Source organism: Desulfosoma caldarium (assembly GCF_003751385.1).
Taxonomy (GTDB): Bacteria; Desulfobacterota; Syntrophobacteria; order Syntrophobacterales; family DSM-9756; genus Desulfosoma; species Desulfosoma caldarium.
In genome coordinates this window covers 423,097-523,125 of record NZ_RJVA01000011.1, presented here as the reverse complement: position 1 = coordinate 523,125, position 100,029 = coordinate 423,097, and the positions used below count along the sequence as shown (strand labels likewise).

78 protein-coding genes, 2 tRNA genes and 5 pseudogenes (1 of these 85 only partly in view) are annotated in these 100,029 nt (G+C 57.3%); 40 read left to right on the top strand and 45 right to left on the bottom strand.

Annotation, left to right across the window (positions count from 1 at the left end):
* The first annotated feature begins 74 nt into the window (after nt 1-74).
* Nucleotides 75-734, top strand: a complete 660-nt coding sequence (locus tag EDC27_RS08240; protein ID WP_123290100.1) for an FAD-dependent oxidoreductase — start codon at nt 75-77, stop codon at nt 732-734.
* 102 nt (nt 735-836) lie between these two features.
* On the opposite strand, the pseudogene murI reads toward EDC27_RS08240, so the two are convergent.
* The 7 genes and pseudogenes from murI to EDC27_RS08195 all read right to left on the bottom strand — a co-directional run bounded on the left by murI (nt 837) and on the right by EDC27_RS08195 (nt 10,359).
* A pseudogene (gene murI, locus EDC27_RS16890) lies at nt 837-1,567 on the bottom strand (glutamate racemase).
* A gap of 324 nt (nt 1,568-1,891) precedes the next feature.
* Entirely contained in the window at nt 1,892-3,049 is a 1,158-nt protein-coding gene (locus tag EDC27_RS08230) for an iron-containing alcohol dehydrogenase (RefSeq protein ID WP_170161698.1), read from the bottom strand.
* A 278-nt stretch (nt 3,050-3,327) separates the two neighbouring features.
* Nucleotides 3,328-3,985, bottom strand: a pseudogene (locus EDC27_RS16885) (SIMPL domain-containing protein).
* Nucleotides 3,986-4,038: 53 nt separating this feature from the next.
* Nucleotides 4,039-4,869 (bottom strand): DUF169 domain-containing protein, encoded by an 831-nt coding sequence (locus EDC27_RS08215; protein ID WP_123290097.1) that lies wholly within the window; start codon nt 4,867-4,869, stop codon nt 4,039-4,041.
* A gap of 1,123 nt (nt 4,870-5,992) precedes the next feature.
* Nucleotides 5,993-6,412, bottom strand: coding sequence for a phosphate-starvation-inducible PsiE family protein (locus EDC27_RS08205; RefSeq protein WP_123290095.1), 420 nt, complete (start codon nt 6,410-6,412; stop codon nt 5,993-5,995).
* 1,035 nt (nt 6,413-7,447) lie between these two features.
* Nucleotides 7,448-9,649 (bottom strand): amino acid permease, encoded by a 2,202-nt coding sequence (locus tag EDC27_RS08200; protein ID WP_123290094.1) that lies wholly within the window; start codon nt 9,647-9,649, stop codon nt 7,448-7,450.
* A gap of 224 nt (nt 9,650-9,873) precedes the next feature.
* Nucleotides 9,874-10,359, bottom strand: a complete 486-nt coding sequence (locus tag EDC27_RS08195; protein ID WP_170161697.1) for a tyrosine-type recombinase/integrase — start codon at nt 10,357-10,359, stop codon at nt 9,874-9,876.
* Nucleotides 10,360-10,824: 465 nt separating this feature from the next.
* Here EDC27_RS08195 and EDC27_RS08190 point away from each other — a divergent pair, with 465 nt between their 5' ends.
* On the top strand, nt 10,825-11,463 hold the full coding sequence (locus EDC27_RS08190) for a hypothetical protein (RefSeq protein WP_211334822.1): 639 nt from the start codon (nt 10,825-10,827) through the stop codon (nt 11,461-11,463).
* Nucleotides 11,435-11,758 carry a hypothetical protein gene (locus tag EDC27_RS16260; protein WP_211334821.1) on the top strand — a complete coding sequence of 108 codons (324 nt, stop codon included), beginning with the start codon at nt 11,435-11,437 and terminating at the stop codon, nt 11,756-11,758. The genes EDC27_RS08190 and EDC27_RS16260 overlap by 29 nt, the downstream gene beginning before the upstream one ends.
* 1 nt (nt 11,759) lies before the next feature.
* On the opposite strand, the gene EDC27_RS08185 is transcribed toward EDC27_RS16260, so the two are convergent.
* The 6 genes from EDC27_RS08185 to EDC27_RS08160 all read right to left on the bottom strand — a co-directional run bounded on the left by EDC27_RS08185 (nt 11,760) and on the right by EDC27_RS08160 (nt 20,068).
* The gene (locus EDC27_RS08185; RefSeq protein WP_123290093.1) at nt 11,760-14,453 is read right to left on the bottom strand and encodes a PAS domain S-box protein; all 2,694 of its coding nucleotides are present in this window, start codon (nt 14,451-14,453) and stop codon (nt 11,760-11,762) included.
* Nucleotides 14,454-14,483: 30 nt separating this feature from the next.
* Nucleotides 14,484-14,822 (bottom strand): response regulator transcription factor, encoded by a 339-nt coding sequence (locus EDC27_RS08180; protein ID WP_170161696.1) that lies wholly within the window; start codon nt 14,820-14,822, stop codon nt 14,484-14,486.
* A gap of 26 nt (nt 14,823-14,848) precedes the next feature.
* Nucleotides 14,849-16,306, bottom strand: a complete 1,458-nt coding sequence (locus tag EDC27_RS08175; RefSeq protein WP_123290091.1) for an ATPase domain-containing protein — start codon at nt 16,304-16,306, stop codon at nt 14,849-14,851.
* Between the two features lie 1,266 nt (nt 16,307-17,572).
* Nucleotides 17,573-18,070 (bottom strand): YbaK/EbsC family protein, encoded by a 498-nt coding sequence (locus EDC27_RS08170; protein WP_123290090.1) that lies wholly within the window; start codon nt 18,068-18,070, stop codon nt 17,573-17,575.
* Nucleotides 18,071-18,082: 12 nt separating this feature from the next.
* Entirely contained in the window at nt 18,083-18,805 is a 723-nt protein-coding gene (gene pyrF / locus EDC27_RS08165) for an orotidine-5'-phosphate decarboxylase (protein WP_123290089.1), read from the bottom strand.
* Nucleotides 18,806-20,068 (bottom strand): glycosyltransferase family 4 protein, encoded by a 1,263-nt coding sequence (locus EDC27_RS08160; RefSeq protein WP_123290088.1) that lies wholly within the window; start codon nt 20,066-20,068, stop codon nt 18,806-18,808.
* Between the two features lie 77 nt (nt 20,069-20,145).
* Between EDC27_RS08160 and EDC27_RS08155 the strand changes: the two genes are divergently transcribed.
* The 3 genes from EDC27_RS08155 to EDC27_RS08145 are packed head-to-tail and all read left to right on the top strand — an operon-like array spanning nt 20,146 to nt 24,056.
* A complete protein-coding gene (locus EDC27_RS08155) occupies nt 20,146-21,822 on the top strand; it encodes a hypothetical protein (protein WP_123290087.1) in 1,677 nt (558 codons plus the stop codon).
* On the top strand, nt 21,819-22,667 hold the full coding sequence (locus EDC27_RS08150; RefSeq protein ID WP_123290086.1) for an HAD family hydrolase: 849 nt from the start codon (nt 21,819-21,821) through the stop codon (nt 22,665-22,667). The genes EDC27_RS08155 and EDC27_RS08150 overlap by 4 nt, the downstream gene beginning before the upstream one ends.
* Before the next feature lie 21 nt (nt 22,668-22,688).
* Nucleotides 22,689-24,056, top strand: a complete 1,368-nt coding sequence (locus EDC27_RS08145) for a hypothetical protein (protein ID WP_211334820.1) — start codon at nt 22,689-22,691, stop codon at nt 24,054-24,056.
* On the opposite strand, the gene EDC27_RS08140 is transcribed toward EDC27_RS08145, so the two are convergent.
* Both EDC27_RS08140 and recD2 read right to left on the bottom strand, forming a co-directional pair.
* Complete coding sequence (locus tag EDC27_RS08140; protein ID WP_123290085.1) at nt 24,016-25,524, bottom strand: hypothetical protein; 1,509 nt, start codon at nt 25,522-25,524, stop codon at nt 24,016-24,018. The two genes, EDC27_RS08145 and EDC27_RS08140, sit on opposite strands and share 41 nt — an antisense overlap.
* 252 nt (nt 25,525-25,776) lie before the next feature.
* Nucleotides 25,777-27,984, bottom strand: coding sequence for an SF1B family DNA helicase RecD2 (gene recD2, locus EDC27_RS08135; RefSeq protein WP_123290084.1), 2,208 nt, complete (start codon nt 27,982-27,984; stop codon nt 25,777-25,779).
* Between the two features lie 106 nt (nt 27,985-28,090).
* Between recD2 and EDC27_RS08130 the strand changes: the two genes are divergently transcribed.
* The 9 genes from EDC27_RS08130 to trpA all read left to right on the top strand — a co-directional run bounded on the left by EDC27_RS08130 (nt 28,091) and on the right by trpA (nt 36,989).
* A complete protein-coding gene (locus tag EDC27_RS08130; protein ID WP_123290083.1) occupies nt 28,091-28,327 on the top strand; it encodes a hypothetical protein in 237 nt (78 codons plus the stop codon).
* A 459-nt stretch (nt 28,328-28,786) separates the two neighbouring features.
* On the top strand, nt 28,787-29,845 hold the full coding sequence (gene aroF / locus EDC27_RS08125; RefSeq protein WP_123290160.1) for a 3-deoxy-7-phosphoheptulonate synthase: 1,059 nt from the start codon (nt 28,787-28,789) through the stop codon (nt 29,843-29,845).
* A 22-nt stretch (nt 29,846-29,867) separates the two neighbouring features.
* Nucleotides 29,868-31,427, top strand: a complete 1,560-nt coding sequence (locus EDC27_RS08120) for an anthranilate synthase component I family protein (protein WP_123290082.1) — start codon at nt 29,868-29,870, stop codon at nt 31,425-31,427.
* A gap of 18 nt (nt 31,428-31,445) precedes the next feature.
* Nucleotides 31,446-32,033 (top strand): anthranilate synthase component II, encoded by a 588-nt coding sequence (locus tag EDC27_RS08115; RefSeq protein ID WP_123290081.1) that lies wholly within the window; start codon nt 31,446-31,448, stop codon nt 32,031-32,033.
* The gene (gene trpD / locus EDC27_RS08110; RefSeq protein ID WP_123290080.1) at nt 32,023-33,045 is read left to right on the top strand and encodes an anthranilate phosphoribosyltransferase; all 1,023 of its coding nucleotides are present in this window, start codon (nt 32,023-32,025) and stop codon (nt 33,043-33,045) included. The genes EDC27_RS08115 and trpD overlap by 11 nt, the downstream gene beginning before the upstream one ends.
* 375 nt (nt 33,046-33,420) lie before the next feature.
* Nucleotides 33,421-34,308 carry an indole-3-glycerol phosphate synthase TrpC gene (gene trpC / locus EDC27_RS08100; RefSeq protein WP_123290159.1) on the top strand — a complete coding sequence of 296 codons (888 nt, stop codon included), beginning with the start codon at nt 33,421-33,423 and terminating at the stop codon, nt 34,306-34,308.
* Complete coding sequence (locus EDC27_RS08095; RefSeq protein ID WP_170161695.1) at nt 34,298-34,948, top strand: phosphoribosylanthranilate isomerase; 651 nt, start codon at nt 34,298-34,300, stop codon at nt 34,946-34,948. The genes trpC and EDC27_RS08095 overlap by 11 nt, the downstream gene beginning before the upstream one ends.
* Before the next feature lie 59 nt (nt 34,949-35,007).
* Nucleotides 35,008-36,177: a tryptophan synthase subunit beta gene (gene trpB, locus EDC27_RS08090; protein ID WP_123290158.1), complete on the top strand. Its 1,170-nt coding sequence runs from the start codon at nt 35,008-35,010 to the stop codon at nt 36,175-36,177.
* Between the two features lie 14 nt (nt 36,178-36,191).
* Entirely contained in the window at nt 36,192-36,989 is a 798-nt protein-coding gene (gene trpA, locus EDC27_RS08085) for a tryptophan synthase subunit alpha (RefSeq protein ID WP_123290157.1), read from the top strand.
* A gap of 183 nt (nt 36,990-37,172) precedes the next feature.
* Here the strand turns inward: trpA and glnA are convergent, their stop codons facing one another.
* The 6 genes from glnA to EDC27_RS08055 form a co-directional block, all read right to left on the bottom strand.
* Nucleotides 37,173-38,585, bottom strand: coding sequence for a type I glutamate--ammonia ligase (gene glnA / locus EDC27_RS08080; protein WP_123290077.1), 1,413 nt, complete (start codon nt 38,583-38,585; stop codon nt 37,173-37,175).
* Nucleotides 38,586-39,066: 481 nt separating this feature from the next.
* On the bottom strand, nt 39,067-41,673 hold the full coding sequence (glnD, locus tag EDC27_RS08075; protein WP_123290076.1) for a [protein-PII] uridylyltransferase: 2,607 nt from the start codon (nt 41,671-41,673) through the stop codon (nt 39,067-39,069).
* A gap of 218 nt (nt 41,674-41,891) precedes the next feature.
* On the bottom strand, nt 41,892-42,230 hold the full coding sequence (locus EDC27_RS08070) for a P-II family nitrogen regulator (RefSeq protein WP_123290075.1): 339 nt from the start codon (nt 42,228-42,230) through the stop codon (nt 41,892-41,894).
* A complete protein-coding gene (locus tag EDC27_RS08065) occupies nt 42,227-43,876 on the bottom strand; it encodes an NAD+ synthase (RefSeq protein ID WP_123290074.1) in 1,650 nt (549 codons plus the stop codon). Before EDC27_RS08065 ends, EDC27_RS08070 begins: the two co-directional genes overlap by 4 nt.
* A 119-nt stretch (nt 43,877-43,995) precedes the next feature.
* Nucleotides 43,996-45,543 carry a sigma-54 interaction domain-containing protein gene (locus EDC27_RS08060; protein ID WP_123290073.1) on the bottom strand — a complete coding sequence of 516 codons (1,548 nt, stop codon included), beginning with the start codon at nt 45,541-45,543 and terminating at the stop codon, nt 43,996-43,998.
* Nucleotides 45,544-45,597: 54 nt separating this feature from the next.
* Complete coding sequence (locus tag EDC27_RS08055) at nt 45,598-47,178, bottom strand: DUF4301 family protein (protein ID WP_211334819.1); 1,581 nt, start codon at nt 47,176-47,178, stop codon at nt 45,598-45,600.
* Between the two features lie 171 nt (nt 47,179-47,349).
* Between EDC27_RS08055 and EDC27_RS08050 the strand changes: the two genes are divergently transcribed.
* From EDC27_RS08050 to EDC27_RS16505, 7 genes and pseudogenes are all read left to right on the top strand, one after another.
* Nucleotides 47,350-48,144 carry an MlaA family lipoprotein gene (locus EDC27_RS08050; protein WP_123290072.1) on the top strand — a complete coding sequence of 265 codons (795 nt, stop codon included), beginning with the start codon at nt 47,350-47,352 and terminating at the stop codon, nt 48,142-48,144.
* 28 nt (nt 48,145-48,172) lie between these two features.
* Nucleotides 48,173-49,147 (top strand): calcium/sodium antiporter, encoded by a 975-nt coding sequence (locus EDC27_RS08045; protein ID WP_123290155.1) that lies wholly within the window; start codon nt 48,173-48,175, stop codon nt 49,145-49,147.
* Between the two features lie 461 nt (nt 49,148-49,608).
* Entirely contained in the window at nt 49,609-49,953 is a 345-nt protein-coding gene (locus EDC27_RS16255; RefSeq protein ID WP_211334818.1) for a PHP domain-containing protein, read from the top strand.
* Between the two features lie 428 nt (nt 49,954-50,381).
* Nucleotides 50,382-51,806, top strand: coding sequence for a glycosyltransferase family 4 protein (locus tag EDC27_RS16250; RefSeq protein WP_211334817.1), 1,425 nt, complete (start codon nt 50,382-50,384; stop codon nt 51,804-51,806).
* Nucleotides 51,807-51,894: 88 nt separating this feature from the next.
* Entirely contained in the window at nt 51,895-52,773 is an 879-nt protein-coding gene (locus tag EDC27_RS08035; protein ID WP_123290071.1) for a lysophospholipid acyltransferase family protein, read from the top strand.
* 75 nt (nt 52,774-52,848) lie between these two features.
* Nucleotides 52,849-53,160: pseudogene (locus EDC27_RS17045) on the top strand (GNAT family N-acetyltransferase); the annotation flags it as partial.
* Between the two features lie 292 nt (nt 53,161-53,452).
* On the top strand, nt 53,453-53,668 hold the full coding sequence (locus EDC27_RS16505; RefSeq protein WP_245994345.1) for a hypothetical protein: 216 nt from the start codon (nt 53,453-53,455) through the stop codon (nt 53,666-53,668).
* 100 nt (nt 53,669-53,768) lie between these two features.
* Here EDC27_RS16505 and bioB read toward each other — a convergent pair.
* The 8 genes and pseudogenes from bioB to EDC27_RS07980 form a co-directional block, all read right to left on the bottom strand.
* Nucleotides 53,769-54,746, bottom strand: a pseudogene (bioB, locus tag EDC27_RS08025) (biotin synthase BioB); the annotation flags it as partial.
* A gap of 1,663 nt (nt 54,747-56,409) precedes the next feature.
* Nucleotides 56,410-57,945, bottom strand: coding sequence for a uroporphyrinogen-III C-methyltransferase (cobA, locus tag EDC27_RS08010; RefSeq protein WP_123290066.1), 1,536 nt, complete (start codon nt 57,943-57,945; stop codon nt 56,410-56,412).
* A 30-nt stretch (nt 57,946-57,975) separates the two neighbouring features.
* A complete protein-coding gene (hemC, locus tag EDC27_RS08005) occupies nt 57,976-58,932 on the bottom strand; it encodes a hydroxymethylbilane synthase (protein ID WP_123290065.1) in 957 nt (318 codons plus the stop codon).
* Nucleotides 58,933-59,204: 272 nt separating this feature from the next.
* Nucleotides 59,205-59,441 (bottom strand): FmdB family zinc ribbon protein, encoded by a 237-nt coding sequence (locus tag EDC27_RS08000; RefSeq protein WP_123290154.1) that lies wholly within the window; start codon nt 59,439-59,441, stop codon nt 59,205-59,207.
* Between the two features lie 51 nt (nt 59,442-59,492).
* Complete coding sequence (locus EDC27_RS07995) at nt 59,493-59,870, bottom strand: cyclophilin-like fold protein (protein WP_123290064.1); 378 nt, start codon at nt 59,868-59,870, stop codon at nt 59,493-59,495.
* The gene (locus EDC27_RS07990; protein ID WP_245994344.1) at nt 59,848-60,744 is read right to left on the bottom strand and encodes a hypothetical protein; all 897 of its coding nucleotides are present in this window, start codon (nt 60,742-60,744) and stop codon (nt 59,848-59,850) included. The genes EDC27_RS07995 and EDC27_RS07990 overlap by 23 nt, the downstream gene beginning before the upstream one ends.
* A gap of 83 nt (nt 60,745-60,827) precedes the next feature.
* Nucleotides 60,828-61,460 carry a D-sedoheptulose-7-phosphate isomerase gene (locus EDC27_RS07985; protein ID WP_123290152.1) on the bottom strand — a complete coding sequence of 211 codons (633 nt, stop codon included), beginning with the start codon at nt 61,458-61,460 and terminating at the stop codon, nt 60,828-60,830.
* Nucleotides 61,461-61,494: 34 nt separating this feature from the next.
* Entirely contained in the window at nt 61,495-62,496 is a 1,002-nt protein-coding gene (locus EDC27_RS07980; protein WP_170161692.1) for an aminotransferase class IV, read from the bottom strand.
* A gap of 240 nt (nt 62,497-62,736) precedes the next feature.
* Between EDC27_RS07980 and EDC27_RS07975 the strand changes: the two genes are divergently transcribed.
* Nucleotides 62,737-63,435: an HAD family hydrolase gene (locus EDC27_RS07975; protein ID WP_123290062.1), complete on the top strand. Its 699-nt coding sequence runs from the start codon at nt 62,737-62,739 to the stop codon at nt 63,433-63,435.
* Nucleotides 63,416-64,267 (top strand): PAC2 family protein, encoded by an 852-nt coding sequence (locus EDC27_RS07970; protein ID WP_170161691.1) that lies wholly within the window; start codon nt 63,416-63,418, stop codon nt 64,265-64,267. Before EDC27_RS07975 ends, EDC27_RS07970 begins: the two co-directional genes overlap by 20 nt.
* Before the next feature lie 255 nt (nt 64,268-64,522).
* Here the strand turns inward: EDC27_RS07970 and thiD are convergent, their stop codons facing one another.
* The 8 genes from thiD to EDC27_RS07930 form a co-directional block, all read right to left on the bottom strand.
* On the bottom strand, nt 64,523-65,338 hold the full coding sequence (thiD, locus tag EDC27_RS07965) for a bifunctional hydroxymethylpyrimidine kinase/phosphomethylpyrimidine kinase (RefSeq protein ID WP_123290060.1): 816 nt from the start codon (nt 65,336-65,338) through the stop codon (nt 64,523-64,525).
* Nucleotides 65,335-66,495 carry a thiamine-phosphate kinase gene (locus EDC27_RS07960; protein WP_123290059.1) on the bottom strand — a complete coding sequence of 387 codons (1,161 nt, stop codon included), beginning with the start codon at nt 66,493-66,495 and terminating at the stop codon, nt 65,335-65,337. Before EDC27_RS07960 ends, thiD begins: the two co-directional genes overlap by 4 nt.
* The gene (gene thiE, locus EDC27_RS07955) at nt 66,492-67,142 is read right to left on the bottom strand and encodes a thiamine phosphate synthase (RefSeq protein WP_123290151.1); all 651 of its coding nucleotides are present in this window, start codon (nt 67,140-67,142) and stop codon (nt 66,492-66,494) included. Before thiE ends, EDC27_RS07960 begins: the two co-directional genes overlap by 4 nt.
* A 122-nt stretch (nt 67,143-67,264) precedes the next feature.
* On the bottom strand, nt 67,265-68,434 hold the full coding sequence (locus tag EDC27_RS07950; protein WP_123290058.1) for a type IV pilus twitching motility protein PilT: 1,170 nt from the start codon (nt 68,432-68,434) through the stop codon (nt 67,265-67,267).
* Between the two features lie 42 nt (nt 68,435-68,476).
* Entirely contained in the window at nt 68,477-69,559 is a 1,083-nt protein-coding gene (locus EDC27_RS07945) for a type IV pilus twitching motility protein PilT (RefSeq protein ID WP_123290057.1), read from the bottom strand.
* 26 nt (nt 69,560-69,585) lie between these two features.
* Nucleotides 69,586-70,230: a metallophosphoesterase family protein gene (locus tag EDC27_RS07940; protein WP_123290056.1), complete on the bottom strand. Its 645-nt coding sequence runs from the start codon at nt 70,228-70,230 to the stop codon at nt 69,586-69,588.
* A 12-nt stretch (nt 70,231-70,242) separates the two neighbouring features.
* On the bottom strand, nt 70,243-71,169 hold the full coding sequence (locus EDC27_RS07935) for a radical SAM protein (RefSeq protein WP_123290055.1): 927 nt from the start codon (nt 71,167-71,169) through the stop codon (nt 70,243-70,245).
* Nucleotides 71,170-71,184: 15 nt separating this feature from the next.
* Nucleotides 71,185-71,817 (bottom strand): MBL fold metallo-hydrolase, encoded by a 633-nt coding sequence (locus tag EDC27_RS07930; RefSeq protein WP_123290054.1) that lies wholly within the window; start codon nt 71,815-71,817, stop codon nt 71,185-71,187.
* Between the two features lie 358 nt (nt 71,818-72,175).
* On the opposite strand from EDC27_RS07930, the gene EDC27_RS07925 reads away from it, so the two are divergent.
* The 3 genes from EDC27_RS07925 to EDC27_RS07915 all read left to right on the top strand — a co-directional run bounded on the left by EDC27_RS07925 (nt 72,176) and on the right by EDC27_RS07915 (nt 76,723).
* Complete coding sequence (locus tag EDC27_RS07925) at nt 72,176-73,018, top strand: hypothetical protein (RefSeq protein ID WP_123290053.1); 843 nt, start codon at nt 72,176-72,178, stop codon at nt 73,016-73,018.
* A gap of 34 nt (nt 73,019-73,052) precedes the next feature.
* Nucleotides 73,053-76,016: a DEAD/DEAH box helicase gene (locus EDC27_RS07920; protein WP_123290052.1), complete on the top strand. Its 2,964-nt coding sequence runs from the start codon at nt 73,053-73,055 to the stop codon at nt 76,014-76,016.
* Between the two features lie 77 nt (nt 76,017-76,093).
* On the top strand, nt 76,094-76,723 hold the full coding sequence (locus EDC27_RS07915; protein WP_123290150.1) for a UpxY family transcription antiterminator: 630 nt from the start codon (nt 76,094-76,096) through the stop codon (nt 76,721-76,723).
* 134 nt (nt 76,724-76,857) lie between these two features.
* On the opposite strand, the gene EDC27_RS07910 is transcribed toward EDC27_RS07915, so the two are convergent.
* Nucleotides 76,858-78,135, bottom strand: coding sequence for a molybdopterin molybdotransferase MoeA (locus tag EDC27_RS07910; RefSeq protein ID WP_123290051.1), 1,278 nt, complete (start codon nt 78,133-78,135; stop codon nt 76,858-76,860).
* Nucleotides 78,136-78,516: 381 nt separating this feature from the next.
* Between EDC27_RS07910 and EDC27_RS07905 the strand changes: the two genes are divergently transcribed.
* Both EDC27_RS07905 and EDC27_RS15985 read left to right on the top strand, forming a co-directional pair.
* Nucleotides 78,517-78,930, top strand: a complete 414-nt coding sequence (locus EDC27_RS07905; protein WP_245994342.1) for a winged helix-turn-helix domain-containing protein — start codon at nt 78,517-78,519, stop codon at nt 78,928-78,930.
* A 23-nt stretch (nt 78,931-78,953) separates the two neighbouring features.
* The gene (locus EDC27_RS15985; RefSeq protein WP_170161689.1) at nt 78,954-79,115 is read left to right on the top strand and encodes a hypothetical protein; all 162 of its coding nucleotides are present in this window, start codon (nt 78,954-78,956) and stop codon (nt 79,113-79,115) included.
* A gap of 629 nt (nt 79,116-79,744) precedes the next feature.
* On the opposite strand, the gene sucD is transcribed toward EDC27_RS15985, so the two are convergent.
* Nucleotides 79,745-80,623 carry a succinate--CoA ligase subunit alpha gene (gene sucD / locus EDC27_RS07895; protein ID WP_123290048.1) on the bottom strand — a complete coding sequence of 293 codons (879 nt, stop codon included), beginning with the start codon at nt 80,621-80,623 and terminating at the stop codon, nt 79,745-79,747.
* A gap of 11 nt (nt 80,624-80,634) precedes the next feature.
* Nucleotides 80,635-81,798, bottom strand: a complete 1,164-nt coding sequence (gene sucC, locus EDC27_RS07890; protein WP_123290149.1) for an ADP-forming succinate--CoA ligase subunit beta — start codon at nt 81,796-81,798, stop codon at nt 80,635-80,637.
* Nucleotides 81,799-82,099: 301 nt separating this feature from the next.
* Here sucC and gatB point away from each other — a divergent pair, with 301 nt between their 5' ends.
* Nucleotides 82,100-83,554 carry an Asp-tRNA(Asn)/Glu-tRNA(Gln) amidotransferase subunit GatB gene (gene gatB / locus EDC27_RS07885; protein WP_342778637.1) on the top strand — a complete coding sequence of 485 codons (1,455 nt, stop codon included), beginning with the start codon at nt 82,100-82,102 and terminating at the stop codon, nt 83,552-83,554.
* A 266-nt stretch (nt 83,555-83,820) separates the two neighbouring features.
* The gene (gene mtnA / locus EDC27_RS07880; RefSeq protein WP_123290046.1) at nt 83,821-84,894 is read left to right on the top strand and encodes an S-methyl-5-thioribose-1-phosphate isomerase; all 1,074 of its coding nucleotides are present in this window, start codon (nt 83,821-83,823) and stop codon (nt 84,892-84,894) included.
* Between the two features lie 92 nt (nt 84,895-84,986).
* Here the strand turns inward: mtnA and radA are convergent, their stop codons facing one another.
* Nucleotides 84,987-86,351, bottom strand: coding sequence for a DNA repair protein RadA (radA, locus tag EDC27_RS07875; protein ID WP_123290045.1), 1,365 nt, complete (start codon nt 86,349-86,351; stop codon nt 84,987-84,989).
* Between the two features lie 191 nt (nt 86,352-86,542).
* Between radA and trxA the strand changes: the two genes are divergently transcribed.
* From trxA to EDC27_RS07830, 9 genes are all read left to right on the top strand, one after another.
* Entirely contained in the window at nt 86,543-86,875 is a 333-nt protein-coding gene (gene trxA / locus EDC27_RS07870; RefSeq protein ID WP_123290044.1) for a thioredoxin, read from the top strand.
* Nucleotides 86,876-86,959: 84 nt separating this feature from the next.
* Nucleotides 86,960-87,901 (top strand): thioredoxin-disulfide reductase, encoded by a 942-nt coding sequence (trxB, locus tag EDC27_RS07865; protein ID WP_123290043.1) that lies wholly within the window; start codon nt 86,960-86,962, stop codon nt 87,899-87,901.
* A 35-nt stretch (nt 87,902-87,936) separates the two neighbouring features.
* Entirely contained in the window at nt 87,937-88,704 is a 768-nt protein-coding gene (locus EDC27_RS07860; protein WP_170161688.1) for an outer membrane protein assembly factor BamD, read from the top strand.
* A 94-nt stretch (nt 88,705-88,798) separates the two neighbouring features.
* A complete protein-coding gene (gene rho / locus EDC27_RS07855; RefSeq protein ID WP_123290148.1) occupies nt 88,799-90,046 on the top strand; it encodes a transcription termination factor Rho in 1,248 nt (415 codons plus the stop codon).
* Between the two features lie 75 nt (nt 90,047-90,121).
* Entirely contained in the window at nt 90,122-90,355 is a 234-nt protein-coding gene (gene rpmE / locus EDC27_RS07850; protein WP_123290041.1) for a 50S ribosomal protein L31, read from the top strand.
* A gap of 103 nt (nt 90,356-90,458) precedes the next feature.
* Nucleotides 90,459-91,529 (top strand): peptide chain release factor 1, encoded by a 1,071-nt coding sequence (gene prfA / locus EDC27_RS07845; RefSeq protein WP_123290040.1) that lies wholly within the window; start codon nt 90,459-90,461, stop codon nt 91,527-91,529.
* A gap of 87 nt (nt 91,530-91,616) precedes the next feature.
* The gene (gene prmC / locus EDC27_RS07840) at nt 91,617-92,510 is read left to right on the top strand and encodes a peptide chain release factor N(5)-glutamine methyltransferase (protein WP_123290039.1); all 894 of its coding nucleotides are present in this window, start codon (nt 91,617-91,619) and stop codon (nt 92,508-92,510) included.
* A gap of 14 nt (nt 92,511-92,524) precedes the next feature.
* Nucleotides 92,525-93,778, top strand: coding sequence for a UDP-N-acetylglucosamine 1-carboxyvinyltransferase (gene murA, locus EDC27_RS07835; RefSeq protein WP_123290038.1), 1,254 nt, complete (start codon nt 92,525-92,527; stop codon nt 93,776-93,778).
* Between the two features lie 672 nt (nt 93,779-94,450).
* Nucleotides 94,451-97,087 carry a DNA internalization-related competence protein ComEC/Rec2 gene (locus tag EDC27_RS07830; protein ID WP_170161687.1) on the top strand — a complete coding sequence of 879 codons (2,637 nt, stop codon included), beginning with the start codon at nt 94,451-94,453 and terminating at the stop codon, nt 97,085-97,087.
* Nucleotides 97,088-97,647: 560 nt separating this feature from the next.
* Here EDC27_RS07830 and EDC27_RS07825 read toward each other — a convergent pair.
* The 4 genes and pseudogenes from EDC27_RS07825 to EDC27_RS07810 all read right to left on the bottom strand — a co-directional run.
* A pseudogene (locus EDC27_RS07825) lies at nt 97,648-98,593 on the bottom strand (integrase core domain-containing protein).
* Between the two features lie 391 nt (nt 98,594-98,984).
* A tRNA-Glu gene (locus EDC27_RS07820) sits at nt 98,985-99,062 on the bottom strand.
* Between the two features lie 50 nt (nt 99,063-99,112).
* Nucleotides 99,113-99,188 (bottom strand) — tRNA-Lys (locus tag EDC27_RS07815).
* Between the two features lie 68 nt (nt 99,189-99,256).
* On the bottom strand, nt 99,257-100,029 hold the 3' portion of the coding sequence (locus tag EDC27_RS07810; protein ID WP_123290036.1) for an ABC transporter substrate-binding protein. Its footprint extends 544 nt past the window's final position; the window shows 773 of its 1,317 coding nt (coding positions 545-1,317); the start codon falls outside the window, past its right edge; the stop codon is at nt 99,257-99,259.

Sequence of the window (100,029 nt, the reverse complement as noted above, 5' to 3'; positions counted from 1 at the left end):
CGGCCATATAACCCCGATTCAGGCACTCAAAAATTGGCAACAAAAAAGACCTCAACTTTTTGTGAAATCGGTTCATGACTTTGCGGGACCTGACAGGTAAGGAACGCCAAGCGGCTCAGAAGGCCGGCGCGCAATTCCGCTGGCCGTGTTTCACCAAGGCCATCACGGACCGCGGTGTGGAACTGACCACGGGAGAAATCCTTGAGGCCGACACGGTCATCGTGGCCATCGGCGATCAGCCGGATCTGGAATTTCTGCCCAAGACCGTCCAGACTGAACGGGGCTTTATCAAGGTGGACGACGCTTATCAGACCAGCGATCCTCAGATCTTTGCCATCGGGGATGCCGTGCGCCTGGGCCTTTTGACCGATGCCATCGGCGCCGGACGAAAGGCGGCTCAGGCCATCGATGACCTTTTCCACGGACGCCGGCCAAAACAGGCCTTGCGCCCCATGATGGACCCTCGGCGCGTCAAGCTGGAATACTTCGATCCGCGGCGCCTGGCTTTTGACAGCCTGGATCAGTGCGCCGGAGAATGTGCTTCCTGCGGGTCCTGCAGGGACTGCGGCGTCTGCGTCGCCATCTGCCCTCAAGCGGCCATCAGCCGCGTGAGCGGCCAGAACGGCGACTTTGAAATGGTGGTGAACCCGGAACGGTGCATCGGGTGCGGCTTCTGTGCGGGGGCATGCCCCTGTGGCATCTGGAACCTGGTGGAAAACGACCCGTTGGAATAAACCATGGGGGGCTTACGCCCCCTACTTTTTGCCGAATGGACTCGGGCCTTTTCAAAGATCAGGCTTTATAGGCGGCGGGTTTTTGCATTCCTTGAACCTTTGTCACCACTTCACGACGCGCACACTGGACAGCGTGCGCCCCAGAAAACGTTCTCCGATGGTCTGAAACCGAAACGGCACATCCGTCACGTCATAGACATATTCCGGAGGTCGCTCTTCCGTCGCGGCAAGCCCCGACGATTGCAGCACTTCCGCCGTTTGATCCGCCATGGCCTCGGCCGAATCCACCAGGTGCACATGAGGCCCGGCCACGTCCTGCAACAGAGGCTTTAACAGAGGATAATGCGTGCAGCCTAGGACCATCGTATCGATGGGCTGGCAGAGCACGGGTTTGAAGTATTCCTGCGCCGTGAGGCGCGTGACCGGATGATCCAACCATCCTTCTTCCACCAGAGGCACAAAAAAAGGCACGCCTGTGAGAAGATGCGCACGGACGGGTCGTAGCGGTGAATGGACCGCGCATAGGCATTGCTGTTAATGGTCGCCGGGGTGCCGATGACCCTCACGTATCGAACCCGCGTGACACTGACGGCACATCGAGCTCCCGCATCAATGACGTCCAAAACGGCCACGGGGGACAGTTCCTCCACGATATGCCGGGCGACGGCGGCCATGGTGTTGCAGGCGATGATCAGGAGCTTGACGCCCTGCGTGAGAAGAAATTGGGTGATTTCTGCGGTGAACGCACAAATCGTTTCCACCGATTTGACCCCTTAGGGCACTCGGGCGGTATCCCCAAAGTAGACAATGCTCTCAAAGGGCAGCCGTTCCATGAGCGCTCGAACCACGGTAAGCCCTCCCACCCCCGAATCGAAAACGCCGATGGGCAGCTGCCGTACCGGCTCTGTCGTCACAACCCCTGTATCCTTTCTTGCCGGCACGTTCCAGAACGCCGCCAGCTTCATCACGTCCTGTCAAATCCTTTGATGGACTTTCCAGAGATCGCGCCGATTTTTCATCCCCGGTGCCCCGCTTCGAGGCACACCGCAGACGTTTTCGGCACCACCTCTAGGCCAATAAAAATAGAGCGTTCGACCCGGATTCTTCGAGTCGTTTTCGTGACGGTACACGAAGCTGGCCGAAAAGACTCCGCGGGCTCACAGCGCAGCTTTCAGGATCTGTTCCAGATCCGAGGCCGTCGCTCGACGCGGATTGGTCAACACCGTGGGATCCTCCATGGCCTGCTGCGCGATGGCCGGCATATCCTCTGCCTTAACATCGAGAAGGCCGAGACGATTCGGCACATCCAGATGCCGCTCAAAATCCCGCACAACCTCGATGGCCCTTTGCGCGCCTTCCAGCACGGATCGCGCAGCCAAGGGACCTCTCATTGCTTCTCCTACACGCATGAGCCGCTCCGCGCATTCCGCGGCATTATACTCCAAAACCCACGGCAGCAGCACGGCGTTGCAAAGGCCGTGTGGAAGATTGTAGAAACCACCCAGTTGATGGGCCATGGCATGCACGGCGCCGGCTCCCGCATTGTTGGTGGCGATGCCCGCAAGGTATTGGGCATAAGCCATGGCGGCACGGGCCGTCATGTCCGTGCCCCGGGCATAGGCTCTGGGAAGATATTCTGCAATGAGTTTCACAGCTTTCAGAGCACAGGCGTCGGAAAGGGGTGTGGCCATGCGGGAAAGATAAGCTTCCACGGCATGGGTGAGCGCGTCTATGCCGGTGTGCACCGTGACTGTCGGCGGCAAGCCGACCATCAGTTCCGGGTCGTTCACGGCAATGAGCGGCGTGAGTCGCCGATCCACGATCGTCAACTTGGTCCTTTTTTCCACATGGGTGATCACCGCAAATCGCGTGACGTCACTGCCCGTTCCCGCCGTGGTGTTCACGGCCACAAGAGGCGGCAAGGGATGCCTCAGCTTGTTGAGGCCCACATAGTCCCACACCGTGCCTTCATGGACGGCCATGAGCGCAATGGCTTTGGCGGCATCGTGGGCGCTTCCGCCTCCAAGGGAGAGAATCATGTCGCAGCCGTGTTCTTTGTACATCGCAACCCCTTGACGAACACAGGGTTCCGTGGGATTGGCCACCACCCCGTCAAAGACCACCACGTCCACCGCGGCGGTTTCCCGAAGCAGCTGTTCCATTTCGCTGGCGATGCCCGCCGCCATGAGGCCTGCATCGGTGCACAGCAACACACGCCGAGGGGAAAAGGCTCGAAGATGGGGCATCAGTTTTCGACGCGCGCCCGCCCCAAAAAGGCCTAGAGGTTGCGCAAAAAATTCAGCATACCGCTCCATGTTCACCATCGCCTCATTCCCAACCCCTTAACGTCGCAGTGCCGCCCGCCCACCGCAAGCCCACGCAACGCTCGCGTACCCTGTCGCGTCACGCCCGCGAAACGTGTTCCCGGCCCGACCGGGCGGCGGAAGTCCATAACATTTTCAAAATTCTGGATTCCCGCTTTCGCGAGAATGACGAAGTCCCTTAAGACCTTCATGAATTTCTGCCCGCTGAACCTGGGTCAAGCTCTCTGGGAATACTCCAAGGACATCAAAATTCCTTCCCGGTCGCACGGCTAGTCCGACAGATAGTATTCCACGGTGGACACCACGCGCACCCTTTTGATGTGCGGCGTGCTGCTGTCCCGATTTTCAATGCTGAACATGCCCTGGCTCGCCCTTCGAATGTTTCCCAACGTGCTTTTGGAATCGGCCGCGAATTTTTCGGCGACGGCTCGAGCGTTTCGCGTGGCTTCTTCGGTCATGATCGGCTTGAGTTCGTTCAGTTTGGTGAACAAGAACTCGGCCCTCTCATAGGAGCCACCACCCAGAGCAATGCCCTTTTTTCCCCAATTTCCCCACGCGGCTCTGCAGAGCCCTCACCGCATCGATGCGTCCCGTGTAGACCGTCACGATCTGCTGAGCCGTGTAGCGAAGGCTCGCTTGGGGTTGGGTTCCGTAACGCTGCGCGAACTTATCGGTCACCACCGGGGCTGCCATCGTGATTTCCGATTCCGAAAATCCCGCCTCTTGAAGAAATTCCACAATCTGTTTGGCGTTTTCTTCCATGGTGGCATAGAGCGCCCCCAGGTCGTTGTTGGCCGAGGCAAAGGATAGAGGCCACACGGCGATGTCCGCGGAAACTTCCCGTTCCGACAAGCCTTTGACAGAAACGAACCGGTCGAGCTTTTTGAACCGAATGAGGGAAAATCCCAGCGCCACACCTAGGAACATGAGGCCAAGGCAAATTCAGAAGCCCAGGATCAAGGCAGAGCTTTTATCGTTGTTCATGGCGCGCTCCCGTCGTCAAGGAGGCCCAAGCGTTGCGCCGTGTCTTTGTAGGGGGCAGGAAATTCAGGTTCGAAATTCTGGTAAAACGTCACGGGATATCGAGCGCCGATGGTTTTGCCGGCTTCCTTGAGCCCTGTGGCTAGGCGAGAAAGCCATTGGCCCGGAAAAGCCACCACCAGTTCGTCATCCTGGGTCATGGAAAAGATGCGGTCCCCCATGCCGGGAATGGACAGCCGTGGCGCATTCAAGGCGTGAGGAGCGTACAGGGTCTGGAGGCATTCCACCTTGCCGCCGAACGATCCGGTTACCGAAGCGCACGGCGCGCGCCCTTCGACGCCACCATCGCCGCAATAGGTCAGGGCCTGCACCAGCCGCATGGCCTGAGCAGGATTGCAGTAGACTGCCACCGTGTGCGGCTCATGAAGAGCTTTGGCCAGAGGGGTGAGCAAAATGCCGTGAACGGTTCCTTCCGGCACACAGGTCATGCCGGCAAACTGAGCGTCGGCGACCGCGGCGCTGGATGCAAAACCCACGGATTGCATGAGCTGCTTCATTTCCTCATCCCGGTTCGCCGCGCCGCTCATGCCCCAACCCAAAAGCGCCGGAACACAGATGATGTCTTCCTTTCTGAGTCCCACACTCCATCCGTACAGGCGCGCCATGGTGATGCCCTGGCAGATGGTCACCCGTTTTTTTAAAAAGGCTTTGGGACGGCGCGTCTTTTCTGGAAAATCCTCACCGTCGGCAAGAAAGCGCACCGCCAAGGGAAGGCTTCTGGGCTTGATCGCCTCCTGAATCGTGGTCTGCATCGCTGCGTAATCCACCATGGTTTGTCCTCCTTTTTTAGGGTTGAGTTACAAAACGCCTCGTCACCGGGACCGGAGGTTGGGGAAGAAGTTCCACGACGTCAGGAAAAGGTCAGGGAAAATCTTCGCCGAGCCCTAAAGAACCATGTGCCGTATTTATGCGTGCGGCCATGAATTCTGGTCCAGGCATATCTCGGGGCCCTCGCTGCGCGCCACCACATCGGTATGAATGAAAGCCGCCATTTTCCATAAGCCGGGATCCTTGTGCAGCCGCGCACACAGCCATCGCGAGTCATTTTCTCCCTATGCTTACTCCCAGGCCCAGGACTCGTAAAGCTTCACCCAGTCCACGAAAAACCGGCTGGGCCGGTCGTGTCAATACATTTGTGCAACATTTGTAACCCCCTTTGCGCTTCGAAAGCGCCTCAAGTGGATTGGACCAGCAATAAGCGCCCGATTTGGTCCGCAAAAGGGGGATGTGTGATGGAAGCAAATCGGGGTGATCGAGCGGTTCATGAAGCCGCTTCAAGAGGCGTGCATCCGGCCTAAACGGAATTCATCCTTTCATGAGGCCAAGGGGATCATCGAGGGCCGAATCCAAGAAAACAACCCCGAGAGGCCCTACTACGAGTTGGGTATGGGAGTCCGGTTGCGTAGAGCTATGAACTCGCCGCTTAGGTGGCAAGACGAACCATGGTGGATCTGCCAGTTTTTGCTTAGGGACCGCCCCAGTGAAGGCATGGGCCGGAGCGGAACGGCCTGGACAACCCGAAGGGCTTGCCGGCTCTGGGTCTGGTATAGAGGAAAAAAGACAAAGTCTTAAAAGAGGAGGCCTTCTCGTCAGGGCAACCGCCAAAACCGCTTTTCGCTCATTAGGCTCAAAGCCGGTTTTCAAGGCCTGGAGCGAAGGCTGAAGGGTCAGCACGCGTTGCTCTTCATACGGACAAACGAGAGAAGAGTAGCGCGTTGACCATAACGCACATATTCTTCGTGATGCTTAGGAGTCAGTAGTTCCGGTAGATACTTGATTCTTCATTTAAGAACACATTCCTTATCCAGTTGTTTATTGCGGCGTCTATAGCAGACGTCTCTACTGTTATGCATAGTAACTGAGAGCATACACTTTTTTACATTGTTTTTATACTCATTTTATTTGTTGTTTTGGCCTTTTTGCCCTCACAAAAGCATATCCAATTGTCAGTGCAATCGTAATTGCGGCTATCCCGATGAGGCTCATACTGTCAACAGTTTTCATGTCGAGTATGATGATTTTCCTTGAAATGGCAATAATTGCCACAGATAGCACGACTTCATGATGCTGTTGTCCAGGAGTACTGTATGTTTTCATTATTGTTTCGAGTAATTCTATACCTATAATGACAAGCATAAATAGCCCGAAAAGTTCCAGTAGTTCTTCAATATCAAGAATGAAATAGGGTGGCTTACTAATGTCTTTAAGAATTGTCCATCCCAAGTCGATTGTACACAGAGCTAAGACAATGGCCATCATGACCATAACGACTTGTATCATGATCTGTTCGTATTTTTTTAATAGGGACAGCATTTTCTTATAAGACTCCTTTTTTGCATAACATAGATTATGTGTCATGACGTAAGATGCCTTGTTCCCATTATTTCTGAGAACCCCATATTTTATTATCCTGAAATGTCCGCCACAATATTCACCTGATTATCCGTCATGACGCATCGTCAATAGCAATAGATGGACTTTATCGTCATACGGCAATAACGGCGGCGTGATGGGGGTGGCGGGCATAAAGGGTTGTCCGACGCCCGTTGCCGCGCAGCCGAGCGTACTTGTTGTTTGCAGAGGTCTGCCCCGGCAAAAACACGGCTCCAGGATGCGAGTTCCTGACTGCGCCTGAAAAATGCCTTTGCACGAGGGCAGCTGAAGGCCAAGCTACGGAACGCGGTTCTTGTAGTGCTTTGCTTGCCGCCACGAAAAGTACGCGGATCAATGTGTGTCATGTTTCCGTATCTGTTTTGTGTGGTTAAGATGGTTTCGTCGCGAACGCTCTTCGCAATGACCCGAAAGTCAACTTCTCGCCATGACAAAAAGTCCGTCATGGCGAGCGAAGCCATCTTATTGGTTGCACGATCTATCCTTGTTCGTTATGTTCTGTTGCTTAGAAGCTTTCTAAATCTTGCATTCACATTCAGCCTAAGACCCATGAAAAGTGCCCTAACTTCAAAAATATGCTCAACGGGCGTCACGAGCCTACCATTCTTGCCAGAATCAAGCTCGGCCAGCCATTTTCGGCCGTGAAAATTTAGCTTCACGTCTAAGTCTTCAGGCCCACCAAAAGAACAGACATCAGCCGCATCAACCAAGCCATCCTCGCACAGCTCTTTTACAAAAAAACGTCCATATCGCTTGAGTCATCGACTCGCCGCACCACCCCCCCCCCGACCAATAAGGGTGCGCAATCGATTCGCGTGTTCTTTCATAACCTTCCTGAAACATAACGCTCCGCATAACCGGCGGACAATGGAGCCCAGCGGAATTGCCGGTCCAAGTAAAGGCGGTTGTTGACCAGCAAGCACGTTGCCGGTCCACAAAAAAAGCAACGATTTCCTTTCAAGCCTCCATGGACACATCTCCCGCATTATAAACAAAAATGACATCTCCAGGCAATTCTACCGTTCGTTTTATATTAGTTATAAGGTTTATGTCATCTTCACCGTTTCCAAGCCTTAATCCGCTGAAAAGCAAGGCAGAGGGATGCATGTGTGTCCGCACGGCTTCGAATGGATCCTCGGCCGGCACGATAAAAATGTCGGCTTCAATGCGGCCTTTGGCGAGCATTTCAGATATCTCCTTTTTGATGTTGTCAACATCAGCTTTGAACGGGACGGGGCGAATAATTCGAATCGAATGATCTCGCCATTCACGGTTTTTCTTGAGCATAAAAGACAGCAGCAGCATCAATTCGACATTTTGAGCTGAATCCCACCAGATATTGATAAATCCCTCGGGTATGTGAGTTTTCTCACCTTCCTGCTCCGTAGCCACGATAATGAGGCTGCGCTCCATTTCTTTGATCGTGGCTATCGTCTCCCAGAAGTCCTCAGCCTTTTCTGGGTCGTCGCTCCATTCAAGCATGATTGTGTTAGGCTTTATTCTGCCGATTCCATGGCACTGAATAAGGGCTTTGACAGCGGCATGCAGATCTTCTTCGACAATGGCAACGGGAAAGGCGGGAAGCTGTTCCTTAAGAATGAACTTGCGCAAAATATTTTCCGCTTCATGCCGTCGTTTATGAAGCTGCTCCACATCCCCTTTGATGATGTGACCCAGCATCACAATACCGCTGTCCGCGGTAAACCAGCGGGCGTATTCCACCAGATGCAAACGGCTGGACGCGCTGCCGGCGAGGGCGAGAATTGAAGGCCTCCAATTCTTCGAGTGATAATGCTCACGCTCCAGACGCAACAGAGCACTGCGCGCAATCTGGAAGGCAATACCGCCATGAATATCGCCCCACTTCACGTTAATTTCCGAACGCGTAATAAAAAAGTAAAAAAGCCCCCCTAGAACTAAAGCCACTGAAGCCCAGAGAGCGTTGATGAAAAACATGACGCTGACGCAACCAATGACGCCAATGATGGCTATGGACCAATGGTTAAAGCGGAACGTGGGCCGGAAGCTGGGATTGTGTGAACGCCCTTCGTAAAAACAAGCCAAATTGACCGTGGCATAGGTCATCAAAAAGAACATGGTGATAACAGGAGCAATGGTGTCGAGATCCCCTGCCACAATACCGATCTGCGCAATTAAGAATGTCAGCACGACAGCGCGCCGGGGTTCCCCGGATGCTCCGCTGCCTTGACCAAACCAGCGGAGCCTTTTGAAAATGTTGTCACGGGCAAAAGCTTGAAGAATACGCGGCGCGCCCATCATGCTGCCCAAAGCCGAGGAGAGCGTGGCACAAAACACGCCGGCGTAAACGAGAGTCGGCGAAAAAGCATAATCCTTCATAACGAATCCTTCGCCGAGCAGCTCCGCCCGAGGGACAACCGCAGCAAACACCACGATCAAGGCAGCATAAATAAGCCCCGAAACGCCAATGGCGGCAAATGTTCCGCGGGGAATTGAGCGGGCCGGGTCCTTCAAGTCACCAGACATGTTGACCCCGGCCATGATGCCCGTAACAGCCGGAAAAAAAAGCGCAAAAACCGCAAAAAACGAAAATTGTGGCGACCACTGTGGTGCTAAATTACTGCTGAGGTTCTCGAAAGAAAAGCCTTTACCCGCTCCTATAAAAAAAGACAGAACAGACAAGATCAAGATGCCGAGAATGCCGTACTGAAGTCTAATCGTCCAACCAGCACCGATATAGACACTGACAAAAACAACAATATTGGTGAGTGTGGCAAAGGCTCTGAAGGAAAGCTCTAGATTGGGAAAAGCGGAAAAAACGGCTTCTGTAAAACCAGCCACATAAAGTGCGACCGCAACAGCTTGCGCAATGAAGAAAAAGGTGGCGATGACGCTACCAAACTCCACGCCGAGACTGCGGCTGATCAAATAGTAGGGGCCGCCGCCCTTGACACGCATGTTGGTGGCTATGGAAGCGACGGATAGGCCTGTGATCAAAGAGATTGCCTTGGCGATGAATAGAATCAAGAGCGCATTCCATGCACCGGCATATCCTACGACTGTTGAAAAACGCAGGAACATGATGACGCCAAGAATCGTCAGTAGACTTGGCGTAAAAACGCCGCCAAAGGTGCCAAACTTTTTCGGCTGTAGTTCATTTCTGGTTTTTTTGCCATTCATATCACTTTTGCCAACAGTGGTTATATGATTTTCTCATAACATTTTTGGGTCACGACATCGCAGTATAACACCCCGCCTGCATTTCTCTCGCAACACCCGCGTTTGTAAAAGATTAGACCATGTTTTGCACAGAACACGAGGGGGGATATGGTTTGTATATAAGACACCATCGCTCCTCCTCTACGAATTGCCCGCCGGATTTTGGACCCTTTGGGCGCCCCGGTTCAGGACATGGGTGTGTGCATCATCGCGGTCTTGACGTCCTTGTGACCGAGAAGTTCCTGAACGGTCCTGCTGCCGTCACCGCTTTCTATGAGCTGCGTGGCGAAGGAAGAACGCAATGTGTGGCAGGTGACCCGCTTCGCCAGGTCGGCCATTTTCACCGCGCCAATGATCGCCTTCTGGATGAGTGATTCGTGAACGCGATGGTGTCCTTCTTCGCACGTCTTTGGCTTCTTCCTGCCCAAAGACCCATTGCCGGCGCCATTCCCGCGGCGCGTTGAGGTATTTAGAGCCGAGGGCGTCTGGCAGGAGGAGGTGGCCCCAACCGTCGGCCAGGTCGCCCTCGTGATTTCTTTGACGGTTTTAAAAAGCATTTGCAATGGGACTTTGAGCGACTTGGGGAGCCTGGTGATGCGGTCTTTCGCCCCCTTGCCGCTGCGCATCATCGAGGCCATGAGCCACCTATGGCCGAACAGGTTCGTCAGCATGGCTTTCATTTCATCGTGGGTTATAACGACAGGAAGTCGCTTGGGCTTCCAGGCGCGGACGACTTCCCCCGGCCACCCCCTTCCCGACCGAGGACGTGACGATCAACAAACGATCTTTCTTTCAAACACGTCCACTCGCACGTCAAATCATCTTGATTCACCTACCACAGGCAGGCTGACTTTATCAAATGCTGACCTCGGGGTTTCCGTGTCACCTGAAATCCGGCGCACTTTATCGAAGACTACCGGCCGTCCCGTTCTTCCTTCGACGGGGTCTTCTCGGAGATTGCCGAGGCCGACGAGGACCCACCCCTCGTCGTCTGCCGCACAGCCGCTTTGGTCCGCCTCCACCCTGCCCGCTCAAAGTCGCCGTCACTCTCCGAGACATCGCTGCGGCCCCCGGTAAGTCACCGCGGATCGCTCCCCGCAACTCACGGAGAGCGCAGCACACAGGGCGGGAGATTGATGGAACGGCTCGCCATAGATGCGGCGCTGACGCTCGATCCCGACACGCTCAGGACCGAGGCCATGGGTGTCGTATCGGCGGGCGCCCCCCAGTTCAGCTTCGCGCTCTGCCGCCCCGGGACCAACAAGAATGGCCATCACTTCACCGCCGAGGATTTGTCCAGTCGGTCCATGATGGCCGCGAACAAGAAGGTCGATCTGCAACGCTCGCAGGAGTTCAACGACATCGTCGTCGCCGACTACCTGAAGGACGATCACGGCGGCCTCGTGGAATGTGTCGCCGGGCTGCACGTCTGCGAGCCCCCGCTGGCCTACAAGCTGATGAAGCGCGGGGTCATTTCCCAGATCTTTATGGTATGCGATGATCACGACGGCCAAGGCACGGTCTGGCGCAACCGCTTCCAGAACAAGGCCGACTGCTGCACCCACCCATGCACATTCAAGGGCCGTGATGTGGGCGACCCACCCGTTTTCGACATTCCTGCACGGCGTCACTTTCACCGGACTGGAACTGCTCGACCGCAAAGGCGCGGACGGGAACACCAGGATTCTTCGATTGGCGTCCCATGTGAGCCAGCCCGACCAATCCCAACCCGAAGGAAATTCCACAATGGAAAACAAAAACAAACCCACCGATGAACCGGCCGTCGAAGCGGCCAAGAAGAAACCAGCCCAGCAGGAAGGCGATACCTTTCGCGTTGCCGACCTAGAAAACGAAAACCGGCACCTTCAAGCCCAGGTCGCCGAGCTGCAGAAGAAGGCCGGTGGCGACATGGCCGAGTCGGTCAAGAAAAGGGCTTCCGACGAGTCCAAACAAAAGCTCATTCTGAAGCAGAAAACAACCATCGAAGGCGCCGCCGGGGCCGTGGTCGTTGCCGACACGCTGCACGGCTACAAGGACAGAAACGAAACGGGAACAGTTTCAAAAGATTAGCTTAGATCTTTTGGCTATGCTCCAGGGCCGCCCTGACCTTGACGGCCAGCTCTCTAGCTGAGAATGGTTTCTGTATGAATTGAATGCCCGTGGTCAGAACACCACGTTGAGCTATGATGTCAGCGGTGTATCCGGACATGTAGAGACATTTGATCTTCGGGCAAATCGTCAGCAGTTGCTGCGCCAGTTCGCGGCCATTCATTTCGGGCATGATGACGTCGGTCATCAACAGTGAAAGTTCGGTGGCATGGGTTCTCGCTTTTTGCAAGGCATCTGAAGGGGTCTCCGCTTTCAATACCTTATAGTTGATGCTGGTTAGAAGTTCTTCAACATATGCCAGGATCGATGCATCATCTTCAACCACCAATATCGTTTCACCCTTGCCCTCAGGTATTTTTTCTGCATCGGCAGGACGGTTTTCCGTGATGTCACCGGTGGCCCGGGGAAAATAGATCTTGAACGTCGTCCCGTGACCCGGCTCACTGTACACATTGATGAAACCGTCATTCTGCTTGACAATACCATAGACCGTGGCAAGGCCCAATCCCGTTCCCTTACCGACACCCTTGGTGGTGAAAAACGGTTCAAAAATATTTTCCAGTGTCGCAGCATCCATGCCGCAGCCGTCATCACTGACGGCCAAAAAGACAAAATCCCCAGGTGAGAAGCCCGCATGCCTATTGCAATAGTCCTGGTCGAAGCTCACATTTCCCGTTTCAATGGTAATTTTCCCCACGTCGGCGATGGCGTCGCGGGCATTGACACACAGATTAGCAAGAATCTGATCAACTTGAGATGGATCCATTTTCACAGGCCAGAGATGGACACCCGGTCGCCATGTCAGCTCGATGTCCTCGCCGATGAGTTTGCGCAAGATTTTCAGCATGCTTTCAACGGTAACATTCAGATCCAACACCTTAGGCGCAATGATTTCCTTTCTTGCAAAGGTCAATAACTTCCGAGTTATGTCCCTGGAGCGTTCAGCCGCCGCATAGATCTTGTTAAGATCGTCACGCAACGGGTCTCCCGGTTTGACCTTTCTAAGAGCCAGCTCGGTGAACCCGAGGATAACGCTGAGGATATTGTTGTAGTCGTGGGCCACTCCGCCGGCAAGGCGACCTATAGACTCCATTTTTTGGGCTTGATGCAGTTGAGCTTCCAGTTCCTGGCGCTGCTTTTCCGATTTTATTCTTTCCGAAATATCCCTCACGAAAACCAGTGCACCGTCATGCCCCTCATAATGCATTGGGACGGCGGAGGCTTCGATATCCACAGCCGTTCCGTCCTTATGCAAAACGGTTACATGGTGCATGGGAACGGGGATCTTGTCCCGGTTGAGGAGCTGAATTTGTTCACGAATGAACTCCCGGCAATCGGGATGAAAATAGTCGACGATGGGCATCCCCAATAGTTCACCGGCTTCCCTGCCACCAAAAATCCGGGTCGCTGCGCGATTAAGGTACGCGAATCGCCCTTGGGTCTGGACGAAAACGCCGTCCGGTGCGTTTTCCACAAGCAATCTGAAGCGTGCTTCGCTGGCAAGACGGGCCTGTTCGGCGGCCTTGCGTTCTGTGACGTCGAATACGAGCGAATAAAGAAGAACGCGGCCCGATACGTGAATCGGCCCGCTGTAGACCTCCACATCCCGCACGGTGCCGTCCGCCAAGCGATGCCGGAACTCAAAATGATGGCGCTGCTGGGTCTTGGCCCGATTCATTTCTTCGTGTATTTGTTCAGGCGACAAGGTATTAATGTCAGCGATGTTCATACGGGTGATTTGGTCCTTCGACCAGCCATAATAGCTGCAGGCTGCGGGATTTGCGTCCACAATGGCCCCGTCGCCGGGATCAATGAGCAGCATCACCGCATGATTGTTCTTAAACAGGCTGCGGAATCGGCTCTCGCTTTCCATGAGCGCTCTTTCCGTCCGCTTCCGTTCGGTGATGTCTTCCATGGTCGCCATGATACCCACGATGCCACCTTGGGAATCACGGATCGGCGCTCCTGAAAGACTGCACTCCAGGAAAGAGCCGTCTTTGCGTTGTCGAACCAGCTCCATGCCGGAAATCGATTCGCCTTCCAGAATGCGCCGCATCAACGATTGAAATTCGGATTGTTTTTCCGCGGGCACAATGGGCAAAGGCTTGCCGATCACCTCTCGGGCCTGCCAGCCGAACATGGCTTCCGCCGCCGGATTCCAGGACAGGACATTTCCCTTTTTATCCAGGGAGTATGTGGCCAGCGGCGAACAGGCCACGATGGCCTTTTGCAGTTCCTCGCTTTCAGAGAGCGCCCGCCGGGACCGCTGTAACTCTGCGTCCTGCACCGCTCTCAGTTCCAGGGAAAGGCGCCTGGCGCGTAGCAGCACCTCGATACGGGCGTGCAGCTCACCTTTCTCGATGGGGGTGGATATGACGTCATCGATGATCTGCCAAATCCTCGATGTCAGCATGCCAATATCTTGTTTGGCGGTCACCAGCAATATCGGCAGGAAAACCCCTTTTTCAGATTCTCTACGTACCTGGAGGCTGTCTCTTAGTCTCTTGAGATAGATACCGTCCAGCAGGCACAGATCAAAGGCGGTGTTGAGCACGTCGATGTGATCAGAGGCAACGATGTGATATTTGTCGGCCAGATAGTCTTCCAGCAGCTGCCTGTCACGGTCCTTGCTTATTAAAAGGAGGATGGTCTCCATATTATCTTTCCCCCTTGATGGAAAAGCTATTCACGCTTGCATGAAGCCATGAATCATGTCGGCAAGTTCACGCATTCCCAGCGGTTTTACCAATACGGCTTGCGCGCCGTGGGAAAAGCTCATTTTTCGGATGGCCGCGCTCTGTTTGGGCGAGATGACCAGCAAGGGAATACCCTGTCCATGGAGCCTAGCGCATCGCTGCCAGACGCCTTGGTCAAATCCCGTGACATCGACCAGCGCAATCTTTATATTTAGTCGATGATCCAAGATGTCGTCCACCGCGTCGAGGTCATCGGCCCGCACCGCCTCATACCCCATCCGCTGAACAAACGCCGACAGCAGCTCCTGGTTTCGCGGGTTGGCGCCCACGATTAACAGTTTTTTCGCATCAGGTGTTATTTTTCTTCCTCCCCTTTCACCCAGTTCGGCACACCGGTCAGAATGCCGCGCAAACGGCGCAAAGGCGGGCCCACCTTGACACCCGAACCGGTGATCTCGAATTCCCGCAGGGTCTTTTCAAAGTCGCTCAACCGTTTTTTGAGAACGCCGATGGCCTTGCGCAGCTCGCCTGCCATCTCCAGGTACCGCAAAATCACGATATTGTCCGCAAGATAGCTGATACCCAACTCTGTTGGTTTGAAATCACCGGTAATGGCTTCCACCTCATTGATCAGGAACACGGTGACGCCCATGTTGCTGAGATATTTACACAGGGCATGGAGATGACTGACCAGGTCTCCACCCCGCAACGACAGCCTGTAGCCCGAAAGACTGTCGATCATCACAATCCTGGCGTTCTTTTCTTCCACTTCCCGGCGGACCATCCAGGCAAATTCGTTGGAGGTATACCGCAGCGGCTCCACTTGGACGACGGAAAGGGTGCCTTTTTCCAGCATGCTGCGAACCGGAATCTTGACCGCCTCGGATCGGTGAATCAGGGGTTCCAGGCTCTCTTCAAAGGAATACATCACGGAACGCTCGCCTCTGCGGGCCGCTTCCTTCATGAACAGGATTCCCAGCGTGGTTTTTCCGACGCCGCTCGGTCCGGTGATGATGGAAATCGTGCCGCGCTCCACACCCCCGTGCATCAGCGCGTCCAGTTCCGGAATTTCGGTGGAAATGGCTTCCGCTAGGAACTCCCGGCCGTGTTCTTCCGGTATCAAGCGGGGGAAAACCGCCATGCCTCGGCTGGTCAACACCATGGAATGTTTGCCGCCCTTGAAGCTTGATCCCCGGAATTTTCTTATGCTCACACTGCGGCCGCCCTCTTCGCAGTCAAGCTCAATTATGCCGTCGGCCATGAACTGCAAATCATCGTCCGGATGGTCAGGGCTGTACTCCGAGGTAAAGACCACGGTGGCCCCCTGCTGGGTCAGGAACTGAAGGAACGACAATACCTGTTTGCGGAACTGGAACACATCGGAAGACAGGTAACGAAACTGGGTCAGGGAATCAATAAACACCCGCACGGGATGAATTCGTTCGACGGCTTCGGTGATCGTCTCGGTGAGCGGTTCACGTTCCACTTCGGCCGGCGCGAAAATATCATAGGTCTGCACCCGGCAAAAATATTCGGGACCGGGGCTTATGTCGAGAAAATCAATCCCTGACAGATCCAGTCCCACCGCCGCGGCATTTTTGCGCAGAGACGTCTCCCATTCCTCCAGGGTGATAAACAGGGCTCTTTCCCCTTGAGCCGCACCTGCAACCAGAAAATGGAGCCCAAGGGTGGTTTTGCCGGTTCCGGGCCCGCCGTGCAACAGGTAGGCGCGTCCAGGCAAAAGCCCGCCCGCCAATATTTCATCCAGCCCCTTTATACCTGTGGAAAGGCGATTTTCAGTGGTTTGCTGCATTGCATGTCTCCCCTGCAGGATTGATTGTTTGGTCAAGGGTCAGGACCCGCTTGTTTCCGGCATGACCATTGAATCAGCACCTCTATGGGAAAACGCCCATGCTTCCCCACCTCACCCAGAAATGTTTCCCCGTCGAGTCATCCGCCTGATGGTTTCGACATGTGCCATGAGAAGTTCTTCGATTTCGCTGGCAGTTAAAACGACCAATTCTGTTTTCAGCTCTGTTTCGGCATTTCTTGTTCGAGCCCCATCAGCCGGGCATGTGTGGATTTTCACACACCCGATGGGGGCTTGACTTCAATTCAGTTCTGTTGAGTTTATTGCACAAGGGAAACAAGTATCAAGTGTTTTCAGATCAAAAACCCATTCGTATGACCACCGCATTAGAGCAACACATCGCCAGTGCTTCCGGCAGATAAACGAGAGAAGCGAGACTTTGAGTCACCGCGGAACGCTCCTCTCGTCGGGACCTCAGGCGTTCCTTTGGCTATTCCCGCCGTTTCCGCCTTCGTGCTCGTGGAGGGACCACTATCGCCTCGTTTGCGGCCTTCCCCATTCTCCTACCGGGTCGGCACCCTGAAGGGAGGGTCTTTGAAGGCTCCATATCCATCCAGCAGGTACCCCTGTCCACGCTTCACCTTCGCCCTCGCGAACATTGGCGCATGACTCGAGGCCATTGTGGAGGGCTTGCCCTTCGACGTATGACTCTTTCATACACCCCACCTCACCGGTTTCGCCGGCGCAAAGAAGAACAGCCGTGATCGAGACCGAAAATTTACAGTTCCACCCCCCTGACGTATGACCTCTTCGCAAAGATCCAGACCGCCGGAAAACGTCGTCTCCTATGCCACACCGACCTGACCGGCGGCGCGGAACCGAAACCGAAAAAGCCCACGGCAAGCTAGGACGCCGGAACCGATGAGGCCAAGGTTGCCGGCACGTGGAGGAAATAACCTTGCCGTGCTATCTATTCCAGTGGATTTACGCCCGGGAAACGGACTTCAGTGCCGATCTACCTCGTTTGAGGCGACCAACGCGTCATCCCGAAGGTATGGAAATCCGGGATTGTGCTGCTGATGAAGACACCTTGATCGCGTCTTTGAAAGCGTCCAAGGCGGCACGCCGTTGCGGGCTACCCGGAACCGGTGTGAGGGTTCCTGAGCGACCCCGCTCTGGGAAAGAATTCCCAGAATGACCCACACACAAAGCCCCGGTATACCGAGGCGTTTTAGAATTCCCCCTCTTGGACGGGGTGTGTGCAACGGGTTAGTGTTTGCGGAAATCCTTGTCGTTGTCCTCTGGAGCATCCGAAACAGCGGCTTCCATGCCGCCGGTGATCGTCAAAAGATGATCCACGGTGATGGGCACGGCGGAATGGTCATTGCCCGCGGCTGCGTAGACGCGCGGAAACCGACGCATGGACGTATCGATAAGGACGGTGACGGAGGAAGGCAAAAGAAACGGGCAGACACCTCCTGGAGCGTACCCTGTGTGGCGCACCACCTCATCTTCGCCCGGCAAGCGCACCTTACCCTTCAGGCCGACAGCTTGCTTCAGGCGGGAACCCTTGATGCGGCGGTCTCCGCAGGTGACCACCACCACGGGTTGATCTCCCACCAGAAAGAGAATGGTCTTGGCGATTTCCGCCACCGTGCATCCCACGGCTTTGGCCGCCGCCTCCGACGTGGGAGTGGGCTGGTCAAATTCCCAGACTTCTATGCCGTGCTGGGCCAAAAACGCTTTCACGTCCAAAATGGTGGGCATGGGTCGTCTTTCCTATTCGTCGGCTAAAATCCGCGCACGTTCCCTAAGTCCCTTTTCAATCTGCTCCAAAATCTCTTCCACCAACCGTTCCGGGTGCGCCGCATTCCGAATGGGACGTCCCACCACAATGTGATCCGCACCCGAAGCGAAGGCCTGGCGCGGGTCCACGGTTCTTTTTTGATCATCCACGTTGGCCACCGGACGAATACCGGGCACCACCAATAAAAGACCGTCCTTCACTTCACGGCGCACGCGGGGAATTTCCAGGCCCGAAGAAATAAGCCCGTCGCAGCCCAGGGCCAAAGCTCTTCTCGCCCTGGACAGCACCAAATCCTCCACGGTGCAGTGAAAGCCCAGGTCATGAAGATCGCCCTGATCCAGGCTGGTCAAGGCGGTGACGGCCAAAATCTTTACGGGCCCTTTGGCGTCCACGGCGGCTTTGAGCATGGCGTCGTTACCGTGCACCGTTGTCAGCGCCACGTGCCGCTTGGCGATCTGCGCCGTGGCGCGCCGCACCGTCTCAGGCACATCGAATAATTTCAGGTCCAAAAAGACCTTGGCGCCCCGGTTCTGTATCCATTCCACGATGGGAAAACCGCCCGCGAGGAACAGTTCAAAACCTACCTTGAAAAAGCGTACCTGATCCTCCAGCCGTTCCACCCAGGCCTTGGCATCTTCAGGCGACGGCAGATCCAAAGCGAAAATAAGGCGTTCGCGCAAAGGTACAGAATCCATTTAGACCCCCAGGCCGAAGAAGTTCATGAGCAGAAAGTTCAACCGACGCCGAAGCACTTCGTAAGAAAAATGGCTCTTGGCCAAAGCGTAATTGTGTTCCACCATGGCTTCTCGCCGCTCCGCGAACTGCAGAACCTCGCGGATCTTGGCGATGAGCCGACGGCTCACATACCCGTCCATGATCAAAAGATCAAAGCCCAAGGGTTCGATGTCTCGCACAAAGGTGGCGTAGCGGTTCACCACCAGAGGCTTTCGAAAATAAATGGCTTCCAGAAAGGCGTTCCCAAACCCTTCATAGAGGCTCGGGTAGGTAATGAGTTCCGCGTGGGGATAAATATCCCACAGGGTGATGGGGTTCTCGGGTGATTTCACCTCCACCCAGGGATCCACCACATGAGTGCCCAAAAAATACAAGGACACGCCGTGTTCTTGAGCCTGAGCCTGTAACCAGGCGGCATAATCCGCATCGCCTTCCCCGGCCTGGTGCGTGATGAGCAGCTGGTAACCCATGTCCTTGAGCGCCGCGGTAATCTCCACGGCGTGTTCGATGCCTTTGCGCCGAATGATGCGGGTGGGCTGCACAATGAGTTTGCCTTCGAAATCCAGGCCGATCATGCCGCGCAGCCGGTTCGCCTTTTCCGCGTTGGGCTGAGGCGGATGCTCAAAATCCAGCACGTTGGGAATGATAATCGAAGACACCCCTCTTCGATGGGCCAAGGCTTCGTGGGCCGCCGAACTGATGACCACGTGCTGAATGGTGGGCAAGACCGGCGGAAAAGCCATGTAAAGAAAATCTTGCACACAGTTAACCGCACAGCGGCTCTGTTCCCAATAAAATTCGTGGTGATGAGCAATGGTGGGAATTTTCCTTTCGGCAATGAGCTCGGTTAAAGCCAAGGCGAGGGGAATGTGCATGGGACTGGCCAAGGCGTTTTCCACAATGAGCAGTTGAATGTCAAAGGTTTGAAGAAAGTCGACAAGTTTTTCCTTGAGCACCGCTCGGTAGTCGTGAATCCTTTGAGTCAACTCATGGGAACGCATCTCACGGCCAAAGGCCTTGGCCTGAATCTTCTGGTTTTCCGGATGCAAAAAATGCGCCTCCGACACCACCATGGCGTGGGAAGGGTCCCGATGCACCTCACCGCCCCACCAGAAACATTCATGCCCGGCTTCCTTCAAGATATCCGACCACTTGCCTGCTTCCATGGTGACACCGTCGGCGCCCGTAAATCGTGTGGACACGAACCCGATATGAATAGCCATGAAAAACTCCCCCCGAGAGGTTGCAACATTAAGCGAATTGTGCACATACTTGAAACAAAAAGCAAGGACGGCTCAAAATGACAGATCCTCAAAACCTGGTGCTCTTTCATTATCATCTGCTTCGGGGCGGCGTGCGCACAGCCCTGCTCAGAAGCTTGCAATGCCTGTCCCAGCAAGGATGGCTCGCTGAGCGCAGACTGGTGCTCAGCGTCGGGCGCTTGGACGGTGTACGAAGTTTTGCGCGCACCATTAAAACATGGGTTTCTGATGTAGAAGTGATTGTGGACGAGCGTCTAGATTATCGAGACGCACCCTGGCCTGACGAAAAAGCCTTTAGAAAGGACGTCACGGCGCTGCGCGACACCATGTTGACCTGGGGCGGTGAATCGGCCCTTTTTTGGCTGCACAACCCCACCTTAGGCAAGAATCCTGCGGTGACCGCCGCGTGGAAAGAAGCGGCTGAAAAAGCCTGGACGGAAGGCCTTCCACATCGCTTTCTTTATCACATTCACGACTTTCCTGAATGCGGGCGTGTGGAAAACATGGTTCGGCTCCACCGCTGTTGGCAAGACGGAGGTCTTACGGATTTTTATCCCACTTCGCCCAACACGGCTTACGCGGTGCTTAACACCACAGACAGACAGAGGTTGCTCTCCTGCGGGCTTTCTCCTCAGCGCGTCTTCTGGCTTCCCAATGTGGTCATTCCTTCCGGCGAATTTTCGCCCGTCCTGACGCCTGCTAGAAAGCAGGCCGTGGCTTCCGCCTTACGCCGGTATGCTTTTGAACAGGACTATGTCTTTGATCCGGGGCGACCGCAATGGCTTTTGCCCGTGCGGTTGATTCGTCGAAAGAATGTGCTGGAAGCCCTATTCCTCGCCGTCATTCACCCCCAAAAGCCGCAGGTGCTCATCACGTTGGACGCCACATCGGCGCAGGAAAAACCCTACGCGGAAGCCGTCAAAAAATGTGCCCGTGCAAATCGGCTGCCCAGTGTCATCGGGTTTGGAACCGAACTCGTGGGCACCGCCTTTTCCTTTGAAGAGCTTATGGCGTGGAGCGACGCCGTGATGACCACATCCTTGATGGAGGGCTTCGGTTTTGCCTTTCTGGAGGGGCCTCTGCTGGGGCGGCCTCTGATTGGGCGCAACCTTGCTGATGTCACCGCCGATTTTGCCAAAGTCGGCTTTCCCACGGAGCCGCTTTACGACGCGCTGCCTGTTCCACTGGACGCCTCGCATCGTTCCCGATTGCAAACCCAAGGCCTTCGCTTCGCCGAAGGTTACCGGCACATGGTTCCGACTCTTTCCAAGGACGATATGGACCAATTTGTGTCACGGCTGGAGGTCCTTTACGGCCAACCCACTGTGGACTTTGGCTTGCTGGATTGGGCTGCACAAAGGGACCTTCTGAAGATGGCGGTGGAAGGGGCTTTAAAGGAAAATTTTCAACACGTTTTGACACCCGTTCGGGTGAACGAGGCGACCCTGGCTTCCTTTTTTGCCCAATTCGGCCCCACGGCCCATGCCCATCGCCTGAAGACGGCGTTTGAAAGGCTCTGGAGACAGCCGGGCTTGAACGCTTCGTACCATCGGGGCGAAAACGAAAAGGCCGGCCAAACGGAAAAGCACCCGAAAAGCGACGTGAAAACACACCCCTTCACCACTACAGACCGATGCCCAGATCTGGGCCCATGCGTGGCGAGGCTTTTTTTTGACCCTCTATATCAAAGACCTTTGTTTGGAGGTTGGCGATGAAGCGGTGGCGGGCATGGCTAAAAGCCCATGTGTCACAGACGCCGTACCCGACGCCGGAATGCGGTTCTGTGCCACACTTCGACCCCACGCCTCGAGTCATTTTATTCGACGTCTACGGCACGCTGTTGGCCGCACGCCATGGAGATCTGGAAGATCAGGTGCGGCGTCGCCTGGCTCAAGAAAGTTTCGTTAAGACGGCGCTGTTTTTCGGCTACTCGGAAGAAGTTGGCAACACGTGGGCCGAAAATTTCTATCAAGCCATCGCCAAAGAACATGAACACGGCCGCTCATTGGGCATCAGCAGACCGGAAGTTCTCGTGGAACACATCTGGAAAACGCTGCTGGAAAACGTTGCCGACCCCCCGGACCCGCCCCCCCATCCCATGGATGTGGCCATGTACCGGGAACTTGTGGCCAATCCCGTCTCTCCCTTTGAAGGGGCTGTGGAAACTCTCAGAACCCTGCACGGCCAGGGTTTCCTTCTGGGATTGGCGTCCAATGCCCAGTTTTACACGCGACCCATTTTGGAGTATGCTTTGGGCACCCCGTTGCATGCCGTTTTTGATGAGCGGTGGACGTTTTTTTCCTACGAACTGGGTTTTGCTAAGCCGGACCCTCATTTCTTTCGCCTCATCGCCACGCGTGCTCGGCGCTTCGGTCTCGACCCTGAGGTCGTGCTCATGGTGGGCAACGACCCGGTCAACGACATGGAAGCCGCTCAAATCCACGGCCTGCAAACGGTGCTGTTCATGCCCGGTGTCACGGCTCACTTACAGGATTTTCCGTGGAATGGGCCTCGCACGATGCGGTTTGACGCCCTGGTGCAGGCACTGGGGAAAGAATGATCTGTGGCAAAGGAGTTCGCCATGTCCAACTTTGCGCAAAAGCACACCAAAATCACAACCTTTTACTTGCTCACGTCGGGCAACACTCGACTGAAGGAAGAACTCATTCACCATTCGCGATGGAAAAAAACCGTTCTGGTCATCCCTTTACTGGCAAGCGAATTCACGGACCCAGAAAATCGGCCGGTTTTTGAAAATATGCTCAATGAACTTCAGGGCGCGCCATACATCTCCCGCATTCTTTTTGGGCTCGATGCCGCCACGGAAAAGGAAGCGCGCGAACTGTCGGCCATGGTTCAGGACCGAAAGCTGCACAACAGCCTCATTGTGCACAATGACGGCCCCGGGTTTTCAGGCATCTACGACCAGTTGTCTCAGGCCGGCTTTGCTTTGAATGTGCGCGGCAAAGGCCGCAACATGTTCTTGTCCTTTGGCATCGCCCTGGCTTTGGGGGCCCAAACGGTGGCTCTGCTGGACGCGGATATCCGCACTTTCACCTGCGATCAACTGGATCGGCTTATTTATCCCGTGCAGGTTCTTAATTATCAGTTTTCCAAGGCTTTTTACGCTCGGCTGAAAAACGGCGTTCTTTACGGCCGCGTCAAACGCCTGCTTCTGGACCCTTTACTCATCGCCCTCAAGCGCAAGTTCACCGAAAGCCAGGAAGAAAAGGTGCTGCGCCTCGTGGATTTTCTTCTGACCTTCAATTACCAGCTTTCGGGCGAAGTGGTCTTTGACATCAATCTCTTGAAGCGCATGCACTTTGCCATGAACTGGGGTGTGGAAATTTTTACGCTCATTGAAGTTTACCGAAAGGCCAACAACATCGCGCAGGTGGAAATTTCCCACGAAGCCTTTGACCACAAGCACCAGCCCCTTTCGCCCGACGATAAGGACCAGGGCCTGCACAAGATGGCCATTGACATTGTCACCACCCTGCTCAGCGCCTTGGTGATTGAAGAGGGCCTGGAAATCTCCGATCATTTCATTCGGGATCTGACGCTCACATACCTCAACGTCGCCGACAACTTGATCAAGATGTATGCGGACAATGCCGCCTTTTGCAGCCTGGACTACGATCCGGACCGGGAAGAAGCCATGGTGCACGGCGTGTTCAAGAACGCCATCTTGTATGCTGGAGATCTGCTGCTGTCACCGTATCGAATAGCCGAGCGCTTCGCGTCCTTTGTGGGAAGTCAACCGGCGTTTCAGCCCTACGTGGCCTCTGGACTCCTTCAAACCATTCATGAATGCGCCCAAAACGCGCGCACACAGCTCTTTGAAACCCCGCAAACCGTGTCCTGGGACCGCGTCATTCGCAAGGTGCCGGGAATCATCTACGACATCATCAACGTGGTGGAACAGGAAAAGCAGAAGTACGCCGCCTGATTTCCTCCACGATGGCCCGTCTTCCTCGGTAAAAAGACAAGGCCATGGCGTCCACCACGGCGTCCACTTCTTCCCGGTAAAACCTCTCGGCCTTTTCGGGCGCGACACCTAGCCTCATTTGAAGGGCGCGCACCGCACCGTAGGTGCGTGCCCCGAGGTGCTCCAATTTTTCTCGGCAAAATTCCAAAAAGGCGGCCGTGTAGAGGTAGTTGAGGCAGCTCTTAACGGCGTCCACCTGGCGGGTGGCGAAAAGATGCCCAAGGCTTTCGTAGAGAAGCCGAATCCAGAAATCGCGCGTCACGTCCAGAAAAAGAACCGGGGCGGTGTCGTGAAAGGGTGCGGCGCGCAGCCTGTGGACTCGATCCTCCACCGCGCGAAAGGTTTCCGGGTTCAAGGTCTCTTTCATGGCCTTTTCGTGTCGCGCGAAACCCTCAAGCAGCGTTTCGCGCTTCCGGTCCACATCAAACACGTTGGTATACCCAGGGTCGATGAAGGCGATGCCCGTCTTTTCCGGCCCCCAGACGACGGGGCGTTTCAAAGGATCCTGGGAAACCAGGAGGCGGGAGATGCGGCCGTCGCGGTCCTCGTAGTGCAGGAGGCGATGGAGAGCGGATCCGATGACTTCTCCGGGCATGACGCTCAGTTTGGCTTCATCGGTAATGTCATGGAGCTTCGCGCCCAGATAGACTTCGTAGAGCACGGTCTGTGGATCGGCGATGTTGTCCAAGGTGGTGGCGATATCTGTGCCGTATCGGCGGCGGGCATCATCCCAGACGGCCTCCCGTTCATGCTGCACGGCCTTGGCGGACAGAACAATGTCCCCGGAAATGCCTCCCGGCACGTAGCAGCCCATAAGGGTCGTCAGGGGCCCCACGATAAAACGGGTTAGAGAAGCGTCCACAAAGTGGCGCGCGTAGCGTGCGGTGATAAAGAAGGGCCGATGCTGCCAGTTTTGCCGGTGCTCGGCAAAGACGGCGGCAAAGGTTCGAAACCATGGATGAAAGTCGTTTCTCAAATCGCCGTCCAAAAGGATAAGGGTCTGCATACTGGAGCAGTGGGCCGTTTCGTCAAAGAGAAGCTTGAGCGCGCTGCCTTTGCCCGGCGTGCGATCTCCCTTGTATCCGTCGTACGGTGTCGCGGCCACCAGAAGTCGAGCGCGCAAAGAGGGAACCAAATCCTGAAAGAATTGGGCGGCGGCGCCCAGAGCCGCATCCAGCGTGGACGTGTCCGGCCGATCCATAGTGCAGGTGCCGTCGGAAATGACAAAGGCGATGCGCTCTTCGCCAAAGGCGGCCAAAGCGGCTTCCATGCCACGACGCAATTGCGCGCCAATGTTTTCCGCATTGCGAAATGTGGGATGTCCCACCACATGCGCCGGGCCAAAACGCGCCAAAAGGGAACCCAAGGCCCCTTCCTGAACGGGAAAAGTGCCACGAAACACGTTTTCATAAATCTTCACAAAACCCATAGTCTCCCTCCCTTTTCTCCTTCTCCCTCTCAACCGCACAGGCCAAATGTACCGTTGTCCCGCCGATGTTCTCGCTAAGCACGCACAAATGGACCATTTTTGAAGATCATCCAGTTTTAAGCTGTTTTGGTAAGCTTTGGTCGTCACTTTCGGCCGTGAATCAAACAAACGTCCAGAGACCTTGTCTCGGCCGATCCCATTGGATGCTCAGGCGTCCATGACACCGTCTCTTGGGTTATTAGAAAGGTAATTTTACACCGAAACGGACGGTGGAGTGCGTGCGGCGAGACGATGGGCCAGCAGAGTGTAACGCTTTTGCAGGCGGTCGTTGCGCACGGCCATGGCCAAGGCCTTGCGGGATCCCAACAGAACCACGAGCTTTCTGCCACGGGTGACGGCGGTGTAAAGAAGGTTACGCTGGAGCATGACGTAGTGCTGGGTCACCAAGGGGATCACCACCGCCGGGTATTCACTGCCCTGTGACTTATGGACGCTCACCGCATAGGCGTGGGTGATCTCATCCAGTTCGGAGAAATCGTAGCTCACCAGCCGCCCGTCCATGCGCACGCGAATTTCCTGGTTTTCTTCATCCACGGCATCAATGCGGCCCATGTCGCCGTTAAAGACTTCCTTGTCGTAGTTGTTCCGAAGCTGCATGACCTTGTCGCCCACCCGGTAGATTCTTCCGGCGCGTTCCACGGCGCGCCCTCTGGGATTCAAGGCCTTTTGCAGGACTTCGTTCAAATGCTGCGCTCCCACAACCCCTCGGTGCATGGGGCTCAGGACCTGGATATCCTCCACGGGGTCCAGGTGAAATCGGCCTGGAATTCGCCGAGAGCACAGTTCCACAACAAGGCGCAGCACGTCTTCCGGATCGTCTTTTTCAATGAAATAGAAATCCGAAAGTCTTTCTCCCTGCGTGCTTCCGTAGATGGGAAACGATCCTTCTCGAATGCGATGGGCGTTCACCACGATGAGGCTTTTTTGCGCCTGCCGAAAGATTTCCGTGAGACGCACCACGGAAAAAGCCTCGGAGGCGATGATGTCCTTGAGCACGTTGCCGGCACCTACGGACGGCAACTGATCCACGTCCCCAACGAAGATGACCGTCGTTCTGGACGACACGGCCTTAAGCAGATGATGGGCCAGCAAAGCATCCAGCATGGAGGCTTCATCCACAATGAGGCAATCGGCCGTGAGCGGTTTTTGTTCGTTGCGCTGAAATCCTCCGGCCGCCGGGCTGAATTCCAAAAGCCGATGAACGGTGGCCGCTTCCTGCCCCGTGGTTTCGCTCAACCGCTTGGCCGCCCGTCCCGTGGGAGCGGCCAAGGCCACGCGAGCTCCCATGCGCTTGTAGGCGGCGCAAATGGCCCGAACCAACGTGGTCTTGCCCGTGCCCGGACCTCCGGTGATGACCATGACCTTCTCTGTCAAGGCCTTGCGAATGGCTTCCATCTGCAGCGGCGCCAGAGGAAAGGGCAGCTGGGAGGTTACGGCGGAGAGCACCTTGTCGAGGCTGGCCGAAGGAAATCGTTTGGGCCATGCGCCGATTGTGGTCAGCCGAGCGGCCGTTTGGGTTTCCGCCACATGGTAGCCTCGAAGATACACGACCTCCGTGTCCGCCACAGCCCGTGCCACCGCATCGGACAAAGGTTCCAGAATCACGCGGCCATCGGCCGCCAAAGCCTGCAGCCCTTGTTCCAGAACCTGAACGGAAGTTTCTAGAAGCTTCTCCGCATCCCTGAGAAGCTGCGCTCGAGGTAGACACACATGACCGTCGTCAGCCGCTTTAAACAGCACGTAATGCAGGCCCGCTTGGGCACGCCGCACCGAATCCCGGTCGAATCCCAGGCTGCGAGCGATCTTGTCAGCCGTAACAAACCCGATGCCGGAGACGTCCATGGCCAGCCGATACGGGTTTTCTTGAAGCACCGTCAAGGAATCCTTTCCGTACTGCTTGAAGATGCGCGTGGCATGGGAAGCGCTCACTCCATGGGTTTTCAAGAAGATCATGACTTCGCGAATCTCTTTTTGATCATCCCACGCTTTCACGATGCCGCTCAGGCGCTTCGGTCCGATGCCCTCAACCTCAAGAAGCCGCTCTGGCTTCTGGTCGATGACTTCCAGCGTCGCTGCGCCAAAAACCTTGACGATACGCTTGGCCATCTCGGGGCCGATACCCTTGATGAGCCCGGAACCTAAATATTTGCAAATGCCTTGCACGGTATCGGGCCTCAGGATTTCGTACTGGTCCACTCGAAACTGTGGCCCGTATTTGGGATGACGCCTCCAGAAACCGTGAAGACGGAGCACTTCGCCCGGAGTCACCGAAACAAAGGAGCCCACCACCGTCACCAGATCTCGGCGACCGCGCACCCTTAGGCGCAGCACACTGTAGCCGTCCTCTTCCCCGGCATACGTGACGCGTTCCACTTGACCTTCTAGAATCTCCGCCGCCATGGTGCCATCGATTTGTGCAGGGCTCCCGCAAGGTTTTTGACAACCCTTAATCGATTGTTACAATAGCATTGCAATCCATGAGATTCCATGCATAGGGAGGCTGACCATGGCTCTCTACATTAAAACGGACGATTATCGCAAGTACGGCATCAGCAAGTCTTCCACGCCAGAACAGGTGCGGGCCGTGGTCCAAAGGGAACTAAATATCCATCCGTTGTTCGTCAGGTTTGTCAATCGCCACGAGTTTATTCGCGTGGATTTTTTGAAACCCCGTGGACGACGTTCACGGGGCCGAGGCAAGGAGGCGTCCAAGCAAGGGGGACGACGGCAGCGCTTTAAATGAACCGATGGAGCCAGCGGAAGGCGCGGGGTGTCCGACCGCTTGAACCACCGGGGTTCTCGAAAGTTTGGCGAATCGCCCGGGCGCGGCCCTCACCAAGCTTTAAGCGTTGGAGAAAAAATTTTTCTTGACAAAGTGCACTCACGCGCTTTAGGCAAAGGGCGTTTCAAAGTGTAGTAAACTCTAAGACCAAAAGGCATACTCCGTGGGCTCTCAAATTTCCTCGCATAGCGTTGGTTTTTGGTGGTGCTGGTGGTGGTGCAGTGTGCACGGGTGCGCCGACGGAGGTGGGTCGCTCTAGACCACCGGCATCGAAGAAATCGTGAAGACCGTGGGCCACCCGGCCCACGGTCTTTTTGTTTGAAGCCCAAGGCCGTGGGATTGCATCCCTCGGCCTTTTATTTTTTTCGGCCGACTCACGGTCGAGCTCATGTTTCAACCCAGGCACAGGAGGTGTCCGTCATGCTTGTTGTCATGCACAAGAGAGCCACTGCAGAAGACATCGCTCAGGTGGTGCGCGCCATTGAAGCGCGAGGCTACAGTGCCCGCCCCATTCAGGGTGGAGAACGCATGGCCATCGGGGTTTTGCACAATCGAGGCCCGGTGGATCCCAACTGGATCCTGAGTCTAGCCGGGGTCAAGGAAGCCATCCCGGTGACGCGTCCTTACAAGCTGGTGAGCCGAGAATTTCATGCGCAGGACACCGTTGTTCCCGTGGGCGATGTGCGCATCGGCAACGGCTCGTTGGTGCTCATCGCCGGTCCGTGTGCCGTGGAAAGCGAAGAGCAGGCCCTGACCATCGCTCGGCAGGTCAAGCGGGCCGGAGCGCACCTGTTTCGGGGCGGCGCTTTTAAGCCGCGCACGTCCCCGTATGCGTTTCAAGGGCTTGGAGAAAAAGCCCTGAAAATCCTCGATCGAGTGCGCCAAGAAACAGGGCTTCCCATTGTCACGGAAGCCCTGGACCACACGGTGTACGATTTAGTGGAAGAGGTCGCCGATGTGGTTCAGATCGGGGCGCGCAACATGCAAAACTTCACCCTCCTTCGCCGCGCCGGCCAGTCCTCCAAGCCGGTGCTCCTCAAACGCGGCATGGCCGCCACTCTGGAAGAATGGCTCATGGCCGCCGAATACATTCTGGAAGGCGGCAACCCTCACGTCATTCTGTGCGAACGCGGCATTCGCACTTTCACCGCTCACAGCCGCAACACCCTGGACCTTTCCGCCGTGCCCGTGGTGCGCAAGGAAAGCCATCTCCCTATCCTTGTGGATCCCAGCCATGCCTGCGGCCGCCGCGACCAAGTCATTCCTCTGAGCCGCGCCGCCGTGGCCGTGGGGGCGAACGGCCTCATGGTCGAAGTCCATCACCGACCGGACGAGGCCCTGAGCGATGGGGCCCAGTCCTTGTATCCCGAGCAGTTTCAAAGGCTATGCGAAGAAATTGCCCCATTGGCGCAGCTTTTTGCCCGAGTCCCGGAACTGGAGCGCGCCGATTTGTCGCCGAGCCTTGCCGCCATAAGCTGACCTTTCACGGAGCCCTCTTGCAATGAAGCTGAGATTCTTTCCGACCCGCAATGAATTCAAGGATTTGTTTCGCCGAGGCAACCTGGTCCCCGTGTGTTGCGAAATTCTGGCCGACACGGAAACCCCCGTCTCCGCCCTGGCCAAGATTCGCCAGCCCGGCCGCCCCGTGTTTCTTCTGGAAAGTGTGGAAGGTGGGGAACGCTGGGGCCGGTACAGCTTTCTGGGAGCGTCTGCCTCCCGGCACGTGCGTCTGTTTCGCCATCATGTGGAAATCCTGGAAAACGGCATGCGCCGCGCTGTGCCCCATGGTGGAGACCCTCTGCAGGTTCTTCGAAGCCTCATGGCACCGTATCGGCCCGTGTCCGTTCCCGGGCTTCCTCGATTCTGGGGCGGCCTTGTGGGGTGGATTGCCTACGAAACCGTGTCCTTTTTTGAAAAAATTGCCAACGCGCTGCCACCGGAAGTCCCGCTCGGCCATTTCGTCATGACCGATGAGCTTCTCATCTTTGACAATGTCCGGCACACGCTCACGCTGCTGGTTCCCGTGGCCCGGCTCGAGGAAACCGAGGACCCTTCTCAAGGCTACGACGGCGCCGTGGCGCGCCTGGAATCTCTCGCGAAATCCTTGGAAAACCCTTTGGTCGTTCCTTCCATTCCTCTGGACCTTCGAGGTTCCGAGCCGCCCTCGCCTGCCGCGGAAAAAGGCTTCGGGCCCCCGCTTTTCGGTTCCGGCACGGAGGCCTTTCAATCGACGGTATCCCGCGAGAATTTTCTAGCCATGGTGCGCACCGTCAAGGACCTTATTCGCGCGGGGGACGTTATCCAAACGGTCCTTTCCCAACCCTTTGTGCTGCAGCCCGCTCCCGACCCCTGGTTTCTCTACCGAGCGCAGCGCTACATCAACCCATCGCCGTACATGTTCTTTATGGAATTGGACGACCGCATTCTTGTGGGGTCATCCCCGGAAACCATGGTGCGTCTGGAAAACGGTGTGGCCACCCTTCGGCCCATTGCCGGGACGCGCCCTCGAGGTGCCACGGAACAGGAAGATCGGCGCCTGGCCGACGAACTGCTCAAAGACCCCAAGGAACGGGCGGAACACCTCATGCTGGTGGACCTTGGCCGCAATGACCTGGGCCGGGTAGCGGAAACCGGCACCGTGCAGGTGACCGACCTCATGGTGGTGGAACGCTATTCCCACGTCATGCACTTGGTGTCCAACATCACCTGCGACCTTCGGCGCGACTGTGATGCCTGGGACCTTCTGCGGGCCACCTTTCCGGCAGGAACGCTCACCGGGGCTCCAAAGATTCGAGCCATGGAAATCATTGCCGACCTGGAACCCACGCCTCGAGGCCCATACGGTGGCGCCGTGGGATACATCGCGTACACGGGCAACATGGATCTGGCCATCACCATTCGCACGGCGTGCCTGAACGACGGCACCATGACCGTGCAGACCGGCGCGGGCATCGTGGCCGATTCCGATCCGCAACGGGAATATGAGGAAACGGTGAACAAGGCGAAAGCCATGTTCAAGGCCGTGGCCGTGCTTCGAAACGCCGAAACATTTAGGCACTGACACGAAGGAGTGCCCGCCATGATCGTCATGATCGACAACTACGATTCCTTTACCTACAACCTGGTCCAATACCTTCAGGTGCTTGGAGCCGAGGTGCGGGTAGTGCGAAACGACGCAGCTTCCGTGGACGAGATTCTGTCGTGGAACCCCCAAGGCATCGTCATTTCTCCGGGACCGGGACGCCCCGAAGATGCGGGCATTTCGGTGCCGCTCATTCGCGCCGCCGCGCAGGCCATTCCCATTCTGGGCGTGTGCCTGGGACATCAGGCCATCGCCGTGGCCTATGGAGGCCGCGTGGGCTCGGCCCAGCACCTCATGCACGGCAAGACGTCCATGGTGCAGCCTGACGGGCGGGGCATTTACCGAGGCATTGCCGGCCCGTTTCAGGCCATGCGCTACCATTCCCTGGCCGTGGATCGCGCGGCCCTTCCGGAATGTTTGGAAATCAGTGCGGAAGCTGATGACGGCGAAGTCATGGGCATTCGCCACAAAACCTATCCGTGTGAAGGTATTCAGTTTCATCCTGAATCCATCATGACGCCCGTGGGAAAGCGGCTTCTTCGCAACTTTTTGAACGGGTATGGAGGAAACAGCCGTGTTTGTTGAATTGATGCAACGCCTGACGCGACGCGTGGACCTGACGGAAGAGGAAATGAGCGTTCTCATGGACCAGCTTATGTCCGGATCGCTCACCGACGCCCAGATCGGCGCCTTTATGGCGGCTTTGGCCACCAAAGGGGAAACCTTTGCCGAACTGGCGGGGGCTGCTCGAACCATGCGCCGAAAAGCGCATCGGCTTCATGTGCCCGCTGCCACCGTAGTGGACACCTGTGGCACCGGCGGCGACGGAGCCCAGACCTTTAACATTTCCACCACAGCTGCCTTTGTGGTGGCGGGGTGCGGGGTCACGGTGGCCAAACACGGCAACCGTTCGGTTTCCAGCCGATGCGGCAGCGCCGACGTGCTTGAAGCACTGGGCGTGCGGCTGGATGTGGATCCGGAAGTGGTGGAAGAAATTGTCGGAGACATCGGTATCGGCTTTCTTTTTGCGCCGCTCTATCACGGGGCCATGAAGTATGCGGCCACCGCGCGCAAGGAAGTGGGGATTCGATCCATTTTCAATATGCTGGGGCCGCTGACCAACCCGGCCGGAGCCAACTGCCAGGTGCTGGGCGTTTTCGCCCCGGAACTGACGGAAATGTTCGCTCAAGCTCTAGAGCTTTTGGGCACCCGCCGAGCTTTTGTCGTTCATGGCCACGACGGCTTGGACGAAATCAGTGTCTGCGCTCCCACGCGCGTCACCGAACTGCGGGACGGTTTGCTGCGCACCTGCGACCTGGAGCCGGAACGCCTGCTGGGACGAAAAGCCGACCCGGAAGCACTCCGGGGCGGCTCTCCCGAAGAAAACGCTCGAATCCTGCGATCGGTGCTGGAAGGCACGCCCGGACCGTGTCGCGATGTGGTGGTGTTGAATGCGGCGGCGGCTCTGGTGGCGGCCGGTGTGGGGGAAGATTTTCGAGACGGCATGCACCTTGCCGAAAAGAGCATCGATTCCGGAACCGCCCGTGACAAGCTAGAAAGCCTTGTGCGCCTTACCCAACAAAAAGCGCCGTCATGAAATGCCGAAGCGTGAAAAAAACGGCCCTTTCTTGGGGCTTCTTCGAGAACGCCTCTGGCTTTTTCGGACTTTATTCCCGCGAACCTTGTTCCCGCCCGACCGGGAAGCGGGAATTCAAGGACTTTTGGAGTGCCACAGGTGCGGTGCAGAGAGTCATTCCCGCGAAAGCGGAAATCCAAAACATTGAGAATGTTATGGCCTCCCGCCTCCGTGGCAGTGACGGTGCGATAGCTTGTTGGGCATGGAACACCCCACATGCCCTGCGGAGCAGATAACGATGAGGGCACGCAGCCTCCGTCGCAATGCCGATGGAGTTTCCCGACCGGCGGTATGCACGGGGGGCCGTATGAAGAACAGTTCACGGAGTCTTTATGCATGAGCGATCGACTGGCTAAAATTTTGGAAGTTAAGCGCCGAGAGGTGGCCGCTCGCGCAGCCCAAAGGCCCCTCGAGGATCTTCGTCGCCTGGCAGAGGCCATGCCCAAACCCCGCCCGTTCGCTTCGGCCCTTTACGCAGGTCGACAGAACAATTCTGGGCCTCAAAGCGGAAGCGTGCACATCATTGCCGAAATTAAACGGGCTTCCCCGTCCAAAGGCATGCTTCGCCCTGATTTGAATCCCGCAGTGTACGCTCAAGCCTATGCCCGCGGAGGCGCCGCGGCCCTTTCGGTCTTGACCGACAGCCCTTTTTTCCGCGGATCGCTGGACGACCTCAAGGCCGCTCGCAGCGCCGTGAGCCTTCCCGTGCTTCGCAAGGACTTTACGGTGAGTGTCTACCAAATTTACGAAGCGCGAGTCAGCGAAGCCGATGCCGTGCTCTTGATCGTGCGGGCGGTGCCCGAAGGCTTTCTTCGAGACGCCTTAGCTCTGTGCGATGCCCTGGGCCTCAGCGCTCTTACGGAAGTTCACGACGAAGCGGAACTGGAGACCGCTCTTCGGTGCGGTGCCCGCCTTGTAGGGGTGAACAACAGAAACCTGAAAACCTTTGAGACCTCCCTCGACACATCCCTTCGCCTGCGCCCGATGATCCCCGTGGATTGCATCATGGTGGCCGAAAGCGGCATACGAGACCGGTCAGACATTGAACGACTTGTGGCGGCAGGGATTCGCAATTTTCTCGTGGGCGAATCCCTCGTGCGGGCCTCAAACCCAGAAACGGCTGTGCGGCGCTTGATCGAACCCATGGTGGCCGCCGGGGACGTTAGGGCGACAAATGTTTCGCCTCCAAGGGCAAAATCGGGAGCAAGCCACCATGGACATTAAGATCTGCGGCATCACATGCCTGGACGATGCCCGCGCAGCTAGCGCCTTGGACATTCAGGCGGTGGGCCTGGTTTTTTACCCCAAAAGCCCTCGTTTTGTGGACGACGCCACGGCTCGAAGTATCGCGCGGGCACTGTCGTCCCATATCGCCGCCGTCGGGGTTTTTGTCGATGTGCCGTGGGAAGCCGTGCTGGCCAGGGCGCGTTCGGTAGGCCTTCATGCCGTGCAACTGCACGGCCATGAATCCCCCGAAGATGTGGCGCGGCTTCAAGACGCCGGCCTTCGTGTCATCAAAGCCCTGTTTATCAATCGAGCGCCGCTCGTTGAGGCTCACGTCCGTTACGCCCCTTCGGCCTTCTTGGTGGAATGCGCCGGCGCGCAGCGCCCCGGAGGCAACGCGTTGGCGTGGGACTGGCGCCAAGCACGAGGCGCCGTGAAGGGTGCGCCCATGATCCTTGCCGGAGGACTGAGCCCGGAAAACGTGGAGGACGCCGTGCGCGCCGCCGAACCTTCCGGGGTGGATGTGAGTTCCGGAGTGGAAAGTCGCCCGGGCCGCAAGGATCCGGAAAAAATGAACCGATTCGTCAACGCCGTGCGCCGCTTGAGGCCACGGCTCCTGCAAGGAGGTATCTTCTCATGAATCCAATCTCAGCCGTGATTGGCGCCCAAGCCCCATCCACGCCCCAGGTCCAAGAACCTATGCCGGACGCTCGAGGCCATTTCGGCCCCTACGGCGGCCGCTACGTGGCGGAAACCCTCATGCCGGCGCTACTGGAACTGGAAGCGGCCTACAACGACGCGCGAAGGGACCCTCTTTTTCACGAATCCTTTCAAAGGCTGCTTCACGACTACGCAGGTCGTCCTACGCCCCTTTACAAAGCGCGGCGCCTTTCCGCCCATTGCGGCGGCGCGCTCATCTATCTCAAACGGGAAGACCTGGCCCACACCGGCGCCCACAAGATCAACAACACGCTGGGGCAAGTGTTGTTGGCGCAGCGCATGGGCAAGACCAAAGTCATCGCGGAAACGGGTGCGGGCCAGCACGGCGTAGCCACCGCTACGGCGGCTGCCCTTTTTGGTATGGAATGCCGCGTCTTCATGGGCACCGAAGACGTGAAACGCCAAGCCCCCAATGTGCGCCGCATGGAACTGTTGGGCGCTCAGGTCATTCCCGTGGCTTCAGGCACGGGGACCCTCAAGGATGCCATGAACGAAGCCATGCGCTACTGGGTGAGTGCCGTGCGCGACACCTTTTACGTCATTGGATCCGTGGCCGGACCGCATCCGTACCCGACCATGGTTCGGGATTTTCAACGCGTCATCGGCGATGAAGCCCGCCGCCAGATTTTGGATCGAGAAGGCCGCCTTCCCCAGGCGCTCATCGCCTGTGTGGGGGGCGGCAGCAATGCCATGGGCCTCTTTTATCCATTTCTTCAGGATCCCGTGGCCATGATCGGCGTGGAAGCCGCCGGCAAAGGCATCGAAACGGGAAAACATGCCGCCACTTTGGGTGCCGGATCCCTCGGCGTGCTGCACGGTTCCAAGTCCTACGTCCTTCAGGATGGTCACGGACAGATTCTTGAAGCCCATTCCATTTCGGCCGGATTGGATTACCCGGGCGTGGGTCCCGAACATGCGTGGCTCAAGGACAGCGGCCGGGCTCGCTATGTTTCCGTGACGGATGAAGAAGCCCTGGAAGCTTTTCGCACCTTGTCTGTTCTGGAAGGGATCATTCCGGCTCTGGAAAGTGCTCATGCTGTGGCGCACGCCATGAAGGAAGCGGCCCAGGGATCGCCCGATGACATCCTCATCGTTAATCTTTCGGGCCGAGGCGACAAGGACTTGGGCATCGTCTTCAAGGATCTCTAGGAAAGGTGCAAACCATGCGTCGATTGCAACAGGTGTTTCAGACACTCAAAGACAAAAACGAAGGGGCTCTCGTGGGTTTTGTCACGGCAGGAGATCCGAATCCGGAGACGTCGATCGGCCTGCTTCGAGCCATGACCGATGCGGGCGTGGATATACTTGAGCTGGGCGTTCCCTTTTCCGACCCTACGGCCGACGGCCCTGTCATTCAACGTTCCTCGGCCCGCGCACTCTCGCACGGCATGACCCTTGAGAAAACCCTGGACATGTGCCGAACGCTGCGCCAGTGGAGCGACATTCCGGTGGTCATCTTCAGTTACTACAATCCCATCTTGGCCATGGGAGGGGCACGATTCTACGAGCACAGCGTGCGCTGCGGGGCCGACGCCGTGCTCGTGGTGGATTTGCCTCCGGAAGAATCCAAGGAATTCCTGGACCAATGGTCCGGAAACCACTTGGATTTCATTCGGCTCGTGGCGCCCACCACACCCCAGGATCGCATGGCCGCCATTGCCAGCGATGCATCCGGATTCCTGTATCTCGTCTCCATGACGGGGGTCACGGGAAGCGCCGGCTTGAATCTCCAGGAAGTTTCGGCCACGGCCGCCCGCCTCAAACAGGTGAGCTCCCTTCCGGTCTGTGTTGGCTTTGGCATCTCTCAGCCGGAACATGTGCGCGCCGTGTGCCGAACGGCCGACGGCGCCGTGGTGGGCAGTGCCTTTGAGCGGCTCATCGAAGAAAACCTGACGGCGCCGGATCTTCCCGAGCGCTTGGGCCGCTACGTTCAAACCCTTAAAGCCGCCACCCGCATCTGAGATCTTGGACTTCACGGCACCGAGGCATCCGTCACCATCTGGAGTTGTATAGAACAAGCCCTAAACGGGTCGGGACGACCGAAAGGCCGTCCCTGAAGCGGGTGAAGATCCCCCGCTCCCCCTTGCAGGGGAGTGGGCAGCGGAAGAGGGAAATGGCGGTTAAAAAGGAAGGGGCCGGGCCGTTTAGATGTCGAAGTAGAGCATGAATTCGTACGGGTGCGGGCGCAACCGCACCGGGTCCACTTCGTTGGAACGCTTGTATTCCAGCCATTTGGCGATGACGTCTTCCGTGAACACATCGCCTTTGAGCAGAAAGTCGTGATCGTTTTCCAGAGCCTTTAAGGCTTCCTCCAAAGAGCCCGGCGTGGACGGCACGTTGGCCAGTTCTTCGGGGCTCAGGGCGTAGATGTCCTTGTCCAAAGGTTCGCCGGGATCGATGCGGTTTTCGATGCCGTCCAGGGCGGCCATGAGCAGGGCACTGAAGGCGAGGTAGCCGTTGCAGGACGGATCGGGAAAGCGAATTTCGATGCGTTTCGCCTTGGGTGACGGCGAGTACATGGGAATGCGAATGGAGGCACTGCGGTTTCGGCTGGAATAGGCCAGGTTCACCGGCGCTTCGTAGCCGGGCACCAGCCTCTTGTAAGAGTTGGTCGTAGGATTGGTGAAGGCGCACAGGGCCGCCGCATGGCGCAAAATGCCGCCCACGGCGTGCAGCGCCATTTCACTCAAGCCCGCGTAGCGATCTCCGGCAAACAAGGGTGTGCCGTCCTTCCAGAGACTCAAGTGCGTATGCATGCCCGAGCCGTTGTCCCCAAAAAGTGGCTTGGGCATGAAAGTCACGGTTTTCTTGTGCTTGCGGGCCACATTTTTGATGATGTACTTAAACCACATGAGCTGATCGCCCATCTTGACCAAGGGCGCAAAACGCATGTCGATTTCCGCTTGACCCGCCGTGGCCACTTCGTGATGGTGACATTCCACCTCAATCCCTACCTGCTGCATCATGAGCACCATTTCCGTGCGAATGTCCTGCAACGCGTCGGTGGGCGGCACGGGAAAATAGCCTTCTTTGTGGCGCGGCTTGTAGCCTAGGTTGGGATTCTCTTCTCGACCGCTATTCCAAATGCCTTCCTCGGAATCGATGAAGTAGTAGCCGTAGTGGGCCGCAGACGCGTAACGAATGTCATCAAAGATGAAAAATTCCGCCTCCGGACCGAAATAGGCCGTATCGCCGATGCCCGTGAACCGAAGGTACGATTCAGCCTTGTGAGCGATGTAGCGAGGGTCCCGGGTGTAGCGTTCCTTCGTCACCGGATCCACAATGTTGCAGATGAGAGTTAGCGTGGGCACCTGAAAGAAAGGGTCCATGACGGCCGTGTCCGGGTCGGGAATGACCAGCATATCACTGGCGTTGATAGGCTGCCACCCTCGAATGCTGGACGCGTCGAAACCGAAGCCGTCTTCAAAGGACGATGCATCAAGTTCATGGATGGGCATCGTGAAGTGCTGCCAAATACCAGGAAAATCCAGAAAGCGTAAATCCACCATCTGGGCATTGTGTTCCTTGGCAAATGCTAAAACTTCCTCGGGGGTCATGCACTGTCCTCCTTCTGCGTAAAAGGTGAGTCAAGTTTTCCGTCCCTCGTGGAGCGAGGCAATTTTCAGGCCATGTTTTGAAGCCGGCCCTTTTTTCGCCGTTCCTGCCCTTTTCGCCCTATAGCATGAGACAAGATTGTCATTTCGTAACCTCGCCCTCGCCTGCGAAGCACAATTTTGTCACGTGTCATCCCCACCCGGCTCGGCTTGGCCCAGCACCCAGCCCCCACAGCGCATTCTCCGGGCCTTCTCGCCCTCTCCGACGCGTGCCCCTTACCCCAAAACCTCCTTCTCATGACTTTCCCTCCCCACCCCACCATTCACGCCTTTCGCCTCACAATTCACAATTCACAATTCACAATTCACAATTCACAATTCACAATTCACGATTCACGCCTCACAATTCACGATTCACGATTTACGATTCACGATTTACGATTCACGATTCACGATTCACGATTTACGATTCACGATTCACGATTCACACCTCCCCCCTAGCCCGAGGAACATCCCAGGAGCGCAGGCAGGCCAGAAGACGTTCTTCGATGAGGCGGTGTTTTTCAGGATCCTGAATCTTGGCCCCCTCCAGATCGGTCACATAAAAGACGTCGACCACCTGGGCTCCAGGGGTGGAAATTTTGGCAAGCTGAATCGTGAGGCCAAGTTTGTACAGGGTCTGGGTGACGGCATGGAGCACGCCGGGGCGATCCCAGGTGTAGACTTCGATGACCGTGTAAAAGTCGGACGCGCTTTCATCCAGCACCACGCGGTCGGGTTTTCTCGGGCCCAAGACGCATTTTCGAGGCATGGGAGGTCGGTGTTTGGCCGTGAGAACCGTGAGGTTGTCCGGGTCCTGAACGCAACGGGAGAGGTCGTTTTGCACGCGGCGCCATGTTTCTTCCGGGTGTAGAGGGTCCGGCACATCTTCCACGATGAGAATGTCCAAGGCGATGCCTGAAGATCGCGTGTAGATGTCGGCCGAGAGAATGTTCAGGCCGTGCAGCCAGAGCACGCCCGTGATGGTGGCAAACAGCCCGGGCCGATCCCGGCAGGCCGTGGTCACCTGCCACAGTTCCCCTTCCAGGGGACGGGCTTCCAAAACGAGCCCCTTGTGGGGCACCTCCCTTTCCATGGCGAAATGGCGCACCATGTCGTAGGGCGTCTGGGAAAGAAGGTAGCGCAAAGAAAGGTTTTCCAGCCAGCGCCCTATGGCGGGTCTGAGGTCTGCATCGCAGAGGGCAAGCACCTCCGCCTGCAGGGCATCCACCATTTGGGTCACGTCTTCCGCCTGCCATTCGCCGCGCAGAAGGACGCGATCCACTTTGCCGTAAAGTTCGTCCATGAGCGAAGCGCGCCAGGTGTTCCAGGCGCCCGGACCGGTGGCCCGAGAATCCGCCACGGCTAAAAGGTAGAGAAGCTTTAGCTTTGTTCGGCTACCGATCTGCATGGCACAACGCACAATGGGTTTTTCGTCACTCAGGTCGCGCTTTAATGCCGTTTCGGGCAACAGCAGATGGTGCCGAATGAGGAATTCGAGCAAAGTCTTTTCTTCCTCCTGCAGACCCAAGCGCTCCGCAATGGCTCGGCTCATTTCGGCGCCACGCACCGAATGGTTTTTGCCCTGCCCTTTGCCCACGTCATGCAGCAAGGCGGCCAGGTACAGAACGCGCCGATGTGGAAGGTTTTGAAAAAGATGCCGGTAATCCACCTGCGGTTCCAGTGACGGCAGTCCCTGTTCCAGGCGGTGCATTTCCCGCACGGTGCGCAGCAAATGTTCGTCCACGGTGTAGAGGTGATAGAGGTCGTGCTGCACGCGGTAGCGCACCGACGCCAGTTCCGGAATAAAGGCCTGCAGAAATCCCGTTTCCATCATGACGCGCAGCACCGCAAAGGCCCGGCCGGCATGGAGCAAAATATCAAAGAATTTGGCCACCACGTCGGGATGAGACCGCACGGCGTCGGTGACAGCCGAAAGGTTTTCCCTAACAATACGCCCGGTCTGATGATGGAAGTGGGCGCCCCTTTTAGCGGCTTCCCAAAAGAGGGTCATGAGCCAATCAGGCCTTTCCGGAATGCGTTCTGGTTCCATGAAGGACAGGTGGTTGTCTTCCAGAAGAAACGGTCCGGGAAGCACGGTCCTTCGATGCCTGGAAAAACGGCGCCGCTTTCGAGTTTCGTGGCTGAGGCGGTCCAGAAGAAAGCCGGTGATGCGCCGAATGCGGGCCGTGTGTCGATAGTACAGGCGCATAAAGGCTTCCACGGCGCTGCCTTCCGTACCGTCCAAAAAGCCCAGGCGTTTAGCCAGGATTTCCTGGTCAACCATGAGAAGCCGGTCCTGACGCTTGCCATTCAGGTAATGCATTTGAAGGCGCACACGCCACAAAAAGTCTTCCGCCTGTTCCAGCCAGAGGGCTTCTTCCGAAGAAAGCCAGCCGGCATCTTTTAGGGCGGACACGGACGGAGTGCCCAGGAACATTACCCCCATCCACCGAATGGTGTGAATGTCCCGCAGGCTTCCCACACCTTCCTTGAGATGCGGTTCCAGAAGGTAACTGCTTTCGCCGTAGCGGCTGTAGCGGGCCTTTCGATATTCGCGAAGGTTTACCAGAAACCGGGCGCGCTTGGTTTGCGAAAAACCCGCGAGAAATTCTTTACGCCATCGGCGGTAAAACTCTGCATCCCCTCCGGCCAGGGCGGCTTCCATGAATGTGGTCTGAGCAGTGAAGTCCTGTCGCATGAGGTTTTTCAAGTCCTTGGGGGATGTGACCATGTGGCCCACTTCAAAGCCGGCATCCCAGAGGCTGGGAATCAGTTGCCGAATCCAGGCTTCCAAATGGGACGGCAGGCGGCGTCGATGAAGAAAGACCAGGTCCAGGTCAGAGGCAAAGCTGAGCTGACCTCGGCCAAAGCCTCCCACCGCGGCGGCGCACCAGCCATCGGCAGAAGCCGCCGCCAATGCGGTCATGTGCCGGCGAAGTTCTTCAAGAAACCGCGTGGCATAGGTGCGAGCCGCCATGACCCCCGGAACATCACGGGCACACGATTCTTGAAAATCCTTGCGAAGTTGCACCAGATTGTCGCAGTTCATGAAGTATCCATTTCACGACAGGCTCGTGCGCTGCCTTGACCGTTGAACGAAACGTGCCAAAAACTTCCTCGTAAGCGCCCCCTGTGGGGTTGGCGCGGTGCAAGCGCCCATGGCAGGAAACCGTATCGTGGCTTGCGCCGCTTTCCCAGGTTACAGGCACGCCCAGGCTTTGGGACGGTCCGCCGCCCGTTTTTCACGGAAAAACATGGCCCGTTCTTTCACACCGCCTGTTCGCCGCGTTCTCCCGTGCGAATGCGCAGGCATTCCTCCACGGGAATCACGAAAATCTTGCCGTCACCGATTTTCCCCGTGCGGGCCGACGCTTGAATGGCTTCGAGCACCTCGTCCAGCTGATCGTCGCTCACCACCACTTCGATCTTGAGCTTGGGAATAAAGTCCACCACGTATTCGGCACCTCGGTAGATTTCCGTGTGGCCCTTTTGGCGGCCAAATCCCCGCACTTCCGTCACCGTCATGCCCTTGATGCCCAGATCCGTGAGGTGTTCCTTCACATCGTCCAGTTTGAAAGGCTTGATGATGGCTTCCACTTTTTTCATGTGCATGCATCCTCTCGATACCCGTGGGCAATGGGCCAGCGCCGCCCGGATCCAAAAGCCTTGGTGGTGACGCGCAGCACCAAAGGCGCCTGGCGCCTTTTGAATTCATTGCTGTCCACGCGGCGCACCACCGACCACACCACTTCCCTCGGCCATCCCATGGCGCAGATTTCGTCCACGGCTTTGCCTTCTTCCACGTAGGCCTCAAGTATGCCGTCCAGAACCTCGTAAGGTGGCAGAGTGTCCTGGTCCGTCTGGTTGGGCCGCAGTTCCGCCGATGGAGGCTTTTCCAAAATGCGCCGAGGAATCCACCCGTAACGACGGTTGATCGCGGCGGCCAGTTCATAGACCAAAGTCTTGGGCACATCGCCCAGCACCGAAAGCCCTCCGTTCGTATCCCCGTACAGGGTGCAGTAACCGACGGCCAGTTCGGATTTGTTGGCCGTGTTGACCACCATGTGGCCCAGCTTGTTGGAAACGGCCATGAGCAGAAGGCCTCGAAGCCGCGCCTGCACGTTCTCTACCGTGGTGTTCCAAGGGCGCCCGTGAGACAAAGGCTCCAGAACTTGGCAGGTGCCCTGAAACAGGGTTTCAATGGGCACGACGGCGCAGGGCACCTCCAAAGCCGCGGCGAGCTGCTGGGCGTCTTCCAGGCTTTCAGCGGTGTTGAACGGTCCTGGCATGGCCAGGGTGAGAACATTTTTGGCCCCCAACGCCAGGCGCGCCACGCATGCGGTGACCGCCGAATCGATGCCGCCGCTCAAACCCAGCACCACCTTTTGAAAGGCGCACTTTTTCACGTAATCTCGAAGGCCCAAAATCAAAGCGTGCAAAACTTCTTCCACAGAATCTTCGCACACCTTTCGGCACTCGCCCTCATCGGCGTCCACATCATAGAGGCACAGGTCTTCCGAAAAATCCGCCGCGCGCGCCACGCACGCTCCCTGACGGTTCCAGACCATGGATCGGCCCTGAAAGATGAGTTCATCGTTGCCACCCGTTTGGTTTACGTAAATCACCGGAACGGCGCAGGCCATGGCGTGGCGGCGCAGCAATTGTCCTACCCACGCGGCTTTGCCTCGATGGTATGGGGAAGCGGCGATGTTGATCGGCATTTCAATGTCGTGGGACTTCAGTTCTCGAACGGGGTCAATGCGGTACAGGGGCCGCGGAAGATAGTCCTGTTCGGTCCAAATGTCCTCCCAGATGGTGGTGCCCAAACGCCGGCCACCGCACACCACCACCGCCGGTTCTCGACCCGGCTCAAAATAGCGGTCCTCGTCAAACACGTCATAGGTGGGCAATAGCCTCTTTTTGGCCACGTGTCTCAAGTGGCCGTTTTCAAAGAACAGGGCCACATTGTGAAGAGGCTTTCCTTGAGGTTCCTCATTGGCAGCAACGGCCCCGCACAGAATCGCCACATCTCGGCTCGCTTCGGCCACGGCGTTCCAGTAGCTGAGGCTTCGACGTACGAAGGAAGGCCGGTCCAAAAGGTCTCGAGGCGGATAGCCCACCAGGGCCAGTTCCGGAAAAATCACCAGATCCGCGCCTCGACCACGCGCTTCACGGGCCATGGCGACGATTTTTTGAGTGTTTCCTGAAAAATCGCCGATGAACGGGTTAGTTTGAGCCAAAGCCACTTTCATGAACCGACCATCCCGCGCACCAAAAAGGCCGTAAACCCAATCGTCACCCCCAGCCTTTCTTAAGGGCAGCCTTTTCTTGGGGAGGCAAAGCTTATGGCATTTTCAGCTACCCCCGCGCATCATGCCTGCGTATCCTCTTCGAAGGCACGTCTTCGATCCATGAAACGCCGAGGGTCAATGCCGTATTTGCGAATCTTGTACTGGACGATTCTCTTGGTTGTTCCCAAAAGCCGGGCCACTTGGGCCTGGTTGCCTCGAGCGTCCTTGAGGGCTTCGAGGAGAATGTCCCGTTCAAAGGCGCCCACCAGAGCTTCCAGCTTGCCTCGGGACTGCCTTTGCAGTTCCACGGGTTTCATCTGCAGTGTGGGGGGCAGATGGCGCGCTTCGATGGCATCGCCGGTGGCCAGCACCACGGCGCGTTCGATGCAGTTTTCCAGTTCACGCACGTTGCCGGGCCAGTGATAGGCCATCAAAAGGTCGATGGCCGGCGTGGAAATGCGGTTGACGGACTTGCCCAGAATCTGGGCATATTTTTGGACGAAATAATCGGCCAGAAGCAAAATGTCGGGCCCTCGATCCCGCAGAGGCGGCAGGAAGATGGGAAAAACGTTCAGGCGGTAGTAGAGGTCCGAGCGAAACCCGCCATGGGCCGTTTCCCGCTCCAGGTCCTTGTTGGTGGCGGCCACCACCCGCACATCCACCTTGACCACGCGAGAAGAACCCAGGGGTTGAAATTCCCTTTCCTGCAGCACGCGCAGCAGTTTGGCTTGGGCTACCGGAGACAATTCCCCCACTTCATCGAGAAAGATGGTGCCTCCTTGCGCCTCTTCAAATCGGCCCTTGCGCCGCGCCACCGCACCGGTAAAGGCCCCTTTTTCGTGGCCAAACAATTCGCTTTCTAAAAGCGTGTCCGGCATGGCGGCGCAATTAACCCGAACCAGCGGTCCGGAAGCTCTTGAGCTGTTGTCGTGAATGGCTTTGGCTACCAGTTCCTTGCCCGTGCCCGTTTCGCCTTGAACCAGCACCGTGGTGTTGGTGTCCGCCACCTGGTCGATGAGAAGCAGCACATCCCGAATTTCCTTGGATCGCCCCAGAATCTGCGTTTTGGGCCGGCGCGCCTCGGCCAGCATGCCGCGTAGCCTTCGGTTTTCTTCTTCCACGGCACGAAAATGGACCACCTTGCCCAGCAGTTCCGCCACCGCCTTGAGCAGTTCGACTTCTCGAGCCAGATCCTCCACGTCGCGGCTCAGCTTGTCCACGGAAAGGACACCCACCACGCGCCCTTGATGAAAAATGGGCACGCACAAGAAAGCCAGTTCCTTGCGGTTGAGCTTTTTGCGGGCCCCGGTGCGATCCAAAAAATGGGCTTCTTCGCCCAGGTCCGCGATGGCCATGGGGCGACCCGTTTGGGCCACCTTGCCCGTAATGCCTTCTCCAGGCCGATAGATGACGCTGCCCGCATGCACATCCACTCCGCGCGCCACGTCCAGCCAGGCTTCGCCGGTCTTGTGGTCCAAAATGGAAATCATGCCGCGCTGCATGCCCAACTGTTCGCTGAGCACCGCTAGCACGCCCTGAAACTGTTCCTTGATGTCGTCGGGGCGGGCCAGCATGCGGGCCACCTGGTGCAGGGCTCTAAGTTCTTTTAGGCTATATTTTTCGTTCATGCCTGCACGTCATGCGTCTTAAGAAGCTTTGAAGCCAAGGATGCCGCCATTGGCTCATTCCCCGGTAGCCTCCTTGGGTTGATGTTCCGGCCGCAACAGGTCCAGAACGGTTTTAACGGGATTGAAAGTCTTAGAGGGCACTTCCACAAAAATTGTGTTCCACATGGCCATGGACCCGTTCCATAGCCCGGGTAATTCCAGGGCCTTGAGGGGACGGCCGTTTTGGGATTTTGTGGTGATGATGACGGCATCCGGGTCTCGATAGCGCATGAGGTCGTAGGGATTGCCGTCCGCATCGCGCACGGCGCACACCAAATCCACCGGGTTGAAGTGGGTCGCGCGTTCCCACACCGCCCGCTGCTTTGGGTCACTCATGTCCACTTGCGCCTTTTCCACGATCTGGCAGGTGAGGCGCCCTTCCCGATCCCAGACCCAGAAAGGCCCTCCACCGGGTTCTCCCACATTGCGCACCATACCGCAGACGCGAATGGGCCGGTCGAGCACATGCAGGAGCAGATCCCTTTGCGCCACTAAAGCCCCTCCGATGGCACAGGTGCCTCCCCAAAAGGTTGTCTGAATAAAGCGCCGCGCCTGATCCACCGTTTCCGACGACAACTTGTGGCGCAGCGCCTTGATATGCCGATGAATGCGTTCCTGAATGATAATGAGGAATCCGCCCAAAATCCTTTTCCATCGCCATGTTTCGTCCTTGAGCGCATCGGGCACCACGTTGTCGATGTTCTTGATAAAAATGAGGTCACCTTGGAGCCGGTTCAGGTTCTGAAGTAAAGCACCGTGGCCTGCGGGCCGAAACAACAGTCGGCCTGAAGCGTCTCGAAACGGCCGGTTGTTTTCATCGACGGCGATGGTGTCTGTAGCGGAACTTTGTTGGGACAAAGTGATCTGAAAGGAACAATCCCACAGGGCTTCGTGACGAGGTCGCACCTCCGCGATGTGTTGCAGGAAGCGCTCTTCGTGTTCGGGACTCACGGTGAAGTGAAGGGGACACAGGCCGTTGGGCATGCGCACGTACCCTGCGGCTTCCGCGAGGTGTTCTTCCAGGGCTGTGCGCGGCCCGTCGTCGTAGCGGTGAAAGGGAATGAGCGCCTTGGGAAGGCGCCCCAAATCCAGCCCTTGCGGAGTCAGTAAAACCCGAAGGGCTCTGTCGATTCTTCCGGCCTGAAGGTCCGCGTCCAGATCGGCTCCCAATTGCGCCATGGCGTCCCGCCAGGCGTCGACAAAAGGAAAGCGGCGCACATGGGCGAAAAAGGTCCGCACCCTTTGCGCCGAGGCATCCCCGGAGCCCGCCTGTTCTTCGAGGCTCGGCAGATCGGGAACCGGATTCCGGCCCAGCACGGCGTAAAGATCCTGAAACATGCGCGTGGCCGCTCCGGACGCCGGCACGAATTTTATGAAACGCCCTCTTTGAAGACCTTTCTTGTAGGCATCTTCACACATCTCGACCATATGGGCATCCACCCTGAAGATGCCATCCCCTACAGTGCACGGCCGGTGGAGCTCAAGGGTAATCTTTCTCCTTTCAAAAAGGGCCAATTGCCGTTCCACTTCCCACAAGGAGATCCCCAACTCCTGCATTTGTTTCAGATCCGCGTCGGTAAAGATCCTCTCATCCATTCACCCGTCCTCCGGGAAATCCATCGTGTCGAGCCCAAAAGCCCGCGCGTTGTTGTTGTCACATAACATAAAGGCCGCCCATTGCAAAAGCACCCTTAGTCGTTGACAAGACTCGCCGAGGACGACTTTAATGGCGGACGATGAACTTCTTATGGGGCGAAGGAGGACACCATGAAATGCAAAGGAAGATGGGTGCGGCTCGGCATGTTGCTGGGCATGCTGACTTTTCTCAGTACGGTGGGAAGTAGCATAAGGATTTCATTCCCGTGGACGACAACCGTTTGGGGGACGCCGGCGGCGTGGGCCGCCTCCGAGGTTGAGGAAAACGAGTTTTACATGGACGATCCATTTGCCGAAGAACAATTGACCGTAGCAGATCCATTGCGGCCCCTGAACCGCTTTTTTTTTCACTTCAATGACAAGCTCTATTTCTGGGTGCTCAAGCCGCTGGCCACCGTGTACAAGACCTTTGTGCCCACGGGAGTGCGCCTGTGTGTTCGCAATGCCTTTGACAACCTCATGGCTCCTGTTCGCATCGCCAACAACGCGCTTCAGTTAAAGTTTCAGCGAAGCGGCATCGAATTGGCGCGTTTTGCCCTCAATACCACCTTGGGGGTCGGGGGGCTGTTCGATCCCGCCCAACAGGAATTCGGCCTCAAGCCCTATGATGAGGATTTCGGCCAGACCCTTGGCCGCTACGGCCTGGGCAATGGTATCTTTTTCATGTGGCCGGTCCTGGGACCATCCACCTTGAGAGACACCGTGGGATTGGTCGGTGACTACTTTCTGGATCCCTTGAGTTACTTGTCATGGGAGCAACACGGGGTGGCCAAGGGGGTGCAACAGGTGAACCGCGCGTCGCTGACCCTGGGGGAATACGAAGACTTCAAAGCGTCCGCTGTGGATCCCTACGTGTCCATGAGGGACGCTTACGTCAATTACCGCCACAGACAGGTAAAAAAGTAATGGTCCAAGACCGGAGATGGAATCTTTCATGCTCGTGCACGTGATGGCCGTCCTTGGGGGTATTGTGGCTTTGGTGTGGGGCGCCGACCGCTTCGTAGACGGAGCGGCAGCCCTGGCCCGTCGACTCGGTGTCTCCCCGATCATCATTGGCCTCACCGTGGTTTCTCTTGGCACATCCCTACCGGAACTGTTGGTGAGCCTCACCGCCACCGTGATGGGATACCCCGATGTGGCCGTCGGGAACGTGCTGGGAAGCAACATTGCCAATATCGGCCTCATTCTCGGGGTTGCTTCCCTTTTTCGCCCCCTCATGGTCCACGGTTCCATCGTCCGTCGAGAATATCCCCTCTTGATCGGCGTCTCCGTCATTGCCTGGCTCATGGCTCGAAACGGCATCTTCAGCCGCTTTGAGGGCTTTCTGTTGACGGCGGGTCTGGTCTTGTTTGTGGCTAAAGAGATCGCCGAAGCCAAGCACGCGGCGCCCGATGTGCTTCTTCAACAAGCCGCCGCAGAGAAAACCCTTCTTGAGCAAACCCCGCCTCTGGGCAGATCGCTGTTCTCTCTTGTCGCGGGGTTCGTGACCCTCACGGCAGGCAGCCGTTTTTTGGTCTGGGGCGGCGTGGCCTTGGCCAGAGGATTTGGCGTGAGCGAACTGGTCATCGGGCTCACTCTGGTGGCCTTCGGCACGAGCCTTCCTGAACTGGCCACGTCGGTGGTCGGGACCATCAAGAAACAAGATGACATCGCTGTGGGCAACGTGGTGGGATCCAATCTTTTCAATACCTTGGGTATCCTTGGCATCCCCGCCATGGTGCGGCCCCTGACGGTTTCCTCCGAAGCCTTTCACCGTGATTTTCCGGTGATGCTTCTGGCCACGTTGGCACTGTGGCCCGTGTGCCGATCGTGGAGCGGCCGTCAAGGCCGCGTCAATCGCTTGGAAGGCGGCGCCCTGGCCCTGGGGTATTTCGTCTATGTGGGGTTCCTTCTGAACTCGAGAGGTTAAAAGTTTTATGAAGTGCGGCCGTCGTGTCATCTTGACCCCATGGGTACGGTAAGGCCTCTCATCGAACCCATTCTGTTTTCATTCCACCCTTAGTGCTCGGTTCCGTTTTTTTTGGGGGAACAGCCGGTCCATCAAAAAGCCGTCCCATCGCGCTTCGCGCCTCCCCCTCGCCACGGTGGCTAGCTTTCCCCGCGCGCCTTTTCATGCAAACGGGTCCATTCTTCGCTTCTTTTTCACCCCATCGTCACGGCACCGAGACAGAACCACAATATGTCCGTGTCACAATCGGCATGAATTGACAACTTTGACAAGCGAGGAAGACCTATGAAAGCGGACCTGCATGTGCATTCTCGATTTTCCACCCGGCCGTCCCAATGTCCCAATGGATTCTGCAAAGGATCGGCTGCCTCTAAAGCTTCACCAACCCGGCAGAGGTGCACCGCATTGCCAAGGCTCAGGGCATGGATCTGGTCACCGTCACGGACCACAACACGATTCAGGGTGCGCTGGAAATCGCCCACCTGCCCGACGTCTTTATCAGTGAAGAAATCACGACCTATTTTCCCGAAGACGGCTGCAAGGTGCATGTGTTGGCTTACGACATCTCGGAAGAGCAGCACACAGATATTCAGAAGCTGAGGGAAAACATCTATGCATTGGTCCTCTACCTGAATGAGCAAAGAATTCTTCACGCCGTGGCTCATCCCCTTTACAGCCTCAACGACAAACTCACGGTGGAGCACTTCGAAAAGATGCTGCTGCTGTTCAAAATCTTTGAATGGAACGGGGCCCGAAACAGCCTGTAAAACCATGTCCTAAAAGCTGTTCTCAACCGTGTGGATCACGCCTGTCTTCTTCGCCTCGCTGAAACACACAACATCCACCCGGTCGGCACGAACTCCGCCAAAAAGGTTCTGATATCCGGTTCTGACGACCATAGCTCTCTCAACATCGCCATTATCGCGAAAGGTTTCGCCTGGACCGACACAGTCGCAAAGATGTCCTTTTGAGGTTCCTGGAAAAGACTTTGAATGTGAACGGGAAAGAAAGATCGGCCTCGTGGTCGGCACGCGTATACGACATGGCGCGAGCGGCACGCAGCCGTTGGAGTCGATCGACGCTGGACGACGAACTTCCTCCCGTCAAGGCATTTTGGTAAACTTCCCGGTGCCTGATTTTAAAGGATCCTCGCTTTACGACCGTCGTCAATACAGCCCTCAATACGCCCGTGTCCATGGCCGAAAAGATCTGGTATCGGTTCGTGGGCCAGGTGGCCGACTCCCTTCTCGTCCACCTAGTGGATCGAGCGGCTCGGTCTCTTCGCAGCGGCAACCTGTTCGACACCTTTGGCAGTCTCGGGTCGGCCGCAGCCCTTTACGGCCTTTTGGCCCCTTATTTTGTGGCCTACTCCCACTTCACTAAAGATAAAGCTTTGGCAAAGGAGATTGCCCGACGTCATAACCTTTCCATGCATGGGGAGACGCGCGAAGGGATATTTTCCGTCGCCCACTTTTTGGACACGGTTCGGGACGTGAACGGGGTGGCAAAAACGCTTCTTCAGCAGCTTCAAACAGCCCGAGACCTGGGGCATCAATTGACGCTTTTCACATCGGAAGAATCGGACGACGGGTTGCCCGATGGCGTGATCAACTTCAGGCCTGTGGGGCGATATCAGCTGCCCGAATATCCGGAACTGTCCCTAAGTCTTCCACCTTTCTTGCAGATCCTGGCCACTTGCTACGAACAAAGCTTCACGCAGATTCATTCTGCAACGCCCGGCCCCATGGGGCTCGCCGCTTTGGCGACCGCCCGCATTCTTTCGCTGCCCATCGCAGCGACATACCACACCGCCTTTCCTCAATACGTGAAGCGCTTGACGGGCGACGAAGGCTTGGAAGCGGCCACCTGGCGTTACATCATTTGGTATTACAATCAAATGGATCAAATCTACGTGCCGTCCGCCGCCACCGGCCAAGAACTCATCGATCATGGCGTTTCAAGGGAAAAGATTCGAACCTATCCTCGTGGTGTTGACACGGAATTTTTCCATCCAGGACTCGCATCGGAGCGCTTTCGGCTCCCGCATGGCTTAAACGGCAAGACGGCGGCTCTCTACGTCGGCCGCATTTCCAAGGAAAAAGATTTGGATCTGCTCTGCCAGGCCTACAAAAGGCTTCCAAAGACGCATCCTGACACGGCCCTGGTGGTGGTGGACGACGGTCCTTATCGAGAGGAGATGGAACGCACCCTGGAAGGAACGCCCGCGGTCTTCACCGGCTACCTTTCCGGTAAGGAGCTGGCCGAAGCCTATGCGTCCTGCGACTTTTTTGTTTTTCCCAGTACCACGGACACGTTTGGCAACGTGGTCTTGGAAGCCCAGGCTTCGGGCCTTCCCGTGGTGCTAAGCGATCAGGGCGGACCGCAGGAAAATGTGATGGAAGGTGAAACGGGCCTCATCTTTCGCGGTAGCGTGGAAGAAAGCCTGCTGCAAGTCCTGGTGTGGATGAGCAGCCGCCCTGAAAAGCGCCGTGAAATGGGGAGAAAAGCCCGCGCCTTCGTGGAGAAACGGTCCTTTCAAAAAGCCTTCTTGACCATGCGGCAAATGTACGAGGCCGACTTTCACGGGGGAAAAGGCGATGCCCTGCGCGAAGCCGTCTAATGGAGTCACGAAGAAAAGATCTGCCATGAAGAAGCATGAGCCATCTCTTTTCGTGTCAGGCGACGCAACTCCCGCAGGACAGCACCCCATGTTGCTCAAGTTGCTTGAAAAAATCGCCGCATTGGATCGACTGGAGAAAGTTTATCGGTCCGTGGAGGATACCGTAAATCTAGAAAGCTTTTTGGACGGCGCCCTTCGAGCCCTTCGAGTTCGAGTGCGTCTTCGCGGAACGACGGTCGCCTTTCCTGGTCAAGGACCGGTGATTGTGGTGACCAACCATCCCTTTGGAGGGCTGGAAGGGATTCTTTTAGCTCGGATTTTGCTCGGCATTCGCCCCGACTTCAAAATCATGACCAATGGGCTTTTGGAAAGGATAGCGGAAGTCAGGCCAATGCTGATCGGGGTCGATCCCTTTGCACACACAGGTGCCGCCAAAAGAAACGTGCGTCCCCTTCGCCAATGCCTAAAGTGGCTGGAATCTGTAGGTGCCTTGGTGGTTTTTCCTGCCGGGACCGTCTCCCACGTCCACGTGCAGCGAAGGCGCATTATGGATCCTCCATGGAATCGGACCGTGGCCCGCTTGGCTCTTCGAATTCAATGCCCTGTGGTACCGGTCTGTTTTAAAGGTCGAAACAGCTTGCTGTTTCAATTTATGGGACTTGTCCACCCAAGCCTTCGCACCCTTTTACTGCCCAGGGAATTGCTGAACAAAACCGGGGCCACGGTGTGCGTCACCGTGGGAAACCCTGTCGCGTTTCGGAATCCTGCCTCCATGGAAGAAGCGCGCCATGCCGCCGACTACCTTCGGGCTCGAACGTATGCACTGGGACTGAGCGCGGAATCCAATAAGTTTCTTCGGGCCCGAGACCTTATCAGCACTCAAGGAGCCCCTTTGACGCCTTTGCGTCGAAAATCTCCGGTGGCCCCTCCTTTGCCGAAGGAACGGCTTGTTCACGATGTGCGATAACTGCCCGATACGGACTGCCTGGTTCAAGCCGGCCCGTACCGAGTCTACTGTGCATTCGCCGAGCGAATTCCTCACGTGTTGACGGAAATTGGGCGGCTGCGGGAAATTGCCTTTCGGGATGCCGGAGAAGGAACCGGTCAATCCGTCGATTTGGACCGCTTCGATCGATACTACGAACACATCTTCCTCTGGCATGAAGAGGCAGGGGAGTTGGTGGGGGCCTACGGCATCGGAAGAGTCGATCTCATCCTGAACAGTTTCGGCCTTTCCGGCCTTTACACCCATACGCTCTTTCAATACGGACCGGGCATTCGACCCCTTTTGCAGACAAGCCTCGAGCTTGGCCGGTCCTTCGTGCGCCCGGAATACCAAAAGGCTTACGCGCCTCTGTGGCTCTTGTGGAGGGGGACTGGCCGTTATGTGGCTCGCCGACGCATCTATACGCCCCTCATCGGCCCCGTGAGCATCAGCTACGATTACCATGTCCTGTCTCGGCACCTGATTCTTTCTGTGCTCGAAAACCATTGCTTTTCCGGAAAACTGGGGCGCTGGGTTCGCCCGCGCCCCCCCGCGCTTCAAGCTTTCCGCGCCCTGGAACACGAGGCTTCTCTGCCGTGGATTGAGGGACGTGAACCTATTTTCAGATTGAGTGGCCGATCTGGAAAATCAGAAACGATCCTTGCATGTATTGCTTCGACACAACATCAAAGTGGGCGGCACGGTTTTGGGCTTCAACGTGGATCCCGCTTTTTCCAACGCTCTGGACACTCTGATCTTGGTGGACCTCACCCTGGCAGACCCGAAGCTGCTCGAAAAAACCATGGGTAAAGAAGAAGCGCAAGCCTACCCGGCCTTTCACGCAGCAAACCGCTCTAGCGCGCGAGCGGCCTCATAGGCCTGTTGCATCAGTTGTTTTCTTGGGTGCCGGGTGCCTGCTGAAACGTTTGGAAATGGGGCAAGGCATCGGCCGGTCCCTGGCCAATTGGCGGATCATCACACCTCTCAACGTGAAAACCCAAATCCCGGACCATTTTCACGTCCATGTCGGGCCGGCGACCGGCCGTGGTGAGATACGGGCCCATCATCATGGCATTGGCTCCCGCAAAGAAAATCCACGAGGCCAAGTCACCAAGGTTTCGCTCCCTTCCAGCGCATACCCTGATCGTGGCCCGTGGGAGAACAAACCGGTAAACGGCGATAATCTTGAGACATTCCAAGGGGGACAAAGGCGGCATGAATTCGAGGGGAGTCCCGGGCACCGGAACAAGAAAGTTGATGGGTACGGAATCCACCGCCAAGTCTCGCAAAGTTAGAGCCAACTCCACTCGCTGCGCCTCCGATTCGCCCATCCCAAAGATACCTCCACAACAGACCGAAAAACCCAGCTTCTTGGCCACGCGCACGGTCCGAACATCCTCCTCATAAGCATGCGTCGTGCAAATGTTGCCAAAAAAGCTACGGGCCGTCTCCAGGTTGTGATGGTAGCGCCTAAGGCCGGCCTTCCAGAGCTGGTTAAGAACCGATTCCGACACAATCCCAAGGCTGGCGCATGGACTTAGATAACCCTCATGAACTATTTGGCGAACCGCTTCGCAGATTCGATCCAACTCACGGCCTTCATCAAGACCGGTTCCGGCCGCCACGATCCCAAAACGCGCCGCCCCAAAAGCGGCCGCGTTACGGGAGGCGGCAAGAATGTGGTCGGTCTGCCTGAGCCCGTAGACCGGAGCATCGGTGCGATGGTGCATCGACTGGGCACAAAAGGCGCAGTCTTCCGGGCAACGACCGCTCTTCGCGTTCACAATGCCGCACAATTCCACCTGAAAGCCCTTGAACTTCCGTGCAATCTTGTTGGCCACCGTCAAGAGATCGTACACCGACGATCCCTGGATCTCCATGAGTGCCCGGGCTTCCGAACCACTCACCTCCCCTCCGTCCATCACCCGTCGTGCCAGAGAATCGATCCAATTCATTGAGCAGGCTCCTTTTTTCTCCGCGAAAACCCATTGGTCACGCGGAGCTCTTAGCACCTGTTGGTTTCTTACGTCAACCGTGGTGAAAATTTATGGTTAACTTACATTCTGCCTTCCGTCCCCAGTATCCCTCAAAGCGGGAACAAATCCCTGTCGGGCACAGACAACCGGTTAGACATGCCCCCTTGCTTGGCTCTGAAGGCACCGCTTGTCATTTCTCTCCAACAGAGAATTTCCGCGCCCGATCCAGACGGTGGGGTGTTTTTTCATAAAGATTCCGGCGCCTGGCGCAGTTGAGGATTTCCGACGCTAAAAGTCTTGAAATCCGCGCAGGTAGGCGACGGCACCCTGAGGAATACCTACAACGAAGTAAATGAAGTTTTACGGTGAGGTTATTGTCAGCGAGGAAGAGAGTTCATTTTACGATGGAAAACGAAGCTAGAGGCCCAGGGCCATAAGGTGAGTTTGCGCAAGGTCGCTGAGTGGGTGGGGGTTTGTGGGTCGACGGTGAACGACGAGCCTCGAAGGCGCAAGCCGGCGGGGGTTGATCGGAAGGTGGAACAGGCCATCGAGCAGCTTATCCGGCGTTATCCCCGTTATGGCTATGGAAGGACCACCGTCAAGCGGTGTCGGCTTATGGGTTTGATTGTCAACAAGAAAAAGGCCCAGTGAATCATATGGCGCCATGGTTGGACCGTGATTCAACGTCATTGAGGCATGCGGCCTCCTGTTCAAATTCAAAAGAAACCCTCGGTGGCTGAGAGTCCCCATAAGCACTGGGCAACGGCTATGACCCACTTTTTCTGCTCGGATTCCGGGTGGTGTCATGGGGTTGCGGTGATCGATTGTTGGAACCGGGAGGTTGTGGGTTATCGCATCAGCCGTCGACAAAACGCCAAGGTGGCGAAAGGGGGCTTGGAAGATACGCTCATTTGCCGGCTTAACAGAGTAAAGCTGCCTATCGCGTACATGCCCTGAAAATGACAACGGGCTCGTCTTCACGTCGAAACGTTATCTCGAGCTGGTGCGTGCTTGGGGTCTGCGCCCTGAAGACATCACCCATGGAATGATCGAGCGGTTCATGAGAACGCTTAAGTGTATCCGGCTCAACCTGTTTTCGTCTTTTCATGAGGCCAAGGAGATCATCGAGGGCTGGGTCCAAGTGGACAACACCGAGAGCACCGCGTACACAAAACGAAAATTTTGGTGTTGATTCCTAGGGATCATGACACTGCCTTTTGCTCACCTCCATTGATACCCGGGGCACCACGTAGGGGCAGCCCCCCGTGCCTGCCCTGCAGCCCCCTGTGCCTGCCCCGATGACCCCCGTGCCTGACCCAATATGGGGCAGCCACAAGGGCTGCCCCTACGTTGTCGTTGACGGAGGTGGGGCTCAAATGTTGTTGCCCGATGGGGTGCGGATGTCGCTGTCGGATGGGGTGCGGCGCTTTAAAACCATCACAACCCGTCGCTATGGGCACAGGGTGAAAATGTCCCTTGCCCTGGTGCCCCCACCCCGCACCCCTACGTTACCGAAGCACCACGTAGGGACACACAACCCAAAAGCAGCGCGGTCACCATAACGCACATTTTGGTCTTGATTCCTAGGGGTCTTGACAATCCGATGCGCTTTTGCAGCGCGCCCCGCTTCCACAGGGCGCTTTCAAACAGCTTGCAAAACGTGGGAAACCATGGCGTGCACGAGGCCGGGAATGGTGTATTCTTGCGCCACCACGGTGGGTTCGATGCCAAAGGAGCGCGCGGTATCTGCCGTGATGGGCCCGATGCAGGCGACGGCGGTCTTTTTCAGAAGCTCGGCCGCATGGGGTGCTCCAACGGCCTGCACGAAAAAGGTCACGGTGGACGAAGCCGTAAAGGTCACCACGTGAATGTCGCCGCGTGCCAGCATGGCCTTCAGCTCATTTACCCCATCGGCGGCCGGAACCGTTTCATAGGCCGGAACCACCTCCACCTGAGCCCCCCATCGGCGTAAGGTTTGCGGTAAAACGTCGCGGGCTTGAGCGGCTCGAGGCAGCAAAAAGCGCTGGCCGCGCACGGCGGTCTCACCCAAGGCTTCCAGCAGGGATTCCGCTCGGTACTCTTTTGGCACCACATCCAGCCGAAGGCCCCGCTGCTCCAGGGATTCGGCCGTCTTGGGCCCGATAGCCGCAAGGCGCCTTCCGGCCAGAGCCCGCACGTCCCGGCCTGAGGCCCAAAGTCTTTCCATGAAAAACTTCACGCCGTTGACACTGGTAAAAACCACCCAGTCGTACTGATCCAGGGACGCAAGGGCCGCGTCCAAAGGATCCCAAGACTTCGGAGGCACAATGGCAATGGTGGGAAATTCCACGCAGCGCGCCCCCAGGGCTTCCAGCGCCTTTCGAAAGTCGCTGGCCTGTTCTCGGGCTCGAGTCACCAGCACGGTTTTGCCGAAAAGGGGTTTTGTTTCATACCAATTGAGTTCCTTGCGCAGACGCACCACTTCGCCGACCACAATGATGGCCGGAGGTTTCAGGCCTGCGGCCTGCACCTTTTCGACGATATCGCCCAGTGTGCCCACGACGGTCTGCTGCTGCGGCGTGGTGCCCCAGCGAATGACGGCCACAGGGGTCTGTGAAGAACGGCCGTGGGCCATGAGGCGCTGCGCAATCTCGGAAAGGTTCTTGACTCCCATGAAAAAGACCAGCGTGCCCACACCGCAGGCCAGCTTTTCCCAGTCGAGGGTTTCCTTGTTTTCCGGGCTGGCTCCGTCGGCCCTTTCGTGCCCTGTGATGAAAGCCATGCTGGAGGCGTAGTCCCGGTGGGACAAGGGAATTCCGGCGTAGGCGGGAACGGCCACCGCCGCCGTGACGCCGGGAACGATCTCAAAGTCAATCCCGGCCGCGGCCAGTTCCTGGGCTTCTTCGCCTCCTCGGCCGAAAACGAAAGGATCGCCCCCTTTAAGGCGCACCACGACGCGGTCTCGAGCCTTTTCCACCAGAAGTCGGTTGATGGCTTCCTGACTTAGGGTATGATCCCCGCCCTTCTTGCCCACATAGATCCGTTCCGCATGGGCCGGAGCATACTTAAGCAATTCTTCGTTCGCCAAATAGTCGTAGATGACCACATCGGCCAAAGCCAAAACGTCCCGGCCTTTGAGGGTAAGGAGGCCCGGGTCCCCGGGGCCTGCCCCCACGAGATAGGCTTTACCGCTCTTCACAGGATCCTCACTCTCGATCGACGCAAGATCTCAACAATCAGGCCTCTGTGGCTCGAGGAATTCTTGAGCCATCAGGGACTCTAAAATGCTTCGCGCTCCGGCTTCAAGAAGCTGCCGCGCCAGACCTCGACCCAAAAGCTCTTCTTGGCCAAACGAGGCGCTTTGTGTGAGGCGATAGACGATTTTACCATCCAGGGACGCCACCAAGCCCGTGAGCGTCACGGTGCCGTCGGAAACCTCCGCATGCCCGGCAATGGGCACCTGGCATCCTCCCCCCAACTCGTGGAGAAAGGCGCGTTCCGCCGTCACGGCACGCCATGTGGGTTCGTGATGCAATGGGGCCACCAGTTCTCGAACCGCTAGGTCTTGCTTTCGAACTTCAATCCCCAAAGCCCCTTGCCCAATGGCGGGAACGAATTCTTGGGCATCCATCACGGCCGTCACCGCATCCTGCCAGTCCATGCGCCGAAGCCCCGCCGCCGCCAGAATGACCGCATCGTAAAGGCCTTCACGCACCTTGCGAAGCCGCGTGTCCAGGTTGCCTCGAAGATTTTCCACCCGCAGATCGGGTCGAAGATGCCGTATCTGCGCGGCTCGGCGCAGGCTGCTGGTGCCGATGAGGGCGCCCGAGGGTAAATCTTTCAGTCCCGATGCTCGATGGGCCACGAGGACGTCACGAGGGTCTTCTCGAGGGGGCACCACAGCCAGGGTCAAAGGATCGGGCAGAACTGCAGGCACGTCCTTCATGCTGTGCACGGCCAGGTCCACGCGACCGTCCATGAGAGCCTCTTCGATTTCCTTGACGAAAAGCCCCTTGCCGCCCACTTTGGCCAAGGGCACGTCCAGAATTTTGTCCCCCGTGGTCTTGATGATTTCCAGCGTGACACGCAAGCCGGGCCATTGCGCTTCCAGCGCTTCCTTGATCATGTTCGCTTGGCGCAGGGCAAGAAGGCTTCCGCGCGTCCCGATGACCACGTGCGGCTTCAAGAATTCCTCCCTCTATGTTCATGCAATGGAGCTATGCTTTACGTCACGGGAACACAGGGCCGAGCCCCAATAGCCCTCTGGGGAGGGCGGCGCGCGATGCCGCAATGAAAGGCACGGGCCGTGCCCTGAGTCTGCCATTGCACGTAGCAAATCTCGCCTTGCGGCGATCCTTAACACCAACCCGCCCCCATGAGGGGTTCATTCATCCGTGCGAGACGAAGCACGGCCGACTGTGATCGTCGATCCCCTTTCGCTCTGACGGGTCCTCGCGATCAATGGCACGTGGCGCAGCTGCGTGCGGAACATCCGGAACAGGACGACGCTCCGGTGGAACCCATGCGACTGCTGGCCGCGCCTTTCTCCCCGCCGCTCTTGAACCCAAAAACGCTCATTTCCTTGTGCGCCTGGGAAGATCCACATTTGGGGCAACAGACCTCCTCATTGCTTCGAAACACCAAGCACTCGTAGCGCTCTCCACAACTTTCACATCGATACTCGTAGATTGGCATGATGATCACCTCGTTTCCTGGATTCCACGCACCCACGGTGCACTGAGCATCTTAAGTCGCCGTCACGACGCGAACAAGGTCTCCGTCCTTGACCGCCTTGAAATGCGCCGGGTCGCCACACACCTTCCCCACGATGTTGACGGCACTGGCCGGGCGGATTTCCCCCGGGGCGCTGATGGGTGTCGGACCGAAAAAAATGCAAAAGGCTTTCCCCGTGGGCCAATAGCCCACATCGCCCGCATGGACCAGATCCTTGGCCCATTCATCCAGAGGCATGCTCACAGGAATGGAAAAATAGATTTCATCTCCCCACAGGTTGGCTTCCGCCTCCAAAGGCAACGCGCGGGCGATGGCCTGGGCCGTGGGGCTGTCGTTCAAAGTGGCGTCCATGACCAGAGTCGGCGTCTCAATGCGAATGCGTGTCGGCATGCATTCCTCCTTCATGCATTCTTTCCCTGACGGCGGCACAGAAAAGAGGAAACAGGATTTCATGATGTCCCACAAACGAAAAGCCGCGCCCTATGCCCGCCGTGGGCCTTTCCACCACGTTCACTTCAGGCCGATATGGCCGAAGGAAATCCATGGCAACGGTGGTGAGGCCGCGAAGGTCATGCCCCAGGTTGAAAGCGACCGCTACGGCTTTGAGGAAAACTTCGGGCAAGATCACGGCCGATCCCAGGTTGATGTAGACGCCGCCGGCTAAACGCGTAACCAAGGCGCAAAAAATGCGAAAATCCGTGTGGCTCAAGGCCCCCGTAGCCGCTCCATCCATGGACGGATGCATGTGAATGATGTCCGTGCCGATGGCCACGTGGACCGTGACGGGAATCTGGAGCTCGGCCGCCGTGGCCAAAATACTATGCTCCACGTACGGCACTTCAGCTTCTATCAGGGCTTCTCCCACAGCGCGCCCCAATCCCACGGATTCTCGACCTGCGCCACGGCGCACCGCCTCGTGAATGAAATCGGCGGTTTCCCTGGCCATGCCGAAACGACCGGCATGCAGTTCCGGCCCCACATCTTCAGACGTTCTACCCACCAGGGCCATTTCCACATCGTGAATGACGCCCGCGCCGTTCAAGGCCACCCCTTTGAGGATCCCAGCGCGAAGCCAATCGATCACCATCGGGCTCAACCCCACTTTGATGGGGTGGGCGCCCATACCCAAAAGCACCGTGCGGCCGGCCGCGGCGGCTCCCGCTGTTCTCTCCACTGCCTCCCGAAAGTCCCATCCGGCAAGAGGCTTGGGCAGGGATTGAAGAAATTCGCAAAAAGACCCTCCGGGTCGCCAAGGTTTTCCCATATCCTCCACGTTTACCTTGCCCGGACGATCCCTAAGGCTTACAGGACGGATCTTTTTCAAACACAAGGGTTCCATGACGCCGCTCACCCACACCGCACCGGACTCATAGGGTTTTTCGAGGCCCCGGCCCCGTAAAGCATCTCTTCCACCAGGTCACACAGGGCATGGCCGACGGTGATGTGCACTTCCTGAACACGGGCTGTGACAGCATCGGGCACATGAAGAATCAGGTCGCAATAGACGTCCATGTCCGTTTTCTGCGCACCCGCAAGGCCAAGGGTGTGCAAACCGTGTTCCCGAGCCCATCGCAAGGCGCGCAGAACGTTTTCCGACCGCCCACTGGTGCTCAGCCCCAAGGCCACATCCCCCGCCTCACCTAAGCCTCGCAACTGACGCAGAAACACGTCCCGAAAATCATAGTCATTGGCGATGCTGGTGAGCACAGAGGTGTCTGTGGTGAGCGCCATCGCCGGCAAAGGGTCTCTTTCCCTTTGAAACCGGTTGATAAATTCCGCCGCCAGATGCTGAGAATCGGCGGCGCTGCCCCCGTTCCCGAAAAGATAGAGACGCCTTCGGGATCGAAAGGCGCCGGCCACCACGTGCGCCATGCGCACCACGGTTTCCGCATCCTGCTCCTTAACGGCGGCCAGAGCCCGCGCCGTGGCGTCAAGGATCCCTTGCACTCTGTGAACCCAGGTTTCCTCGTTCCCGTTCACGAAGGCCACTCCCTGCGCATGGACTCATCGGCCATCACGCCGCGTCGTCCTCATCGGACCATACTGGGGTTCGAACACCTTGCCCGGACTCGGCATCCTGCAACAGCATGGCGCGAAAGCGGTGATACCATGGTCCGGGCACACCGTCCCCAACGACCCGTCCGTCATAGGCCACCACCGAAAGCACGGAATAGGTGGTGCCAAAAATGAGCATTTCGGCCGCTTCATAGGCATCTTTCGGCCGGATGTCCACTTCCGCCACTTCCGCCAGGTCTCCGGAAAGCACCAGGTCCCGAGCCAGTTCCATCATGCGGGTGACCGTCGTGCCTTGAAGAATGCGGTCAAATCGCGGCACCAGAAATCGGCGATCCTTCGTGATGATGCCCACGTTTTCCGTGGCCCCTTCCCCCAGAAAGCCGTTTTCGTCAATAGATACGGTAAAGTCGACGCCGGCGTCTCGAGCCTCTTTGGTCATGAGCACGTTCGGCAAATAATTGCAGCTCTTGACGTTGGCAAAATAGGATTTTTTGATGGGAATATGGCTGCTTTTGAGCGTGACACCTTGCGTGAGCTTTTCCTTCGGCACCTCATGCATTCGCGTGACCACGATGTAGAGTTGGCTTGCCGGGCATTCATACGGATCCGTGCTGAAGCCGCCTGGACCTCGCGAAATGTACAGCCGTACGAGGCAATCTGGACTCTGCGCAGCGCGCACGGTTTCCTTGATCCGCTTGACCAGATCGCGGCGACTGACGGGCCAGCTGAGCTGAGCGATCTCGCAAGAGCGCGCCAGTCGGTCCAAATGCCGGTCCAGAAGATACAAAAACCCGTTGACGCACTTGAAAGCTTCAAAAACGCCGTCCCCTCGGTGCACTAGATGATCGTCCAGGGGAATGAGCATAATGCGGGGATCGGTGCAGATCCCTTCAAACCAGGACGAGTACATGGCCAAGTAGTTGGCATGATAGGCTTCGTTTTTTTGCAAGAGTCGATCCACCACCGCATCGAAACTTAACGTGGCCACCTGAAAACCCATTCTTGATCCTCCTGCGCCGCTATGCCCCCCAACGCCCATCTGCTGCCCTCCGTTGCCTTAAAGGATTGGTCTAAGCTCCGTAAAGGCCCACTAAGCCGACTCCTGTCTTTTAAACGCTTCACCTTAGTCAAGGCGTTAAGGATGTGCAAGGCCTGTTGCGATTTTAAAAGGGGATGATATAGTTCCATCGCCGTCCTCAGGACGCCTATTTCAAGAACGCCACCTTTACCCGAGGCTTTCATGGTCATTGAAACCATCCTTTTTGATTTCGACGGCACCCTGGCAGAACTGCACATCGATTTTATCGAAATGAAACAGCGAATCGCTCAAATCGCCGCGCCGTTTCTCGGACACCGACCTGAACCTTCGGCCATGCCCGCTCTGGAATGGATCGACGCCATCGCCCAACAGTTTCAGGACGGCGTGAAGGCTTTGGCGCCCGCTTTTCAAGCCCAAGCTCTGGCGTGCATCGAAGCCATGGAAATGGAAGCCGCCGCTTGTGGAAAGCTCTTTGAGTTCACGCGCCCCATGTTGCACGACCTTGAGCGACGCGGCGTCGCCGTCGCCGTGGTGACTCGAAATTGTGCTCGAGCCGTCCGCACTGTCTTTCCCGACGCGGACCGGTTCCGTTTTCAGCTCTTTGCTCGAGACCATGTGCAGCGCGTCAAACCCGATCCGCAGCACCTGAACGCCGCCCTGACCGCTCTAGGCGCATCTCCGCATCATGCTCTGATGGTGGGGGATCATCCTCTGGACATCGAAACGGGAAAACGCGCCGGAGTGCGCACGGCCGCTGTGGCCAGCGGCCGCGTTTCGCTTATGGACCTTCATGCATGCCATCCCGACTGGGTAGCTCAGGACTGCGCAGCCTTGTTGAAAATCCTGGATGCCGGGCATTTTCTGCCAAGGAAATTCGTCCATGGCCATCATTTTGCGTGAAGACCTAACACGTGTATCCAAAATGGTGCTGTTCCTGAAAGGGTGGCTCGATGCCGGAGGCATGGCAGACACGGTCTTTTCGGCCATTCAGAAAAGGCTTCCCTGCCGAGTGGCCGCCCTTATGGAAATGGATGCCTACGTGCCCGCTTCGGAACAGCGCCCTACGGTACGCATTCATCACGGAGTGCTCAAAGATTTTCACTGGCACAGTTTGATATTTTATCGGCCCGAAGCGGAAGCCCATCACAACGTATTGTTTGCCATAGGCCCTGAACCCTCGGTGCAATGGCGGAGGTTTGTCTCGGAACTTCTTGAAGCGGCCACGACGTGGCAGTGCGAAGAATTGCTTCTTGTGGGAAGCCTTTATGACCAGATCTTCTACGATGAAATTCGCATTTCCGGAGTGGCCGTCAACGCGGCGGGTTACAACCTTTTGCGTCACTGGCAGTGCCAGCCCGCAACCTATGAAGGGCCGGCTTCCGTGTATTCGGCCATTCTTTACGAACTGCGTCACAGCTCCATGACCGCCGTGAACCTTTGGGCGCACATGCCTTTTTACCTGAAAGGGCCCCATGAACTTCTGGTCCATCGAATGATGGAGATCGTTGGGCACTTTGCCCATATAGAGTGGGATCTCGAAGATATCTTGGTGGAATGGAAAAACCGGGAAATGGAAATCGAAAAGATCCTCGCCCAGGATCCATCACTTCGAGAACAAATCCTCGCCCTAAAAAAGCAGGAGGCGACCCCGAATGGTACGAAACCTCGCGGCAGACACGCAGAAGTGATTGATTTTCATAGATTTAAGAAAAAAGAAAAAATTGACAAATAGAATCCACTTTTTTCAGGCATCTTCGCATCTTGATGAAGAGGGGGCTTCCAAGGCTTCCTTTTCCGAACCGCGCCTCGTCTCAGGGTGCACGAACACTCCCGTTACCCTCGCGCCCTCGAGTACACACTCCAGGCCCTCCCGCGAAAGCGGGAGCCTACAGTAATGCCTGGCTTTTTTGGCCCGCTGCATACCGGGCAGGCCGAGCGCGCTCCCAGGAATGGGGCGTCTTTGACGAGGGAAGATAGTCGGCTCAAGTTACGGCTCGAAGCGCCATCCGGCCAGCCGGTACAGCGCATGGAAATGATGGACCGGCCCATGGCCTTTCCCCAATGGCAAGGCCTCTCGAATGGCTCCGGTGATGTAGTCCTTGGCCTCAGCCACGGCGCTGGGAACATCCAACCCTTTGGCCAATCCGGCAGCGATGGCCGATGCAAAGGTGCACCCGGTGCCGTGCGTGTGCGGCGTGTCGTAGCGCGTCGTGGGAAATCGCCGCACGGTTTCCCCATCGTCCATAATGTCCATGGGATCCCCCGGCAGATGCCCTCCCTTGAGCACCACATAGCGAGGTCCAAAGGCCTTGATCTTTCGAGCCGCCTTTTCCATGTCCTCGACCTTTCTCACCGGAAAACCCACGAGCGCTTCCGCTTCGTGCAGATTGGGGGTGACCACCAGGGCCAGGGGCAGAAGCTCCTCCACCAGTGCGGAAACGGCATCCGAATGCAGCAAGGCATCGCCGCTCTTGGCCACCATGACGGGATCCACCACCAAACGGGTGAGGCGAAGGTCACGCACGTCTCGAGACACCTGCTGAATGATGGCCGATGTGGCCAACATGCCCGTCTTCACCGCATCCACACCGATGTCTTCCACTACGGCGCGGATTTGAGCGGAAACAAAGGCGGGATCCACTTCCCACACGGCTCGCACGCCTACGGTGTTTTGGGCGGTCAAAGCCGTCACGGCGCTCATGCCGAACACGCCCAGAGCGGAAAAGGTCTTGAGATCTGCTTGAATTCCGGCTCCACCGCCGGAATCGGACCCGGCAATGGTGAGCGCGCGAGGAATTTTCATGAAGCCGCCTCCTGACGAAAATGATCCCAGGCCTTACCCCAATGCGCCTCCAGCGCAGAACCGTCTTGGCGCACACACTGAATCCCTTGGTCTCGAGGCACGATTCGCCCCACGGCATGGCACGTCACGGCACTCTGTTGCGCCACCGCTTGAAGAACGTGATCCAGTCCCTCGGGATGCACCGCCGCCAAAATTTCGTAATCTTCTCCCCCGGTCAAGGCCCAAAGCAAAGGATCTTGCCCCAGGGCCTGAGCCACGCCCTGACATGCCCAATCCACCGGCACGGCGTCCACATGAATGACCGCCCCAACGTCGCTCGCGGCACAAAGGTGCGCAAGATCCCCCAAAAACCCGTCACTCACGTCGATCATGGCATGGACCCAGCCCGATGCGGCCAACACTTGCCCTTCTTGCACGCGAGGTTCAGGCACCCAGTACCTGTGCACGGCTCGCATCCATGTGTCTCGATCCACCGCCGCCATCAGGTTTTGCGCCGCTTCCCCTTGTGATGGAGCATCGCCGCAGGCCATTTCTAGTTCATCGAGTGTAGCGTCTTCGGTTTCATTCAAAGTCCTAGCCGCTTCTTGAGCCATAAAAGGCGCGACGCGCAAACATTCCAAACCCGCTTTCGAAGCACCAAGGGAACCCGTGACCACGATAAAATCTCCGATGTGCGCTCCACGACGCAAGACCATTTTCGCCTCATCCACTTCGCCCAACAAGGTCACATCCACAACGATGCGCTCGGGATGCCGCGCCGTGTTCCCTCCCACCAGGGCGGCGCCATAACGTTCCAGGCCCTCAGTTAAACCTCGATACAGCGCGTCCACCCACGCCACGGGCGTCTTGTCTGGCAGCATTAAGGAAACCAAAGCCCACGAAGGCACTCCTCCCATGGCGGCCATGTCACTGAGGTTCACCGCGGCGGCGCGTTGGCCGAGACAGCGCGGGGGCACGGTGTGGCGCAGAAAATGAATCCCTTCAACTTGGGTGTCGCATGTGGCCAAAAGAAGCCGGCCGGCGGTGGATCGAAGAACGGCCACGTCGTCTCCAATCCCCACAAGCACCGATGAAGGCCCCGGGGACACGCGCTGTCGAAGACGCTCGATGAGTCCAAATTCGCCGAGATCTCTGACGATAGGTTTGGAAGGCTTCATGATGCGGGCGTGGAGGCGATGAGAGCGCGCAGGGTACGAGCCGCCCGTTCTGGGTCATCCTGGCCGAGTATGGCCGAAACAACGCAGACGCCGTTCACACCGGTTTGCAGGACGTCCCGAATGTTGTGCGCGTTGATGCCCCCAATGGCCACCGCCGGGCACCGCACCCAGGTCATGAGCCGTCTCAGGCCGTCTACACCCATGGGTGTTTGATGATCCGGCTTGGTCGGTGTGGCAAATACGGGGGCCAGGGAAATGTAGTCCGCTCCGTCCTGCTGCGCTTTTTCAATTTCTTCGCGATGATGAACCGTCAAACCGATGAGGCGATGGGGACCCAAAAGGCGACGAGCCAGCCGCAAAGGCATATCGTCTTGGCCGAGGTGCACGCCATCGGCGTCGACCGCCAAGGCCACATCGATCCGGTCATTAATGAGCAACGGCACATGGTAAGTCCGGCACAGGGCCGCCAAAGCCATCGCCTCGTCCACCATGGCCCGTGTGGACTTTTTCTTTTCACGATACTGAAGCACCGTGGCTCCCCCCCGCAGCGCGGATTCCACCACTGCCGTCAAGGAACGGCCGCCAATGACCTGCGCATCGGTGATGACGTAAAGGGACCAATCTACAGTTTTTTTGAATCGGACCATGACGGCGGCTTTCTTTTTCACCCCATGGGCATCGCGGCGCTTTACCAAAGGAAAACGGAAAAGGCGCTTCAAGGCCGAATCAACCCGCCCGCCGTTGGGCCTCTCGACCCAATAGGGCAGCGTCAGGCAATCTTTCGAGCATAGTCCTGATCGATGCGGAGCCCTTCGATGTCCGTAGTCTTTTCGCCTCGAGCCGCCTTGATGCGGTCCACGCCCCGCTTCACTTCCGCTCGATTGGACGCATACCCCAGAGCCGTCTCTTCCGTGATCAGTCCCTTTTCGTACAACGAGACGATGGAATCGTCAAATGTTGTCCATCCAAAGGGGCGGGACTGCTGCATCATTTCGTAAAAGGTCTTGCCCTCACTTTCCCCGTGAATGATGGATTCGCGCACTCGAAGATTGTTTCCCATGATTTCAAAAGCGGCCACGCGGCCACCGCCCACCTTGGGCAGTAACCGCTGGCTCACGATCCAGCGCATGGCATCGGCCAAGCGAATGCGAATGAGGCGCTCCTCTTCCAGTTCAAACATGCCCACGAGACGGTTCACCGTATGAGACGCATCGATGGTGTGCAGCGTGGTCAGAACCAAATGGCCCGTTTCTGCGGCGCTCAACCCGATTTCCACCGTTTCTCGGTCTCGCATTTCCCCCACCAGAATCACTTTGGGAGCCTGGCGCAATGCGGCGCGCAATCCGTTAGCAAAGGTATCGAAGTCCTCACCCAATTCTCTTTGGTTGAACGTGGCCTTAAGCTGCGGATGAACATATTCCACAGGATCTTCCAAAGTCACCACGTGGACCGACTTGGACCGGTTGATTTCATTGAGAATGGCCGCAAGGCTTGTGGTCTTGCCGCTTCCCGTGGCACCCGTGACGAAAACGATCCCATTCCTTTCCTCAGCGATCCTCTTGAACACATGTGGCAATTCCAGCTCCTCGATGCTCATGACGCGAGAAGGCAGCATGCGCATGACCACGGAATAGAAGCCCCGCTGAGAAAAAACGTTCACGCGGAATCGCGCACGGGCATCCAGGGCGTACGACAAGTCGCAGGATCCGGTATCCAGGAGATTTTTTACGAGACGCCGGTCCGGCCCGATGAGGGCCAGGGCAATGTGCTCCGTGTGATAGGGGGTGAGCGTGCCGAGGCCCAGGTCGGCACAGGCGGGGCGCAGCACCCCGTCCACCTCGGCCTGCACGGGCTTGCCCACCGTGAAATTGATGTCCGACAAGGTGGGATGTTCGTCGAGAAGCTTGTGCAGAATGCTGTTCAAGTCTTGGCGCTTCATGGAAGGAACGCTCCCTTGTGGTAGGCGTCACCCCCGAACCCATCACACCTCGGTAAAATCCGTGGGCGGTTCGGTGAGGTACTGTCTGAATTTTTCTTTTTCGACGCACTTCATGTAAGCCTCGTTGGGACTGATGCGGCCGGCTCGCAGGTGCTCCATGATGCCGTCGTCCAAGGTCTGCATACCGTATTTTTTTCCAGTCTGAATGGCCGAAGGAATCTGATGGGTCTTGCCTTCGCGAATGAGGGCGCGCACGGCATGAGTGGCGATAAGAATTTCCAGGACAGCGATGCGCCCTTTGACGTCGACGCGTTTGAACAGAGCCTGGGAGACCACGGCGCGCAATCCATCGGCCAGGGTGGATCGAATCTGGGCCTGTTCACCGGTGGGAAACACTTCGATGATGCGGTCCACGGTCTTGGCGGCGCTGGTGGTGTGCAAAGTAGAAAAGACCAAATGGCCCGTGGCGGCGGCTTCAAGGGCCAGGCGCATGGTTTCCAGATCGCGCATTTCGCCCACTAGGATAATGTCCGGGTCCTCGCGTAAGGCTGCTCGAAGAGCGCTGGAAAAACTTCGCGTATGGGTCCCCACTTCCCTGTGGTTGATGACGCAGTTCTTGCTCTTGTGGACAAACTCAATGGGATCCTCAATGGTGATGATGTGATCCTTGCGCTTGCGGTTCGCTTCGTCGATGATGGCGGCTAGGGTCGTGGATTTGCCGCTGCCGGTAGGACCCGTCACGATCACAAGACCTCGAGGTAGCAAAGCTAGCCGAGAAATGACCGGCGGCAGGCCCAGTTGCTGAACGGTGAGAATTTCTTCGGGGATTTCGCGAAACACGGCGCCGATACCGTTTTTTTGCATGAAGTAGTTGACACGGTATCGGCTGAGCCCTGGAATTTCATAGGAAAAGTCCAAATCTCCGGTTTCTTCAAAGGTCTTGATCTTATCTTCGGGCGTGATTTCGTAGAGCATGGATCGCAGTTCATCATCGTCCAGCACTTTGTATTTGACGCGTTCCAGTTCCCCGCGAATGCGCAGCACGGGCTGCTGGCCCGAGACCAGGTGCAGGTCCGACGCCTTCTGCTCGTGCATGAGCTTGAAAAACGCATCAATTCTCGCCATTCGAAACCCCCTTCGTAGACCATCTCTCAGACGCTGTAAAACACCTCGTCGGGAAGGCACACACAGGTGAGCTTGTTGCCGTAGACGGCGCCCGTGTCGATCCCGATTTTTCTCCTGTCCACGAAGGGCTTCACAAAGGGCGTGTGACCGAAAATGACTTTCTTGCCAAAGTCATAGTCGGAAGCGATGAATTCGTTGCGAATCCAATAGACGTCGTCGTCCGACTGGTCGAGAACCGCGACGCCAGGGCGAAACCCTGCATGGACAAAAAGGTAATCGTCCGTTTCGTAAAACTTCTTGAGTCCACGCAGGAAATTTTTGTGCGCTTCGGGAACGGTGCAACGCCCGCCTTCATTGCCCACTGAATAGCTGTGAACCGTGGTGGCACCCCCGTTGACCAGGAAAAATTCCACCTCCTCGTCTCGAAGGTAGTTTTCCATCATCACTTCATGGTTTCCACGAAGGCACACCACATGGATGCCTTGGGCCATGAGCTGCAGGAGGCGCTCGATGACGCCTCGAGAATCCGGTCCGCGGTCCACGTAGTCCCCCACAAAGACCAGAAGGTCCCGATCCGATCGAAAGGGGATGCGGTCCAGAAGCCGTTCCAGCTTGAAGAGCATGCCGTGCACATCGCCGATGGCGTAGATCTTTGCGGGTTCCTGGTGCATGAGCGGTGTCCGTCACCAGACAATGAACCGGCGGGTTCGGCGGTCCAGGCGGGTCAGGCCGGCGTCTCGAGCGGCCTGAAGGGCGTTTTCGTATTCTTCAGCGGTGATGCGCCGCCTGAGCGATGGAAAGTCCATGGCGCGCCCGCATGGGTGATACTGGTTCATGATGTTGGTATACGTGTTGGGAGAGATATGGCGTGCAAGGAAGTGGCAGACCTCTGCCGTGCCGGCAAGGCCGTTGGGCATGACCAAATGGCGCACCAGAAGGCCTCGCACGGCCAGCCCTGAGGAATCTAAGCTCAGATCCCCCACCTGCCGATGCATTTCCAGAAGCGCCTCGCGCGCTCGTTGCGGATAATCTTCCGCTTGGCACAATTCCTTGGCCACCTTTGCGTCCCAAAACTTGAAGTCGGGCATGTAGATGTCCACGATGCCATCCAGAAGCCTTAGGGCGGGGACCCGTTCGTAACCGCCGCAGTTGTACACCAAAGGCACGCGAAGGCCGTGTTCCACGGCTAGAGGCAAGGCTTCCAGGATCTGCGGCACCACGTGCGTTGGGGTGACAAAGTTGATGTTGTGGCAGCCTCGCTGCTGCAATTCCACCATGACGCCGGCCAATTGGTCCGGTGAAGCGTCAACCCCGTGGCCTCCATGGCTGACGTCGTAATTTTGGCAAAACACGCACAGCAGATTGCAGTGCGTGAAAAAAATGGTGCCGGACCCGTTTCGACCCACCAGGGGATCTTCTTCCCCGAAGTGAGGCCCGTAGCTGGAGACCACGGCGTATCGGCCGGTGCGGCACACCCCCTTTTCATTGGCCAGGCGATTCACGCGGCACAGGCGCGGACATAGGGAGCATTTCTTAAGCCATCGCAAAGCCTTATGGATTCTTTGCTGCAGCACTCCGCTCCGATAAGCTTGAACGTAGCCCACCTCCATGGGCCCTCTCCTGAATTATTCTTTTTTCAAAAGGACAACGTGCACGAGCCCTTCCAAAGCCTTCTGAAAGCGTTGAGCGTCCTGTTCGGATCCCACAATGGCTCCGTAGTGCATGGGTATGGCGGCCATCTTAGGTGAAATCATCTTGGCGGCTTGCACAGCTTCTTGGGCATCCATGACGTATGTTCCGGAAACGGGCAAGAAGGCGATGTCCACCTGCAGTCCTGACATTTCGGGAATGAGATCCGTATCCCCGGCATGGTAATAAGAAATGCCGTCCATCGTTACCACAAAGGCCAGCATGCCCGCCGCTTTGGGGTGGAATTTCTTGTTCACATTGTAGGCGGGCAGCACGTTGATGAGCACGCCGTCTAGATCCAAGCGGTCTCCGGGACGAACGACCCGTACGTTGCCCGAAAGCTTTCGAGCCGAAGCGGCGTCGGTGACGATCACCGTTTGAGGTTGTTGTATCTTGGCCACATCCTGCGGGGAACAATGATCGAAGTGTTCATGGCTGATCAAAATCACGTCAGCTGAAGGACCGCCTTGGATTTCGTAAGGATCAAAGTAAAGGATTTTTGAGCCGTCCACACGAAAGGCATCGTGACCGAGCCAATGAATCTTCTCTAAGACCTCTTCCACATTCATGGCACCCTCCTCACCCTGTGTGGGTTTCCTTTCGGTGACCTCTTTCTGCTAACACACACACCATCCATCGACTCGTAACCGGGTCCCGCCAAGCCTGTCAATCCCCAACAGCCAAAGATTATGCCCCTGACGGCAGCGGCGTGCAGAAACTTGCCCAGAGCACGCTTTTAGAGTAGTATCGTCTTAAATCGCGAGGCCGCATTTGAAGCTTGCGTGAGAAGCCCACGTGGGAAGCGGCGCACGTACCGAAACCGAATCGTGCCGTGCGGCGCCCCTGCAGGGATAAAAATTTCAATTTATTCTCGAACAAGCGTCTCAGGCCCGCAAGAACAAATCCAAAAGGGGAACCAGAAAACCCATGGCCATCACCGCCTCATTGATTCGAAAACTCGACCAGTTTCCCGAAGATTTGCGAGAAGTTCTTCTTGCTATCATCGAGGAATTGGAAACTTATCGGCGAACTGTGGTCACCAAGGCTGACTTCGCCGACCTGAAAGCCGTTGTCGCCGATTTGGCGGGGTCCGTGCGTGATCTTTCGGAGGCGCAGAAACGCACAGAAGAAAAAGTTTTTCAACTGGCCGAAGCCCAAAAACGCACCGAAGAACGTCTCAACGAACTGGCCGAAGCCCAAAAACGCACCGAAGAACGTCTCAACGAACTGGCCGAAGCCCAAAAACGCACCGAAGAACGTCTTAACGAACTCGCCGAAGCCCAAAAACGCACCGAAGAACGTCTCAACGAACTGGCCGAAGCCCAAAAACGCACGGAGTACGAAGTGGGTACCTTGGCCAAAGCCATAAAAGGGACCCGCGACCAGGTCGGCGGCTTGTCCCGCAGTATGGCCTATGCTTTGGAAAACGAGGCTTACCGCAAACTCCCTACGTACCTTCATAAGGTGCATCATATTCAAGTGACGGAAAGCTTCATCCGCACCGAGGTGGCCCAGGAAGAGGTCAACTTCTGGGCAAAGGCGTTGAAAGAAGGTAAAGAAGTGCGACTGGTGGGGGAATCCGTTTTGAGGCTGGACGACGCCTCAAAACTGAAAGCGCTGCTACGCAAGCTTCAAAAGATCGGGCGCGTCGTAGTGGCCGACTTGGTCCCCATTCTGGTCACCCATTACGCCACACCCAAGCTGCTGCAGCAGGCGACTGAAAAAGGAATTCTCGTGGTGCACAGTTACCAATGGGATCAGGATTTCTGAGAAGACCCATGAAGGCCTTATTGGTTGTGTGTCCATGAAGAAATTTCTTCATCGCCTGTTGACGCAAGAGTGGAAATCGGCGCGTGTCGCGCATCACGCGGTCCTGGAAGCTCAGGATCCGCAATACGGTGCGCCTCATGCTCCCCTTCCCAAACCCCTTAGTCAAGCCTTGCACGCTCTCGGCATTCGGCGCTTGTACAAGCACCAGGCCGCCGCATTGGACTTTCTTCGATCCGGCCACCACGTGGTGGTGGCCACGCCAACCGCCAGCGGCAAATCCCTCATCTACAACATGGCCGTCACCGAAGCCCTGTTGCAGAACCCTCACGCGCACGCTCTTTATCTTTTTCCCATCAAGGCCTTGAGTCGCGACCAATGGGAGGCGCTTAACACTTTTTTTGAAGCAGTCCCCAGTGCCACGCCCTTCACGGCCGCCGTATATGACGGGGATACGACCAGCCATCAGCGAGCCGTCATTCGCCGAAAACCTCCCCACGTGCTCGTCTCCAACCCGGACATGCTTCACTATGCTCTGCTGCCCTACCATGCCAAGTGGGAATCTTTTTTTCGAGGTTTGCGTTACGTGGTGGTGGATGAATTGCACACGTATCGAGGCATCTTTGGCAGCCACGTGGCGCAGATTCTTCGAAGGCTTCAGCGCATCACCGACCTCTACGGTGCGCGGCCTCGCTATGTCTTTCTTTCGGCAACCATCGGCAATCCTGGAGAACTGGCCCAAAAGCTCATCGATCAGCCGGTAAAAACCGTGACGCACTCCGGCTCGCCGCAGGCGCGGCGCCATTTTGTCTTCATGGAATCGGAAGGCCCTTTGGCGTCCCTGGCGGCACGCATCACCCAGGATGCCGTGCGTTTGGGGCTGAAAACCATCGTGTTTACCCAATCGCGGCGCATGACGGAGTTGGTGCACATGAGCCTACTCCGGGCGGCACCCCACCTGGCGCACAAGGTGAGCTCTTACCGAGCGGGTTTTCTTCCGTCGGAACGACGAAGTATTGAACAGGGCCTGGCCGAAGGGCGCATTGCCGCGGTCATTTCCACAAGTGCTCTGGAAATGGGTATCGACGTCGGCGGACTGGACGTGTGCCTTCTCGTGGGATACCCCGGGACCATCATGACCACGTGGCAGCGGGGCGGACGCGTGGGTCGAAGCGGCGGGGAAAGTGCGGTGATCATGCTTCCTCAGCCGGACGCTTTGGATCAGTACATCGTGCGGCATCCCGAAACCTTTTTGAACGGGTCCTGCGAAAATGCCGTGACCGATCCGGACAACCCGGCCATTGTGGCGGAACATCTGCCTTGTGCCGCGGCGGAAATTCCCGTGCGCGCCGAAGAAGCGGAAGCGTGGGCACCTTCACGGCAGCAGGCACTGCTTTCCGCCACGAATCGTGGAACCCTGGTGCAGTCGGAAGACGGCCAAAAATGGTTCGCTGTGGCGCCGTACCCGCACCGCGGCGTGGACATTCGCAGTGTGGGCCCGTCCTTTACCATTTTGGCCCCCGATGGGCAGAACAAGACACGATGGATTCCCATCGGCACCACGGACGGGGTGCGCGCTTTCAAGGAATGTCATCCCGGGGCCGTCTATCTGCATCGGGGCCGAGCCTTTGTGGTTCAAAGCCTGGACCTGGTAAAACGCATCGCACGCGCCGTGCCGCAGGACGCCGAATACTATACGTGGGTCAAAAGCGAAAAGGAAACGGAAATCCTGGAAATTCTGGCTTCCAAGCCCTGCACGGCCTTCATCGCAAGACTTGGCCGCCTTCGGGTTCGCGAACACATTACAGGCTATGAAAAGAAACGCCTGTTCACGCAGGAGTTGTTGGACTTTACGCCGCTCGATCTTCCCGAACAGGTTTTTGAAACCGTAGGATTTTGGGTGGAAATCGAAGAGGCCATTGTGGAAAGAATTCGACGGGCGAACCTTCACTACATGGGCGGAATTCATGCTATGGAACATGCGGCCATCAGCATGTTTCCGCTGTTTGCGCTGTGCGACCGCAACGACATCGGCGGCATTTCCATTCCACTACACCCGCAGTTGGGCAAGAGTGCCGTGTTCATCTACGACGGCTACCCGGAAGGCATCGGATTGGCCGCTCGCGGCTACGACATCGTGGAGGCGCTTCTGGAACGGACCCTGGAGCTCATCGAAAGTTGTCCCTGCGACGAAGGATGCCCCGGCTGCATTCATTCACCCAAGTGCGGCGCGGGGAACACGCCGCTGGACAAGGAAGCGGCCATGGAAGTGCTGCGTTACCTGCTGGGTCGAAAACCCCTGGGGGCGGAAGAGACCAAGGGAGGCTTGCAACAAGAGGAAGCGCAAGGCTTCACGAGGCCCGAAGCGTCGGCGGCAAAGCCGGAGCCGGCCATCGGATTTCTCGATCTGGAAACGCAAAAACTGGCTCAAGACGTGGGCGGCTGGGACAACAAGCACCTCATGCGCGTCTCCGTGGCAGTTCTTTACGATCACCGCCGCAAAACCATAGAAGTGTATCGAGAACACGAGGTCTCTACCCTCATCGACCGCCTGCACGCCCTGGACCTCGTGGTCGGGTTCAACATCAAAAACTTCGATTTTCAGGTGTTGCAAGCCTACACGCCGAAACCCCTGCAGCATCTTCCGGCTTTTGACATGTTGGAAGCCGTGCGGCAGCAATTGGGTTTTCGTTTGAGCTTGGATCACCTGAGCGAAAAGACATTGGGGCGGAAGAAGACGGCTGACGGCATTCAGGCCGTGCAATGGTTTCGTGAAAACCGCTGGGATCTTCTCATCGACTACTGTCAAGAGGATGTGCTGCTCACCCGGGACCTCTTTTTTCATGCCATAGAAAAAGGCTACCTTATCTATGAAGACCGGTCGGGAAAACGGCTTCGAGTGCCGACTCCGTGGAATCTGGAAAAGATCCTTGAAGAATACGGACAAAAAGAAGACAAGAAACGTACAATCTTGCGGCGACACCGCCCCGCAGGCGCTTAAGGCGTGATGCCATTGTGCCGATAAGATCTTTGACGAAGGACATGGGCAAAGGAAACGACGCAGAAGAAGGGGCTCCCATGCTGAGGGACAAAATGGACGCCTCGGCCAAAAAGAATCCCGCCCCAGTCGCCATTGGACATGATGACCGGCTTCTTTCCCAGGAAAATGCGCCGGGCTGGTATGCCCTCTACGTTCAGGTCAATCACGAAAAAAAAGTCGCGGATCAACTCCTGAAGAAAAACATCGAATGCTTTCTGCCTCTGATGCCGACCTGGAGCAAAAGGCGGGATCGGCGCGTGCGGCTTCAGGTGCCTCTGTTTCCGGGGTACGTGTTCGTGCACACGGTGCTGGACAATGAGGTGCACGTGGAAATTCTAAAGATCCCTGGAAGCGTCTACGTTGTGAGGAACAGCCAAGGGCCGGCACTCATCTCGGACTATCAGGTGGAAAGCCTGCGCACCGTGCTCACCCACGCCGACACCCTCACCCTGCACCCTTACCTCACCGCAGGGGACTGGGTCGAAGTGGTTCGAGGACCTTTTGCAGGATGTGTGGGCATTCTGCAGCGGCTCAATCCCAAAAAAGGCACCCTGGTCATCAGCATCGACGTCATTCGCCAGGCAGCCAGTGTTCAGCTGGCCATAGAAGACGTGGTGCGCATCGACGGGCCGCCCGACCGCCGCCGAGACCTTCGATCTGGACCCTAGGTGCGGAACCGGGCTTCGGCCGCCTGCATCGCCATGCCCCGGCACGCCCCGTGCCTCATCTTCAGTGCACAACCGTGATGCCCGCGGCTTCGCTCAACGAGGCATACCAGACACGGTTCCACCGAAGCATTTCGTCAGGTTTCCTCTTTGCCGGCCAAAAAAGGGCGGCTTATAGACCCGAAAAGGTGCACCGTCACTTCCGTTCCCGCCTCATACCCCTCCACATGTTCGGGAACGATGACGTAGCCGTCGGCCCGCGCCAGCGTGCTGATCATGGCCGAGGAACCAAAGACGGGCTCCGCCAACACCTGACCGTCTTCTTCACTCAGTTTCACACGAATATAATCTGCTCGACCGTGCACCGATGGTAAGTTGCGCTGCAGCACGGCTCGGGACGTTCGCGTTCTGGAAGAGCGGTCCACGCTTATGCCCTGCAGCCTCAGTAGACTTGGACGCACAAAGGCCGTGAAGACAATCATGGCCGACGCGGGCTGGCCCGGAAGCCCCCATAAGATGCGGGATCCGATGCGGGCTAATATGGTAGGTTTTCCTGGTCGAATGGCGACACCATGCACCAGAAGCTCCGCCCCGTTCAGCCGTTCTAACACCTGCACGGTGTAGTCCCGGGCGCCCACGGAACTGCCTCCGGAAAGAAGCACCACCTCGTGGTCCGTAAGGGCCTGGCGGCAGGCGGCAGCCAGCTGATCCAGATCGTCGGGCACCACGTGAGTCCATCCCGGAACGGCTCCGGCTTCGCGCACCTGAGCCGCCAGAACAAAGGTGTTGATGTCGCGAATTTTTCCCACAGGAACCTCAGGGGCATCGGGGGAGACGATTTCATCGCCGGTGGAAAGCACCGCCACGCGAGGCACGCGAAACACCGAAACGGATCGCATGCCGACGGCCGCGAGCACCCCCACGTCTTGAGCCCTCAGCTGCCAGCCTGCAGGAAAGAGCAGGCTGGCTTCAGCGATATCGTCGCCGGGTTCTAAGACGTTATCGCCGGGCGCCACCGGACGGGTCACTTCAATGGTGCCGTCCCCCACGTCCTGAGTGTATTCCACCATGACCAGGGCGTCCGCCCCTTCCGGCATGGCGCCCCCCGTGGGCACGGCGATGGCCTGCCCGGGGCCGAGAGTGTGCTGAGCCGGCTGCCCCATGAACACTTCGCCCACTACGGTCAAAAGCGCCGGAAGGGATTCGGAAGCCCCGAAGGTGTCCCGAGCCCTGACGGCATAGCCGTCCATCACCGCACGGCGAAAATGGGGCACATGACATGACGCTTCCACATTCCGGGACAGGACTCGGCCCGCCGCCGCCTCCAAAAGAACCGTCTCCTCTTCCAAAGGCGCAAAGTCTTCAATGAGGTTCAGAACTTCATCAGCTGTCTTCACCTTGAGAAATTCCGGCATTCACACCCCCTCGACCTTCCTCGCTTCTATTCCCAACCACTCACCCCCAATCCCCAATCCCCGATCCCCGATCCCCGATCCCCGATCCCCAATCCCCGATTCACGATTCACGATTCACGATTCACGATTCACGATTCACGATTCACGATTCACGATTCACGATTCACGATTCACGATTCACGATTCACGATTTACGATTCACGATTCACGATTCACGATTCACGATTCACGATTCACGATTTACGATTCACGATTCACGATTCACGATTTACGATTCACGATTCACGATTCACGATTCACGATTCACGATTCACGATTCACGACCCCGGTTGACCCTCTAGGCGCATCGTGCGAGGATTCTTCTATCGAATGGAGGGCACCGTGGCAAGACGGGCTGCGCCGAAGGAAGGGGGTAACAGCGTGGGTCTGGACAAAAAGCTTATCGTCCATTGCAAGGTGTGGGTGGAAGATGACACCGGTGCTTTGGTCTTTGGTGCCGGTCGCCTTCGCATTCTGGAAGCCGTGGAAAGGGCGGGATCCATCATTGGCGCGGCCAAGGAACTGGGTATGAGCTACTCCGCGGTTTGGGGAAAGATTCGAGCCACAGAAGAACGCCTGGGATGCCCCGTGCTGAACAAAAAGATCGGCGGCATCAAGGGTGGAGGATCAGCCTTGACGCCTTTTGCCAAGGACCTTCTGGAGCGCTTTCGAACCCTGGAAGAGCGCACGCAGGAAGCTGCCGAACGGATTTTTGAAGACATTTTTGGCAAAAGCTCCCTTCCCGGCTCACCTTAAGCCAAAAGGGTTTGATGGTGGAAATGCCGGTGAGATTGGTCCGTGTCCGAAAGCGGGCTCATGGGTTGATTGCAGAAGAGCACGACACGGCCCGATGCCGTTTTCCGGCTTGCGCCATTCCCGGACGGGACATTGCGGACAAGCTGCTTGGAGCGGTTTCGTCATCCCAGGCGTGGGCTCGCTAGCACAGGTGGAATTCGGTGGCGTGCTGAAAACTCTGGATTTCCGTGTGCCCATGGCTGACGGTTTGGACCCAGGATCCCAGACACCACAGCCCCGGAGGCCCCAAATGGATCCATGGAAGCGCGGGAATGACTTTTTGCATCCTTCTGCGGCCCCAGCGGCGGCAACGACTGACGGACAGCTTGTTCGAAAAAGCATCGCGGAAAAGCGAGGCACGTCGCGAGAGCCCATCGTGCCCTGGGGCCCTTTCATAGAGCGCGGCTGACCCTTTGACCGGCACAGGCATTTCAACCCGGCAGAATCCGCTCCCCTCCTCGGCACATCCCAAGGACGCAGTCCCTTCAAAGGTCAGCGTCGTCATCGGACTGGCAAGAGCCGGTCCCTTCGATTTCGGACCAACAACACGTCCTGTCTTCACATGGCGAGGCGCGTCCTCATGTGCACGGTCTTACGAGAACAAACAGCGTACCCTCGGCTTTTCCGGAGCAACCCTCGGAGGGCCAATGAGCCCAATGGATGCGATCAGACCATGAAAACCGTTTTCGGTCGGCTCTCCTGACACTTTACAAAGGCCGAGGGAAGCCCGGTCATTGACCCCAAAGGCTTCCCCAATCGTAGCACTCCCTTTGCCCTAAAGCACCGAGGCAAAGGCTTCCCTGCAAACGGCCCCCAGTTCTCCCAGGTTCTCCACCACGGTAATGCCCGCCTGCTTCATGGCCTGAATTTTCGCTTGAGCCGTGCCACTGGATCCACTGATGATGGCTCCCGCGTGGCCCATACGCCGGCCGGGAGGTGCCGTGAGACCGGCCACGAACCCCACGACAGGTTTGGTCATGTGGCGGGCGATAAAATCGGCCGCCTCTTCTTCCGCCGACCCGCCGATTTCCCCCACCATGACCACGGCCTTGGTTTCGGGATCCTCTTGGAACGCTTTCAGGCAATCGATGAAGTTCGTCCCGTTTACGGGATCCCCGCCGATGCCCACGCAGGTGCTCTGACCGATGCCTTGAAGAGTGAGCTGGTGCACCACTTCGTAGGTCAAGGTGCCGGAACGGGAAACCACGCCCACGGATCCCGGCTTATGAATGGGACCGGGCATGATACCCACCTTGCACTGGCCCGGCGTGATGATGCCGGGGCAGTTGGGGCCGATGAGGCGCGAGGAGGATCCCTTGAGGGCGTTTTTTACCAAGAGCATGTCCATGACGGGAATGCCTTCCGTGATGGTCACGATCACGCGCACGCCGGCGTCCATGGCTTCCAGAATGGCGTCGGCAGCAAAGGGCGGTGGCACGAAAATCATGGAGCAGTCGGCCCCCGTCTGTCGCACGGCGTCTTCCACGGTGTTGAATACCGGAATGTCGTCCATGGTCTGGCCGCCTTTTCCCGGCGTGACCCCGGCCACGACGCGGGTTCCATAGGCCACGCATTGCCGTGTGTGAAACTGCCCCTCTCGGCCGGTAATTCCCTGAACAAGGACTCGCGTCTGCGCATTCACCCAGATGCTCATGGTGTTTCCTCCTAGGCCTTGGCGATGGCCGCCACTTTTTGGGCCGCGTCTTTGAGGTCCTGTGCCACGATGAGGTTCAAGCCCGATTCCTGCAAGATTTTGCGCCCCTGTTCCACGTTGGTGCCTTCCATGCGAATGACCACGGGGACCTTGACGCCCACTTTTTTACTGGCCTCCACCACACCCTGAGCCAGCACGTCGCAGCGCAAAATGCCGCCGAAAATGTTGATGAGCACCCCCTTGACGTTGGGATCGCTCAAAATGATGCGAAAGCCGTTTTCCACCATTTCTGCGCTGGCGCCTCCACCCACATCCAAAAAGTTGGCCGGTTCGGCTCCCGCCAGCTTGATGATGTCCATAGTGGCCATGGCCAGGCCGGCGCCGTTGACCATGTTGCCGATATTGCCGTCCATTTTGATGTAGTTTAGGTTGTGCTTGGACGCCTCCACTTCCAAAGGGTCCTCCTCGTCCAGGTCTCGATAGGCCAGGACGTCCTTGTGGCGAAAGAGGGCATTGTCATCGAAATTCATCTTGGCATCCAAGGCAAGAAGCCTTCGGTCCTTGGTAACCACCAGAGGGTTGATCTCCACAAGGGACGCGTCGTAGTCCAAGCACAGCCGGTACAAAGCGTGGACCATGGGAAGAAAGAGCTTCAAGATATCGGGTTCTAGGCGAAGGCCGTAGGCCAGTTTGCGGGCCATGAAGGGCTGCAGGCCCACCAGAGGATCCACATAGACCTTGACGATTTTTTCCGGCGTTTTGGACGCCACTTCCTCAATGTCCATGCCGCCGGCTTCGCTGGCCATAAAAACGAGTTTTGCCGTGGATCGGTCGGGCAGAAGGCTCAAGTAGAGCTCCTTGTCAATATCCAGGCCCTCTTCCACCAAGACCTTGCGCACCAGACGGCCTTCGGGCCCCGTTTGATGGGTAACGAGGGTCATGCCGAGAATGCTGCCGGCCACGGCTGCGACGTCCTCCGCCGTATGGGCCAGCTTCACGCCGCCTGCTTTGCCCCGGCCGCCAGCATGAATCTGGGCTTTGATCACCACGGGTAAAGTGCCCAGGTCTTGAGCCACCGATTGGGCTTCCTCCACCGTAAAGGCCACTCGGCCTCGAGGAACGGGCACTCCATACTTCTGAAACAGTTCCTTCGCTTGGTGTTCGTGAATTTTCATGGCCACCCTCTCCCGTTGATCATTGGTCGCACCTCCCGCCGTTGCACCAAGAAACGCCGTTGGAATCGCCACGCGAAAAGCTCCACCGGGCCCTTTTCGCTTCGCCCTTTGTAGAAGAAAAGTTTCGCAAAGTCAAAATCGTGAAAGCGTCCATGGTCGCTTTCCCCCCTTCACGACTTCACGACTTCACGACTTCACGACTTCACGACTTCACGACTTCACGAATGCTCCAATCGGTGCTAAAAGGGGCGGGTGGAAATTTTCGCGGGCGGGCAAGCGCCGCCCCGTGCAACCGATTGTACTGCGAGGCACGATCATGGAATGGGAAACGGTCATCGGATTGGAAGTGCATGCGCAGCTGCTCACGCAAAGCAAGATTTTTTGCGGGTGCTCCACGGCCTTTGGGGCCGCGCCCAACACCCACACCTGCCCTGTGTGTTTGGGCATGCCGGGAGTGCTCCCCGTGCTGAATCGCACCGTGGTCGAATACGCCATGAAAATGGCCCTGGCCACACACTGCCGCATTGCTTCTCGATGCCGCTTCGCCCGCAAGAATTATTTCTACCCGGACCTACCCAAAAATTATCAGATATCCCAGTATGAAGAACCTTTGGCCACGGGTGGCTGGCTCGACATCACCACGGAAAACGGCACCCGACGCATTGGGATCACGCGCATTCACATGGAAGAGGATGCGGGAAAGCTCGTTCATGACGAAGCCCAACCGGTGAGCTATGTCGATTTCAACCGCACGGGCGTGCCCTTGATTGAAATCGTCAGCGAACCCGACATACGCACGCCCGAGGAAGCGGCGGCGTACTTGCGCACGCTTCGAGACATTTTGCGCTACCTGGAAATCTGCGACGGGAACATGGAAGAGGGCAGCTTTCGTTGCGACGCCAACATCAGTTTGCGACCCGCCGGCACCACGGGCTTCGGTGTGAAAACGGAACTCAAAAATATGAATTCCTTTCGCCATGTGCAGCGCGCTTTGGAATTTGAAGTGCGCCGTCAGCGTGCTCTTCTGGACAAGGGTGAAGCGGTGGTGCAGGAAACGCGCCTTTGGGATGCGGGTCGAGGAGTAACGATCAGCATGCGTGGTAAAGAGGAAGCCCACGATTACCGCTACTTTCCCGACCCTGATCTGGTACCGCTGACCATCGATGAGGCGTGGATCGAAGAGGTGCGCCGCAGTCTTCCCGAATTGCCCGACGCCAAGCGGGAACGATTCGTGGCGCAATACGGCCTGCCCGCCTATGATGCGGCGGTCCTTACGGCGTCCAAGGATGTGGCCGACTATTTTGAAGCCGTCACGGCGGATTTTCCGCAGCCTAAGACGGTCAGCAACTGGATCATGAGCGAGCTTCTTCGGGAGCTGAAGCGAGATGAGCGCGACATTGACCAATGTCCCGTGCCGCCCGCCCATTTGGCGGAACTTCTGGACCTGGTGGACAAGAACGTCATTAGTGGCAAGATCGCCAAAGCGGTCTTCAAAGAAATGTACGAAAGCGGCGCGGCACCGTCGCGCATTGTTGAAGACAAGGGCTTGCGGCAGGTAACCGACGAAGGGGTCCTTATGGTCATCATCGACCAAGTGCTTCAGGAAAACCCCAAGGAAGTGGACGCTTACCGGCAAGGCAAAGAGAAGCTCATGGGATTTTTTATCGGGCAGGTCATGCAAAAGACGCGCGGCAAGGCCAACCCTCAGCTGGTTAACCGCCTTCTCAAAGAAAAGCTTTCGAGTCCGTCGGCCTGAACTGATAGACGCCCTCGCTGGCCGGTATAAAGTCCGAGTCCCGTGCTTTCGAAGGGACGGCCCGAGGGCCGTCCCCGAAGAAATCGGATCGAGAGGACGCGGTTGCTTTGAAAAGATGTTGTGGACTTCCGCTTTCGCGGGAGCGACCAATTTTGGATGAGCAAAAGGCGGCGGGCTTGCGATGGGCTCCCGGCGCCGCCCCGAGCGGGCGTGTGCAAGGACGAAATGCTGCAGGAATTTCTTAACTGGCCAAAAGGAGAGTGCCCATGCCTTCTTCGCCACTTCGCCCCATATGGTGGGACGGCGATGCCGTCATGATCCTGGACCAAAGGCTTCTGCCTCACAAGCACAAGGTTTTGCGATGCACCACGGTCGATGACGTCATTCGCGCCATCAAGACCATGGCCATTCGTGGTGCTCCGGCCGTCGGCATCGCGGGAGCCATGGCGGCGGCCTTGGGCGCTCGCACCATCATGGCCGCAGATGTGCGCACTTTTGTTCGCAAGTTTTCCCGCGTGTGTGAGCGCATTCGATCGGCTCGGCCGACGGGCAACAATTTGAGTTGGGCCGTGGATGCCATGTTTGCCGTGGTTGTGGAAAATCCCGGAGTGGATGTGCCCCGGCTGCAGCAGCTCATTCGCGAAAAATCCCAGGCGATTTTGGAAGAAGATGTTCGCACGAACGAAGCCATCGGCCGGTGGGGCATGGAGGTCGTTCCTCGAGGCGCCCGCATTCTCACCTACTGTAACGCGGGCGCACTCGCCACCGGCGACTACGGCACCGCACTGGGAGTCATTCGAGCGGCTTTTGCCGCCGACCCATCCCTTCACGTCACCTGCTGCGAAACGCGGCCTTTTCTTCAGGGGAGCCGCCTGACGGCCTATGAGCTCATGGCGGAAAAAATCCCATGCACCCTGATCACGGACAATGCGGCCGGAAGTTTGATGCAGCAAAAAAAGATCGATCTGGTGATCGTGGGAGCGGACCGCATCGCCGCCAACGGCGACACGGCCAACAAGATTGGGACCTACGCCCTGGCGGTGCTGGCCCAAGCCAACGGCGTGCCCTTTTACGTGGCCGCGCCGCGATCTACCATCGATCCCCTGCTACCCAACGGATCGCAAATCCCCATCGAAGAGAGAGATGCCAAAGAAGTGACCCATTTTTACGGCCGCCTGGTGGCGCCTCGAGGCATGGCCGCTGTCAACCCGGCCTTCGATGTGACGCCTCATCGGTACATCACGGGGATCATCACGGAAGTGGGCATCATTCGAAAACCCTTCACTCGTGGTATTCGCCGAGCATTGGAAGCCCCTCCGCCGACATCGAACCCGGTCTAAAAGCGAGCGGGGGTTTTTCGTGAAAATGCCGGCGGTCGCCGTCAGCCGCCCATAGCAATGGTCGAAGCGCCTGCGCGGCCATGGCCGTGGCTTTAGCCGAAGAGCTGGTTTACGGCTTCTTCCACGGATCGAACCCCAAGGTATTGAACATGGGGGTTGCTGGCCGCCAGTTGTTCCTGATTTCCCCGTGGGCACACGATGGTGCGAAATCCCAAGGAAACGGCTTCGGCCAGTCGGCGCGTCGCATGCCCCACGCCTCGCACTTCTCCCGCCAGGCCCACTTCTCCCCAGGCCACCAGATCTTCGGGCAAAGGCACATCCAGGGAACTGCTCACCAAGGCCAGGACCACGGCCAGGTCCGCCGCCGTTTCGGTGAGCTTGACGCCACCAGCCACATTGACGAACACGTCCTGCTGCAGAAAATGAAAGCCCAATTTCTTTTCCAGCACGGCCAAAAGCAGGGACACGCGATTGGCATCCACGCCCATGAAGGTGCGCCGTGGCTGTGTCCAGCCGCTGGACGAGACTAGAGCCTGCACTTCCACCAGAATGGGGCGGGTGCCTTCCATGGCGCAGACCACCACCGACCCCGATCCTCCCACAGGGCGTTCCGCCAGGAGAAATCGTGATGGGTTCGGCACCTGTTCCAGGCCCGATTCCTTCATTTCAAAGACGCCGATTTCGTTGGTGGATCCGAACCGGTTTTTCACAGTGCGAAGCAACCGAAAGGAGTGGCTGCGGTCCCCTTCCAGGTACAACACCGCATCCACCAGGTGTTCCAACACACGAGGCCCGGCCACAATGCCCTCCTTGGTGACGTGGCCCACAAGAAAAACGCCCATGTTTTTTTCTTTGGCCAACCGTTGCAGCCACGCCGCAGATTCTCTCACCTGGGACACGGACCCCGGAGCGCTTTCCAGAGCGTCCAATCGCATGGTTTGAATGGAATCCACGGCCAAAACCAGGGGAGGCCGGTCGACCAGGACGGGTTCCAGAGTGTCCAGACTGGTTTCCGCGAGAACCCATAGGGATTCGGTGCGCTCAAGGCCGAGGCGCTGAGCACGCAGTTTGATTTGCGCCAGGCTTTCTTCTCCGGACACGTAGAGCACGGGGCCGAGGCGCGCCATGTGGCCGAGGGCCTGCAGAAGGAGCGTGGATTTGCCGATACCGGGATCGCCCGCCAGCAACATGACGGATCCGGGAACCAGCCCCCCACCCAGGACGCGGTCCCATTCTTTCAGGCCCGATTTCAGGCGCATGTCTTCAAGGATCGGCACGTCGAACAGAAGCACAGGCTGCGCGGACGGGGACCTCCCTGCGGTTGTTCGCCGAAGGCCTGCGGATTTTACGGCCTCCTGCAGCGTGTTCCAGGCATGGCAGCCGGGGCATCGGCCCAGCCATTTAGATGTTTCGTAACCGCATTCCAGGCATTGAAAAACGGTCTTGTCTTTGCTCATGGGCCAACTCCCACAACAGCTCGCACAGGTGGGTGGGCAACGTGGGTCTGCTCTTACCTCCTTCCGCAGTCGTTGACAAAGAAAAATGGGCTGGTTTATAGTCCAACATCGAGTTTCGTGAGGCAGAGGAAAAAAACATGCGGGTCAGGGCCCATCGGCCCCCAGCACAATGCCCAGGGAGGTTTGATCACATGGCGGGAAAGAACATCATAGAAATCACGGACAGCAGTTTTGAACAGGACGTCTTGCAATCGAGCATTCCGGTTCTTGTGGATTTCTGGGCACCGTGGTGTGGGCCGTGCCGCGCCATTGCTCCGGTCATCGAAGAATTGTCGGCCGAATACGCGGGAAAACTCAAGGTGGCCAAGTGCAATGTGGATGAAAATCCCAACACGCCTGCCCGTTTTGGCATTCGCGCCATCCCGACCTTGATTCTTTTTAAGAACGGTACCGTGACCGAGCAGATCACGGGGGCAGTGGCCAAATCCCAAATCACCGCAGCGGTGGACAAGGTGGTGTCCTAATCCCTTCGCCTTCCCAGAACGCCAATCGCCATGGGCCCACTCGCGGGTCCATGAACACACTTCATCAAAGCGTGCCAAATCCCCATGACGAGCCCTACAACGTATGACATGGTGATCGTGGGTGGAGGGCCGGCCGGGCTTACGGCGGCATTGTACGCCTCCCGCGCCCGCTATAAGACGCTCCTGGTGGAACGCATCGGCCTCGGTGGCCAGCTTCTTACCTACGAAAAAGTGGACAATTACCCGGGTTTTCCCGAAGGCATCACCACATTTGAATTGACCGAGCTGTTTAAAGCCCAGGGGCTGCGTTTCGGCATGGAACATCGCAGCGTCGAAGTGACGGGGTTGGACCTTTCGGGCACAATCAAGGTGCTGCATACGCCCGAGGGGCCTATGGAGGCCAAGGCGGTGATTATCGCTACGGGCTGCACGCCGCGGAAGCTTCAGGTCAAAGGCGAAGCGGAATTCACGGGGCGCGGTGTGTCCTATTGTGCCATTTGTGATGGCCCGTTTTACCGCAACGAAGAGGTGGCCGTTATCGGAGGCGGTGATACGGCGGTGGAAGAGGCCGTGTATCTGACCAAGTTCGCGTCCCACGTGCACATCATTCATCGCCGAAACACCCTTCGCGCCGTGAAGATCCTTCAGGAAGAAGCCCTGGCCAACCCCAAAATCACCGTGCACTGGAACCGCATCGTTACCGAAATTCAGGGAGGTCCTCAAGGGGTGACGGGCCTCGTCCTGCAAGACACGGTCACCAATGCTTCTTCGGAACTCAACGTTTCCGGCGTGTTTGTCTTCGTGGGACTTGTTCCCAACACGCAGTGGGTCCCTGAAGACGTTCACCGAGATGCCTTGGGGTTTCTCATCACCGACAATCAGATGGCCACATCGGTTCCGGGGGTTTATGCGGCTGGCGATGTGCGATCCAAAAGCCTTCGTCAAATCGTCACTGCCGTAGGCGACGGCGCCACGGCGGCTTTTTGCGCAGGACGTTACGTGGAATCCTTGGCCCACCACGGATAAATCCCACGCCAGAGCATGTCATGGAGTGCTTTAGCATGAAAGTTTTGCCTGCTCGATGGATCTTCAGCGGCGCCCTGCGGTGCGCCACAGCCCTTGGACTGTGCACCCTGGTTTTGACTGGATGCGGCACAAACCTTCTCAGCTACTATTTCGACGACCTGTTCGATTCCGGCCAGAGCATCGAACGTACACCGGAACAATTGGCTTGGGACGGCATGGAAGCGATGCGGGCCAAAAAATACGGCAGGGCTTTGGAATCCTTTCAGAAACTGAAAGAACGCTACCCCTACAGCAAGTACGCCATTTTGGCGGAACTCAAGATCGGCGATGCCCACTTTCACAAAAAGAACTATGAAGAAGCGGCCTTGGCTTATGAAGAATTCTTGCGGCTGCATCCGCGAAACGATGCCGTGCCCTACGTGTTGTATCAACTGGGCATGAGCCAGTATCTCATCTCGCCGTCCATGGACAGGGATCAGGACCAGACGCGCAAGGCCATGGAAACCTTTCAACGGCTGGTGGAAGTGTATCCCGGCACGGAATATGCCTCCAAGGCGCAGGCCCAGCTTTTGGAATGCGAAAAGCGCATTGCCGCGCACGAATTCCGCATCGGGCGCATGTACTACCGGATGGGCAAGTACCGAGCCGCTCAGTTAAGGTTGATGCGCCTCCAGGAAAACTACCCTCAAGCGGTGGAAAAGCTGGGATATCAACAAGAGATCGAGAAGATTCTTGCCGACTGCCACGAATGCCTGAACCGGCAGGGGGACGGCAAGAGCATTTGGACCCGTTTGGGATTTTAACGGTGAAAAGGAAGAGCGAATGACCGAGAACAACAACTCCACGGCGTCCACCGCCACGGCGTCCAAAAGGGACGTAGCCCTCGCCCACCGCGAAATGAACCTGGTGGAGCTCAAAAGGCGCAACATCAAGGAACTGGTCACCTTGGCCCGAGCCCTGCAAATCGAAGGGGCCACCTCCATGCGCAAGCAGGATCTTATTTTCGCCATTTTGCAGGCTCAGGCGGAACTAAGCGGCCTCATCTACGGCGAAGGTGTCCTGGAAATCCTTCCCGACGGCTTCGGGTTTCTGCGCACCCAGGATTACAACTACCTGCCCGGCCCGGATGACATCTATGTGAGCCCGTCCCAGATTCGGCGGTTTAACCTGCGCACGGGTGACACCGTCTCAGGCCAAATTCGACCTCCCAAAGACAACGAACGCTATTTTGCGCTGCTCAAGGTGGAAGCGGTCAACTTCGAAGAACCCGAAGTGGCCAAGGACAAAATCCTCTTTGACAACCTCACACCCATCTACCCCGACCGGCGCATTCAACTGGAAACCACCTCGGATAATTATTCCACCCGCGTTATGGATCTGCTTACTCCCGTGGGCTTTGGGCAGCGCGGCCTGATCGTGGCACCGCCGCGCACGGGCAAGACCATGCTCTTACAAAACATCGCTAACGCCATTGCTAAGAATCATCCAGACGCCTATCTCATCGTGCTCCTCATCGACGAACGTCCCGAAGAAGTGACAGACATGGAGCGCAACGTGCGGGCCGAAGTGGTGAGCTCCACCTTTGACGAACCGGCTCAACGTCATGTGCAGGTGGCTGAAATGGTCATCGAAAAGGCCAAGCGCCTGGTGGAACACCGTCGAGACGTGGTCATTTTGCTGGACAGCATCACACGGCTCGCTCGAGCTTACAACACAGTGGTGCCGCCCAGCGGCAAAATCCTTTCGGGCGGCTTGGATTCCAACGCCCTGCATCGACCCAAGCGCTTTTTCGGTGCCGCACGTAATATCGAACAAGGCGGAAGCCTCACCATTATCGCCACGGCCCTCATTGATACGGGAAGCCGCATGGACGAAGTCATCTTTGAGGAATTCAAGGGCACGGGCAATATGGAAATCCATTTGGATCGTAAGCTTGCAGATCGGCGTATCTTCCCGGCCATCGACATCAACCGCTCGGGCACCCGCAAGGAAGAATTACTGCTGCCCCCGGACGATCTCAACCGCATCTGGATTCTGCGCAAGCTCCTCTCGCCCTTGAACTCGGTGGATTCCATGGAATTCCTTTTGGATAAGATGCAAGGCACCAAGGACAACGAAGATTTCCTGGCATCCATGAATCGTTAAGGAAAGGGCTTGCATCCCGCCCGTGCGTGGCTATAATGTTGGGCTCTCGAAGAACGAACCCACACGGAGGCGACCATGAAAAAAGATATTCATCCAAACTACTTTCAGACGGTGATTCGCTGCGCCTGCGGCAACGAAATTCAGACGGGTTCCACAAAAAAAGACATTCGCGTGGAAATTTGTTCCAAATGCCATCCGTTCTTTACGGGCAAGCAAAAACTGGTGGACACGGGTGGGCGCATCGAACGGTTCATGAAAAAGTACGAGCAGTACCAGAAGAATCAGGAAAAATCTCGAGAAAACGGTTAGAACCTCAAACCCGGGACCTCCCCTGGCGGGCTTCGAGCCTGTGAGGGGGTTTTGAGAGTGTGTCCGGGTTTTTTTGCGTCTTTTGCCAAAGACCGGAATTCCTATGTTTGATCGATTGGCCGGACTGGAAGAGCGTCACGCGGAACTGGAAAAGCTTTTGAGCGATCCAGAGCTGCTCGCTCAACCCAAGGAATATCAAAAGGTCGCCAAGGAACATGCGGATCTTTCGCCCTTGGTGGAGGCGCTGCGACGTTATCGCAAAGCCCAGCAGGAAATAGAAGCCAACCAGGATCTGCTTCGCCATGAGGCCGATCCCGAAATGCGCGAACTCGTTCGCGAGGATCTGAACCGGCTCCGCAAGGAACTGGAAGACACCGAACTGGCCCTCAAACGCATGCTCGTGCCCAAGGACCCCAACGATGAAAAGAACGTGATCCTGGAGATCCGGGCGGGCACCGGTGGTGAAGAAGCGGCGCTTTTTGCCGCGGACCTTTTCCGCATGTACTCCCGATACGCGGAAAATCGAGGCTGGAAAGTGGAACTGCTGGATGCACACCCCACAGGCATCGGCGGGTTCAAAGAAGTCATCGCGGCCATCAACGGCCCGGGGGCCTTCAGCCGCCTGAAATTTGAACGGGGTGTGCATCGCGTGCAGCGCGTGCCGGATACGGAAAGCCAGGGTCGCATTCACACGTCGGCCGTCACGGTGGCCGTGTTGCCGGAAGCCGAAGAAGTGGACGTGGCCATCGACCCCAACGATCTCAGAGTGGATGTGTTTCGCTCGTCAGGACCAGGGGGCCAAAGCGTGAACACGACGGATTCGGCCGTGCGCATCACGCATCTTCCCACGGGCCTCGTGGTCACCTGCCAGGACGAAAAATCTCAGCACAAGAACAAGGCCAAGGCCCTGAAGGTGCTTCGAGCACGGCTGCTGGACATGATGCGATCGGAACAAGAAGCCAAGATCGCTCAGGACCGCAAAAGCCAAGTGGGATCCGGGGATCGCAGCGAACGCATCCGCACCTACAACTTCCCTCAAAACCGCGTCACCGACCACCGCATCAATCTTACGCTTTACAAGCTGGATGAAGTCATGATGGGCGCTCTGGACGACATCATCGACCCGCTCATCGCCGCCGCGCAAGCGCAAGCATTGAAAGACAGGGATTCATAATATCCTTTGGTTATTGGGGCATTAGGTCATTCAATCGCCGGATCACTGGGTTATTCTCGATGCGATAAGTGGTTTTCGCTCTAGGCAATGGAAGAGACGTGGACCATCTTGAAGGTCCTGCAGTGGACCACCGACTACTTCCGCCGCAAAGGTCTGGAACAGCCCCGATCCGACGCGGAGGTTTTGCTCGCCCACGCTTTGAACCTGCGTCGGGTCGACCTTTACCTGCGCTATGATCAGCCCCTGTGCCCCGAGGAACTGGCCCGGTATCGAGCGCTCATTCAACGCCGCGCAGCACGAGAACCCACCCAATATATCACAGGCCATCAGGAATTCTGGTCTTTGGAATTGGAAGTGAACCCTTCGGTTCTCATTCCACGGCCGGAAACGGAGCGGCTGGTGGAGCTGGCGTTGGAAGCCTTTGGAAAAGATCCCATCGGCGTTTTGGATGTTGGCACGGGATCCGGGGCCATTGCCATCGCCTTGGCCAAGGAGCGGCCGCAGTGGACCATTGTGGCGTGCGACATTTCATGGGACGCTTTGCAAACTGCGCGACGAAACGCCGAACGTCATGGCGTGCTGAACCGCATCGCCTTTACGGCGTCGTACCTCACCACGGCTTTTCGCTCGATCCCTCCACCCTTTCATCTCATCTGCACCAATCCGCCCTACGTAGGCGATACCCAATGGGACAACCTGGCGCCGGAAATTCGCTGCCACGAGCCGCCGCAAGCGCTTCGAGGTGGAGGGGCGGAAGGCACCTTCATTCCGCAAAAGCTCCTTGAGGAAGCCATACCGCTTCTCGTGCCCGGCGGTGTCCTCCTGATGGAGTTCGGCATGGGCCAAGAGCGTTTATTGGCCCCCGCAGCTCGAGCCTTACCCGGGGTGGACACGGTGGAAGTGCTGCGCGACTATTCGAACATTCCCCGCGTTCTTCGCCTCACCACCGTCCGCCATAACCCAATGACCCTGAAAAGGTAGAAAGGCTAAGGTTCATGGACAAATTGGTCATCGAAGGCGGTGTTCCACTTCAGGGTGAGATCCCTATCAGCGGTGCCAAGAACGCCGCCTTGCCCCTCATGGCGGCTTCCCTTTTGGCCCCGGGTCGGCACGTTTTCACCAATGTGCCTCGACTGCGGGACATTCGCACCATGGAACGGTTGCTGCACCACATGGGAGCCCGTACGGAGCACCAAGACGCGCTCACCATCGACACGTCCTCCATCACCCGGCCGGAAGCGCCCTACGAACTCGTGAAGACCATGCGCGCCTCGGTTCTGGTCCTCGGCCCGTTGGCCGCCCGTCACGGGCGCGCTCGAGTGTCTTTGCCCGGAGGATGCGCCATCGGGGCTCGGCCCATCGATCTGCACCTGCGCGGTCTTCAGGCCATGGGCGCCCAGGTAGATTTGGAAGGCGGCTATGTGCATGTGCACTGCGAGCGGCTTCGAGGCACAGCTTTTACCTTTGACCAAGTCACGGTCACCGGCACGGAAAACCTCATGATGGCCGCTTCCCTGGCTGAAGGAGAAACCGTTCTCGAGAATGCCGCACGAGAACCGGAAGTGGTGGATCTGGCCGATTACCTCACGGCCATGGGGGCTCGCATCGAAGGGGTCGGCACGGCCATCATTCGGATTCGAGGCGTGGAATCCTTGAACCCCGGCACACATCGTGTCATACCCGACCGCATTGAAACGGGCACCTACCTGGTTGCGGCGGGCATCACCGGAGGTCGCCTGCGACTGACCCATTGTCGCCCCGACCATGTGGACGCCGTTCTTCGCAAGCTGAAGGATGCCGGCATGACAATCACCCAAGATGGTGAAACTCTCACGGCGGAAGCTTCGCATGGCCCCATTCGAAGCATCAACGCCACCACATGGCCATATCCGGGTTTTCCCACGGACATGCAGGCACAATTCATGGCGCTCATGACCTTGGGAGACGGCGTTAGTATCATCAAGGAACAGATCTTTGAGAACCGGTTCATGCATGTCAGCGAACTGCGACGCCTTGGAGCGGACATCGTGCTGGATGGCCGAAGTGCTGTGGTGCGCGGGGTGCCTTTTCTTTCCGGCGCTCCGGTCATGGCCACGGATCTTCGAGCGTCGGCCTCATTGGTGCTGGCGGGTCTGGCCGCTCGAGGCCGCACCGATGTGAGCCGCATTTATCATCTGGAACGCGGTTATGAAAACCTGGACGGTAAGCTTCAAGCTGTGGGCGCCCGTATTCGCCGCGAGAAGGAATAAAACCGGGAAACCCAAAATCCTCCCAGAAGCCACCCATGGGTGCACCGTGCCTCAGCCCATTTCAAGTTTGACGAAAGAGAAGCTCAAAGGCATCGCTTTCTGAGCGTTCGAACGCCTCTTGGGCTTGTATGCTGAACAAAAGTTCTTGCGATGCTTGGCACTTGGAGCACAGGCATTCCGCCTCTCAATTTCGCCAAAAGAGACTTAAAGCCAATATCGCGCCCGCCATCTTTAAATGCCAGAGGCCCGCGCTTCCAGGACAAAGGGGTCTCATGGAAGTGGGCCGTGGCATGCTGTTCAAAATCGTTTCGTTCTGGGATACAAAACGCCTAAGCCCGTCCCATCGAAGAGACCGGCTCCTCGCGGTTCGAACATTGCGAGCGGCCACAATGGCCGCCCCTACGAATACCGGGGCGGGCCCTCGTCTTTAAAGGGATGGCCTCCTCGCCGAGTGGTGATGGCAGGCGGCCATCATGGCCGTCCTAACGGACCTGAGGGCTAGTCCATTGACCCTGGGACGTGCGTCATGAGGATGCCTGGGGGGAAGGTCACATCCCCCTTTTGGGGTGCAAGCTCAGAGCGCAGGCGATCCGGCATAGATAAATCGGACCGAATAACCCGGTCAAACGATCTGCGGAACGGTCTATGGGTCACAGAACGACGAGGCCAAACATGTCTTCTAGGCGGGTGTTGGGCTCTCGGCCTCTTGGACCTTTGGCCGTCGCTTTTGCCCTCGGCATCGCCTGCGCACACCATCGCGGCCTCGACGCAGCCGTGCCGGGCTTGGGAACCGCGGCGAGTTTGGCGGCGCTCGGCCTTGGCGCGGCCATTGGCTCCCGGCGCTCGAGGATCCTTTTGCGCCGCGTTGCCGCCGTCCTGCTCTGCCTGGCGGCAGCAAGCCTCGGAGCGTCCCTCTGGGCGCGAGCCGAAAAAAAAGCCGTTCCGCCTTCGTCCTTGGCCTCGCTTCTGGACGGAACGGAACGGCGCTACCGCGTCGTGCTTCAGCCGTTTCCCGATGTTTACCCCGACAAGACCATCTTTCCCGTCACCCTTATGGCCGTGGCCGAAAACACGGAGGCGGACCCGGCTGCACCATTACCCGAGAACGGATTCTTCACGTCTTTGGATGCACGGACCAACCTTTTCACGACAAGTTTCGCCGGCAAACCTTCGGTGGGGGTTCGCGTTTCTGTGCGCAGGCTTCTGCGGGCATGGAAAGCCGGCGATGTCGTGGAAATGCCTCTGAAACTTCGTCCTCTCACCAACTTTGAAAATCCAGGCCGACATGACTACATGGCCGAAATGGCCCGCCGTGGATTTTTTGCCTACGCGTCAACCAAGAGCGACATTTTTTGGGTACGGGTTCCGGACAATAGGGTGCGCGGCGCCGGGCATGATGGCGTTTTCGGCCGCATGGATGCATTGCGCGGGCATCTTCGGCGCATAGTGACAAAAAACCTGACCGAGCCCGAAGCCGCCTTGGCGCAGGCTCTTTTTTTGGGATATCGCCGTGCGATGCCCCGTCCGATGCAAGATGATTTTCAAAAGGCTGGCGCTGCTCATCTTTTGGCCGTTTCCGGCCTTCATGTGGGGCTGGCGGCCTGGGCTGTTTTTCGGCTGGCCCAACTCTTTCTCCGGTTTCTGTGCCCTCACGTGCTGCTCAGGATTCCCGACGTCCATCTTGCCTGGTGGATCGGATGCGCAGCCGCCGCCGTCTATGCCGTTCTGGCCGGATTGGCCGTGCCCACGCAAAGAGCCCTCATCATGCTCGCCACAGCCACGGTGGCCTTCGCGCTATATCGCAGGCCGGATGCGTTATCGCTTTTGAGTGCCGCCTCGCTGCTCATCCTTTGGAACGACCCCAATCACCTTTTTCGTCCTTCATTTCAATTATCCTTTGCCGCCGTCGTCGGACTGGCGCTGTTTTATCCCTCGTGGCGTGATCGGGCGCAGAAGCTCGTGACGCATCTTCCGAGAAGACTGAGGGCTTTGTGGCGCCTTTTTTTCGATGCTTTTCTCGCTTCGGCGGCGGCCACATTGGTCGTGGCACCGCTTACGGCCTACCACTTTCACAGCATTTCCCTGGCAGGATTTGCCGCCAACACGATCCTTGTCCCCTTTATGGCCCTGGCCGTGCTGCCCCCGGGCCTGGCGGCTTTGGGCCTTTCGGCGTTGCTGCCCTTTGCCGCCGCATGGATTCTTTTACCCATTCAGTGGGCTCTGAGGGTCCTCATTTGGCTTATTCAAATATTTGCGGCTTTACCCTATGCCTTTGCCCATGTGGGGCCGGTGCCTTTGGCAGCCCTTGTGGCCGTCTATGCGGTCTTCGCTCTTTGGGCTTTATCCATGCCCTGGAGTCGAAAGATCTGGGGCACTGCGGCCCTCGCCGCGCTCTGGGCTCTTAGCACGGTGCTACGCCCCGCACTTTTCCCTTCGGATGGGCAACGCCCCTTTCGCATCACCGCTCTGGACGTTGGCCAGGGCTCCGCCACTGTTGTCGAATGCCCTCCCGACGCCGCCATGCTCGTGGACGGGGGTGGTTTCTATAACGATTCCTTTGACGTGGGCCGATACGTGGTGGCTCCGGCCTTGTGGGCCATGGGAATTCGCCGCTTGGATGCTGTGGTGTTGAGCCACGATCACCCCGACCATCGAAACGGGCTTCGCTTCATTCTGGACACCTTTCCCGTGGGTCGCTACGTGGAAACGGGCCTTACCGCTCGAGGACTTACTGGATCCGTCCTGAGCGCGGTGGCCGCACGGCGCGGCATTCCCATTGTTCACACGCTCTCGAAGGGCCGCAAATGCCTCAACGGAACCGTGGATCTAGGAACCCTCGGCGCATGCCGCCTCAGGGCTCTGCATCCTACGTCATCCTTTGTTCACCGCAGCTGGAATGGAAAAGACTTGAACGAAGCGTCTTTGGTGCTTGCGGTCACCCATGAGAAAGCGGGAGCCCTTCTTCCTGGAGACATCGGGCAGGACACCGAAGAAAGCCTGCTAAGCCGTTGGAACTTTGAAGGCCGCCATTGGGTCTTGGTCGCCTCTCATCATGGCAGCGCCACGTCCACCGGCGAGCGTCTTCTGGAAACGCTCAATCCTCAAGCTGTGCTCATCTCTTGTGGAGCCGGCAATCCCTTTGGTTTTCCCGCCCCGGCTGTGCTGCAACGCCTCAAGGATCGGCGTCTCGCCGCTTTTCGCACAGACCTTCACGGCGCCGTGCACGTCATCTGGAACAACGGCCGATGGACCGTCACGCCTACCCTTTCCGCCCGCCCCCGCCTCTACTCTCCAGGCTCTGGGCCATGACTTCCAAACCCTGGGTCATCTTTAGCACAACCCTGTGCAGATCTTTTCCTGTTTCTCAAGCGGCCGGTGCTTCCCGGGACACTGAACGGGAAATTTCTTGCACACTCCCCAAGGCTTTCCCGTTGACACAAGAGGGTGAAAGCAGGTGGTTCAATTCTAAAAGAAGTCAGTAACAGTTCAATGCGGACCGAGCGACCTTTGAATTCACGGCCAATCACGGCGCAAGCCCCTCCGCGGAGGGGACTATCGGTTCTCGGCGAAAATTCTCGTGATCGAAGACGATAAGAGTTTGAGGGGTTGTTAAGTACTTTTCCTCAAGAAGTGGGCCACGTGCTGGTGCGGGTTGCCGGTGTTTTGAAAGGCATGGAATGCAGGAACCGAGAGCCCTTTGACCTCATTATCGTGGATGTGCTACTCCCAATCGTCAGCGGTTTCGGTCTCGTGAAGTTGAGCTAGGAGCCCGCCCCGAAAATTCTCATCATTTGTATCACGGGATATGGCAATGGGTCGGTAAAATTGGTGCAATAGGAGTTGGGAGCCTGAAAAGTCATGAACCGATTTCAGAAAAAATTTAGCTGTATTTGTTGCCAGTTTTTAAGTGTCTGAGTCGGGGTTAAATGGCCGAGATTTTTCTGAGGGATGTGGTGATTATAGAGGCAGCGGTAGTGAGTCAAACCTTCTTTTAGTTGAGCAGCGGTATGGAGCCTCGATTGCAATAAGACCTCATGGATTCGGCCGTTGAATCGTTCGACCATTCCGTTGGTTTGAGGGCGGTCGAGTTTGATGAGGCGGTGTTGGATGTTGTCTTGGGCACAAACCTGGTCCAAGAGATGATTGCTCATGGGCTTGAATGAGTCGCCCGCGCAGAAACGATTGGTGAACTCTTTGCCGTTATCCGTGAGCCCATTGGCTATCTTAAATGGCGCTTTTTTTACGAGGTTTTTTTGAGGTAATAACCAGCCGAGGCAGCGGATTTGTCGGGCCTGATTTCAAAGAAGACCCACCGGGTGGCGCGATCCATAACGACAAAGAGTATTTGCGGGCGGTTTCATCGGGCACTTGGGACAGATACTTAACCTCAACATGGAGTTAACCGGGCCTGTCATTTTTGAATGATTTGCCAACGGTCCTGTTTGGACCTTGTTCCTGTGGGAAAAGCACCTTGATGTTGGCCACCCCGTGTCGGCGAAGGCAGCGATGGAGTCCTGTACGCGAGACTTTCGGGGTGATGAATTCACGGGTAACGGCCAGCAGGTCATCAAGTGGGAGCAACAGGGTGGTTCGCAACTCGACCACCACACGTTCTTGGATGGCCGAGAGCGTGGTATGCAAAGTATTGGGCATCGTGGGGCGGTCTTCACAACTGTCGCGGTGTTACCATTTGCGCACGGTGGCTATGGTGATCCCATACCGGCTGGCTAAAGCTCGCTCCGAAAGGGTGGACTGCTGGATCTCCTTGCGGATGGCCGGCGTGGTTCGAGCTCTTTTGTGTATTGTTACAAGCATGATGACCTCCATGCTGTGTTTGAAACCATGATGCTCAGCCTCACACGGGCACAAAACAGCGGATAGCTTCTTCGTCGAACACTATTAACACGGGACCCGACATCTAGGAAGATTCTCCGGTCCGTATCGTCGTAAAAGATCTCCCGCCTTTCATTGCCGCGCGAAAGGATGTGATAATAGGCGCTTTCAAAATCGATTCTCCACGCCCGCGCCATCTCACAACCCTGCTTGGCATCGGTGTTCACACAAAATATGGCCTGAAAGAGATCAAATCAAGATCTGACCCAGGTGGCACATTTCCTACGAATCCATCTTCAAACGCGGTACGTTGAGGAAGAGATCAATTCAAGATGTGACCCTAGTGGTGTGTGACCCTAGTGGTGAAGGGAGGTGGCGTCCCCAGCCGGATTTGAACCGGCGTTGCCGGCGTGAAAGGCCGGTGTCCTGGACCTGGCTAGACGATGGGGACGCAATGTGCGGGCTCTATAGCAACCGTTTCCTTGAGGTGTCAAGCGTTTTTGGTGGGCCGTGCAGGATTCGAACCTGCGACTCTCTGCTTAAAAGGCAGATACTCTACCAACTGAGTTAACGGCCCCCCGGGGCATGACGGCCGCGCGGGCATGTTCAAAGAACGCGCTTTCCTAACATGAACCCCCCAGCGTGTCAAGGCGCAATGTGGCGCTCTGCGGCATGTTCAACCCTATGGGATTCTTGCGAAGTGGGTTCAAAGGATCCGTCTTTCCATCGGGCAAAAACCATGTGCCGCTGTACACGGCCCTTTTCCGTTACCGTCAACGCCCCAACAAGGCCTTGAAAGGACATAGGGCCTTCGGTCCCGAAAAGGGCTTTTCGAGACAGGTTTGGTCCCGCATCCTTTGGGGCCTCAGAGAAGAGCTGTTCCACCCAGCGCACCGCATCGTAGCCCACGCGAGCCATCCAGTCTGGGTTTTTCCAAAACTTTCGCCGAAAAGCATCTTCAAAACCTTCGGTCTCGTCTTCCAACGCGCCGCCCATAGGCACGGCGAAGCGCACCTTTTCCACCAAAGGCCCGAGGGATTCCAAGAGGGTGGGGCGAGCCAGGATGTAGGGCAGCACATAGAGACTGTGGCATTGGGCCAGTTCCAGAACGCGAATGGCTTCCGCCGCCCAATGGGGGGCTCCCGCCAGAAACACCGTTTTCGGTCTCTGGGTGAGGTCCAGCGGCGAAGCGGCATCGCTCCAGGTCATTAGGGTCAGAGCCAGCCCCAGGCGGTCGGCTTCCGCACTCAGGGACTCGGCCCATCGGGTTCCCAGAGGGCTTCCGTCAGTTAAGAGCAGCACCGGGCTTCCTAAACGTTCCGACGCCAAGAGGCGAGCCGTGTCCTTGGCGGCATCCTCATCGGTACCCAAAAAGGAAAGGACCGAGGCCTTTTCCAAAAGGTTTTCGGGTCCCGGGT

What these genes read in the sequence shown, in the direction of transcription:
- EDC27_RS07975 (WP_123290062.1), top strand. Translation starts at nt 62,737, where the DNA reads ATGGTCATTGAAACCATCCTTTTTGATTTCGACGGCACCCTGGCAGAA.
- EDC27_RS16255 (WP_211334818.1), top strand. Translation starts at nt 49,609, where the DNA reads ATGGATCTGGTCACCGTCACGGACCACAACACGATTCAGGGTGCGCTG.
- thiD (WP_123290060.1), bottom strand. Translation starts at nt 65,338, where the DNA reads ATGAAAATTCCTCGCGCGCTCACCATTGCCGGGTCCGATTCCGGCGGT.
- EDC27_RS08070 (WP_123290075.1), bottom strand. Translation starts at nt 42,230, where the DNA reads ATGAAAAAAGTGGAAGCCATCATCAAGCCTTTCAAACTGGACGATGTG.
- trxA (WP_123290044.1), top strand. Translation starts at nt 86,543, where the DNA reads ATGGCGGGAAAGAACATCATAGAAATCACGGACAGCAGTTTTGAACAG.
- EDC27_RS07930 (WP_123290054.1), bottom strand. Translation starts at nt 71,817, where the DNA reads ATGAATGTGGAAGAGGTCTTAGAGAAGATTCATTGGCTCGGTCACGAT.
- EDC27_RS07925 (WP_123290053.1), top strand. Translation starts at nt 72,176, where the DNA reads ATGGCCATCACCGCCTCATTGATTCGAAAACTCGACCAGTTTCCCGAA.
- EDC27_RS07990 (WP_245994344.1), bottom strand. Translation starts at nt 60,744, where the DNA reads ATGGGAAAACCTTGGCGACCCGGAGGGTCTTTTTGCGAATTTCTTCAA.
- sucD (WP_123290048.1), bottom strand. Translation starts at nt 80,623, where the DNA reads ATGAGCATCTGGGTGAATGCGCAGACGCGAGTCCTTGTTCAGGGAATT.
- EDC27_RS08045 (WP_123290155.1), top strand. Translation starts at nt 48,173, where the DNA reads ATGCTCGTGCACGTGATGGCCGTCCTTGGGGGTATTGTGGCTTTGGTG.
- radA (WP_123290045.1), bottom strand. Translation starts at nt 86,351, where the DNA reads ATGAGCAAAGACAAGACCGTTTTTCAATGCCTGGAATGCGGTTACGAA.
- glnA (WP_123290077.1), bottom strand. Translation starts at nt 38,585, where the DNA reads ATGACCCCCGAGGAAGTTTTAGCATTTGCCAAGGAACACAATGCCCAG.
- EDC27_RS08035 (WP_123290071.1), top strand. Translation starts at nt 51,895, where the DNA reads ATGTTGCTCAAGTTGCTTGAAAAAATCGCCGCATTGGATCGACTGGAG.
- EDC27_RS08095 (WP_170161695.1), top strand. Translation starts at nt 34,298, where the DNA reads ATGGACATTAAGATCTGCGGCATCACATGCCTGGACGATGCCCGCGCA.
- trpB (WP_123290158.1), top strand. Translation starts at nt 35,008, where the DNA reads ATGCCGGACGCTCGAGGCCATTTCGGCCCCTACGGCGGCCGCTACGTG.
- glnD (WP_123290076.1), bottom strand. Translation starts at nt 41,673, where the DNA reads ATGAACTGCGACAATCTGGTGCAACTTCGCAAGGATTTTCAAGAATCG.
- thiE (WP_123290151.1), bottom strand. Translation starts at nt 67,142, where the DNA reads ATGGTCCGATTCAAAAAAACTGTAGATTGGTCCCTTTACGTCATCACC.
- aroF (WP_123290160.1), top strand. Translation starts at nt 28,787, where the DNA reads ATGCTTGTTGTCATGCACAAGAGAGCCACTGCAGAAGACATCGCTCAG.
- EDC27_RS07980 (WP_170161692.1), bottom strand. Translation starts at nt 62,496, where the DNA reads ATGGGTTTTCAGGTGGCCACGTTAAGTTTCGATGCGGTGGTGGATCGA.
- recD2 (WP_123290084.1), bottom strand. Translation starts at nt 27,984, where the DNA reads ATGGCGGCGGAGATTCTAGAAGGTCAAGTGGAACGCGTCACGTATGCC.
- EDC27_RS08130 (WP_123290083.1), top strand. Translation starts at nt 28,091, where the DNA reads ATGGCTCTCTACATTAAAACGGACGATTATCGCAAGTACGGCATCAGC.
- EDC27_RS08055 (WP_211334819.1), bottom strand. Translation starts at nt 47,178, where the DNA reads ATGGATGAGAGGATCTTTACCGACGCGGATCTGAAACAAATGCAGGAG.
- EDC27_RS07950 (WP_123290058.1), bottom strand. Translation starts at nt 68,434, where the DNA reads ATGAAGCGCCAAGACTTGAACAGCATTCTGCACAAGCTTCTCGACGAA.
- prmC (WP_123290039.1), top strand. Translation starts at nt 91,617, where the DNA reads ATGGAAGAGACGTGGACCATCTTGAAGGTCCTGCAGTGGACCACCGAC.
- trxB (WP_123290043.1), top strand. Translation starts at nt 86,960, where the DNA reads ATGACGAGCCCTACAACGTATGACATGGTGATCGTGGGTGGAGGGCCG.
- EDC27_RS08060 (WP_123290073.1), bottom strand. Translation starts at nt 45,543, where the DNA reads ATGAACGAAAAATATAGCCTAAAAGAACTTAGAGCCCTGCACCAGGTG.
- EDC27_RS07910 (WP_123290051.1), bottom strand. Translation starts at nt 78,135, where the DNA reads ATGCCGGAATTTCTCAAGGTGAAGACAGCTGATGAAGTTCTGAACCTC.
- trpA (WP_123290157.1), top strand. Translation starts at nt 36,192, where the DNA reads ATGCGTCGATTGCAACAGGTGTTTCAGACACTCAAAGACAAAAACGAA.
- pyrF (WP_123290089.1), bottom strand. Translation starts at nt 18,805, where the DNA reads ATGGATTCTGTACCTTTGCGCGAACGCCTTATTTTCGCTTTGGATCTG.
- EDC27_RS08195 (WP_170161697.1), bottom strand. Translation starts at nt 10,359, where the DNA reads ATGCTGACGAACCTGTTCGGCCATAGGTGGCTCATGGCCTCGATGATG.
- EDC27_RS07860 (WP_170161688.1), top strand. Translation starts at nt 87,937, where the DNA reads ATGAAAGTTTTGCCTGCTCGATGGATCTTCAGCGGCGCCCTGCGGTGC.
- EDC27_RS08185 (WP_123290093.1), bottom strand. Translation starts at nt 14,453, where the DNA reads ATGGAGACCATCCTCCTTTTAATAAGCAAGGACCGTGACAGGCAGCTG.
- EDC27_RS08170 (WP_123290090.1), bottom strand. Translation starts at nt 18,070, where the DNA reads ATGCCCACCATTTTGGACGTGAAAGCGTTTTTGGCCCAGCACGGCATA.
- EDC27_RS08205 (WP_123290095.1), bottom strand. Translation starts at nt 6,412, where the DNA reads ATGCTGTCCCTATTAAAAAAATACGAACAGATCATGATACAAGTCGTT.
- EDC27_RS08050 (WP_123290072.1), top strand. Translation starts at nt 47,350, where the DNA reads ATGAAATGCAAAGGAAGATGGGTGCGGCTCGGCATGTTGCTGGGCATG.
- EDC27_RS08215 (WP_123290097.1), bottom strand. Translation starts at nt 4,869, where the DNA reads ATGGTGGATTACGCAGCGATGCAGACCACGATTCAGGAGGCGATCAAG.
- EDC27_RS07945 (WP_123290057.1), bottom strand. Translation starts at nt 69,559, where the DNA reads ATGGCGAGAATTGATGCGTTTTTCAAGCTCATGCACGAGCAGAAGGCG.
- EDC27_RS07920 (WP_123290052.1), top strand. Translation starts at nt 73,053, where the DNA reads ATGAAGAAATTTCTTCATCGCCTGTTGACGCAAGAGTGGAAATCGGCG.
- rho (WP_123290148.1), top strand. Translation starts at nt 88,799, where the DNA reads ATGAACCTGGTGGAGCTCAAAAGGCGCAACATCAAGGAACTGGTCACC.
- EDC27_RS08150 (WP_123290086.1), top strand. Translation starts at nt 21,819, where the DNA reads ATGAAGCGGTGGCGGGCATGGCTAAAAGCCCATGTGTCACAGACGCCG.
- trpC (WP_123290159.1), top strand. Translation starts at nt 33,421, where the DNA reads ATGAGCGATCGACTGGCTAAAATTTTGGAAGTTAAGCGCCGAGAGGTG.
- EDC27_RS08120 (WP_123290082.1), top strand. Translation starts at nt 29,868, where the DNA reads ATGAAGCTGAGATTCTTTCCGACCCGCAATGAATTCAAGGATTTGTTT.
- EDC27_RS08115 (WP_123290081.1), top strand. Translation starts at nt 31,446, where the DNA reads ATGATCGTCATGATCGACAACTACGATTCCTTTACCTACAACCTGGTC.
- EDC27_RS16260 (WP_211334821.1), top strand. Translation starts at nt 11,435, where the DNA reads ATGGAAAACAAAAACAAACCCACCGATGAACCGGCCGTCGAAGCGGCC.
- EDC27_RS08065 (WP_123290074.1), bottom strand. Translation starts at nt 43,876, where the DNA reads ATGAAAGTGGCTTTGGCTCAAACTAACCCGTTCATCGGCGATTTTTCA.
- EDC27_RS07830 (WP_170161687.1), top strand. Translation starts at nt 94,451, where the DNA reads ATGTCTTCTAGGCGGGTGTTGGGCTCTCGGCCTCTTGGACCTTTGGCC.
- EDC27_RS07960 (WP_123290059.1), bottom strand. Translation starts at nt 66,495, where the DNA reads ATGAAGCCTTCCAAACCTATCGTCAGAGATCTCGGCGAATTTGGACTC.
- EDC27_RS07935 (WP_123290055.1), bottom strand. Translation starts at nt 71,169, where the DNA reads ATGGAGGTGGGCTACGTTCAAGCTTATCGGAGCGGAGTGCTGCAGCAA.
- EDC27_RS08000 (WP_123290154.1), bottom strand. Translation starts at nt 59,441, where the DNA reads ATGCCAATCTACGAGTATCGATGTGAAAGTTGTGGAGAGCGCTACGAG.
- mtnA (WP_123290046.1), top strand. Translation starts at nt 83,821, where the DNA reads ATGCCTTCTTCGCCACTTCGCCCCATATGGTGGGACGGCGATGCCGTC.
- EDC27_RS07970 (WP_170161691.1), top strand. Translation starts at nt 63,416, where the DNA reads ATGGCCATCATTTTGCGTGAAGACCTAACACGTGTATCCAAAATGGTG.
- EDC27_RS08160 (WP_123290088.1), bottom strand. Translation starts at nt 20,068, where the DNA reads ATGGCTATTCATATCGGGTTCGTGTCCACACGATTTACGGGCGCCGAC.
- EDC27_RS07940 (WP_123290056.1), bottom strand. Translation starts at nt 70,230, where the DNA reads ATGCACCAGGAACCCGCAAAGATCTACGCCATCGGCGATGTGCACGGC.
- prfA (WP_123290040.1), top strand. Translation starts at nt 90,459, where the DNA reads ATGTTTGATCGATTGGCCGGACTGGAAGAGCGTCACGCGGAACTGGAA.
- EDC27_RS08140 (WP_123290085.1), bottom strand. Translation starts at nt 25,524, where the DNA reads ATGGGTTTTGTGAAGATTTATGAAAACGTGTTTCGTGGCACTTTTCCC.
- EDC27_RS08240 (WP_123290100.1), top strand. Translation starts at nt 75, where the DNA reads ATGACTTTGCGGGACCTGACAGGTAAGGAACGCCAAGCGGCTCAGAAG.
- EDC27_RS08190 (WP_211334822.1), top strand. Translation starts at nt 10,825, where the DNA reads ATGGAACGGCTCGCCATAGATGCGGCGCTGACGCTCGATCCCGACACG.
- EDC27_RS08230 (WP_170161698.1), bottom strand. Translation starts at nt 3,049, where the DNA reads ATGGAGCGGTATGCTGAATTTTTTGCGCAACCTCTAGGCCTTTTTGGG.
- EDC27_RS07995 (WP_123290064.1), bottom strand. Translation starts at nt 59,870, where the DNA reads ATGCCGACACGCATTCGCATTGAGACGCCGACTCTGGTCATGGACGCC.
- EDC27_RS08155 (WP_123290087.1), top strand. Translation starts at nt 20,146, where the DNA reads ATGACAGATCCTCAAAACCTGGTGCTCTTTCATTATCATCTGCTTCGG.
- EDC27_RS15985 (WP_170161689.1), top strand. Translation starts at nt 78,954, where the DNA reads ATGCCGGTGAGATTGGTCCGTGTCCGAAAGCGGGCTCATGGGTTGATT.
- rpmE (WP_123290041.1), top strand. Translation starts at nt 90,122, where the DNA reads ATGAAAAAAGATATTCATCCAAACTACTTTCAGACGGTGATTCGCTGC.
- EDC27_RS07915 (WP_123290150.1), top strand. Translation starts at nt 76,094, where the DNA reads ATGCTGAGGGACAAAATGGACGCCTCGGCCAAAAAGAATCCCGCCCCA.
- EDC27_RS08175 (WP_123290091.1), bottom strand. Translation starts at nt 16,306, where the DNA reads ATGCAGCAAACCACTGAAAATCGCCTTTCCACAGGTATAAAGGGGCTG.
- EDC27_RS08145 (WP_211334820.1), top strand. Translation starts at nt 22,689, where the DNA reads ATGTCCAACTTTGCGCAAAAGCACACCAAAATCACAACCTTTTACTTG.
- EDC27_RS16250 (WP_211334817.1), top strand. Translation starts at nt 50,382, where the DNA reads ATGGCCGAAAAGATCTGGTATCGGTTCGTGGGCCAGGTGGCCGACTCC.
- sucC (WP_123290149.1), bottom strand. Translation starts at nt 81,798, where the DNA reads ATGAAAATTCACGAACACCAAGCGAAGGAACTGTTTCAGAAGTATGGA.
- EDC27_RS08200 (WP_123290094.1), bottom strand. Translation starts at nt 9,649, where the DNA reads ATGAATGGCAAAAAAACCAGAAATGAACTACAGCCGAAAAAGTTTGGC.
- murA (WP_123290038.1), top strand. Translation starts at nt 92,525, where the DNA reads ATGGACAAATTGGTCATCGAAGGCGGTGTTCCACTTCAGGGTGAGATC.